Source organism: Roseococcus thiosulfatophilus (assembly GCF_017311575.1).
GTDB classification, from domain to species: domain Bacteria; phylum Pseudomonadota; class Alphaproteobacteria; order Acetobacterales; family Acetobacteraceae; genus Roseococcus; species Roseococcus thiosulfatophilus.
Genome location: NZ_JAFFQY010000022.1, coordinates 223,138 through 332,509, shown reverse-complemented (window position 1 = coordinate 332,509; position 109,372 = coordinate 223,138). Strand labels below are relative to the sequence as shown.

Genomic DNA, 109,372 nt, shown 5'->3' with positions numbered 1-109,372 from the left:
CTTTTCCCAGGCACGCAGCGTGGCCAGCCAGACCACGCCCAGGCCATGTGCCCGCAGCGCGCCCTTGGGGCCTGTGGCCTCCAGCCCCGCCGCCTCCAGCATCCAGCGCATGGTGCGCGGCTGCTCGGTGGCGAGCCAGAGGGCCAGCAGCGGGTCCCGCGGGAGGTCGCGCATCAGGCGAACGACGCCGGCGCGGTTGGGTTGCAGGAAATCCAGCCGGCGCATCAGCACGTCGAACAGCCGGTCGCGCGCGGTGGAGGTGTCATCCTCCATCGTGCCCTCGATCACGGCCGCATCCACTGCCGCCGCATGGGCCCGCAGCATCTCCATGGGCGAGGCGAAGCGCGCGCGCAGCTCGGCGAGCGGGAGGCCGGCCTCCGCCGCCACGGCGCGCATGGTCAGCGCGGACCATCCCCCGCCGGCGAGGACGCGCCAGAAGGCCTGGAGGGCGGGGTCGTTCACATCGGGGGCGCTGGTGGTGCTCATTCCTGGCAGATTGGCGCAACGGCGCCCCGTGGGAAGGGGATCAAGCGGCGGTGACGCGCAGAATCCGCCCATCGCCATGGTCCGTCAGCAGCAGCAGCGCGCCGTCGGGGGCGAAGATCGTGTGGCGGATGCGGTACTGGTCCCAGAGCAGCCGCTCCTCCTCGCCGGGCGTGTCGCCCTGCATGGGCAGGCGCACCACCCCCATCGGGTTCAGGCAACCCAGGAAGAGGCTCCCGCGCCAGGGCGCCGGGGCGTTGGCGGGGGCGAAACCCATGCCGGAGGGGCTGATGGCGGGGTTCCAATGGCGCAGGGGCGGCTCGAAGCCCGGCCCCTCGGTGCGGCCACCCGAGATGGCGGGGCCCCAGTATTCGCGGCCATAGGTCACTTCCGGCCAGCCATAGTTCAGCCCGGGGCGGATCAGGTTCAGCTCATCGCCGCCGCGCGGGCCGAACTCGGCCGAGAACAGCGTCCCCGTGGCCGGGTTGAAGGCGATGCCCTGGGGGTTGCGGTGGCCGTAGCTCCAGATCTCGCCGCGCGCGCCGTCGCGCCCCACGAAGGGGTTGTCGCGCGGGACGCGCCCGTCGCGCGTCAGGCGGATGATCTTGCCCGCCAGGTCGTCCAGCCGCTGCGAGCGCTGGCGGTCCACATTGCGGTCACCGGTCGTCAGGAAGATGTGCGCGCCATCGGGGCTGAAGGCCAGGCGGCCGCCGAAATGGTGCCGCCCGCGCGACTGGGCGGGGGTGCAGTCCAGGACCGGCGTCACGTCGCGCAGCGCGCCATCCACCAGCCGCGCGCGGGAGAGGCGCGTCAGCGCGCCGCCCTGCACCAGCGTGGCCGTGACCAGGAACACCTCCTGCGTGCGGGCGAAGTCCGGCGCGGGCTGGATGTCCAGCAGGCCGCCCTGGTTCGCGGCCTCGACCGCCGGCACGCCCTCGATGGGCGCCGAGACGCGGCCCTCGGGCGACACCAGCCGGGCGCGGCCAGGCCTCTCGCTGACCAGAAGGCGGCCATCGGGCAGGAAGCCACCGCCCCAGGGGTGTTCCAGCCCCTCGGCCAGGGTGGTCACGCGGAATTGCCCGTCGCGGGCACGGAACCCCTGGGCCCCGGCCGGCAGGGCCAGCAGCAGGGCAGGGGCGGCGAGGAGGGTGCGGCGTTCCATCGTCATGCCTCCGCATGTGGGGCCGGCCGGCCATGGCTCAAGCTTCCACCCCCTTTCGCCCCCGCCGGGAAGTGCGGTAAGGCGCGGCCATGCCCGGCCGAACGGCGCCATGAGCGTCCCGCACCCCCGGCCCGCCTCGGGCCCTACCGGGCCGTTGCCACGCTTCGGCCGGCGCCGGCAGGGCGTGCGCCGGAGCCCCCTGCCGCCCACGCCCCCACCGCCGCGCCCGGAAGGCGCGGGCCATGGCCGCTGGGCGCTGCCCCGGCCCTCCGCGCGGACGGTGTTGGCCTGGCTGCTGGGCTCGCTGCTGCTGCATGGGCTGATCCTGGCGGTGCTGCTGGCCTGGCCGGACCCACGGCCACGGCCGTCGGCGGAACTGCCCGCGCCCTCCTTCGACATCGTCTTCGACGGCGCCACGCCCGAGGCCGCCTCGGGCGAGGCCCCGCCGGGCGAGGAGGTGGCGCCGAGCGGCGCCGCCGAACCCACCCCGCCTCCGCCCCAGGCCGAGGTGCCGCCCGCGCCGCCCACCCCCACGCCACCGGCCCCGCCCCCGCCCGCCCCCGCGCCGGCGCCCAGCCCGGTGGCGCCGCCCGCCGCACCCCCGCCCCCGGTCACGGCCGCGCCACCACCGCCCGCGCCGCCCCTTCGCGCGGAAATCCCTTCCCTGCCCGCGCCGCCCCCCGCGCCCCCGCGCCCCGAGGCACCGCCCGCCGAGGCCGCCCCCACGCCTTTGCCCGAGGCCGAGGAATTCCTCGCCCCGCCCACCGATCTGCGCCTGTCCGAACGCTTCGCCCTGCCGCTGCCGCCCAGCGAAACCCCGCCCCAGCCGCCGCCCGCGCGCCCGCTGCCGGGCATCATGCTGCCGCAGGGCGCGCAGCTCGGCGGCGGCGCGCCCTCGCCGGCCGGGCGGCCGCGGGGCAGGGGGCTCGACCTCTCGGTGGACCCTCGCTTCGCCGAGGGCGATGCCCGCACCGACCCCTCGGTGCGCGTCGAGGGCGCGCAGGTCGGCGCCAATTGGCGCGCGGCCTTCCGCCGCTGGCTGGAGCAGAACATCCGCTACCCGCAGGACGCCGCCATGCGCGGCGAGGACGGAACCGTGCGCGTGCAGATCCTGGCCAACCCGGACGGCACGGTGCGGGGCGTGCGGATGGTGCTGCCCTCCACCTCGCCCTCGCTCAACTACGCCACCACCTTCCCCTTCCAGGGCGCGCGCATCCCGGCCTTCCCGCCGCCCGCCGACCCCAATGGGGTGACGGTGGAACTCACCGTGAACTATGTGCTGCGCCGGCGATGACCCCTGAGACCCTGCTCCAGGCCCTGGCCGATTTCGGCATCGAGGCCCGCACCATCCATCACCCGCCCGTCTTCACGGTCGCGGAATCCCAGGCGCTGCGGGGCGAACTGCCCGGCGCGCATTCCAAGAACCTGTTCCTGCGCGCGGCCAAGGGCGAAGGCTTCTTCCTGGCCGTGCTGGAGGAACACCGCCAGGTCAGCGTGAACGCGCTGGCCCGCGCCGCCGGCTGGCCGAAGGTGCGGATGGGCAGCGCCGAGGAACTCCGCGCGACCCTGGGCGTGGAGCCCGGCAGCGTCACGCCGCTCGCCCTGGTGAACGCGGCCCCTGGCAGCCTGGGCGTGGTGCTGGACGCGGCGCTGGCCCATGCGCCGGGCCTCGCCTGGTTCCACCCGCTGGTGAACACGGCCAGCACCGGGCTGCGCCCGCCGGACCTGCTGCGTTTCCTCGCCGCGCGCGGCCATGTGGCACGCGTGCTCGATCTGGACGCGATGGCCTTGGCGTAGGGCCGCGCCATCCCTTATCTGCACGGATGGCCGCACCCGCCCCCGTCTTCGACACGCCCGACCCCAGCTTCGCCGACCTTCTCGCGCAGCGCCCCGCCCTCTCGCTCGACCCCATGGCGGGGCTGATGCTGGAGGAGGTGCCGCTGGCGCGCATCGCGGCCACGCATGGCACGCCCGTCTGGGCCTATTCCGCCGCCACGCTGCGCCGCCGCGCGGGCATGCTCAAGGCGGCGCTGTTCAATGCGGGGCTGGAGGCCAGCGTCCATTTCGCCACCAAGGCCAATCCCTCGCTGGCGGTGGTGAACCTGCTGGCCGGTGAAGGTCTGGGCGCCGACGTGGTCAGCGAGGGCGAACTCCATGCGGCGCTGGCGGCGGGCGTCCCCGCCTCCGGCATCGTCTTCTCGGGCGTGGGCAAGACGCGGGGCGAGATGCGCCGCGCGCTGGAAGAGGACATCCTCCAGCTCAACATCGAGAGCGCCGAGGAAGCCGCCATCCTGAGCGAGGTGGCCGTCTCCATGGGCCGCCGCGCCCGCTGCGCCCTGCGCGTGAACCCCGATGTGGACGCGCGCACCCACGCCAAGATCACGACCGGCCTGACCGAGAACAAGTTCGGCGTGCCCATCGCCATGGCGCCCGATCTCTACGCGCGGATGTGCGCCATGCCGGGTCTCGAGCCCGTGGGCATCGCGGTGCATATCGGCAGCCAAATCACGCAGGGCGTGGCCTCCTACGCCGCGGCCTATCAGCGCCTGGGCGAGCTGGTGCGGGAGCTGCGCGCCGCCGGTCACCAGGTGAACCGGGTGGATTGCGGCGGGGGCCTCGGCATTGCCTATCGCGACGAGACGCCGGCCTCGCCGGACGCGCTGGCCGGGGCCATCCGCGCCGGGCTGAGCGGGCTGGATGTACGGATCATGCTGGAACCGGGCCGCTGGATCTGCGGGCCGGCCGGCGTGCTGCTGGCCTCGGTGGTGATCGAGAAGCAGTCCACCGACCGCCGCTTCGTCATCCTCGACGCCGCCATGAACGAATTGCTGCGCCCGGCCATGTATGACGCCTGGCACGGCATCCTGCCCGTGGCCGCCGCCGCCTTCCACGCGCCCGTTTCCCCGGCGGATGTGGTGGGCCCTGTCTGCGAAAGCAGCGACACCTTCGCGCGCGACCGCGCCTTGCCCGCTTTGCCCCCTGAATCCCTCGTCGCATTTCTCGATGCCGGGGCCTATGGTGCCTCCATGAGCAGCACCTACAACGCGCGCCCCCTGGCCGCCGAGGTGATGGTGGACGGCGCCCGCTTCGCCCTGATCCGCGAAAGGCAGGATCACGCGGCCCTGCTGCGCGGGCAGCGCCTGCCCGACTGGGCCGGCTGAGCATGGCCCCACCCCCCGCCCTGCACCGCAAGCGCCTGCTGGCGCGGCTGGCGCTGTGGTGGGAGGGGGCCTGGCCCGCGCTCTGGCCTACCCTGGGTGTGCTGGGGCTTTTCGGCGTCTTTGCCCTGTTGGGCGTGCCGGCCCTGTTGCCGGGCTGGCTGCATGCGCTGGTGCTGCTGGGTTTCGTGCTCGCGCTGGTGCCGGCGCTGCGCCATGCGGCGCGCGGGCTGCGCGCGCCGGCCGAGGCCGCGGCCGACCGGCGGCTGGAAGCGGCCTCCGGCCTGAAGCACCGCCCCCTGGCCGCCCTGCAGGACCGCCCCGCCACCGCGGGCGCGGAGGGCGAGGCGCTCTGGGCCGCGCACCAGGCGCGCATGGGCGCGCTGATCACCCGGCTGCGGGTGGGGCTGCCGCGGCCCGGCCTCGCGGCACGGGACCGGATGGCGCTGCGCGGCGGGCTGCTGGTGGCGCTGGGCGCGGCGCTGGGGGTGGCGGGGGCCGATGCGCCCGCCCTTCTCGCCCGCGGCCTGACGCCACACCTGATGGGCACCACCCCCGCCGCGCCCCTCCGCGTCGAGGCCTGGATCACGCCCCCCGCCTATACCGGCGCCCCGCCCATTTTCCTCGACACGCGCGGCGGGCAGGTCATGGCCCCGCTGGGCAGCCGCTTCCAGGCGGCGGTCTCGGGCGGGACGGGCGTGCCGGAAATCTCGGGCCTGCCCGGTACCGCCTTCGCGCCGCTGGGCGGCGGTAGCCATGGCGCCCAGGCCGTGCTGGACACGGCGGGCCGCGTCACCCTGCGCCAGGGCGGGCGCGAGGTGGCCACCTGGGAAATCGGCGTGCGCGCGGACGCCCCGCCGCGGTCCAGCTTCACCGAGACCCCCGCCCGGGCCCCCCGCGGCCTGGCGCTCCGCCTGCCCTGGGCGGCGGAGGATGACTGGGGGGTGGTGGGCCTCCAGGCCCGGCTGCACCTGGACGCGCGGCCTGACGAGGCGCCCATCGTTCTCGACATCCCGCTGCCCTCGGCCGCCCCGCGCGAGGCCACGGGCCTGTCCCAGCCCGATTTCTCGGCGCATCCCTGGGCGGGGCTGGAGGTGCGGCTCAGCCTGGAGGCGCGCGACGGCGCCGGCCAGACCGGCCAGTCCGAGACGGTGCTGCTGACCCTGCCCGAGCGCAGCTTCACCCACCCCGTGGCGCGCGCGCTGATCGAACTCCGCCGCGTGCTCTCGCGTGATCCGGGGGCGCGGATGGAGGTCATGCGCGGCCTCGATGCCCTGGCCGCCGATCCCGAGGCCTTCGAGCACGACTTCGCCACCTATCTGGGCCTGCGCGTGGCGCGTTCCTTCCTCCACCGCGACCGCCGCCCCGCCGCCGTGGGCGAGGCCCAGGCCGTGATGTGGGAGACCGCCCTGGCGCTGGAGGAAGGCCGCGACAGCCGCACCGCCCGCGCCCTGGCCGAGGCCCAGCGGGCGCTGCGCGAGGCCATGCAGGAGGCCGAGCGCAACCCCGAGGACGAGGCCGCCCGCCAGGCCGTGCAGGAGCGCATCCAGGAATTGCGCGAAGCCATCCGCCAGCACCTCGAGGCGCTCGCCGAGCGTCTGCGCCAGGAGAATGCCGAGGCCCTGCCCTATGACCCCCAGCAGCGCATACTGGACCAGCGCGACATGGAACGCCGCACCCAGCGCATGGAGCAGGCGACGCGCGAGAACCGCATGGAGGACGCCCAGCGCGAGTTGGCGGATCTGGAGGAGATGCTGCGCGCGCTCCAGGAAGGCCGCATGGCCCGCGGCGAAAGCCCCGAGCGCCAGCGCCAGCGCGAACGCGGCCAGCAGCAGATGGGCGCCGTGCAGGACATGGTGCGCCGCCAGGCCGAGATGCTCGACCAGGGCCAGCGCCGCGCCGAACAGGAGGACCAGCGCCGCGCCCAGGAGCGCCGGCTGCAATCCCCCTGGAGCCAGCGCCCCACCCAGCCGGGCCAGCCCAGCCCCGAGGCGCGCCAGCAGGCCGAGGCAGAGGCACGCCAGCAATCCGAGGCGGAGGCCCGGATCCAGCGCGCCCTGCGCCGCGCGCTGGGCGAGCTCATGCAGCAATTCGGCGACCTGACGGGCGAGGTGCCGGAAGCCCTGGGCCAGGCCGACCAGGCGATGCGCGAGGCCATGGAGGCGCTGGGCGCCGCCCGCGACGCCCGCCCCGCCCAGCAGGAGGCCATCCGCCGCCTCCAGGAGGGCGGCCGCCAGATGGCCCAGCAGATGCAGCGGCAATTCGGCCAGGGACAGGGCCAGGGCGAGGGCCAGGGAGACGGCGAGGGCGGCCCCGACACCAATGGCGAGTTCGGCCAGGGCCAGGACGGGCAGGGCAACGAGCTCGGCATGGGCGAGGGGCGCGACCCCCTGGGCCGCCCGCGCGAGGCCGCCGGCCAGGCCGAGCATGGCAGCGACACCCGCGTGCCCGACGAGGCGGAACTTCTCCGCACCCGCCGCCTGCAGGAGGAACTCCGCCGCCGCGGCGCCGAGCGCGAGCGGCCGGTGGAGGAGCTGGACTACATCGAGCGGCTGTTGCGGCGGTTCTGATCACCCTGGCGCGCCGCGCGGGACCGTTCCAGCCGCGTCATCGCGATGCCGTAGCGCTTGCCGCCATAGATTATGACGCCCGCGACCACGAGGATGAAGGCGACGAAGCCACCGATCGGCACCCCGTAGGCGATGGCCGCCCAGGTCAGCCCGGCTGCCGCGGCGAATAGCGCCAGCATGGCCAGGAAGGCGCCGCGGATGGCCCGCTGCTCGGCCTGCCAGAGGGGGTCGTTCGGGTCGAGCATCATTCACCCCAGATGGGGCGGGGCGCGCTCAATGGAAGGTGTGCAGACCCACCACGGGCACGCCCAGGCCAGGCAGCAGCCCCACCACCTGGCACCCGGCGGCCAGCCCGGCGGCAACGCCGGTGGCGCTGTCCTCCACCACCAGGCATTCGCCGGGCAGCATTCCGCAGGCGGCGGCGGCCACCGTGTAGAGATCGGGCGCGGGCTTGGGGCGCGGCACGTCCTGGAAGCTGAACACACGGCCCTCGAAGAAGGGAAAGAGGCCCAGAACCGTCATCGTCATGGCCAGTTCCTCCCGCCCCGAATTGGAGCAGACGGCCATGGGCACGCCGCGGGCGGCCAGCGCCGCCACGGCCTCGATCGCGCCCGGCATGGGCCGCACGCTGCGGGCCAGCTCGGCGGTGATGCGCGCGGCGACGGCCTCGGGCCAGCGCGGGGGCACGGCGGACACGCGGGCGGCGATGCACGGCAGCATGTCGGGCAGGGAGAGGCCCAGGAACTCGCGCTCGGCCGCATGCGGCGTCAGCGCCCAGCCGAGTGCGGTGATCTCCTCGGCCACGATGGTGTTGGCGATGCCCTCGCTGTCCGCCAGCACGCCGTCGCAGTCGAAGAGGACGGCCCGGAAGGGGGGTAGCATCAGGCGGAAACGGGCACGCCGGCGGGCTTGGCCGGGGCTTCGGCCCGGGCGCGGGCATGGGGGCAATCGCCGTGCTGCTTCGGACATTGCCGCGCGCCGGCGAAGCTGCAAAGCGCCCGGCCACTGTTGCGGGTGCGCATCACCAGGTCGGTCAGCGCGGTGATGAAGCCGAGGTCGCTGTTCTGCGCGGGCACGCGGAAATAACCGGGAATGCCGAGCTTCTCGGCCTCCTCGCGGTATTCCACGTCCAGCTCCACCAGGGTTTCCGAATGCTCGGAGACGAAGGCGATGGGGCAGATCAGGATGGCCGTGCGCTCATGCGCGGCGCGTTCGATCTCGTCTTCGGTGGAGGGGCCGATCCATTTCTGCGGCGTCACGCGCGACTGGTAGCAGACCACGCTGTCCAGCTCGGGCATGTTCAGCTGCGCCAGCACGGCCTCGACCGTCTGTTCCACCTGCCATTGGTAGGGGTCGCCGGCCTTCACGATGCTCTCGGGCAGGCCATGGGCGGAGAACAGCACGCGCAGCGGCACGCCGAGCGGCAGGGCGTTGCGCGCCTCCTCGATGGATTGCCGCACCAGCCGCGCGGTGGCGGCGGCGAAGCCCTCATCCGAATGGAAGCAGCACAGCGTGGTGGTGGGCAGCGAAAGCCCGATCTTCGCTGCCGCCTCGTTCCAGGCGATGATGGAACTGCCCGTCGTGGTGGTGGAGAATTGCGGGTAGAGGGGCACCAGCAGCACCTCCTCCGCGCCCCAATCCTTCACCGCGCGCGCGCATTCGTCGGACATCGGGTGCCAGTAGCGCATGCAGACGAAGGATTTGTAGGTGGCCGAGGGGTCGCGCGCGGCCAGCAGCGCGTCCAGCGCCTCGCCCTGGGCGATGGTCAGTTCCAGCAGCGGGGATTTCCCGCCCAGCACCGCGTAGTTCTCCATGGCGGGCGCGGTGCGCCGCCAGGCGATCAGCTTGCCGAGCCAGGGGCGGATGAAGCCCGGCACGCGCAAAATGGCGGGATCGGTGAAGAGGTTGACCAGGAAGGGGCGCACGCTCTCGGGGGCGTCAGGCCCCCCGAGATTGAACAAAACCACCGCCACGCGCCGCGCCATACCTGAGTTCCCCGGTTACCTGCCCCCGACATGCCCTCGATTGGCGTCGAATCAACCCGCGCGTAGCACGTCCATGAGTTGCGCGACATGCTCGGGCGGCGTGGGCGGGACGATTCCATGGCCCAGGTTGAAGATGAAGGGCCGGCCGCGCATGGCGGCCAGGATGGCGCGTGCCTCCTCCTCCAGCGCCGGCCCGCCGGCCACGACGGCCTGCGGGTCGAGGTTGCCCTGCAGGGCCATCTGCGCCGGCACATGCGCGGCGGCCCATTTCGGGTCCATGCCCGTGTCCATGGCCACGGCCTGGATGGGCATGGCGGCGGCGTATTCGGCCAGCAATGGCCCCGCGAGGCGCGGGAAGCCGATCAACGGGATGTCCGGCCGCGCGGCCCGCAACGCCGTGGCCAGCCGCACCGAGGGCTCGATCACCCAGCGCCGGAAGCCGCTGGGCGAAAGCAGGCCGGCCCAGCTGTCGAACAGCATCAGCGCCTCGGCGCCGGCATCGGCCTGGGCCAGCAGGTAGGTGAGGGTGGCCGCTTCCAGCTTCTCCATCACGGCGGCGAACAGCTCTGGGTCGCGGAAGGCCATGCGGCGGGCTTCGGCGAATTCGCCGCCGCCGCGCCCCTCGACCATGTAGCAGGCCACCGTCCAGGGGCTGCCCGCGAAGCCGATCAGGGCGGTGTTCGGGTGGTCCGCCTCCAGCCCGGCGCGCACGCGGCGCACCGTCTCCATGATGGGCGCCGCGCGTTCGGCCACGCCGTCCAGGTCCAGCGCATCGAGCCCCGCCCGGTCCCGCACGGGGTCGAGCAGCGGGCCCTCGCCCTCCGCGAAGCGCAGCCCCTGCCCCATGGCCCAGGGCACCATCAGGATGTCGGAGAACAGGATGGCCGCGTCGAAGCCATAGCGCCGGATGGGCTGCAGCGTGACCTCGGCCGCCAGTTCCGGCGTGGTGCAGAGCTTGATGAAGCCGCCCGCCTGGCCCCGCACCTCGCGGTATTCGGGCAGGTAGCGCCCGGCCTGGCGCATCAGCCACACGGGGGGCGGCCAGACGGCCTCGCCAGCGAGGGTCCGGAGGAAGGGCTTTGTCGTCATGCCCGAACCATCACACCAAAAGGAAAAGAGAAGAAGAGGCTGTGGTGGTTGTAGGGCCTGTGAATCACGGGGAGGCAGCCTGTCCCGGAAATATCCACAGCTTTTCGCCGGGGCTGGACAGCGCCGCGACTCGCGCACCCGCCTGACCGTGGCGCCGCCATCCTCCGCACGCACACCCATGGCCCCGGATTTTTCCTCTGTGCCGGCGGCTGTCCGCTTCATCCCCGCTGTGGATCGCCGGGACGCTGGCGGGGGCGGTTCATCCCCGTTATCCCCTGGGTGTCCAGGAACGGTCCACAGATCCATGCCCATGCGGAACACCAACCTGCACCTCGTCTCCGACAGCACGGGGGAAACGCTGAACAGCATCGCCCGCGCGGCCCTGGCACGGTTCGAGCAGCCCAGCGTGATCCAGCACCGCTGGTTCCTGGTGCGTTCCCGCCTGAACCTCGACCGCGTGATCGAGGGCATCGAGCATGAGCCTGGCCCGGTGATGTTCACGCTGGTGGACCGCAGCCTGCGCCTCGCTTTGGAGGAGACCTGTTCGCGCCTGGGCATCCCCGCGCTCTCGGTGCTCGACCCCGTGATGGAGATGCTCCAGATGGAGATCGGCACCACGGCCAAGGAAAAGCGCGCGGCCCAGTATGTGATGGACGCCGACTATTTCCGCCGCATTGACGCCATGCACTATGTGCTGAGCCATGATGACGGGCAGGGCACCGCCGGCATCATGAACGCGGATGTGGTGCTGGTGGGTGTGTCGCGCAGTTCGAAGACGCCCACCTGCTTCTATTTGGCCAACCGCGGCATCAAGGCCGCCAATGTGCCGCTGGTGCCCGGCGCGCCCCTGCCGCCCGAGCTGGACACCGCGCCCTGCCCCATCGTGGGCCTGACGATTGATCCGCTGTCGCTGCTGGAAATCCGTCGCCACCGCCTGCGGATCCTGGGCGCCGAGGGCGTGCGGATGGGCGAGAACGACTATGTGGACGCCGATGCGGTGAAGGCGGAAATCCTGGCGGCGCGGCGGCTCTGCACCGCGAAGGGCTGGCCGGTGATCGACGTGACCCGCCGTTCCATCGAGGAGACGGCCGCCACCGTCATCCAGCAGATGGAGCTGTGGCACCAGCGCCAGGGCACGGCGCGCGCCGTGCAGCCGCATGATCCGGCCGCGCCCATCCTGGGCGTGAAGCGATGAGGCTTGTGCTGGCCTCGCAAAGCGCCTCGCGCCGGGCCTTGCTGGAAGCGGCGGGGCTGGTCTTCGAGGCGCTGCCCGCCGCGGTCGACGAGAGCGCCATCAAGGAATCCGCCCGCGCCGAGGGCATGGCGGTGGCCGAGGCCGCCACCCTTCTGGCCGACGCCAAGGCGGCACGGATCGCGCGCAAGCACCCGGAGGCGGTCATCATCGGCGCCGACCAGATCCTGGTCTGCGAGGAGGAATGGTTCGACAAGCCCGAGGATGTGGAGGCCGCCCGCGCCCACCTGAAGCGCCTGCGCAACAAGCCCCATGAGCTTGTGACGGCCGTGGTGGTCTGGCGCGAGGGCGAGCGCGCCTGGCACCATGTGGCGCGCCCGCGCCTCGTCATGCGCGATTTCTCCGACGCCTTCCTCGACGACTACCTGGCGCGCGAGGGCGGTTTCGTGACGCAGAGCGTGGGGGCCTATCGCCTCGAAGGGCTCGGCCTCCAGCTCATGCGCGACATCAAGGGCGAGCACACGGCTATCCTCGGCCTGCCCATGCTGCCCCTGCTGGCCTATCTGCGCGACAGCGGCGTCATCCCCGCCTGAGGTTCCACAGCATCGGGCTCGGCGCCTGGAGCACGCCCGTCAACTCGCGGCGGAAGGCGGTGCGGAGGCGGAACAGGCCGGTGGGGGCGAAGGGCACGGATTCCCAGGCCGCTTCCTGCAGCTTCGCCATCGCCGCCTCCTGCCCCGCGCGGTCCGGCGCGGCGAGCCAGGCCTGCACCTGTTCCTCGATCGCCCCATCCTCCGGCCAGCCGAACCAGGCGGCCGCGCCATGCGCGCGGATGATGGGGCTGAGCCCCGGGTTCGCGATGCCGGGCGAGGGGAAGTTCGTGTTGTGCAGGCTCCAGCCGCCCTGGGTGGGCGGGGCGCGGTTGGCGCGGCGCGCGACGATGGTGGCCCAGTCGTTCTCGATGGCCTCGATGTTCACGCCCAGGCGCCGCATGAGGTCCACCGTCAGGCGGCCCTGCTGGGTCACGGCGGGGAAGTCGCTCGGGTTGATGTGGACGAGCGTCTCGCCGCGATAGCCGGCCTCGCGCAAGGCCTCGCGCGCGCGATCCATGGCGGCGGCGTTGCGGGGCGCGGGCGGAAATTCGCGGATGCCGGGCAGGCTGCACGGGAACATCGCGTGGCATTCCTGCCAGTCGCCGGGGATGGCGACGGCCGACATGAAGTCGCTCTGCACGATCAGGTCGCGGATGGCGCGGCGCACGCGCACATCGTTGAACGGGGCGTGCAGGTGGTTGAAGCGCAGGAAGCCCAGGAAGCCCAGCGGGTCGTAGATCTGGGTGCGGGTGTTGCGGTCGCGGTCCAGCACGGGGACGAGGTCGGGCAGGGGGTATTCGATCCAGTCCACCTCGCCGGTGCGGAGTGCCGCGGCGGCGGTGCCGCCATCGGGGATCCAGACCATCTCCAGCCGGTCGAAATGCACGCGCTTGCCGCCGGAGGAGAGTTCGGCGGGTTCGTCGCGCGGGATGTAGCGCTCATTCTTCGCATAGGCCGCGAAGGCGCCGGCGTTGAACTCGCCCGGCAGGAAGCGCCAGGGGCCGGAGCCCACGATCTCGGTGATGGCGCGGTCCGCCGGGGTGGCAGCGATGCGCGCGGGCATGATGAAGCACGGGATGGTCATGATCTTCGCCAGCCCGTCGAGCAGGCTTGGGAAGGGGCGGTGCAGGCGGAAGGTGATGCGCTTGTCGTCGGGGGCGGAAAGCTCGGCCGTCGCCTGCATCAGCACCTGGCCGAAGCCGTCGCGCACCGCCCAACGGCGGATGGAAGCCACGCAGTCCCGCGCCAGCACCGGTTCGCCGTCATGGAAGCGCAGGCCCTCGCGCAGGGTGATGGTCCAGGTGAGGCCATCCGCCGAGACTTCGTGCCCCGCCGCCATCTGCGGCCGCGGGCGCAGCTGCGCGTCCACCCCATAGAGCGTGTCGAACACGCAGTTCCCGTGGGTGGAGGTGATGGTGGTGAGGTTGAAGACCGGATCGAGCGAGGCGAGCGCCGCTTGCGGCATGAAGCGCAAGGTGCGCGCGCGGGCATTCTGGGCGGCGGCCGGGGCGGCGAGGCCGGCGGCGGCGGCGCCCGCCAGGACGTGACGACGATTCAAGCGAAGGGGGTTCACGCATTTCCTCCATGCGGCGCGGGCAGCACGAAGGAAGGGGGTCGCGCGGCGGGATGCCGTGCCTTGTCCACCGCTCCCTTCGCCGGTCCGAACCGGATCAGGTTCCAAGGCTCGCGGGATGCATCCCGCCTCTCAGCCCTGCATCAGGGCTCACCCAGGTGACGAAGGCAGCTTTGCGCCGGATGGGGGCGCGCGACAAGAGGCTTGCATGACGTTCGACGTCGAACTAAATAGTAAGACATCGAACTAAAGAAGCTACCCCATGTCCCCCACCCGTCGCCACTTCCTTGCCGCCTCCGGCGCCACGCTGCTGACCCTCCAGGCCGGCATGGTCCGCAGCCAGCCGCTCGCCGGGCCGCTCGCGCCCTGGGCGGTCGCCGGCGCCACTGCCGCCGACCCGCGCCTCGCCGCCATGGCCTGGGCCGTGCTGGCCCCCAACCCGCACAACCGCCAGCCCTGGGCGCTGCGCCTGGTGGGCGAGAACGAGGCGCTGCTCTTCTGCGACCTGGACCGCCGCCTGCCCGAAACCGACCCCTTCGACCGGCAGATCACCATCGGCCTGGGCTGCTTTCTCGAATTGTTCCGCATGGCGGCGGCCGAGCGCGGGCTGGACGCCGCGCTGACGCCCTTCCCGGAAGGCGAGCCCGCCCCGCGCCTCGATGCGCGGCCCGTGGCCCGCATCACCCTGCGCCCGGGCGGCACGCGGGACCCGCTCTTCGCCGCCGTGCCGCAACGGCGCAGCGCGAAGCAGCCCTATGACGTGACGCGGCCGCTGCCCGAGGGCGCGCCGGCGCAACTCGCCGCCGCCCTGCTGGAACCCGCGCGGATGGGCGTCGCCAGCGGCGATGTGGCCGCCATCCGCGACCTGACCTGGCGCGCCTGGCTCATCGAGGCGAACACCCCCGCCGCCTGGGGCGAAAGCGTGGACCTCACCCGCCTCGGTTCGGCGGCGGTGGCGGCCCAGCCGGATGGCATCTCCCTGTGGGGCCCGCAATTCGACGCCATGCTGGCGCGGGGCGAGTTGAGCCACGCGGCCATGCGCGCCGGCCAGCCGGGCCACGCCTTCGCGATGCGGCAGTACGAGGCCATGCTGGGCGCGACCAACGCCTATTGCTGGCTGACGACACCAGGCAACAGTCGCGCGGAGCAACTGGCCGCCGGCCGCGACTGGTTGCGGCTGAACCTCGCGGCGACGGAAGCAGGCCTGGCGATGCAGCCCGTCAGCCAGGCCCTGCAGGAATTTCCGGAAATGGCCGGGCCCTACGCCGAGGTCCCTCGCCTGCTGAACGCCACCGGCACGGTGCAGATGCTGGGCCGCCTCGGCTTCGCCACGCGCGCCGCACCCCCCACCCCCCGCTGGCCCGCGGAATCGCGTATCCTGCCGGGGTGAGCACCCAGGACCCCGCCCTCTTCGCCCTGCTGAACGAGATCGGCATCATCGAGCAGCTGGCGCGCAACCGCTTCGAACGTGCGCAGCCCGACGGGCTGCGCCTGCCCCATTTCGCCGTGCTGAACCACCTGGTGCGGCTGGGCGATGGGAAGACGCCGGGCCAGCTCGCCCGCGCCTTCCAGCTGACCAAGGCCACCATGACCAACACGCTGCAACGGCTGGAGGCGCGGGGCTTCATCCGGCTGGAACCCGATGCGGAGGATGCGCGGGCCAAGCGCGTCTTCCTCACGCCCGAGGGCCGCGCCCGGCGGGAGGAAGCCGTGGCCTTCACGGCCGCCGACCTGTCGGCGCTGGCGCAGCGTGCCGACATCCATGCCGACGCGATGCTCGCCCCGCTGCGCGCCCTTCGGACCGCGCTGGACCGCGACCCCAGGCGGGGCTGAAACAGGCACGATCATGCACGCGGAGGTAGCAAGACCTGCCGCGTGCCTGATAGCCTGCCCCGCCGGCCCAGGATGAGGCCGCACGGGAGAACGTCCATGACCTTGTCTCGCCACAGTGTTTCGCGCCGGGGGGCGCTTGCGCTGCCCGCCCTGCTGGGCTTGCCCGCCCTCGCTTCAGCCGCCACGCCGCCCGTCGGCACCCAGGCGCCCGCCTGGTATCGCTTCCGCATTGGCAGCTTCGAGGCGACCGTCATCTCCGACGGCCACCTGCCGCTGGGCAAGCCTTCGGACGGCTTTCCCAACGCGCCCGCGCCGGAGATGGGCCGGGTGCTGCAGGAGGCCTTTCTGCCCTCCGAGACGGTGGTGCTGGAACAGAACATCCTGGTGGTGAACACCGGAAGCCAACTCGTGCTGTTCGACACCGGCATGGGCGAGAGCATGGGCGATGCCAGCCGCATGTTCGGCCCCACCACCGGCCGCATGGTGGCCAACCTCCGTGCCGCCGGGATAGACCCCGCGCGCATCGACATGGTGGTGCTGACCCACGCCCATTGCGACCATTGCTGGGGCCTGGTGGACGCGCAGGGCAACCGCGTGTTCCCCAACGCCCAGGTCGCCCTGCACGAGGCGGACCTGGCCTACTGGACCAATGACGCGAACAAGCGCGGCCCGGCCTTCATGGAGGTCTTCATCGAGGGCGCGAAGCGCAACCTCAACGCCTATCGGGACCGCATGGTGATGCTGCGCGACGAACAGCCCGTGCTGCCCGGCATCATCGCGCTGCACACGCCGGGGCATACGGTGGGGCACACCACCTTCGCCATCACCAGCGGGGGCCAGACGGTGGTGAATTGGGGCGACCTGGCGCACCACCACGCCATCATGCTGCGGCATCCGGGCTGGGAATTCGCCTATGACACGGACGCCGCGCAATCGGCCCGCAGCCGCACCCGCATGCTGGACCGGCTGGCGACGGACCGGCACGCGGTGCTGTCCTACCACTTCCCCTGGCCGGGCCTGGGGAACATCGCGCGGCAGGGCCAGGCCTATGCCTGGGTGCCGGCGCCGATGAACGTGACGGGCGTCGGTTAGCGGGAGAAACGGATCGGAATGCCCGGGTCCGGTTCCGGCGCCGGCGCCTCCGGCCGCGCCGGGCGTTCCAGGCTGGGCAGCACGATCACGCGCACGCCCGCCTGCTGGTCATTGCGGCCGCGGGTGAAGCCGCGCGTGCGGGCCTCGGCGCGGATGCGGTCGCGCTCCACGCCCAGGCGCGAGAGTTCCTCCGCCACCGCGCGCGCGCGGCGGGCGGCCAGGCGGCTCGCGGTCTGGGCGCCGCCCTCCTCGGCGGCGGCATAGCCCAGCACGCAGATGTTGCGGTGATGGTCCTCGCGCGCCGCCTCGGCCAGCGGCGCCAGGGCTTCGGCGGCGCCCGAGGGCAGGCGGTCGGCGTTGCGGGCGAAGCGCAGGCTGGCGGTGTCGGATTCCAGATCCTCCACGCCCACGCAGCTGAAATCGCGCGGCTGGGCAGCCAAGGGCGCGACGAGGGCGGGCCCGGCCAGCAGCAGCAGGGCCAGCGCCAGCCGCAGCCTCATGTCGGCACCAGCAGACCGGCCTCGCGCAGGCGGGAGAGCAGGGCGGGCGCGTCGGCGCCAGGATGGGCGCCGCGCAGCTCGGCCTCGGTCACGTCGGGGCGGCCCAGCAGCCATTGCGCGGCCTCGGCCTCGGGGGGCGTCAGCGGCATGACGCCCGCGCCGGTCTTGAGCACCCATTCCGCGCCGCGCCGCACGGGCTTCGCGCCATTCGCCACCACGCGGAAGGCGCCGCCCTCCTCGGCCGCGCCGGCGCCGCTGGAGGGCGCGGCCAGGCCGCGCCAGGCCAGCAGGTCATTGCCGCCGCGGTGGAAGCGGTAGTTGGCGATGAAGCCTTCCAGCACCTCCATCACCTTGGGGTCCTTGGCGAGTTCCGCGATCCGCGCGCCCAACTGCCCCGCGCGCTGCGTCAGCGCGAACTTGGCGGGGGCCGACCCATCCTGGCGCGGCAAGGGCTGGCGGAAGATCGGCTCGTAGAGGATGCGCTCCATCAGGATGTTCAGGATGTCCATGCCCACCGGGGCATGCGCGCCATAGGCGACATGGACGCTGGTGGGCGCCTCGGCCAGGGCATCGTGATACCAGCCGCGCGGCAGATAGAGCAGGTCACCGGTCTTGATGGTGACCTTGGCGCGCAGCTTGCCCTTGGCCTTCTCGTGGTGTTCCTGCGGCTGGCCGCGGAACAGCGGGTGCGCGATGGGCCATTCGGCCCGCCCCTCCCAGATGTTCCAGGCCTTCTCGCCCTCCACCTGCACGGCCCAGACGTCATGCGTGTCGTAATGGGCGTGGAAGGCCTTGTGGCTCTGCCAGGAGATGTAGACGTTCGCCTGGGCCTTCCCGAGCCCCGCGCCCTCGATCGCCTCGCTGACCGAGGCGAGGCCCGGCGTCAGGCTGTCCACGTCGTTCATCACGACCGAGGCGCCCTTCGCCACCCATTCCCGCACCTTGGCGGCGACGGGCTGGAGAAGCTGCTGCGGGATGTCGCGGGCGGTGGCCGGGGCGCAATAGGCCTCGGCCGGGATGGAGCCGCTGTCCAGCACCAGCTTCAGGCTCTGGCTGGTCCAGATATGCGTCATGTCCAGCAGCCGGTTGATCTGCCGCCAGGACAGCACCGAGGCGAATTTCGCCGGGTCCCCGCGCAGGTGCAGCGGCTGCTTGTCGTGATATTCGGCGAAGAACTGCTCCACGCTCATCGGCGCCAGCAGCTGGGCGAGGGTCATGGTCATGGCCCGCAGGATAGACCATTCGCCCGGCATCGCGCCATGCCGCGCCCCGCGAAGGGTTGCAGCCCGGGGGGCGGCGGCCAAGATCAGGGTTTGTTACCGGCCACCCGGCCGCAAGAAGGGCCAATCGCGCCCAGGAAGGAATGCATATGCCAGAAGCGCCGCACACCCCGGACCCGGTGCGCGAGGAGGTCTTCCACGCCGCGCTGGGGGTGCTGCACGGCGCGCCGCGCGGCGCTGAGGCCCTGTTGCACCCCCTCTTCGAGGGCATTCCCACCGCCGAACTCGCCACGCGCCCGCCCGAGGCGCTGGCCGCCGCCGCGGCATCCCTCGCTGGATTGGCCGCCCAGCGCGCCCCGGGCGAGATCCGCCTGCGCCTCTTCCCGCCCGGCGGCGGGCGCGGGCCGCACGCCGTGGTCGAGATCGTCAATGACGACATGCCCTTCCTGGTGGACAGCGTGCTGGCCTCGCTGAACCGTTCGGGGCGCGTGGTGCGGGAATTCCTGCACCCCATCCTGGCCGTGACGCGCGACGGCGCGGGCGCCCTGCACGCCCTGGGCGAGGGGGAGGCGCGCGAGAGCCTGATGCGCGTCACCATCGCCGGCACGCCCGCCCATATGCTGCCCGGCATCGAGCCGAGCAACTGGCCCGAGGTGGAGGCCGCGCTGCGCCGCACATTGGCCGACACGCAGCTCGCGGTGCGGGACTTCCCCGCCATGCTCTCCCTGATGGACCAGGCGGCCGAGGAGGTGCGCGGCCATGGCGAGGCGGCGGAATTCCTCGCCTGGCTGCGGGACGAGAATTTCGTGCTGCTGGGCCACCGCCGCCTGATGCTGGAGGGCGAGGGCGCGCGCATGGTGGCTGAGGAAAATCTCGGCCTGCTGCGCGACATGACGCTGCCGGTCTTCGACGCGCTGCGCGGCCTGCCCGAACTGCCCGAGGCCATCCGGACCTCGCTGCTCGGCGCGCAGGCGGTGCGGGTGGCGAAGGCCAATATGCGCTCCACCGTGCATCGCCCGCAGCATGCGGATGTAGTGGCGACGCGCATCCAGGATGCGTCGGGCCGCGTGCTGGGCGTGCGGCTCTTCGTGGGGCTGTTCGCCGCGGCCGCCTACAACCGCAACCCGCGCTCCATCCCGCTGCTGCGGGGCAAGGTGGAGCGCATCCTGGACGCCTCCGGCATCCGGCCCGACAGCCATGACGGCCGCGCGCTGCGCAACGCGCTGGACACCTGGCCGCGCGACGAACTCTTCCAGGCGAGCGAGGAGGCGGTGCTGGAAGGGGCGCGCATCGCACTCGACCTCGCCATTCGGCCGCGCCCGGCGTTGTTCACGCGGCGCGACCCCTTTGGCCGCTTCGTTTCCATCATCGCCTGGCTGCCGCGCGAGGGCTTCGACACGAAGCAGCGCGAGAAGGTGGGCGGCATCCTGGCCCGCGCGCATGGCGGGCGTTTGTCGGCCTTCCACATCGCGCTGGGGGATTCGCCGCTGGCGCGCATCCACTACATCGTGGGCACGGACCCGGCGCACGCGGTGGTGCCCGACCACGCCGCGCTGGAAGCCGCCGTCGCCCAGGCCGTGCGCGCCTTCCCCGACCGCCTGGCCGAGGCGCTGAGCGAGGAACTCGGCGAGGCCCGTGCCGCCACCCTGCTCGGCCGCTGGGGCGATGCCTTCCCGGCCTCCTACCGCGATGGCGTCACCGCCGCCCAGGCCCTGGCGGACCTGCACCTGGCCGAGGCCGCGCTGGCGGCGCAGCGCCCGCGCGCGGAACTGCACCACCTGCCGGGCGAAGGCCCGCGCCGCCTGACGCTGCGCCTGGCCAGCCCCGGACATGCGCTGGCCCTGGCCGATGTGCTGCCGCTGTTCGAGAGCCTCGACCTGCGCGCCATCGAGGAACAGCCCTATCGGCTGGCCCCGCGCGGGGTGGAAGGGCTGGTGCTGCACATCTTCCAGCTCGAGGCCGGGGCGGATTGCCCGGAGGAGCGCTTCGCACCGCTGCTGGACGCGCTCTCGGCCCTGCTGGAGGGCCAGGCGGAGACGGATGGCTTCAACCGCCTGGTGCTGCGCGCGGGCCTGTCCTGGCGCGAATGCTGGGTGCTGCGGGCGATGTTCCGCTGGCTGAAGCAGGTGGGCTTCGCCTTCTCGCAAGGTTCGGTCGAGACGGCGCTGGTGGCGAACCCGCAGGCCGCGCGGCTGCTGCTGGAGATGTTTGCCGCGCGCTTCGACCCCGAGGCAGGACACGACGAGGCCGAGTTGGAAACCCGCTGGAACGCCCTGCTGGACGCGGTGGCGGACCCCGATTGCGACCGCATCCTGGTGCGGCTGCGGCACATGCTGGACGGCATGCTGCGGACGAATTTCTACCAGGGCAAACCCTACCTCGCCTTCAAGCTGGACAGTGCCGCGGCGGGCGACATGCCACAGCCGCGCCCCTGGCGGGAAATCTTCGTGCATTCGCCCTCCATGGAGGGCTGCCACCTGCGCGCCGGGCCCGTGGCGCGCGGCGGCATCCGCTGGTCCGACCGGCGCGAGGATTTCCGCAGCGAGGTGCTGGACCTGATGAAGGCGCAGCGCCTGAAGAACGTCGTCATCGTGCCTACGGGTGCCAAGGGCGGCTTCGTGCTGAAGGGCGCGGTCCCGGCCGACCGGGAAGGCTTCATGGCCACCGGCATCGCCGCCTATTCCACCCTGATCCGCGGCATGCTGGACGTGACGGACAACCTGCACGGCACGGAGGTGGTGCCGCCGCCCGCCGTGGTGCGGCGTGACGGCGACGACCCCTACATCGTCGCCGCCGCCGACAAGGGCACGGCCACCTTCAGCGACATCGCCAACCGGCTTTCCGCCGAATATGGCTTCTGGCTGGGCGACGCCTTCGCCTCGGGCGGGTCGGCCGGATATGACCACAAGGGCATGGGCATCACGGCCCGCGGCGCCTGGGTGATGGTGGAACGCCATTTCCAGGAGGCGCTGGGCCGCTCCATCCACGACGCGCCCTTCACCTGCGCGGGCGTGGGCGACATGTCGGGCGACGTCTTCGGCAACGGCCTGCTGGTGTCGCGGCAGACGAAGCTGGTGGCGGCCTTCGACCACCGGCACATCTTCCTCGACCCTGACCCCGACCCGGCGCGCAGCTACGAGGAGCGCGAGCGGCTGTTCCGCCTGCCGCGTTCCTCCTGGGCGGATTACGACACCGCGCTCATCAGCACGGGGGGCGGGGTGTTTCCGCGCGGCGCCAGGACCATCCCGCTCTCGCTGCAGGCACAGCGCCTGCTGGGGCTGAAGATGGACCGCGCGGAACCCGCTCTCGTCATGCAGGCCATCCTGCGGATGGAGGTGGACCTGCTCTATTTCGGCGGCATCGGCACCTATGTGAAGGCGAGCACCGAAACGCAGGCCCAGGCCGGCGACCGCGCCAATGACGCGCTGCGCGTGGATGGGCGGGAACTCCGCGCGCGCGTGCTGGGCGAGGGCGCCAATCTCGGCATCACCCAGGCGGGCCGCATCGAGGCCGCGCATGCGGGCGTGCGCCTGAACACCGATGCGCTGGACAATTCGGCGGGCGTCAGCACCTCCGACCACGAGGTGAACATCAAGATCCTGCTGGCGGCGGCCGAGGCGGAGGGCGGCCTGACCCGCCGCAGCCGCGACGCCCTGCTGGCCGAGATGACCGACGAGGTCGCGGCCATGGTGCTGCGCGACAACGCGCTGCAATCGGTGGCCGTCTCGCTGGAGGCGCTGTCGGGTGCGGCCGCCCTGCCCGGCCAGGCCACCTTGATGGCGCGGCTGGAGGCGGAAGGCCTGCTGGACCGCCATCAGGCCGTGCTGCCCGGTGCCGAGGCCATGGCGGCGCGCGAGGCCGAGGGCGAGGCGCTCACGCGGCCTGAGATCGCGGCCCTGCTGCCGGTGGCGAAGCTCTGGCTGACCGATGCCCTGGCCGAAAGCGCGCTGCCGGACGAGCCCGTCTTTGCCCCCCTGCTGGAGGAATATTTCCCGACCCCCCTGCGCGCCCCGCCCTTCGCGGAGTTCCTGGCGGGCCACAAGCTGCGCCGCGACCTGACGGCCACCGCGCTCGCCAACCAGGTGGCGAACCGGCTGGGCTGCGCGGCGCTCGGGCGCCTCACGGCCGAGGCCGACCCGGTGTCCGTCGTGGGCGCCGCCTGGCTGGCGAGTGAGCTCTATGGCCTCGAAGCCCGCTTCGAAGAGGCGGAGGCCGCCGCCCCCGGCCCGCGCCTCGACGCCCAGCGCGCGCTCCGTGACCTGCTGGAGGCGGCGACGGTCGAACTGCTGGACGGCACCGACATCGCGGCCCGCCTGGCCGCGTTGCGGGAGGGCGTGGGCGCGCTGATCGCCGCCGAGACCGCCCTGCCCGACGACGCCCATTGCCGCACCGACCTGCCTTCGGCACTGGCGTCCTTCGTGGCGGCGGCACCCCGGCTCGCCTCCGCGCCCAGCATCGTGGCGCTGGCGGCGCGGGCCGGTGTCACGCCCGGTGAGGCTGCCCAGGCCTGGGCCGAGGCCGGCCACCGCTTCGCCTTCGAACCGCTGCGCGAGGCGCTGCGGCGCCTTCGCATCGGCGGGCCCTTCGGGGACCGGGCGCGGGCGGCGCTGCTGGCCGATTTGCGTGCCACGCAGTCACGCCTGGCCGCGGCCATCCTGGCCGGCCAGCCGGTCGAGGGGCCGCAGGCCGTGGCATTGGCGCGCGAGGCGGCGCGGCAGGCGGACCTGGCTTCGGCCACCGTGGCGGCGCGGGCCCTGGCCGCGCTCGCCTGAGGGCGGCCTTCAGGGGGTCCAGACGATGTCCTCGCCCGCCCGGGCGAGGGCGTAGTCCCAGACCCGGCGGTCGAGACGGGTGACGCGGTCCAGCTCCACCTGCGTCTCGGGCGGGATGGGCTCGTCCGGGACGGCGTAGAGGCCCGGCACCTCCTGGTCATGGCCATTGGTGCGGGGCAGGTGCGCCGGGCCGGACCAGCCCATGCGGGCGCAGACGGCGGCGTGGAAGGGGTCCAGCGCGCCCGTGAAGCCCACCAGGTCGAAGCTCGAGAGGTTGCGGCAGGCGGCCTCGACGATCTCCTCCTCGGTCAGCGGCGCCCGGTCCTTCCAGGCCCAGCGGGTGTAGACGCCCGGCGCGCGGGCCCGGCAATCCCCCGCCAGCTGCCGCGCCAGTGCGTTGTCGAAGGCTTCCAGCACCTCCAGGTGGTCGGACCGCAGGAAGTCCCGCAGGCCCAGCTCCTGGGCCAGCTGCACGCCCTCATTCTTGTGCGTGACTGATGGCCAATGGCGGCGCCAATGCTGCCAGAGGGAGACGACCCGTTCCCGGGGCTCCCGCAGCACCGTGACGGTGACGCGGGGCGTGGGCGTCAGCGCCACATGCTCGAAGCGGTAGTGGCCCGAGAAGAAACGGTAGCGCGCGATGTCCTCGGGTGGCAGCACCTCCAGGCGGTTGAGGCGCATGGGGCAGATCTCGTCTGGCGCATGATGCTTGGACAGGGCCTCATGCAGCGTGGTGCCGCCGGTGCGGGGCAGATGGAGGAAGACAAGAATGGCAGGATGGGCGCGAAGCGGGTCCGGGGCGGTCATGCAATCTTCCGCTTGGGTGGGGGGGCACAATCGGCAGAGGCTCCGCGCCGCGTCAACTCGGGGGCATGTGGCATGAACCGGCGGGAATGGGCCTGGGCGAGCTATGACTGGGCGAACAGCGCCTTTCCCACCGTCATCTCCACCTTCGTCATCGCGGCCTATTTCACCCAGGGCATCGCGCCCGACCCGGTCTCGGGCCAGGTGATGTGGGGCTGGATGCAGGCGCTGGTGGGGCTGGGCATCGCCGTGCTGTCGCCGCTGCTGGGCGCCATCGCCGATGCCGGCGGGCGCAGGCGGGCCTTGCTGGCCATGACCACGGTGCTGATGGCCATCTTCACCGCTTCCATCTGGTTCGCGCAGCCCGCGCCGGGCTACGCGCTCTGGGCGCTGGCCTCTGTGGCGCTGGCGACGCTGGCCTTCGAGGTCGGCACCGTCTTCTACAACGCCATGCTGCCCGATGTGGCGAGCCGCGCGCGCATCGGCCGCGTCTCGGGCATTGGCTGGGGGCTGGGCTATGCGGGGGGGCTGGCCTGCCTGGTGGCCTGCCTGGTGCTGCTGGTGCAGCCGGACCCGCCCCTCCTGCCGCTCGATCGCGGCGCGGCCGAGCATGTGCGCGCCACGGCGCTGCTGGTGGCTGTCTGGATCCTGGTCTTCGCCTGGCCGGTGCTGGTCTGGGTGCCCGACCCGCCCGGCGAGCGGCGCGGCTGGGGCGCGGCGGCGCAAGCGGGGCTGGCGGAACTGCTGGCGCTGATCCGCCGCCTGCCCGCCCGGCCGCCCGTGCTGCGCTTCCTGCTGGCGCGGCTGTTCTACACGGATGGGCTGAACGTGCTGTTCGTCTTCGGCGCGGTCTTCGCGGCCGGCGTCTTCGGGATGGGCTTCGAGGAGATCCTGCTCTTCGGCATCGCGCTCAACGTCACGGGCGGCATCGGCGCCGTGGCGGGCGGTTGGGTGGAGGAGCGGATCGGGGCCAAGACCACCGTGCTGCTCTCGCTGCTGGCGCTGATGGTGGTGGGCGGTGCCATGCTGCTGGTGGAGAGCAAGGCGGTGTTCTGGGTGCTGGGCGTCAGCCTGGGGCTGTTCTTCGGCCCGGCCCAGGCGGGGTCACGCAGCCTGATGGCGCAGCTGGCCCCCCCGGCCGAGATGGCGGCGCATTTCGGGCTCTTCGCGCTTTCGGGCCGCGCCACGAGCTTCCTCGGCCCCGCCGCACTGGCCATCGTGACCGAGGCCACCGGCAGCCAGCGCTGGGGCATGGCGGTGGTGCTGGTGCTGCTGGGGACGGGGCTGGCCCTGCTGCTGACGGTGCGCGCCCCGCCGCCCACGGGTTGACCAGGGCGCGATCCGCGAAGTGCCGGATCGCCCCTCTCAGGGCCAGGGCCCCAGCCGGCCGGGCAGCTCCACCCCCACCACGGCCCATTGCAGCGCCAGCGGGTCCGTCAGGCGCAGCGTCAGCCGGACCGGCTGGTGGGGCGCATGGGGCGAGGCGAGGCTCACCTGCCACAGCCCGGGCGTGATGGGCCAGGCCTGGCGCATCGCCTGGCCGAAGCCCGTGCCCCCCTCGGGCGGCAGGTGATGGGCCAGGACGCGCGCCAACCCCTCGGGCGAGGCAAGCCGGTCCGCCAGCGAGGATCGCAGCTCTTCCAGGAAGGCCGGCGGCGGGCCGGTGAGGTGGGTGGACGCGATCTCGGTCAGCCGGGCCTCGATGCCGGGGCGCAAGAGCGACCAGTCCACCCGCGAGGCCAGGGTGGCCGGGTCGGCGCGCTGGACCGCGACGGCGAATTGCACGGCCGAGGCGATGGGCGAGCCCAGATAGAGGCACACCAGCGCCAGCAGGGCCATGGCCGAGCGGCGCCAGCCCCAAAGGCGGCGTGGCAGAAGGCCCGAGACAAGGCGCCAGGGCCGGCGGGGCGCGGCCGGGCGGCGAGGCGGGAGGGACGGCCGGGGCGGAGGGGCGCTGGGCGGGCGTGGCGCCCCCCGGCCGGCCGTGCGCCGGTCGTAGTCACGCCACACCTCGTCCCAAAGATTGCGATCCCGACGGATATCCGCGGTCATGCCCCCGGTTCCGCCCGGCACAGGCGGAGCGAAAGGGCGACCCACAAGGGGCTGGCAGGCGGATGGGCCCTGTCAGGCATTCACGTCTCTCCGGCGGAAGATTGTCTCGGCCAGTGAGATTTAAGGGGGAGATCCTGACGTATTCGTTAACGCCGTCTCGATTCTGGAATGTTGGAGATGATCCAGGCCTCCATCTCCGCGAAGACGCGGCCCAAGGCGGCGGTCATGGCGGCCGCCTGGGCCAGGCCCGCCTCCTCCGGCGTGCTCGCGGCCAAGGGCGCGGTGGCGGTGAAGCTGCGTTGCGCGAGCACCTGGACATCGCCCAGGGCGCCCGTCTCCCGCAGCAGCAGGGCGGCGACGCCGGCGCGGGCCTGCCCCTGGGCGGGCAGGGCCTCCAGCGCGGTCAGTTCCGCCTCCATCACCAGCGGCGTGGGCAGCCGCGTGCCGGGCGCGGCCACCGCCGAGAAGCCACCGCCGGCGATGAGCCATTGCCGCAGCGCGGCCTCGGCCAGTTCGGCGGGTGGGGCCAGCCATTCCTCATAGAAGGCGATGTCCAGGGTGCCATTGGCGGCAATGCGCCGCAGCCCGCGCACCTCCTGCCCCGCGGCGGGGCGCATCGTCCGCAGCAGCAGCACCTGGCCGGTCGCGGGCGGGCGCGGCAGGCCGGCGGGGCGCTCGGGCGAGAGGGCATGGCGCCGCGTGGGCACGAAGGGGCGGTCGGGCAGCACGGAGCAGCCGCCGAGGCCGACGAGCCCCAGCAGCGCGCCCCGGCGCGAGGTGGCGAGGTGGCGCGTCATCGGGGCGGCGGCGCGCCAAGGAGGGTCTGGGATGGCGAGCGGCGCAAGGCTTCCGTGGTCTCCCGAAGGTTGGCGGTGGTGGAGCGCAGGTCGCGCAGGATGGGGGCGAGTTCGGCCTGCAGGTCCGTCGTGGTGCCGCGCGCGGCCCGCAGCGTCGTCTGGATCTGCGTGATGGTGGCCGGCAGGCGCTGCGTGGTCTCGCGCAGGGCCGCCGTCGTCTGTGTCAGCGCGGCCAGTGTCGCGCGCAGTTCCTCGCCTTCCAGGATGCCGCGCGTGGCGGTGGTGGTGGCGCGCAATTCCCGCATGAGACCAGGAACGTCGCTGGCAGTCACCACGTTGCGTGCCTCGCGGACCAATTCCTGCAACTCGGCCATGGCCGGGCCCACATCCACCCCCTGCGCCACGCGACGCAGGTCTGTCAGCAGCCCATCCAGGTTGGACGCGAAGGCCACGATGTCCACGTTCTCGATCTGGCGCATCACGAGTTCGAGGGTGGATTGCGCCTGCGCCACGGTGGAGGGGGTGGCGGGGATGAAGTCGAAGCGCGGCGTCCAGGGCAGGGTCGGAACCGGCGAGCGCATGGGGTCCACGAAGTCCAGCTCGATATAGACGACGCCCGTGATGCCCTGGCTGGCCAGCCGGGCGCGCAGGCCCTGGGCCACGGCGTCCTGGGTGCTCGGGATGTCGCCCACGCGGTCCAGGGCGACGGCGAAGCGCACCACCACCAGCTGGAAGGCGCCGGCGAAGGCCTGGCCCTCGGACCGCCGGTATTCGGAGGAGGCGAGGCGGATTTCCGTCACGCGGCCGATGGCGACGCCGCGGTAGCGCACCGCGGAGCCGACCTCGAGCCCCTGCACGCTCTCGCGCAGATAGGTCTCGAACAGCGCGTCCTGCGATCGGATGCGGTCGCGCGTCAGGAACAGCACGAAGCCGACCGCGAGCACGAGGCCGGTCAGGACCAGCAGGCCGACGGAGAACTGGGTGCGGCGGGACTGGGGCATGCGTCAGACCCCCGCCCGCGCCTCGCGCCGGAAGAAGGCGCGGACGGTGGGGTGCTCGCTCTCGTCGCGGAGATGCTTGGGGTTGCCCTCGGCGATGAGGCCGCGCGCCTCCTTGTCCAGCATGATGCAGCGGTCCCCTATGGCCAGGATGGATTGCAGTTCGTGGGTCACCACCACGAAGGTGGTGCCGGTCTCCCGCGCGAGCGAGAGGATCAATTCGTCAAGCCCCGCCGAGGTGATGGGGTCCAGCCCCGCGCTGGGTTCGTCCAGGAACAGGATTTCCGGGTCCAGCGCCATGGCGCGGGCGATGCCGGCGCGCTTGAGCATGCCGCCCGAGATTTCCGCCGGCAGGCGATCGGCCGCGTCGGAGAGGCCGACGAGGCCGAGCTTGGCCATGGCGATCATGCGCCGCGCGGCCTCGGGCAGCTTGGTGTGGGCCTCGATGGGCAGCATGACGTTCTCGGCCAGGGTCAGGCTGCCCAACAGCGCGCCCGACTGCCACATCACGCCGATGCGGCGCAGCAGGGCACGGCGGGCGGCGCCCTCCAGCTTCGCCATCTCCTCGCCCAGCACCGTCATGGTGCCGGCGGAGGGCGGCATCAGCCCGATCAGCAGCTTCAGCAGGGTGGACTTGCCGCAGCCCGAACCGCCGAGGATGACGAAGACCTCGCCGCGGCGGACCTCGAAGGTCACGTCCTGGAAGACGGTGTTGGTCCCGAAGCGCATTGCGACGCCCTCGGCGGTGATGACCGCGTCGGCCTTGGCCTTGTCCATGGCGGCCTTGTCCTCCGCCATCACCAGCCCAGCCTGAAGAAGAGCACGGCGAAGATGCCGTCCAGCACCACCAGCGCCACGATGCCGCCCACCACGGCGGCGGTGGCGGCATCGCCCACGGCGCGCGGGCCGCGCCCGGCGGCAAGCCCCGCCTGGCAGCCGATATAGCCGATGGCCAGCCCGAAGATGGCCGCCTTGCCCAGGCCGCCCACGATGTCGCCCAGCGACATCCATTGCACCAGCTGGTTCATCACGGCCGTCGGCGGGAAGCCCAGCGTCGCCATGACGAAGCCCATGCCGATGAGGCCGGTCACGTCCATCACCAGCGCCAGCACGGGCATGACCAGCATGGCGGCGAGCACGCGCGGCAGCACCAGCCAGGCCATGGGGTCCAGCCCCATGGTCCGCAGCGCGTCCACTTCCTCGTTCACCCGCATGGTGCCGAGTTCGGCCGCATAGGCCGAGCCGGTGCGCCCGGCCAGGATCACGCCGGCCAGCAGCGGCCCGAGCTCGCGGGTGAGCGAGATGCCGACCAGCTGCGGAATGAAGATTTCCGCCCCGAACTGCCGCATGGGGATGGAGGATTGGAAGGCCAGGATCACGCCGATCAGCACGCCCAGCAGCACGCAGAGGCCGAAGGCGCGGGTGCCGGCCTCGTCCAGGTGGCGCAGCACCTCCACCCAGCGCAGGCGCCAGGGGCGGGGGGCGAGGGCGGCGGCGGTCATGGCCGTCTCGCCCAGGAAGGTCAGGCGACCGCGCAGATTGCGCGCCAGGCCCAGCACGCCGGCCCCGAGGCTGGTGATGGGCCGGAAGGGGGCGCCGGGCTTGGGCGGACGAGGCTCGCCCAGGCCGGAACGGAAGCGGCGCAGCACGCCGGCGGCCGTCGCGTCCTCCGGCTCACGCCACTCGGCCTCCTGCCCCGCCACGGAGACGAGCAGTGCCGCCCCCGCGGAGTCGAGCGCCGTTATGCCGCTCGCGTCCAGCAGGATGCGGGATTGGCCATGGCTGGCCCCATCGCGCGCCTTGTGCGCCTCATTCCAGAGGCGCGCGGCTTCCGTGGCGCTGAGGCTTCCGGTGAAGCGGAGCCTGGTGGCGCCGCCCGTGCTGTCGGCCTCGAAACTCATTCGCAGGTGCAAATGGGGCGTGAGGGTCGGCGGATCAAGCTTTGGCGCCGCCCAGGGCATGCATCAGCACGGCGCTGGCGGCGGCCACGTTCAGGCTTTCCACGAGGCCGCTGCCGGCCAGCGTCACGCGGGCCTCGCAGCAGGCCAGCACCTCGGGCGAGGGGCCGCTTTCTTCATTGCCCAGCACCAGCGCGATGGGCTTGCGGCGGGGCAGCGCCTCGGGCGGCTGACCGCCGGCCGCCACGGCCGCCGTGACGAGCAACTGGCCCGAGAGGCGGCGCAGCAGGCTCGGCAGGTGCTCCGCGCGGAAGATGGCCATGTGCTCCAGCCCGCCCTCCGAGGTGCGGTAGGCGGCGTCGGACAGGTCCGCCTGCCGCGGATCATCGGAGAGGATCATGGCCTTGGCGCCGAAGAAGGCGGCACCCCGGGCGATGGCGCCAAGGTTGTGCGGGTTGCCGATGCCGTCCAGCACCGGCAGCACCGGGCCCGCGAAGACGATGGCGGGCGGCGGGTTGGGCATGGGCAGCGCGCGGCGCGGCTCGGCCAGCGCCACGATGCCACCATGGTGCTCGGTGCCCGCGATGCGGGTGAGTTCGTCGTCCAGCACCTCGCGATAGGCCTTGTGGTGACGCGCGAGATAGCGGCAGAGCGGGCCGGCCACGGGGCGGCGCTCGGCCAGGTAGTGCAGGCGGATGACCGCCTCCGGCCGGCGTAGGAACAGGGCGCGCACGGCGTTCACGCCGCAGATGCGGGCGGGTTCCGGGCGGCGGGGACGGGGCGCCTCGCCCCAGCCCTCAGGAATTTGCGAGGGCATGGAGTTGGTCCAGCACCGCCTGGGGCACGGCGAGGCCCTGGGTGATGGCGTTGGCACGCAGGATCTCGCGGCGGGCGCCGGGCAGGCGGACGCCCTCGTCGGCCAGCATGGCGGTGATCAGTGCCTCGACACGGTCCAGATAGGCGGCATGGCCGGCCAGCGCGCCGGGGTCCACCGCCAGCAGGGCGTGGCCCAGGCGCGGCGGGTTGGAGGAGGGGGCGAAGAAGCTGTCGGCCTCGAAGCCGAAGGCGGCAGCCCCCAACGAGACGCAGAGCAATTCCACCACCAAGGCGAGCGCCGCGCCCTTGGTGCCGCCCATGGCGAGCATGGCGCCATCCAGGGCGGCCTTGGCGTCGGTGGTCGGGTTGCCCGCCGCGTCCAGCGCCCAGCCCTCCGGGATCGGACGGCCCTCCTTGGCGGCGACCATGATCTTGCCGCGTGCGACCTCGGACAGGGCCAAGTCCACCAGCAAGGGCGGCCCCTTGCGGCGGGGGAAGGCGGCCGCCACGGGGTTCGTGCCCAGCAGCGGGCGGCGGCCGCCCGGCACCGGCATGGCATAGGGTGAGTTGGTGAAGGCGAGCGCCACCAGCCCGCGCTCGGCCAGCCGCCGCACGGGCAGGGACATGGCGCCCGCATGGTGGCTGTTGGTGACCGTGACGAAGCTGACGCCATGGGCGGTGGCGCGGGCTTCGGCCTCGGCCTCGGCCATCGCCAGGGCGGGGTAGGCCAACCCGTTGCCGGCATCCACCAGGGCGGCGCCGCCACGCTCGGCCGTCACGCGCGGGATGGCGTCGCCCTTGGCGCGGCCCTCGCGCAGATAGCCGGCATACATGGCCACGCGGGAGAGGCCGTGCCCGCCCTGCCCCTCGGCCTCGGCGCCGACCAGGGCGGCGGCGGTGAGGCGGGCCATCTCGGGATTCGCGCCCGCGGCGGAGAGCGCGCGGGCGGCGAGGGTCTCGGCTTCGCCGAGGCTCAGGCGTGGCTGGTCATTCATGCGCCCTGTTCAAGCGCGGATGGGCCGCCACGTCCACTTGCGAAGCGTATCGGGCGCGGTCAGGCATCCACGCGGATGTTGGCCTCGCGCACCAGTTGGGCCCAGCGGTCCACCTCCTGCGCCATGAAGCTCTTGGAGCGGTCGGGGTCCCAGCCCAGCACGTCGAAGCCGCCTTCTTCCGCGCGGCGGCGGGTGTCCGCGTGCCGGATGGCGGCCTGGGTGGCGCGGCTGATCTCGGCGAAGATGGGCGCGGGGACGGCGGCGTTGGACAGCACCGCGGTCCAGTTGGTCATGGTGAGTTCTGGCGCGCCCGCCTCGGCCACGGTGGGCACGTCGGGGATCAGGCGGTGGCGTTCCGTGCCCGTGGTGGCCAGGGCGCGCAGGCGGCCGCCCTGGATCTGGCCCAGGCATTCCGGAAGGTTGGAGACGATCAGGTCCAGGTTGCCGCCGGCCAGGTCCGTCACCGAGGGCGCGCCGCCGCGATAGGGCACATGGGTGATGTTCGCGCCGGCGCGCGAGGCCTGGCGGAACAGCTCCAGCCCGAGGTGCGGGGGCGAGCCATTGCCGGAGGAGCCGCCATTCATGGTGCGGCCGCGGGCCTGTTCCATCAGCTCGGCCAGGGTGCGCGCGGGGTTGTTCGCGTTCACCACCACCACCAGCGGCAGGGAACCGAGCACCGAGACGGGCGCGAAGTCCCGCATCAGGTTGTAGGGGGCGTTGGGGAAGAGCGAGACATTGACCGTGTGGGTCATGGTGATGGCCAGCAGCGTGTGGCCATCGGGCGGCGACTTGGCGGCGGCGTCGGCGCCGATCAGCGCGTTGCCGCCGGCGCGGTTCTCGACCACCACGGGGCGGTTCCAGGTGTCGGACAGGCGCTGGGCCACGAGGCGCGCCATGATGTCGGTCAGCCCCGCCGGCGGGAAGGGCACGATGTAGCGGAGATTGCGGTCGGGGAAGGCCTGGCTCTGGGCCTGGCTGGTGAAAGGCAGGGCGGCAAAGGGCAGCGCCGACAGCGCCGCGCGGCGGGTCAGGGACATGAATTCCTCCATTCACGGCGCTTGCTGCGCCGCTTTGGGTGTCAGCATGGCAGGGGGGGACGGGGGCGCCAAGTCCAAAGGCTTCCCGACGGCTCGCCCTGGGTGGAGGATGACGGAAGGAGGATGATCCCATGACCGTGCCCTTTCCCCTGCCTGAAGCCAGCCCGGCCGAGCTCGGCCTTGATCCGGGGCGGCTTGAGGCGCTGTGCGCCCGCATCGAGGCGGACATCGCCGCTGGGCACCATCCCGGCGCGCAGCTGGCCATCGCGCGGCACGGGCGGCTTGCGCTGCATCGCAGCTTCGGCGAGGCGCGGCCGGGGGTGAAGGCGACGGCGGAGACCCTGTGGCTGCTCTATTCCAACACCAAGGTGCTGACGGCCGCGGCGCTCTGGCTGCTGGCGGAGCGCGGCGCGCTGCGCCTGAGCGACACGGTGGCCGAGCACCTGCCGGGCTTCGAGACGGGGGGGAAGGGCGCCATCACCTTCATCGAGCTGCTGACGCACCAGGCGGGCTTCCCCAGCGCCGAGGTGCCGCCCGCAGCCTGGGAGGACCCGGCGAAGCTGCGCGAGGTGGTGTGCGGCTTCAGCCTGGAATGGGCGCCGGGGAGCCTGGTGCGCTACCACCCGGCCTCGGCCCACTGGGTGGCGGCGGCCGTGATCCGCGCCGTCTCGGGCGAGGACCATCGCGCCTTCCTGCGCCGGCACATCATCGAGCCGTTGCGACTGGAGCGCGAGCTGTTCGTGGGCCTGCCCGAGGCCGAGGTGCCGCGCGTGGCCGACATGCGGGACGTGGACGGGACGGTTCGGATGCTGGAAGGCAGCCTGGCCCACCGCGCCGCCGGCATCCCGGGCGGCGGCGGCTATGGCACGGCGCGCGCCATGGCGGCCTTCTACCAGGCGCTGCTGGGCGGGGGCGCCTTGGCGGGGCGGCGCATCCTGTCACCGCGGACCATCGAATACGCCGTGCGGAACTACACGGGCGACCGGCCGGACGAATACAACGGCATGCCCATGCACCGGGGCCTGGGGCCGCATTTGCGCGGGACGACGCCGGCCATCCGCGGCCTGGGCGCCATCGCGCACCCCTCCACCTTCGGCCATGGCGGCGTGGGGTCTTCCTATTGCTGGGCGGACCCGGCCTCGGGGGTGAGCTTCGCCTTCCTGTCCAACACGCGGCAGAGCGAGGAATTCCACGGGCCGCGCATGGACACGCTCAGCACCATGGCGCACGCGGCCATCATTTCGTGAGGAGGCGGACGATCCCGTCGAGCTGGTCCAGGTCCTTGTAGGACAGGACCACCTGCCCCCCGCGCGGCCCGTGCTTGATGGCGACCTTGAGGCCCAGATGCGCGATGAGCTTCTGCTCGATCGCGCGGGTGTCGGCGTCGGAGCGGGGGGCGCGCGGGGCCGGGGGCAGGTTGCGGCTGGCGGCCAGCGCCTCGGCCTGGCGGACGTTCAGGCCGCGGTCCACCACCTGCAAGGCAAGGCCCACCGGGTCCTTGGCGGTGAGCAGGGCGCGGGCGTGGCCGGCGGTCAGCGCGCCCTCGCGCAGCAATTCGCGCACGCGGTCGGGCAGTTGCAGCAAACGGAGGGTGTTGGCGATGTGCGGGCGGCTCTTGCCCACGGCACGGGCCAGCGCGTCCTGTGTCAGGCCGAACTGCTCGACGAGGCGGCCATAGCCTTCGGCCTCCTCCAGCGCGTTCAAATCCTGGCGCTGGAGGTTTTCCACGAGGCCGGCGGCCATGGCTTCGCGGTCCGACAGGTCGCGCACCAGGGCCGGCACTTCGTGCAGCCCGGCGGCCTGGGCGGCGCGCCAGCGGCGTTCGCCGCCAATGATCTCGAAGCGCTGGCCACGGCTGGATTTGAGCGGGCGCACCAGGATGGGCTGGAGCACGCCATGCTCGCGGATGGAGCCGGCGAGTTCGGCGAGCGCCGCCTCGTCCATCGCCTCGCGCGGCTGGAAGGCGCCGGGTTCGATGGAGGCGATGGGGAGGAGGCGCAGACCAGGCGTATTGGCCCCGGTGCTGGCCGCCGCGGCGTCGCCCAGCAGGGCTGAGAGGCCGCGGCCCAAGGCGGGGGGCTTGGTCATGCGGTCGCCTCCTGGCGGAGCCGCGCGCGGTGGCGGCGAAGAAATTCGGCGGCGAGGCGGGTGTAGGCGTCGGCGCCTGGCGAGCGTGGGTCATAGAGCGTCACGGGCAGGCCGTGGGAAGGCGCCTCAGACACGCGGACATTGCGGGGGATGATCGTCTCATAGACCTGCTGCTTGAAGAAGCCGCGGACGTCGTTCTCCACCGCCTCGGAGAGGTTGTTGCGGCGGTCCAGCATGGTCAGCACAATGCCTTCGAGGCGCAGCGCGGGGTTGAAGCCGCCGCGCACCCGCTCCAGCGTCTGCATGATCTGGGACATGCCCTCCAGCGCGTAGAATTCCGCCTGAAGGGGGACCATGACCGCCTCCGCCGCCACCAGCGCGTTTAGGGTCAGCAGGCCGAGTGAGGGCGGGCAATCCAGCAGCACCCAGTCCACGCCGCGCAGGCGCTCGGCGCCGGCTTCGATGGCGCTCTTCAGGCGCGATTCACGGCGGGACAGGTCGGCCAGTTCGAGCTCCGCGCCGGCCAGGTCCTGGTCGGCGGGCACGAGGTGGAGGTTCTTCACGGTGGTGGGGCGGATGACCTCTGCCAACGGGCGGCCATCGATCAGCAGGGCATAGCTGCCCGCGCCGCGCTCCGCCCGCGCGACGCCAAGACCCGTGGAGGCATTGCCCTGCGGGTCCAGGTCGATCAACAGCACCTTCTGCCGCGCGGCGAGGGCGGCGGCCAGGTTCACGGCGGTTGTGGTCTTTCCCACGCCACCCTTCTGGTTGGCGAGGGCAAGGATGCGCGGCGGCGGGGTGTCAGACGACTTCAGGGCGAATCTCGCTCAGCCGGAAAATGGTGGCGGCGGCGTCCGTCCGGCTCGCGAACCGCTCGACCTGCATAAACCAATGCGGCGCGGCGGCCGTCAACTCCGCTTCAGCGGTTCTGCCCTTTGGAAAGACGGCAACGCCGCCTGGAGCCAGCAGGCGCGCGGCATGCGGAAGCAGATCCGTCAGCGGCGCCAGGGCGCGGGCTGTGAGGACGGTCAGGGGCGGCAGTGGCGCGGCCTCGATGCGGCGAGGGTGCACGTGCACATGGGGCAGGCCAAGCTGGCGCGCGGCCTCGATCAGGAAGGCGGATTTGCGCCGATCCGATTCGACGAGATGCGTTTCCTGGGCGCGCCCGATGGCGATGACGAGGCCCGGCAACCCGCCGCCGGAGCCAAGGTCTGCCAGCGGCCCGTCGGGCAGCAGCGGGAGGAGCTGCCACCCATCCAGGATGTGGCGTTGCCACAACACGTCCTCTGGCGCGGCCGCCACGAGATTGATGCGACTGTTCCAGTCCAGCAGCAGCCGAAGATAGGCGCGCAGCCGCGCCTCTGTTTCACGTGAAACAGGGTGCTCGGCGGGCGGCTCAGGCTGTTTCACGTGAAACACGCATCTGGCGACGGAGATGGACCGCAAGTGCGGCCAGGGCCGCGGGCGTCACGCCGGGAAGGCGGCCGGCGCTGCCCAGGGTGGCGGGTCGTGCGCGGTGCAGTCGGTCGCGCATCTCGTTGGAAAGGCCGGCGATGGCGGCGAAGTCGATGTCGGGCGGGATGGCCAGGGCCTCCTCGCGTTCCAGCATCGCGCGTTCGGCCGCGTGGCGGTCGAGGTAGGGGGCGTAGAGGGCCTCGGCCTCAAGATAGGAGCGCACACGTGGCGGCAGGTCCCCGAGCCAGGGGAAGAGGGCCTCGATCGTCGCGCTGGCAGCGGCTGGCAGCGCCAGCACGTCGAAGAGGCTACGCCAGCGGCCGTCCTGGTTGATGGGGATGCCGGCGGCCAGGTACTGCGCGGGCGTCGCGCCTTCGGCGCGGGCGCGGGCCAGGGCATCCTCCGCCGCCCGCGCAAAGGCTTGGTGAGCGGCGGCGCGGGCGGGGCCAACACAGCCCCAGGCCAGGCCATGGCCCGTCAGCCGCATTCCCGCATTGTCCGCCCGCAGGCTCAGCCGGTATTCGGAGCGCGCGGTCAGCATGCGGTAGGGTTCGCTGACGCCGTGCAGGGTCAGGTCGTCCACCAGCACGCCCAGATAGGCGTCGGCCCTGGTTAGCGTCGCCGGCGTATCCCCGCCGCCCGCGCGATGCGCCGCGTTCACGCCGGCGAGTAGCCCCTGGGCCGCGGCCTCCTCATAGCCCGTGGTGCCGTTGATCTGCCCGGCCAGGAAGAGGCGCGGCAGGGCGCGGCATTCCAGCGTGGGCCACAGCGCGCGCGGGTCCACATGGTCGTACTCGATGGCGTAGCCGGGGCGCAGGATGGTGGCCCGCTCCAGCCCGGGAATGCTGGCCACGAGAGCCGCCTGAACCTCCTCAGGCAGGCTGGTCGAAATGCCGTTGGGATAGACCGTCGTGTCATCCAACCCCTCCGGCTCCAGGAAGATCTGGTGCCGGGGCTTGTCGGCGAAGCGCACCACCTTGTCCTCGACCGAGGGGCAGTAGCGCGGCCCCACCCCCTCGATCCGCCCGCCATAGACGGCCGAGAGGTGCAGGCTGCCGCGAATGATCTCATGCGTGCGGGGGGTGGTGTGGGTGATGCCGCATTCCACCTGGCGGTTGGTGATGCGCTCCGTCATCCAGGACAGAGGCTCCGGCTCCGCATCGCCCGGCTGGGACTCGAGGGCGGCCCAGTCGATGGTGCGGCCATCCAGCCGTGGCGGCGTGCCGGTCTTCAGCCGCGCCAGCGGCAGGTCCAGGCGCTCCAGGGCCAGGGCCAGCCCCACCGCCGGCGCCTCGTCCACGCGCCCGGCCGGAATGCGCCTCTCGCCGATATGGATCATGCCGCGCAGGAAGGTGCCGGTGGTGATGACCAACGCGCCGCAGCCGATGCGCCGCCCCGCCGCCGTCAGCACGCCCGACAACACCCCGTCGTCCAGCAGCAGGTTCTCGGCCGGGTCACCTAGCAAGGTCAGGCCCGGCGTCTCCGCCAGCAGCGCGGCCACGGCCTGACGGTAGAGCTTGCGATCCGCCTGGGCGCGCGGGCCCCGCACCGCTGGGCCCTTGCTGCGGTTCAGCAGCTTGAAGTGGATGCCCGCTGCATCGGCCGCGCGGCCCATGATTCCGTCCAGCGCGTCCACCTCCCGCACCAGGTGGCCCTTGCCGATGCCGCCAATGGCCGGGTTGCAGGACATCTCGCCCAGCTTGGCCGGGTCATGGGTCAGCAGCAGGGTGCGCGCGCCGCAGCGCGCGGCCGCCGCCGCCGCCTCGCAGCCGGCATGGCCGCCGCCCACCACCACCACGTCATAGCGCATGTCGAACATGCGGGGCCTATAGCACCGCTACTTGCCGATGCAGAACTCGCCAAACACCAAGTCCAGCACCTGCTCCACATCCACCCGCCCCGTCAGGCGCGACAGGCCCCTCAGGGCGCCGCGCAGCGCCTCCGCGCGCAGCTCCGGCATGAGCGCTAAAGGCAGGCGGTCGAGCCATTCCACCGCCTCGCCCAGTGCCGCGCGGTGGCGGGGGCGGGTCAGGCCGGCCGCCTCCGAAAGCCCGGCCCGGTCCCGCACCGCCGCCTCCAGCGCCACGCGCAGCGCGGGCAGCCCGGCGCCTGTGTAGGCCGAAACCGCCAGGGCGCCTGAAAGCGGCACCCCGCCCAGGTCGGCCTTGGTGGCGACCATGATCGCGTCCGGCCCTTGCAGCGCCAGGGTGGCGGCATCCGGCGCCGCATTGCTGGCGAAGGCCAGCAGGCGCAGATCAGCGGCCTCGGCCCGCGCCAGGGCACGCCGCACCCCTTCGGCCTCGATCTCGTCCGCCGTCTCGCGCAGGCCGGCGGTATCGGCCAGCGTGACCGGTACGCCGCCCAGTTCGAGGCGCACCTCCACCACATCGCGCGTGGTGCCGGCACGGGCGGAGACGATGGCGGCCTCGCGCTCCGCCAGCGCGTTCAGCAGGGAGGATTTTCCCGCATTCGGTGCGCCCAGGATGGCCACGGCCACGCCCTCGCGCAGGCGTTCGCCGCGCGGCGCCTCGGCCAGCAGGGCGGCCATTTCCGCGCGCAAGGCCAGGGCATCGGCCGTCACCTGGGCATCGAGGTCCGAGGGCAGGTCCTCCTCCTCGAACTCGATGAAGGCTTCCTGGCGCGCCAGCAGCCGGGTCAGGCGCGCGGCCCATGCCGCATGGCGCGCGGCCAGCCCGCCCTCGGCCTGGCGCAAGGCCTGGCGCCGCTGTGCCTCGGTCTCGGCCGCGATCAGGTCCGCGATACCCTCCGCGGCGGTCAGGTCCAGCTTGCCGTTGAGGAAGGCGCGGCGCGTGAATTCGCCGGGCTCGGCCGGGTGCAGGCCCAGCGCCACCAGCGCCTCCGCCACCGCCGCCACCACGGCCGGGCCGCCATGCAGGTGCAGCTCCGCGCTGTCCTCGCCGGTGTAGGAGGCGGGGCCGGGGAACCACAGCACCAGCGCTTGGTCCAGCACCACGCCGCCATGTCGCAACCGCCGCAGGCTGGCCATGCGCGGTGTCGGCAGTCGGCCTGCCAGGGCTTCCAGCGCCGCGCCCGCCCCAGGCCCCGAGACGCGCATCACCGCCACCGCCGCCCGTCCCGCCCCGGAGGCGAGGGCGAAGATCGTCCTCATGCCTTCGGCGGCGGCACGTCCTTCTCGGTCAGCATCAGCCGCGTGACGCGCCCGCCCGCCACGAGATGCGCCGAAAGGATCTCATCCACATCCGCCTCCGTCTGCGGGCGGTACCACACGCCTTCCGGATAGATGACGACGGCCGGGCCGAACTCGCAGCGATCCAGGCAGCCCGCCATGTTCACGCGCACGCGCTTCAGGCCCAGTTCCTTCGCCCGCGCCTTCATGTAGTCGCGCAGCCTTTCGCTGCCCGCGGCCGCGCAGCTGCCGCGTCTGTGGCCGTCCGGGCGGCGGTTGCAGCAGACGAAGACATGCGCGTCGAAGTAGAGCGGGGGGTCGGCCTCGGCCATGGCAAAGCTCCTGCGTTCCCTTTGCATGTAGCGGCGCCATGCCCCCGCGCCCAGGCCTTGAAAACCCCCGCTTGACGCGCGCCCCCGGGGGGTGCTGCATCCCTCCGTCACTGCAATCTTGGGAAACATGCCTCAGCTCTCGCTGATGACACCGCTGGGTGAACTCACCCTCTCGGAGGAGGACGGCGCCCTTGTCGCCCTCGACTGGGGGCGGGGGCGGGACCAGTCGACCACACCGCTGCTGCGCGAGGCGAGGGACCAGCTGCAGGACTATTTCGACGGGCGCCGGCTGCATTTCCAGCTTCCGCTGGCGCCGCACGGCACCCCCTACCAGCGCCGGGTCTGGGCGGCGCTCACCCGCATCCCGCCTGGCGAAACCCGCAGCTATGCCGACATCGCGCGCGAGGTGGCCTCCGTGGCCCGCGCGGTGGGCCAGGCCAATGGCGCGAACCCCATCCCCATCCTGATCCCCTGCCACCGCGTCGTGGCGGCGGGCGGGAAGCTGGGGGGCTATTCCGGCCTCGACGGCCCCAACACGAAGCGCTTCCTCCTCGACCATGAGGCGCGCCATCTCAATCCAGGAGCTTCCGCCCCGTGAACCACAGCATCCGCATCCATGAGCATGGCGGCCCCGAGCAACTGGTGTGGGAGGAGGTGCCGCTCCCCGCGCCCAAGCCCGGCGAGGCGCTGGTGCGCCACAAGGCCGTGGGCCTGAACTTCATCGACGTCTATTTCCGCACCGGCCTCTACAAGTTGCCCAACCTGCCGGCCACCATCGGCATGGAGGGCGCGGGCGTGGTCGAGGCCATCGGCGAGGGCGTGACGGAAGTCGCCGTCGGCGACCGCGTGGCCTATGCCTCCGGCCCCGTCGGCGCCTATGCCGAGGCCCGTACCATCAAGGCCGACCGCCTGGTGAAGCTGCCCGAGGCCATCGGCTTCGAGGACGCGGCGGCCATGATGCTCCAGGGCATGACGGCGCAATACCTGCTGCGCACCACCTACCGCGTGAAGGCCGGCGAGACGATCCTGGTGCACGCGGCGGCCGGTGGCGTCGGCCTCATCATGTGCCAATGGGCCAAGCACCTGGGCGCCACCGTCATCGGCACCGTCAGCACCGAGGCGAAGGCCGAACTCGCCCGCGCGCACGGCGCCGACCATGTCGTGCTGACGAGCGAGGACCTGCCCTCCGCGGTGAAGAAGATCACCGGCGGCGCGATGGTGCCGGTGGTCTATGACAGCGTGGGCCGCGACACCTTCATGCCCTCGCTCGACTGCCTGGCGCCGCTGGGCTTCATGGTCAGCTACGGCAATGCCTCGGGCCCCGTGCCGCCGATTGATATCGGCGTGCTGGCCGCCAAGGGCTCCCTCTACCTGACGCGCCCCACGCTCGCCTCCTACACCGCCAAGCGCGAGGATCTGGTGGCGGTGGCGAACGACCTGTTCGACGTCGTCGCCAAGGGTGCGGTGAAGATGAACGTGAACCAGCGCTACAAGCTGAAGGACGCCGCCCAGGCGCACCGGGACCTGGAGGCGCGCAAGACCACGGGCAGCACCGTCCTGCTGCCCTGAAGCGAGCCTGAAGCGCTCGCGGCCCCGTCAGGCTTCGGCGCGCTTCGCCGCGCGCCGCAGCACCGCGCAGAGCCGGGAAAAACTCAGCCAGAACGCGCCATGGCCCGGCGCGTCATCGGCGCGGCCATTCACCAGCGGCTCACCCCGCCGGAGCAGGCCCAGCCGGGATTCGACGCGGCCGCGCATGTTCTCCAGGAAGGCGTCGGTCGCGGAGAGATATTGCTCCAGCACCTCCGCGGTGATCTCGATCTCGGCATTGGACCGGCCGGCCGTGGTGAACCTCTTCAGCCCGCGCGTTTCGGCCAGCAGGGTCAGGTGCAGCTTGTGCAGTTCGGTCAGGTGGCGGGTCAGGCGCGTTCGCGCCTCCCGCACCTCCTCCGCCGTGGTGTCGCCGGTCATGGTGTCCTCCATTTCCGGGCGAGCGTGCGGCCGCGGGCTTAACGGACGCTTATGATCCTTCAAGGAACGCCACCATGCTCATCGTCTTCAGCGGCCTGCCGGGAACGGGCAAGACCACGATCTCGCGGGAGGTCGCGCGTCGCCGCCAGGCGATGCACCTGCGCATTGATGTGATCGAGCAGGCCATCCGCAACGCCGGAGTGCTGGCGGGCGAGGTGGGCACCGCGGGCTACGCTGTTGCCAATGCCCTGGCCGAGGCCAACCTCGCCGCCGGCCTGCCGGTGGTGGCGGATTGCGTGAACCCTGTCCGGGAAAGCCGCGCGGGCTGGCAGGCGGTGGCGGCACGAACGGGCGTTCCGCTGGTGCAGGTGCTGGTGGTCTGTTCCGACGCGACGGAACACCGCCGCAGGGTCGAGGAACGGGTGTCGGACGTGCCGGGCCTCGTCGCCCCGGATTGGCCCGCGGTGACGCGGCGCCGGTTCGAGGCTTGGGACGGGCCGCATCTCCGCCTCGATACGGCCGAACTCAGCCCTGGAGAGGCCGTCGCGCGTGTCGAAGCCCATCTTGACGCCATGCGGGGGTGACCGCCGTGGCGAGGCGGCCGCGCTACCGGATCACCTCGAAATACCCCGTTTCCTCGTCCATGCGCCCATGCTCCTCCGTGCGGAAATCATAGCGCGAGACGATGCCCAGCACCCTTCCCTCCTCCACCACCGGCAGGTGACGGAAGCCGCCATCATTCATCAGGCGCAGCGCCTCGATGGCACGGTCCTGCGCGCGGAGCGTGGTGGGGGACTTGGTCATCACCTGGCCGAGCGCGGTGCGGGCCGGGTCCATTTCGCGCGCCAGGCAAAGCACCGCGTCGCGCCCGGTGAAGATGCCGGCCAGCTTGCCATGTTCCACCACCAGCACCGCGCCCACGCGGCGACGGTGCATGGCGATGCAGGCCTCCTGCACGGTGGCGCCCGGTGGCATGGCCAGCGGGTCCTGGTGGCGGACCATCTCCGCCATGGTGCGTGTCTTCATGTCTTGGGCCCTCCCGAATGGCACTGTCCGGGAGGATAACGTGACAAACGCATGAAGGTCTTGCGTTGCCGCAAGACCTTCACCGCTTTTCAATTCCAGCGCATGAAGCGCCGGGCTCTTTCTCTCAGAGCGCGGCGAGCACCGCTTCGGCGCTGCTGACCTCGAAGGCGCCCGGCGCCTCCACGGCCACATGCGTCACCACGCCGTTCTTCGCCACCAGCACGAAGCGCTGCGACCGCACGCCCAGGCCGCGGGCCGTCAGGTCGAACTCCAGGCCCATCGCCTTGGTGAAGGCGGCGCTGCCATCGGCCAGCATGGCCACGTTCTCGCCCACGCCCTGGTCCTTGCCCCAGGCACCCATCACGAAGACGTCGTTCACCGCGATGCAGGCCACCATGTCCACGCCCTTGCCCTTGAGCGCGGCGATGTTGGTGACGAAGCCCGGCAGGTGCTTGGCCGAGCAGGTGGGAGTGAAGGCGCCCGGCACGCCGAACAGGACCACCGTCTTGCCGCCGAAGAGTTCCTCGGTCGTCACTTCCTTGGGGCCTTCGGCGGTCGCCATCATCAGCTTGGCCGAGGGGATGCTGTCACCGACCTTGATCGTCATGGGGGAATTCCTCCTGTGCGGACCGCACGTTTAGCGTCTCATCGCCCCCGGTGGAATCACCGAGGGCGTGGATCAGCCGGTCGGCTTTAGAACAGAACCGCCGCCAGGAGAATGCAGGACCGCCCCGCCGCTTGCAGCCTGCCCTGCCCCGCGCCATCTCTGTGCCATGGTACGACAGGACCCCACCGACCCCCTAGACCCCGTTGGCGGCGACACCCTCTCCGGGCAGCTGCTCATCGCCATGCCCTCCATGCGCGACAGCCGCTTCGCGCGCAGCGTGATCTGCATCTGCGCCCATTCGCCCGAGGGGGCCATGGGCCTCATCCTCAACCGGCCCATCCAGAAGCTCAGCTTCGACGCGCTGCTGCGCCAGGTGGGCGTGGAGGCGGTGCCGCCGCAGCGCGACATCCGCCTGCTGAATGGCGGCCCGGTGGATGAGGGGCGCGGCTTCGTGCTGCACACCAATGAATGGCGCGAGGAGGGCTCGTTGCCCGTCGAGGGCGGCTTCGCCATCACCGCCAATGTGGACATCCTGAAGGCCATCGCCGAGGGCAGCGGCCCGCGCCAATGCGTGCTGGCGCTGGGCTATGCCGGCTGGGGCCCGGGGCAGCTCGACGCCGAGATCGCGGAGAACGCCTGGCTCATCGCGCCTCCGGACGAGGCGCTGCTGTTCGACAGCGAGCTCAAGACCAAGTGGGACCGCGCCATGTCCAAGCTGCGCGTGGACCCCAGCCGCATCGTGGGCGCGGCGGGGCACGCCTGACAGCGCCTGCTGGCGGGGGGGCGGCCCCTACCAGCGCAGGCTGCGCAGCGCCCCCAAGGGCCGCACGCCCTCTTCCTCGGCCACGCGCGCCAGCACCTCCGGCGAGGGGTCATCGCCATGGGCATTGGCCGTCAGGCCCGTCATGGCCCAGAGGCTGTCCATCCCCGCCGCGGCCGCGCCCGCCAGGTCGGTGTGGGGCGTGTCGCCCACCGCCAGCACGCGGGCGCGGTCGGTCAGCTCCAGCGCCTCCATGACGGGGCCATAGACGGCCGGGTCCGGCTTGCCCACCTCGAAGACATCGCCGCCCCATTCCAGATACATGTCCGCCAGCGCGCCGGCGCAGATCAGCCTGTCCGCGCCCACCATCACCGCGCGGTCGGGGTTCACGCAGACCATGGGCAGCTTCGCCGCGAAGCAGCGTTCCAGGGCGGGGCGATAGGCCTCGACCGAGTGCGAGCCACGGTCGGGGTCGGGGCCGGTGTTCAGCAGGAAATCGGCTTCCTCGGGCGTGGCGACGAGTTCCGCCGCGCCATCCTCGGCCACCGAGAGGTCCCGCTCCGGCCCGATGTGGAAGCCGCGCGGACCGAACTTGCGGAACCAGCCCTCCGGCCGGTGCTTCAGCCAGCGCCAGGAGACCTCGCCGGAGGAGATGATGCCGTCATACAGCCCCCGCTCCAGCCCCATCTTGTCTAGCATGCCCTGGATGAACCAGGCGCGGCGCGGCGCGTTGGTCAGGAAGACGATGCGCTTGCCGCGCTGGCGCAGCATGGCGAGGCATTCCGAGACGCCCGGGTAGAGCGCGCGCCCGTCATGCACCACGCCCCACAGGTCCAGCACATAGCCGTCATAGCGGTCGGCCAGGGGTTCCAGGCCTTCGTAGATCTTGATCGTCACGCGTCCACTCCCACGGCATCGGCCACGCGCGCGAAACCGTCGCGCGCCAGCAGCCCCGCCAATTCCCGTTTGATCCGTCCCACCAGCGCCGGGCCGCCATAGGCGAAGCCCGTGTAGAGCTGCACCAGCGAGGCGCCGGCGCGGATCTTCGCATAGGCCTGTTCACCGCTGGCGACGCCGCCCGCGCCGACCAGCACCAGCCGCCCGCCCGAGAGGCGCCGCACGGCGCGCAGCACCTCGGTGGAGCGCTGGAACAGGGGCGCGCCGGACAGCCCGCCCGCCTCACCCTTCGCCGCCCCGCGCAGCGTCTCCGGCCGCGCGATGGTGGTGTTGGAGATGATGAGGCCCGCGACACCCGCCGCCACGCAGACTTCCACCAGCGGCCCCAGCGCGTCATCCGCCAGATCGGGCGCCAGCTTCACCAGCACGGGCTTGCCCAGCGTCGGCGGCGCCACGGCGGCGAGGACGGAAGCGAGCCGCGCCTCCCCCTGCAAATCCCGCAGGCCCGGCGTGTTGGGCGAGGAGATGTTGATGGTGACATAGTCCGCCAGGGGTGCCACGGCGCGGCAGAGGGCGGGGTAGTCGCGCTCCGGATCGGCGCCTTCCTTATTCACGCCCACATTGGCGCCGAGCACGCCCGGCAGCGGGCGCGGCAGGGCGCGAAGGCGCTCCAGATAGGCGTCGAGGCCCCCGTTGTTGAAGCCCATGCGGTTGATCACGGCCTGGTCTTCCGTCAGGCGGAACAGGCGCGGGCGGGGGTTGCCCGCCTGGGGGCGGGGGGTGACGGTGCCGGCCTCCACGAAGCCGAAACCGAGGCGCAGCAGGGGGAGCACCGCCACCGCATCCTTGTCGAAGCCGGCGGCGAGCCCGATGGGGTTGCGGAAGTCGAGGCCCAGCGCCCGCACGGCCAGCGAGGGCGCATCGGGCGTGGCATCCGCGCCCGCCAGCCCGGCCGCCAGCCCGCGCAGGGCCAGGCCATGGGCGGTCTCGGCATCGAGCAGCCGGAGCGCGGGGGTCAGGGCGGAGGCGATCGCAGGTGTCATGTCGCGGGGCAGATACCCCAGATCCGTGCGTTGACACAGGGGCGGCCGGGCCGGACATGCTGTCCTTCACACGGCTGCAAGGAACGGGATGTGAAGGGGCCGGTCATGCTCATGACCGGGATCGCGATGTTCGGCGTGCTCGACGCCAACAGCAAGATCCTGTCGGCGGAGTACAGCGCGGCCCAGGCCATCTTCCTGCGCCATGTCACCCTGCTGGCGCTGCTGCTGGGGCTGCGCGCCCTGTGGCGCGAGGCCGGCGGGTCACTCCGCACGCGCCACCCCTTCCTGCATGGGCTGCGGGCGGTGGCCATGCTGTTCTCGGGCCTGCTGTTCTTCCTGGCTTTCCGGCATCTGCCGCTGGCGCTGGGCTACTTGGTCTTCTTCACCGCGCCCTTCCTGACGCTGGTCATGGCCGCGCTGTTCCTGCGCGAGGAGGTGCCGCGCGCCGCCTGGATCTGGTCGGGCGTCGGTTTCGGGGGCGTCATCATCGCGCTGGTGCCGCAGATCGGCGGGGGCGCGAGCCTGCTGGGGCTTGGCTACGCGCTGCTGGGGACCATCTGCTACGCCACCAACATCACCATCAACCGCGGGCTGCGGGCCGAGGCGGGGCTGGCGCGGCTGATCTTCTGGCCCTCGCTGCTGGGCCTCATTGCCATGGCGCCCTTCGCCTGGGGCGCATGGGTGCCGCCCGATGCCGAAGGATGGGCGCGGCTCACCGCCAATGGCGTGATCGCGGGCGCGGCGACGCTGCTGCTGGCGCTGGCCTTCCGCCATGCCTCGCCGGCGCGGCTGGCGCCCTTCGAGTTCATCGCCCTGCCCTGGTCCGTGGTGCTGGACTATGTGGTGTTCGGGAACACGCCGGGTCTGGCGGTCATCCTGGGCGGCTGCGTCGTAGTGCTGGCCTGCCTGATGAGCGAACGCGCGGTGATCGCGGCCGCGCGACGGCCATCACGTCAGGGCACATCCTCCGGGAAGGCGTGAACACCGTCCGCGCCCAGCGGCACATGCAGCGCCCGCCGCACGGCCGAGAGCGGCAGGGGCGCGTAGAGATGCGGGAACAGGCCGGGGCGGGAACTGCCCGAGGCCGGCTCCCAGCGCAGCGCCTCGCCGAGCGGCGCGCTTTCCGCTTCGATCATCCACAAATCCGCCTCGCCCGCGCGGTGCTTGGTGGCGGTGGCGCGCAACTGCGCGGCGGTCGAGAAATGCAGGAATCCGTCGCGCCGGTCATCGGCGCTGCCGCGGTATTCGCCCAGCGCCTGCGCCGCGCGCCAATCGGCGCCGCGGATGAGGGTGTAGATGAAGCGTTCCATTCGCGCCGGTTAGCTCATTCGGCCGCCGCGTAGAAGCAGAGCCCGCCGGTGGCCAGCCGGGGCACGCGCCCCATGGCCCAGCGCGGCAGGAACTCCTCCGCATGCCACAGCACGGCACCGCCCGTCGCATCCGGCAGCGTGCCCGCCATGGCGCGGCGGGCGATGCGGCGGCAGACGGCCAGCGCCGGGTCCGCCTCGGGCGGCGAGACGAAGCGCGCATGGTGCGGGTGGCGCGGGTGGCGCGTGGGGAACTGGAAGGGCGCCCGCAGCACCGCCAGCAGGGCGCGGGCGGTGCTGGAGGGGTGTTCCCCCCCGGCATAGCGCAGTGCGGCCTCCGGGCAGGCCAGGGCGAGGCGCGCGCGGGTCAGCGCAAGCGCCGCCAGCGCCTCGATGGCCCGCGCCGGGCGCCCGCCGGCCTCGGCGTAGAGAATGCGGGCCAGCAGGGCCTCCGCGGCCTCGGTCGCGGTCATGGCGGCGGGGGCGGCGCTCATCGGCCATACCCCCCTTCGCGGCGGAGGTCTTCCAGCTTTTCCTCGATGCGGAGCAGCTGTTCGCTCAGCCGTTGGTCCACGTCGCGGATGAGGGAGAGGGGCACATAGGTCCGCGCCACCTCCAGCTTGAAATCGGTCAACTCCTGGCGGGTGCGGGCCAGGCCGTCCATCTCGCGCCGGTCGCCATGCTCGATCCGCTGGTCCAGGTCGCGCTTGATGCCCAGGACCAGCCACAGCAGCAGGATGGAGACCGGCGCCTCGGCCAGGCGAAGCAGCATGTGCGGCTCCAGTTCGAGGATGTTCATGACATCTCCTTGCGATGGGCGCGGGGCCGCCCCACAACGGGGCAGACCCCGGAGAGGGGGTATGGAGGGGCGATGTGGAACGAGCCGTATCTCGAGACCTGCTGCCGCTCGGCGCTGCACCGGCTGACGCTGGTGCGGCAGCATGGCCGCCCGCCCGGCCTGGCGGACGAGCCCTGCCTGCGGCGGCTTTCCACGATGGGGTTGGCCGAGCTGGGGCCTGACGGGCGCTTCGCGATCACGCCCGCTGGGCGGGAGCGACATGCGAGTGAGATCCTGAAGAAGGTCCGCGCCCGGTCGGCGTAGGCGCAGCCGCAGCCGTGAATCGGTCGCGGCAAAGCGTCCGATCGGCGGAGGCGTAGCCGCAGCCGTGAATCGGCCGCGGCAAAGCGCCCGGTCGGCGTAGGCGCAGCCGCAGCCGCGAATTGGCCGCGCAACAACACTAGCCCCGCCAGCTCGGCCCGCGCGGCTGCGGCGGCAGGGCCGGCATCCGCACGGGTTCGGCCAGGATGGCGCCGGCCACGGCGTCCAGCGCGTCATCGCGCGCCCCCTTCGCGTCCGGCCGCCATTCGGCCATCTCGCGCGCGAAGGCCGAGGTCATCACGCCTTCATGCGCGTAGAGGCGGCGGGCGGCCAGCAGCGGGTCGAAGGCGGCCAGGATGCGCTCCGCCTTGGGGCGGTGGCTGGCGTGCTCCAGCACCTGGCAGGCGGCGCCGGCGCGCGCCATCTCGCGCTTGAGCAGGGCGGGCAGGAAGCGGCCCAGCCCATTGGTCTCGACGCGCACCACGGGCAGGTGCAGGTCCCGCGCCAGCATGGCCACCTGGCGGCATTGCTGCGTCGCGGGGTCGTCGGCCGCGTCGGCACGCTGCGTGATCCACTCCACGCGATGGATGAAGTGGTGGTTCTCCCCATCCATGTAGGTGGCGGCGAGCACGGAGCCATCGCCGCCCTTCTCGCGCCCGAAGGCGGGGTCCCAGAAGCCGCCGCCCGAGACCAGGCGCCGCCCGAGCAGCCAGAGCTGCGGGCGGCCCTGCGCCTCGACATATTCCGTCTGCTCCGCGTAGCGCAGCAGCAGCGCAGGATCGAGCCGCGCGGCCGCGGCGGGCACGGGTTGCAGCAGCATCTGCCGGGCGAAGTGCATGGGCCCGACGCGCCGGCGGATGGCGGCAATGGCGGGCTCCGAGAAACGCTCTGGCCAGGCGCTGCGGCCCTCGGCGTCCAGGATGGGCACTTCCAGCCGGGCATAGCCGCGCAGGAAGTCGTCGCCGGGGCGGTAGAGGCTCTCCTCCGTGTGCGGCGTGCCGACGTAGAGGATGGCGCCGCCCGGCGTCAGGATGAACTCGGTCTCCGCCAGGCGTTCGCGCAGCTCGTGGCGCTTGCCGGGCGTGTCGCAATTGCCCGGCACCTCCACGTCGTCGCAGATGATGAGGTCCGCGCGCGCGCCGGTGATGTTGCCCTGCAGCCCCTGCGCGAACATCGAGGGGTCGCGCAGGGCGGAACGCCGGGCCACGGTGAAGCGGTCGGTGGCCCAGGCCTCGCCCTCCTCCGGCAGCAGCGGGCGGCAGAGCGGGTGGCGTTCCAGGATGCGCCGCACATGCGCCACCATGCGCGCGGCGAGCGACTGTTCGGCCGCCAGCACCATGATCCGCAGATCCGGGTTGCGGTAGAGCGACCAAGCGCAGAGCAGCCCCACCAGCGTGGACTTGCCGCAGCCGCGGAAGGCCATCAGCAGCATGCGGTTCGACGGCTTCTCCTCCAGCCAGAGCAGGATGCGGCGGTGGACCGCGGGTGTCCTCATCCCCTGGGCGCGGTTCCACATCCAGGTGAATTCCAGCAGGTCAGCCGGCTTGTCCATCGCGTGCGGTGTCCTCCTCCGTCTCGCGGTCCTGGTCCATCTGGTGGCGGGCTTCGTGCAGCAGGCTCTCGGTGTCGGCCTCCGTCCCCTCGGCGGGCGTGTCGGCCAGCTTGATGATCTGCTCGATGTGCGACAGCGCGGTCTTGGCGGCGGCGTGGCGGGCCGCGAAGGCCTTGGCGTCCTCGGGTTCCTCGGGGCGCGGGGCGCGGAGGAAGTTGAGGTAGTCCGCCGTCACCTCGGCGACGGCATCCTCCAGCCGCACCGGCAGGCTGGGCTTGCGCCGACGCCTCACGATTTCACCGCGCGCACCCGCACCGTGCCCGCATTCAGCGTGACGCTGCCGCCTGAGCGGTTCCACATCGTCACCGTCACCACATCCTGCGCGCCGATCTGCGCGAGGAAGACTATGGCGGAGGTGGAAAGGCTGTAGGCCGCCTGCGTGAAATCGCCAGGCCGTGCGCCGGGCACGGGCACGTTCACCTGCACCGTGGCGCCGGCGCCGATGGTGGCGCCTTCGTAGCCCTGTTCCGCCCGCAGCTCCCGCGCGCCATGCGGCAGGCCGGGCAGGCCGTAGAGCAGCGCCGGCGCCTGCGACGGGTCGCAGGCCAGGCGCATGGCCCGCACCTCGTAGTCCACCCCGATGCGCGCCACGCCGATGATGGCATAGCCCACGGATGGCTCGAGCCGCACGACCTGCAGCCGCGTCAGGTTCGCGTCGTTCATGTCGGCCGAGCCCTGCCACCACCGCGCGGTGGCGTTCCACGCCAGCGACTGGCCGGAGGCGCGCACCAGGGGCCCGTTGGCGTCGGTCAGCAGGTTCATGGACGCGTCGAAGCACTGGATGACGAGGCGCGGGTTGTCACCATCCACCGCCAGCGCGAACTCCTTGGTGCGCCGCGCATCCACGACGAAGCCGAGGCCCCGCCCGCCTTGCAGCGTCACGCCCTCCGTCCCCAGCGCATAGGCGTCGAGGCCCGGGAAGGCGAACTGAGCCAGCGTGGTCGGCGTGCCGCCCACATTGGAGGAAATGCAGGCCAGGCGGTCGAAGCCCGTCTGCGTGGCCGTCCAGCGGAAGGCCGCGGCGCGCAGGCTGGGCACCGAGGCGACCTCGCGCGTGAACTCCCGGTGCGCGGCCGCCTGGTGCAGCGCGCGCACCACGCCGCCCACGCGCGTGGCGCCCGGCGCGTAGTCGATGTCCACCTGGTAGGCCTGGCTGGCCCAGGCCACCTCGTAGACATGGTCCTGCGCGGAACTGGTGTGGCGGCCCGCGAAGGGCGAGCAGCCCTCCATCCGCATCCCGTACGCCAGGACGGCGCGGCTGCTGACCGTCGAGAGGAAGGGAACGCCCAGAATGGGGCGGTTCGCGGCCTGGAGTTCGAAGTTCGGGCCGAAGAACACATGCCGGTTGTGCGCGACATAGGCGCCCGGCTCGGCCGAGAAGCGCACGCCGAAGCGGTCCTTGTCCGGATACAGCGAGGAGGCGATGGCGAAATGCCCGCCGAAGTAGCGCACCGAGGTGTTCCACGCGGCCGCCGTGACGGTGTGCGCGTCCAGCCCGATCTTGTTGTTCACGATGCGCCCGAGGAAGAGCTGGCTGTCCTCGAAGCCGCGTTCCACGCCCTGGGTGCGGATGCCGATGGTGAAGCCCTCGACCAGGCGCACCTCCACCGTGCTGGCGTCGAGGTTTCGGATGAGGATGCCGATGTCGCCCTCGTTCTCCCAGTCGCTGATGGTGGCGCGCAGCACGCGCAGCCCCTCATAGAGCTTGGTGGCGTTGCGCGTGGCCGCGCCGTCGCCCAGGGTCAGCGCCGGCTGGCCGGAGGGCCCGGCGTAGATGATGCTGCCATGCATGGTCAGGCCCACGGCGGGGCCCGGCAGCACCAGCGGCATGGTGGTGCGGAAGCTGCCCTCGCCGATGACGAGGTGGCGCGAGGCCGCGGCGGCCGCGTTCATCGCCGCCTGCAATGCGGGGCCGTCATCGGTCACGCCATCGCCCGTCGCGCCAAAGTCGCGCGCGGAGAGCGTCTCGGCCAGCTTGTCCTCCACGCTGCGCGGCACGGCCTGCGGAAAGACGGCCGAGATGGTGCCGGTGCGCGGGAACGCCGTGACATTGCCCAGCGCGTCGAAGCCCAGCAGGCGGTCGGCGCGCGCGGCGCGGGGCGGCAGGACGAGGCCCGTGGGTGTCTCGTCCAAGGCCACGCGCAGGCCGGAGCCGACCTCGTCGCGCACCTCCTGCAAGCCGGCCACCTGGCGGTCCAGCTCGTCATTGAGTGTCACCGCGCGCAGCAGCCCATTGGGCTGGAAGTCGGTCGTGCGCTCGATGGCGATGCGCCGGACGAGGGCGATGCGCGTGCCCGCGACGGGCGGGGTGGCGAAGACCACCGTGCCGCCCTCGGAGGCGCCCGCGCCCTGCACGGCGAAGCCGGAGGCGAGCTGGATGCCATCGGCCAGCACGCGGAGGTTCTGCGCGGCGAAGATGGGGAAGGGGTAGGTGAAGGCGGTCTGCACCCCATCCGCCACGTAATGCACGCGCGGCGCGATGTCGCCGATGCGGATATGCTCTGACATGACGTGGCTCCTCAATCGAGCAGGCTGCGGACGGAATTCCCGAAGCTGGGCAGCGCGCGCAGCAGCGAGTTGACCGTGGTGAACGAGCCATCGGGGTTGAGCAGGGAGGCGCGGCCCGAGGCGAGCCGCGCGCGGAAGAGTTCATCGCTGTCCCGCTGGCCGGCGGCGGCATCGGCGCGCAGCCCGGCCTGCACCGCGGCCGCCGAGCCGTCATCCACGGACAGACCGCCGGCGGCGAGGCGCGCGCGGGTGGAGGCCAGGGTTCGCGCCAGCCTCTCGCCGCGCAGCCGTGCCTCGGCCTGCTGCTGGAGCTGGAGCTGTTCCTGGCGGGCCGTCTCCGCCTGCCGCTGGATCTCGACCTGGGCACGCTGCTGCGCGCGTGCCTGGGCCGCCTGCTGCTGCTGCGCGTAGACGCCGAAGCCGGTCGAGGCGAGGGTCGCGAGGGGGGCTAGGGCGGCCATCAGGCGTTCGTCCTCATGTCGGTGGTGACGGAGAGCAGGGTGAAGGCCAGCGGCGCATCGCCCGTGATGCGCCACAGGGGCCGCAGCGCGTCGCGCGACCAGCCGAGTGCGGCGATGCGCGCATCGCCCGTGAAGCGCGGCGGCGGCGCATCGAGCAGCGGCGTGTCGAAGCGGCGGAACGGCACGGGCCTGGGTCCGCGCCCGAGGTCGAGCTGGAGCGATTGCGTGTCCAGCAGGCGGAAGCCCACGCCCACCAGGCGCAGCGGAATGGCGGCGCCGATGGCGTTGCCGAGGTCGGGCGGCAGCGGCTCCACCTCATGCGCGTAGCGCAGGCCGATCTGCACCGAGGCGGCGCCGGGGTTGATGGTGACGGCGCCACCCGAGACCAGCGCATCCTCGCGCGGGGCGCCATCGGCCAGCACGCCGGCCACCTGGCCGGAGAGATGGCCGAGCCCCGTCCAGACGGTCAGCGGCACGTTGCTCACGCCTTCCAGCGCGGCGTCGAGCATCAGCGCGTTGTCGAAGCGTTCCAGGCGCTGGGTGCCGTCGCGCTCCACCAGGCAGAAGACGCGGCCTTCCACCTCGGCCACGGCGCGGAAGGCGCCCTGCGTCTCCTGCCGCGTCCAGGCCGTGACCTGCTCCGCGCGGAAGAGGGTGAGCGTGGCAAGCGAGCCATCCTCCATCGCCACGTGCAGCAGGCGGTGCGCCTGGTCATAGGCCATGGCGACGGGCTGCTGGATGAGGTGCGCGGCCACGAGTGCCAGGTCATTCGCCTGGTAGGCCTGCTGCACGTCGGTATAGGCGAATTCGTGAATGGCGCGGCCGCTGCGCGCGGCGAAGATGGTGCTGCCATCCACATCCACCGGCTGGATGATGCGGGTCGCGCTGCTGCCGATGCGCGTCTGCCGGTTGAGCTGGATGGAGGAGGGCGTCAGCGGATCACCCGTCACCATCCATTCGCCGCCCGTGGTGAAGACCTGCAAATGCCGGCCCGAGAAGACGGCGCGGATGGCGTTCACCTGGTCGGAGACGAGGCCGAATTCGATGCCCTCATCGTCCAGGCCGCCGCCGCGGTCGAAGTTGAAGATCTGCCCGGAACGCGAGAGCCACAGCCGGTTCGGCAGGTCCCGCGAGCCGCCGATGACCAGCCGGTCCTGGTGGAAGCAGCAGCTGACGGGCCAGCCGCGCACGGGGCTGAAGGCCGCTTCCTCCCAATCCGCGCTGGCATTCGTGTCCGGCAGCGGGTCGGCCGGGTTCCACGTGACCTGCGAGGGGTTGGGCACCGCCACGACCGTGCCCGCCTGGCCACGGAAGCGCAGCGTGGTGCCGACATGCCCCGCCTCGAAGACCGGCGCCGAGGCGGTGAGCGTGAGCAACCCCGACACGGCGCCCGGCGCCAGCGTGATGCCCGGCGGCGCGAAGCGGTAGCCCGGAATGGCCACCCACTCCCAGCCTGACACGAGCCAGCTGGTGTGGCTGGTGCGCGTCACGCGCTGCGGCGGCATGTCGGGGTGGCAGACGAGCAGCGTGTCAGCCGATTGCGTGAAGCCGAGCTGCGGCAGCATCGCCGTCGTCCAGGGGCCCGTTCCCTGCGCCACCAGCGCGTCGCCGAGATAGACCTGGAATTCCTGGTGCAGCAGCACCAGCAGATAGGCCTGCTCGGTGTTGAACTCGAAGGCGACGAGGCGCGCCGGCCCGGGCAGCGTGGCGACGTGACGCAGCCCAGGGCGGCGCGTGATGCCGCCCGTGGGCTGGATGAAGACGTTCCGCAGGCGCTTGGCGCCATTCGCATAGGCGCGCAGGTCGGCGCGGCCCAGCATCTCGGGCGAGAGCTCGCCCGCGGTGAAATTGGTCTTGACCTGTCGCAGCTCGGCCATCGTGTCACCCCCGCGCCTGGATCAGCGGGAAGCCCTGGATGGCGCGCGGCGTGGCCTGCTGGCTGTCGGCGCGGCGGGCCTGACGCAGCTCCGTCTCGGCCTGGCCGAACAGCATCTGGGCGCGCGTGGTGCTCTCGGTCAGCGGGATGCAGAACTCGGCCGAGAGGCGTGCCACCAGCGCCGAGGCGAAGAAGCCGGGGAAGGCGGATTCCGCGGGGCGGAAGATGTAGGTCAGCGTCACCTGCTCGGCGTCGCAATGCAGGCGGTCTTCCAGCAGGCGGTATTCCAGGCCCCGACCGCTGCCCGGCGCGCCGGCCGAGAGCGCGCGCAGGAAGCCCGTGGGGAGCTGGAAGGCATACCGGAAATCCGCCGTGGGCGTGGCCGAGAGGCGCGGCAGGGTGGATTGGCCGGTGGCGAAGCTCCAGGGATGGGAGGAGAGCAGCGCGTCGCGCACGCCCTCATAGAGGCCGGCCGCGACCTCGGCCTCGCCCGTGCCTTCGTCGAAGCTGGCGATGGTCTGCGCGCCCAGGCGCAGCAGGGCGCGCGAGCAGAGTTCGAGGGCGGTCAGCGCCATCGCGTGTCACTCCGTTGACGTGGGGGGAATTGCTGCCGGCCCGGTGCGGGGCCGGCAGCGGTTCAGCCTATGCTCAGGCGACTTCGCGGCAACGCATCCGCACCACGCCGCTGTCGTCCACCAGCACGGCGCCCTGGCTCATCATGCTGTTCACGAAATGCGCCGCACGGTCGCCATGCCAGGTCACGTCGGTGACGATCTCCTGCGCGGAGGCGTGCGCGACGCTGGTGCGGTGGTAGAAGTAGCAGAAGCGCAGCTCACCCACCTGGGTCAGGCCGCTGTGCGGAATCCAGGTCGCGCCCAGCCAGCGCTTGGCCTGGCTGCCCTTCCAGGGCAGGTCGTCCTCACCCACGAAGGCGGAGTTGGCGAATTCGCTGATGGTCAGCAGCTCGCTCCACTGCTTCCAGCCGACGATGGCATAGCGCTGGCTGTCATCGGGCACATCGGCCTCGCCCATCATCTCGAAGGCCAGCAGGATCTTGCTGCGCGTCAGCCCGTCATTGTCCGTCTGGCCGGACTGGGTGCCGACGGCCTCCTGCGTGGCGCTGTCGAGGGCGGAGATGATCAGCTCATCCGTCTTGCGGCCGAGCGCATAGGCGCCGGCATTGGCCAGCACCTGCAGCTCGTTGATGTTGGTCTTGAGGTCGTCGAGCTTGTCGATCCACTCGCCGGCATAGTGGTCCTGCAGGAAGCACTCGATGGCGGAATAGGTGAGGTTCATCACCGGCACGACGCCGTTGCGCGACTTCGACGTGGCGACGCCGCGGCCCACGCGCTGGAACACCGTGCTGGCGCCCTTCACGTTGGACTTGCTGCGCACGGTGGGGCGCAGCTTGCTGCCCTGGCGCTGGTAGGCCTCATGCACCTCGGCCTCGAACTGCTTGATGAAGGCCTGGTCGATGGACTGGGTCACAGGGATTCTCCTGTCGGGAATGGCGGGAAGGGCGTGGCGCGTGTTGACCTCAGGGGGCACGCGGGTGCGCCCGCGCCGCGCGCGTCCGCCGGGGTTCCGGTCATCACGTTCTGCGCGGCGAAAGGGGCGCGCCCGCCGCGGCGCATGGGCGCGCGGCGGGCGCGGGCCGCCCGCGCTCACCCCTGTCAGAGGGAGCGGCGGGCGGCCAATGGCGGGGCGGTGCCCGGGGGTTCGGCCCCGAGGGGGCGGCACACGGCCCCGCCGATCCAGCGTCTGATCGCCTTCGGTGCACCACCGAAGGCGTGAATCAGCCGCCCACCAGGCGGCGGAAACCCTCGGAGACGCGCTTCACGATCTCCGGCTCACGCGACCGCCAGTAGCGCGGGTCACGCATCATCCGGCGCAGCTCGCCCTCATCCTCGGGGGCGGGCGGCTCGGCGTCGCGGGCCATCTGCGGCTCCTTGCCCTGCATCATGCGCTCCAGCGCCATGACGCCCTCCTCGGTGGTGGAGAGCGCCTCGAAGACCGGCGGCGGAAGGTTGGCGCGGCCCCAGGCGGAAAGCTGCGCGGCCACGCGGCGGAACCGCTCCGGCCCGCCATAGCGCGCGTGCAGCTTCTCCAGCTGGCGCTGCGCCTCGAACTGCTGCGCGGCCTCGGCGATCAGCGGCAGCAGGCGTTCGGCCGCCAGGTCATAGACCAGCTGCACCTGCGCGCGGGAGAAGCCCGCCTCGTAGAGACGCCGGTTCACCTCGATATCGGGCGAGGTGAGTTCGTGGCGGATCTGGATCTCGTAGAGGTCTGGCGCGTCGGGGATGTCATGCGCCTCGCGCCAACGGCGGATGTCCTCCGGGTCCGCGTCGGGGCCGGGGGGGGCGAGGCGCTGGGACAGGCGGCGCTCCAGCTCGCGGTAGCTCTTCAGCAGCGCGTCCACGCGCAGCTCGCCGCGCTCGGGGTCCCAGAATTTCTCGGGGATTTCGTCCGGGCGGGACCTGGTGCCCGAGGCGGGGGTGCCCGAGGAGGGGGCATTGGCGGCGGGGGCCGCGATGGCGGCGTCCAGCAGGCTGTCTTGCATGGCGGGCTTCACTCCACGGGGGTCGGGATGAGGATTTCGGCGGGCGCGCCCAGGGTGCGGGCCAGCCAGCGCGCGGCGGCGGCGGCGTCCACCTGCTCGCGCGCCTCATTGCCCATCTTCGAGACGGCCTCGAGGAAGAGCAGCGTGTTCGCCGCATCGGCGCGGCCCTGCACACGGGCCAACGGGCTTTCGTAGCGCAGCGCCACACGCCCATTGTCGAGCAGCACGGGCGGCACCTCGCCGCGCCGCGCGAGGATGGAGAGGCAGCGCGCCACCAGCGGCGTCAGCAATTCCGACTGCAGGCGGCCATAGGTGGCGCCGAGCAGGCGGGAGGTCTCGGCGCTGCGTTCCAGGACCTCGGTCGCCGTCATCCGGGCGTCGCGCGGGTTGCCGAGGCGGTCCACCAGAAGGGCCTGGCGGATGCGCTGGCGCAGATCGTTCAGCATGAGCTGCGACACGTCGAAGTTGCCCGGTGCGGCGAGCGGCGTCAGCCCCGCGCTGCCCGGCGCGCGCGGGATGATGGCGCCGGGGACGAGCTGCACGGTGGCGGGGTTCAGCACCCCGTCATCCTCCGCCTGCCAGATGCCGGTGACGGCGATGGAGGCGTTCTTCAGGACGAGTTCGACCACGCGGTTGGCGGTGCGGATGTCGGGCAGCGCCTTCACCACCGGGCCGCGGCCATAGACCTCGCCCGGCGCCTTCAGCCAGCGGAAGGCGATGTAGGGCGGGTCGCTGAAACCGCCCTGGGCCAGCAGCGTCGCATCGGTGCCCGTGCCGGGGTCCAGCGCGGCGGCATAGCGGTGGCCGAAGCGGTCGGGCCACACCGCCTCCACCACGCGCAGCGGCGGATGGCTTTCGCCATCCTTGATGCGGTCCAGCGCGGGGGGCAGTTCCGCGAAGGGGAAGCGGCGGCGAATCTCGGTGAGTGTCAGCGCGCTTTCGCGATAGATGTTGTCGAGGCGCCCTGATGGCCCCTCTTCCAGCACCGCGTGCCGCACCGGCACGGCGGTGAAGCGCAGCGCGGAGGTCTCGCCGGGCGGCGCTTCCTCCACGAGCAGCACGCCGGTGCCGGTGATGACGAGATCCAGGAAGGCCTGGTGCATCTCGACGGCGAAGTTGGAGCGGTCGAGATGCGATTGCAGCACGGCGGCCGTGCCCTCCAGCGCATAGGCGGCGGCCTGGCCTGCGGGGGTGTCGGCCAGGTCGCGCGCCGGCGCCAGGCCGAACCAGCGTGACCAAGGCGGCGTCAGCTCCGCCAGCAGCGAGGCCGCGAGCTGTTCGGCGGCATCGGCGGCGGTGGCGTCATACAAGGCGGTGGCCTCGTGCGGCTTGGGCAGCACATGGGCGTAGGCGTCGGTCCAGATGGCTTCCAGGGTGCGGCGCTGGTTCTGCGCCTCGCGCTGGCGGTCGAGGATGTCGCGGGGGGTCATGGCCATCACTCGCCCAGCAGGGATTTGCGCGTGGCGGCGAACGGCAGCGGCGCCAGCACCCCGCGTGCGGAGGTGGCGATGGTGCCGGAGAGGCCCTGCCGCGCGCGCTGCCGTGCCTCGATGCGCGCCTGCTCGGCCGCGGCGTCGGCGATGGCGGGGCTGACCGGCTCCGGGGCGGGCGGGGGCGTGGGCGCGGGCACCACGATGGGCCTTGGGGCACGGAACAAGCCTCCCATGCGCGCGGTTCTCCTGTCGGTCTGGGTTGGGAACCTCCTGGCCGCCCGCGCGAAAAAAGACGGCGGGCCATCCGGGGGGGGGATGGCCCGCCGCGAGGCGGGGGAGGAGGGAGGGATGCCCGCGGACGCAATTCGCCCGTTGGCCTGGCTTCTCTAGCGGGCCGGAAAGCCCGTCGTCAAGTATTTTTTCCTATTCTAGTCGCGAGACGACAGGGCGCGATACAACCCGTAGGGGGTCCAGGCGAAGGGGGCGTGCGGCCCCAGCACGGCCCGGCACACCGAGACGCAGTTCAACGGCAAGGGCCCGCGCGTGGGGCCGAGCGTGGTTTCGTCGAGCGGAAACGGCCCCACCGGAACCATCCCTGCTCGACGATAGAAAGCCGGTGCGTCAAAGCCGGACGGTACGTCCAGACGCGCCAGCAACAGCCGCCCGGTCAGCGCCTCCAGCACCATCCAGCCCTGCGCGTCCTCGATGGCGGCGAAGCAGTGGCGGAAGCCCGGGCGCAGCCAGCGCTGCCAGCCATGGTCCGCGCGGCCGGCGAAGATGATCCAGGCGCGCTGCTGGACGTGGCGCCGATGCGCGGGCTTCACGGGCGGATTGGCGCGAAGGGCAGCACCTCAGCCTCCTCCCCCAGGCGCGGCGTGCCGGCCACGATCCCTTTGACACGGAGAGGAAATTCCAGGCGCGACAGGGCCTCGCGCCACAGCCTGGCGTCGCCGCGCTCATTGGCGTGACGGGGGCTGGGGGGCATGCCGCGTTCGCCCCAGATGCGCAGGATGCGGGCGTGGCAGAGTTCGATGCGTCGCTGGCGATAGAGGCGGTCCAGGCATTTCACCACGTCATCGGGGTCGCAGGGGCGCAGCGCCGCGCCCTTGCCGGCGCTGACGCGCGCGCCGTCACGCCGTGCGGTCAGGGCGGCCATGGTCCAGAACCAGGCCTCCTCCGCGGAGCGAAAGGGCTCGGCCTTGGCGAGGCTGGCGAAGACGGGCGAATGCCCGGGGCGGGGGGAGGCGGACATCAGCGACACATCCTTCTTGGAGGGAGGCTTGGGGGGCGTGCATTGCCGGCGGGCGTGCACACTCATGGTTGTGACTCACCTCCCCGCCAGAAAGCAAGATGTTCCTATTGCATCCGGACCGCCGACCTAACATCTTTTGTATATGCGACACGATGACATCTGGCGGGCGCTCGATTCGCTCGCCGCCGAGAACGGGCTTTCGCCCTCGGGGCTCGCGCGTCGCGCAGGGCTCGACCCCACGGCCTTCAACCCTTCCAAGCGGGTGGGGCCGGACGGGCGCGCCCGATGGCCTTCCACGGAGAGCATCGCCAAGGTGCTGGCCGCGACGGGGGCAGGAATAGAGGCCTTTTCCAGCCTCGTCTCCGGCAGCGCCACCCTGCCCAGCCAGTCACGCGGCGGGCGTGGCGTGGTGCGCCGCGTGCCGCTGATCGGCCTCGCCCAGGCGGGGAGCGACGGGTATTTCGATGATGGCGGCTTCCCGGTGGGGGGCAGCTGGGACGAGATCAGCCTGCCCGAGATCGGGGACCCCAACGCCTATGCGCTGGAGATCTCAGGCGACTCCATGTCCCCGGTGTTCCGCGACGGGGATGTGGTCATCGTCTCGCCCGCCGCCCCCATCCGGCGCGGGGACCGCGTGGTGCTGCGGACGCGGGCGGGCGAGGTGATGGCGAAGGAATTGCGGCGCCAAAGCGCCAAGCGCATCGAGGTGGCGAGCCTGAACCCCGCCCACCCCGACTACAGCTTCGACCTGCAGGACGTGGCCTGGATGCACCGCATCCTCTGGAGCAGCCAGTGAACCGGCCGGCGGCCCCTCAGGCCGCCTGCACCACCTCCAGGTCCCGCTGCGCGTCGCAGGCCAGGTAGCGCCCCGGCCGCTTGGCGTCGGGCAGGGTTTGCAGGCCCGTGTCGGCATAGATGCGCAGATTTTCGGGGCCGACATCAATGAAGGCAGGGCGTGCCCCGTTCCGCTCGCACAGGTCCCGGAAGCGCCAGATGGCCGAGATGGCGTCACGCGCCTCGCCCGCCGGGTCGCCATGCGCGATCCAGACGGGCCCGTGCCGGCTGAAGGCGAGGCCCGCGCGCTCCGCCTCGCCCCACAGCACCGCATCGGCCGTCGCGGGCGGCCGCGCGCCGAAGGTGGCCAGGCGCTGCCGTGCCTCGCTGCTCCAGGCCAGCGCCTCGATCCGTGCGGGGCGCAGCAGCTGCACCACGCCGGCCAGCAGCAGCACGGCGGTCATGCCGACCGTGAATCGCAGCTGCGGCGTGGCGTCTTCCATCAGCACGATCTGCCACCAGCTCTCGCCCTGCAGCTGACCGGCATTGGCCAGCAGCGCCAGGGTCAGGCCGCAGATGGACGTGGCGGCCAGCGGCAGCAGAATCTCGTTGGACAAGGGTTCCCGTCGCAGCCGGCTGCCGCGGTAGAAGGCCGAGCGCATGGTGGCCAGCAGCACGGCGACCACCAGGAAGATGCCCCAGGTCCACCAGGCCTCCTCGCGCAGCCAGCCGATCAGCGCGCCGTTCAGCAGCAGGAACAGCCCGCCCCACCAGGCGATGGCCAGCCGCCGCGCCAGGCCGAAGGCCATGACGATCAGCAGCGAGCCCACGACCGAGGCGGCGAACTGCGACGCCACCGCGGCCTCATAGCCGGCCCACTCCTTCAGCACGGTGGCCGAGGTCGGCAGCCCGCCCAGGAAGATCAGCACCGCGCCGCAGATCGCGACCAGCCCCGCCAGCGCCGGCACCTCCAGCGGCATCGCGCCCCGTCCGATGGCGCCGAAGCGCGACAGCCAGTCGCTGCGCTGCGTCACCTCGAAGCCCGCGAAGAGGCCGCCGGCGATGAAGAGCGGCACGATGTAGTAGTAGAGGCGGAACACCAGCAGCGCCCCCACCACCTCGGCCGCGCCCATATAGGGGGCGAGGCCCAGCAGGATGGCGCCGTCGAAGACGCCGAGCCCCCCCGGCACATTGGCGGCGATGCCCGCCGTGTAGGCGGCGAGGTAGAGGCCCACGAAATGCAAAAAGGTGAGGCCCGGCGCGGCCGGCAGCAGCACGTAGAAGATGGCGGCCGTCACGGCCACGTCCACCGTGGCCAGCAGGGTCTGCACCATGGCCATCCGCACGCCGGGCAGGTCCACCCGATGGCCGAAGACACGGATGGTGCGGCGGAACTTGCTCAGCAGCACATAGCCCAGCACCAACGCGAAGAGCGGCACGGAGAGCAGTTGCAAGCCCCAGCGCGGCATGTGCTCGCCCGCCCAGGGCAGCACCTCCGGCTCGAACAGCAGCACCATGCCGCCCAGCGCCATCCCGCCCAGCCCGAAGGTGAGCGAGGTGAAGCCGATGATCTTGCCGATCTCGATGGGCGAATAGCCCCAGGCCGAATAGAGCCGGTAGCGCACCGCCGCGCCGGACACCGCCGCGAAGCCGATGTTGTGCGCCAGCGAATAGCCGCAGAAGGAGGCGAGCAGCGCCCGCGCCCAGGAGGAGGGGCGCCCCGCATAGCGCGCCCCCAGCCAGTCATAGATGGCCAGCACGCCATAGGCCGCGACCGTGAGCCCCGCCGCCGCCAGCAGCCCGGAGACGGGCAGCGCCGCCAGCGCGGCGCGCACATCCGCCACCGAGAGGTTCCGGAACTCGCGCTGCACCACCCAGATGGCGCCGACCAGCACCACCAGTCCGAAGACGGTGGCGCCATGCCGGCGCACGAACGGCCAGAGCGTCTTCACCGCACGCACATCAGGCCGGCGCGGCCTCGCGGGCGAGGGCCGTCTCGATCAGGGCGCAGGCCTCGTCCACGCCCATGATGGCGACGGTGCCGCCGAAGCGCGGCCCCTCGCTCTTGCCCAACAGCACCTCATAGAGGGCCTGGAACCAGGCACGGCCGACGCCGAGCGAGCCGTCTTTCTTGTTCACCACCGCGAAGGGCTCGCGCCTTCCGGCATCGTAGACGGCGTTCTGGATGGCGGCCTCGCGCTCGGGCCCCGCGGGGAGGGCGTCGAACTCGGCGCGGCGTTCGCGCAGCAGGCGCACCAGCTCGCGCATCGCGGCCGCTTCCTCGGGCGTCGCGGGGCGGAAATGCCGCTTGGGCGCCACCCAGTCGCGCCAATAGGCGCAGGCATTGCGGACCAGGCGGTCCAGCATGGGCTCATGCTCCGGCGCCGCGTCCGGGTAGTATTTGCGGATGAAGGCCCAGAGCCGCGCGGGGTCGTCCGTGTTGGCGATGCCGGCCAGGTTCAGCAGCGTGGCGTAGGAGATGGACGGCAGCTTCTCGTTGGGCGCCACGCCGGCATGGATGTGCCAGGCGGGGTTGGCGGGGTCGCGCTCCGCCCGGAGCTTCTCCACGCCCGCCATCCAATCATCCACCGCGCGCGGGATGACTTCCTTGTGCAGACGCTTGGCACTGCCGGGCGAGCCGAACATGAACCAGGCGAGGCTCTCGGGCGGGCCGTATTCCAGCCATCGCTCGATGGTGAGCCCATTGCCCTTGCTCTTGCTGATCTTCTGGCCGTTCTCGTCGTTGAACAGCTCATAGGTGAAGGTGACGGGCGGCTCGCCGCCCAGCACGCGGCAGATGGCGGAACTCAGCCGCACGCTGTCGATCAGGTCCTTGCCGGACATCTCGTAGTCCACGCCCAGCGCGTACCAGCGCAGCGCCCAGTCGGCCTTCCACTGCGCCTTGCAGGCGCCGCCGGTGACGGGGGTCTCGAAGCGCTCGCCGCTGTCAGGGTCGGTCCAGACGATGGTGCCGGCCTCGGGCCGCGTCTCCTCCACCGGCACCTGCATGACGATGCCGGTTCGGGGATGGATGGGCAGGAAGGGCGAATAGGTGGCCCGGCGCTCCGCGCCCAATGTGGGCAGGATCACCTGCCGCACCTCCTCGTGCAGGGCGAGCATCCGCAGCAGCGCGGCGTCGAAGCGGCCGGAGGCGTAGTAGTCGGTGGAAGAGGCGAACTCGTAGGCGAAGCCGAAGGCGTCCAGGAAGGCGCGCAGCCGGGCGTTGTTGTGGGCGCCGAAGCTCGGGTGGGTGCCGAAGGGGTCGGGGATGCGCGTCAGCGGCTGGCCGAGATGCTTCGCCAGCATCTCCTTGTTGGGAACATTGTCCGGCACCTTCCGCAGGCCGTCCATGTCGTCGCTGAAGGCGATGAGGCGGGTGGGCAGGCCGGTCATGGCCTCGAAGGCGCGACGGACCCAGGTGGTGCGCGCCACCTCGCCGAAGGTGCCGATATGCGGCAGGCCGGAGGGGCCATAGCCGGTCTCCAGCAGCGCCTCACGTTTGCCGGCGGCGGCCAGGCGGTCGGCGAGCTTCGCCGCCTCCTCGAAGGGCCAGGCGCGGACGGAACGGAGGGCAGGGTCGGACATGGGTCTTGGGATGGCAGGGGGCGCGGCGCCGGTCAATGCGGAAGCGGCGGGGTTTGCACAATCCCGCGCCACCTTGCTGAGCAGGGGCGCAGCCGGCGCATGGCGGGCGATGAGGACCCCTGCCCGCCCCCTTGGCGCGCGCGCCCCTCCCGGCGGAAACAGGCGGGAGGGAGGTGCCAGCCATGCCGGAATTCGACCCCGAAGCCTATGCGAGACAGGCCGCGGCCGCGGTGGGGCTGCCCCTGCACGAGAAGCACCTACCCGGGGTGGTCATGAACCTGACCCTGGCCGCCCGCATGGCGGCGCTGGTGGCGCAGATGCCCCTGACGCCGGCCGATGAGGCCGCGCCCGTCTTCACCGCCGGCCGGACGCCGCCCAAGTGAGCGCCGCGACCATCGCCGCCGAGATCCGCGCCGGCCGGCGCCGCGCGGCCGAGGTGGTGGAGGCCCATCTGGCCGACATCGCCGCCCGCGACGCGCGCTTCAACGCCTTCACGGAAGTCACCGCCGCCCGCGCCCGCGCCGAGGCCGCGGCGGTGGATGCGGCCGTGGCGGCGGGGCGCGACCCTGGCCCGCTGGCCGGCGTGCCGGTCGCGGTAAAGAACCTGTTCGACCTGGAAGGCGTGGTGACGCTGGCCGGCGCCAAGATCGAGCGCGACAGCCCCCCCGCCCGTGCCGACGCCTTCCTCGTCCAGAGGCTGCGCGCGGCGGGCGCCGTCATGCTCGGCGCGCTGAACATGGACGAATACGCCTATGGCTTCACCACCGAGAACGCCCATTTCGGCCCCTGCCACAACCCGCATGACCTGACGCGCATCGCCGGCGGCTCCTCGGGCGGGAGTGCGGCGGCGGTGGCGGCGGGGCTGGTGCCCATCACGCTGGGCAGCGACACCAATGGGTCCATCCGGGTGCCCTCCTCGCTCTGTGGCATCTGGGGGCTGAAGCCGACCTATGGGCGGCTGTCCCGGCGCGGGGCCTTCCTGTTCGTGGGCGCGCTGGACCATCTGGGGCCCTTTGCCCGCGACGTGGCCGACCTGGCGCTGGCCTACAACGCCTTGCAGGGCGATGATGCCGAGGACCACGCCCAGGCCTGGCGCGGTGTCGAGCCCGTGTCGCTGGAAGGCGCCGCCGACCTCCGCATCGGCATCCTGGACGACCACTTCGCCCGCAACGGCCACGCCGAAGCCTTCGCGGCGGTGGAGGCGGTCGCCCGCGCGCTCGGCGCCACAAGCCGCGTCGCCCTCCCCGACGCCGCCATCGGCCGGGCGGCGGCCTTCCTCATCACCATGGCCGAGGGGGCGAACCTGCACCTCCCCAACCTCCGGGCCCGCTCCGAGGATTTCGATCCCGGCACGTGCGACCGCTTCCTGGCCGGCGCCCTGCTGCCCGCCACCTGGGTGCAGCAGGCGCAGCGCGCGCGGGCGGCCTATCGGGCAAAGGCCCTGGCGCTGTTCGAGGAGTTCGACGTGCTGATCGCCCCCGCCACCCCCTATGTGGCGCCCCCCATCGGCCAGGAGATGATCGAGGTGGATGGGCAGAGCATCCCGGTGCGGCCCAACCTCGGCATCTACACCCAGCCCATCTCCTGCATCGGCCTGCCCGTCATCGCGGCCCCCGTGGCGGGGGTGCCCACGCCGGGCGACATGCCCATCGGCGTGCAGTTGATCGGCGCCCCCTGGGCTGAGGACAAGCTGTTTCGCCTGGCCGCGCATCTGGAACGCATCGGCGCCTGCCGCGCCCCCAACCCGAGGGACACCCATGCCTGAGATCAACAACCCCGAGGCCCTGGCCGAGCTCACCGCCGCCTTCCGCCGCTACGAGGTGGCGCTGACCACCAATGACGTGGCCGTGCTGGACGAACTCTTCTGGGTCAGCCCCCACACCGTCCGCTACGGGCCGGGTGAGAACCTGCACGGCCATGCCGAGATCGCGGCCTTCCGTGCCGCCCGCCCGGGCCCCTTCGGGCGCGAGCTGCTGCGGACGGTGCTGACCACCTATGGGCGCGACTTCGGCACCGCCAACACCACCTTCCGCCGCGAGGGCAGCAACCAGGTGGGCCGCCAGTCGCAAAGCTGGGTGCGGATGCCCGAGGGCTGGCGCGTGGTGGCCGCCCATGTCTCGCTGCTGCCGCCCAACGTGGGGTGATGGGCGTGGGGTAAGTGTAACGAACCCTGGCATCCGCCGGGGGCGGCGCCCAAATCCCGTCCGCAAGGAATGGGAGAGTGATGATGGGCAGGAAGGACATCGTGGCCTGCGCCGTGGCCGGTTTGGGGCTGGGGGCATGCGCCATCCCGCCCCCCAGCGGGCCGAGCATCACGGCGCTGCCGCCCGCCGGCAAGGATTTCGCGCAGTTCCAGCGAGAGGATTTCGCCTGCCAGCAGACCGCCTTCCACGCCATCGGCGGCGGCGGGCCGCAGGTGGCGGCGAACCAGGCGGCGGTGGGCTCGGCGGTGGTCGGGACGGCGCTGGGCGCCACGGCGGGCGCGCTGCTGGGGGCCGCCAGCGGCAATGCCGGCGCGGGCGCGGCGGTGGGCGCGGGGGTGGGGCTGCTGGGCGGTTCGGCCGTCGGCGCCGGCCAGGCCCAGGCGGGCAGCTTCGGGCTGCAGCGCCGCTATGACGTGGTCTACGCCCAATGCATGGCGGCGGCGGGCAACACCATTCAGGAACCCCGCGCCGTGGTGACGGTGGTCGAGCCGGCGCCCTACTACTACGCGCCGCCCCCGCATTGGCGCTGGCGCGGCTATTACGGCTATGGCGGCGGCGGCTGGGTCTGGTGAGGCCAGCGCTGCCGATCAGACGCTAACCCCTGACCAGCCGCATCGCGAAGAACCCGTCCATCCCGCCCTCCGGCCCCTGATCGGGGCGGGTCCGCAGCGCGCCCTGGGGGGTGATGCAGCCCTCCAGCCCCGGCAACTCCTCGGCGCGGATGGGGTCCAGGCGCATCCCCTCGGGCAGGGCGGCCAGATGCGCCTCGCCCTCCTCGGCCTGGAGCGAGCAGGTGGCGAACACCATCCGCCCGCCCGGCCGCAGCATCCGCGCGGCGGCGTGCAGCAGGCGGCGCTGTTCCTGCGCCAGCTTCGTCACATCCTTCGGCCGGCGCAGATGCGGCAGGTCGGGATGGCGGCGTATGGTGCCGGTGGCGGTGCAGGGCGCGTCCAGCAGCACGGCGTCGAGCGGCGCGGCGGGCTGCCAGCGGGCGGCGTCCTCGCAGACCAGCTCGGGCGTGATGCGCAGCCGCAGCATGTTCTCGCGCAGCCTTCCCATGCGGGCACTGTCGCGCTCCACCGCCACCACGCGGGCGCCGGTCAGGGCCAGTTGCGCGGTCTTGCCGCCGGGGGCGGCACAGAGGTCGGCCACATGCTCGCCCTCGCGCGCGGCCAGCAGCCGGGCCGGCAGGGCGGCCGCCATGTCCTGGGCCCAGAAATCGCCCTCGGCGAAGCCGGGCAATTCGGTGATGCGTGTGCCGGCGGGCAGGCGGGCCGTGCCGGTGGGCAGCAGGGTGGCGCCCTCGGGCAGGGCCGCGCCGGGGCGCAGGCTGAGGTCCAGCGGCGCCTCCACCCGGTGCGCGGCGGCGATGGCGCGCACATCCTCGCCATGGGCGGCGTGCCAGGCGGCCCAGAGCCAGGGCGGCGTGTCCAGCCGTTCGGCGTCGAGGCCCTCCAGCGCGGCCGGCCCGGCCTCGGCCAGGCGGCGCAGCACGGCATTGACCAGCCCGGCGAGCGGGCGCGGGGCCAGCGACACCGCCGAGGCCACGGCCGCATGGGGCGGCGTGCCCAGCAGCAGCAGTTCGGCCGCGCCGATGCGCAGCGCGCGCAGCGCGGGGGCCGGGGGCGCGCGGCGCAACCAGGGCTCCATCGCCGCGTCCAGGCTGCCCAGGCGGCGCAGCACGGCGGCGGCGATGCGGTGGCCGGCGGCCTTGTCCCGCGGGTCCATGGGGGGCACGCCGTCCAGCGCCTCCTCCAGGGGGCGCTGGGCCTCCAGGACGGTTTCAAGAAGATGGGAGGCGGCGCGGCGGGCGGGTGAAGCGGACATCGGCCGGTTTATGGCCGCCCTGCCCCGCCCGTGCTAGAGCATGGTGCGTTGAGGCGGAATCGCCGAAAACGCTGAATCATCCTCTCAGAAAGGTAGGCTAGGCGGCGTGAGCACAAGCGAACGCCGCATGGCCTGGACGCCGCGCCCATGGTGGACCTGATCACGGAATGGGTATCGGCGGCGGGCTATGCCGGCGTGCTGGCGCTCATGTTCCTGGAGAACCTGTTTCCGCCCCTGCCATCGGAACTCATCATGCCCTTCGCCGGCTTCGCCGCCGCGCGCGGGGAATTGTCGCTGACCGGCGTCGTCATCGCCGGTGTCGCGGGCACGGTGCTGGGGAATGCGCTCTGGTTCGAGCTGGCCCGCGCCTTCGGCGCCGAGCGCGCCAAGCGCTTCTGCGAACGCTTCGGCCGCTATGCCGGGGTGACGCGCGAGGATTTGGATGCCGCCGAATCCGCGCTGCGCCGCTGGGGCCCCATGGCGGTCTTCATCGGACGGATGATGCCCGGCATCCGCACGCTGATTTCGGTGCCGGCCGGGCTGATCGAGATGCCGCGCCACATCTTCTATGCCTGGACGCTGGCCGGAACCTTCCTCTGGGTCGGTGGCCTGGCGCTGCTGGGCTACATGCTGGAGGACGCCTACACCCGCATCGAGGAAAGCATCGGCGGCGCGGGCAAGATCTTCGTGGGCGTGGGCGCGCTGCTGCTGGTCTTCTATGGCTACAGGGCCTGGAAGCGGCGCCGGCGCTGAAGGGCGACGGCCACCGTCAGCCCCGCCAGCGTGCCGATCAGCCCGGCCGCGCTGAGCGCGAAATCCAGCCCCAGCGCGGCCGGCAGCGGCCCGGCCAACAGCACGCCCGCCGCCCCCAGCCCGGCCCCCAGCGCGGCTCCGCCCCAGACCTGCACGGCGTAGCGGTCGGTCATCAGGCGCAGGGCGGCGGCGGGGCAGACCAGCAGCGCGATGACCAGGATGCTGCCCACCGCCTCGAAGGCGGCGACGGCGGCGGCGGCGATCATCAGGTTCAGCAGGATTTCCCAGCGCCCCACGCGCAGGCCCAGGCTGCGGGCGAAGTCCGGGTCGAAGCAGAGCAGCTTCAAGGGCCGCCAAAACGCCGCCACGAACAGGCAGGCCGCCAGCGCCACCCCCGCCAGCAGGCCGAGCTGACGCGGCAATCCGGCCAGCGCCGCGGGGTCCAGCAGCGAGGCCAGGCCAGCCGCCTCCAGCCAGACCAGGGTTTCCAGCTGCCCGAACAGCACGCAATCAATGTCGAGGTCGGCATTGCGCGCGCCCGTCACCTCCAGCAGCACCAGGCCCAGGGCGAAGAAGCCGGTGAAGACCAGGCCCGTGGCCGCCCCCGCCTCCAGCCGCGCCGCGCGCCGGATCCAGGTGATGGCGACGGTGGCCAGCAATGCCGCGCCCAGCGCCCCCAGCAACATGGGCCAGGCGCTGCGCAGCCCGGTCAGCGCGAAGCCGACCACGATGCCGGGCAGCACGGCATGGGAGAGGGCATCGCCCAGCAGGCTTTCCCGCCGCAGCACCAGGAAACTGCCCAGCAACCCGCAGGTGCCGCCCGCCAGCATGGCGGCCAGCAGCGCCGCGAAGTCGAGGCGAAGGAAATCCGTCATGCGCGCCGCATCCGCGAGACACCCAGCGCGCCCGCGAAGAGCACCAGCCCCCCCAGCACCACCGCCGCCCCGGTCGGGATGCTGGCGAAGCGGGTGGAGACCAGCGCGCCCCCCGCCCCCGCCACCGCGCCGAACAGCGCGGCCAAGGCCAGCATGCCCGGCAGCCGCCCCGCCAGCAGCCGGGCGGCGGCGGCCGGCACCACCAGCAGCGCCACCACCAGCACCAGCCCGACCGCCGGCAACCCCGCCACGCAGACGGCCAGCAGCAGGCCGAGCAAGGTGAGATCGAGCGCCCGCACCGGCAGGCCCTGGGCGCGGGCGAAGGCCTCGTCGAAACACAGGGCGCGCAGGGGCTGGAACAGGGCCACTGCCACCGCCACGCAGCCCAGCGCCAGGGCGCCGGCCAGGATGGCGTCGCTCTCGGTCAAGGTGGCCGCCTGGCCCAGGATGAAGCTGGACAGCCCGGCCTGGGCCACGCCCGGCAGGGTCTGGGCGATGGAAAGACCCACCGTGCCCAGCGCATAGAAGGAAGACAGCACCACGGCGATGGCCGCATCGGGCCGGATGCGGCCAGACGCCGTCAACCGCCGCAGCGCCAGCAGACCCAGCACGCCGGTCAATGCCGCGCCCAGCAGCAGCGGCGCCAGCGCGCGGCTCTCGCCGCCCAGCAGCGAGACGATCATGGCGGCCAGCACCACGCCGGGCAGCGCCGCATGGCCGATCGCGTCGGCCAGCAGGGCGCGGCCGCGCAGCAGGGCGAAGCTGCCCACCACGCCCGCCGCCACGCCCAGCGCCGCGCAGCCCAGCAGCACCACCAGCGTGTTGTGGCCGATCACGCCGCCGCCTCGGTGGGGGTGCGGCCGGGCAGGCCACCGAAGGCGCGGGCGATGGCGGGTTCGGTGAAGGCCTCGGCCACCGGACCGGCGCCGACCACGCGCCCGGCCAGGATCAGCACCTGGTCGAAATGCGCCTGCACCAGCGAGAGGTCATGATGGACCATCAGCACCGACTTTCCGGCCCGGACAAGGCCGTGCAGCACGGCGAGGATGGTCTGCTCCGTCACCACGTCCACGGCGGCGAGCGGTTCGTCCATCAGGAAAAGATCGGCCTCCTGCGCGAGGGCCCGCGCGAGGAACACCCGCTGCTGCTGCCCGCCCGAGAGCCGGCCGATCTGCCGGTCGGCGAAATCCGCCATGCCGACGGCGGCGAGCGCGGCGCGGGCCGCCTCGCGCTCCGCCCGCGGCAGGCGGCCGAACCAGCGGGTGCGGGGCAGGCGGGCCATGGCCACCACATCCAGCGCGCTGGCCGGAAAATCCCAGTCCACGCTGGCGCGCTGCGGCAGGTAGGCCAGGCGCGGGCGCGCCTGCTCCAGCGGCAGGCCGAAGAAGCGCACCTGGCCCTCGGCGGCTGGGATCAGGCCTAGCGCGGCCTTGAGCAAAGTGGATTTCCCCGCGCCATTGGGGCCGAGGATGGCGGTCAGCCCAGGCGCCGCCGTCCAGTTCACGCCGGTCAGCGCGGGCCGCTCGCCATAGCGGACGGTGAGGCCCTGGATCTCGACCGGGGGGGCGCTCACAGCCGGTTGTTCAGGCCGCGCGGCGGCGGATTGCCCCCCAGCGCGCGCGCGATGGTGGTGATGTTGTGGTCCATCATGCCCTCATAGGTGCCGGTGTAGGTGCCTGGGCGTCCCATCGAGTCGGAATACAAAACGCCGCCCATGGCAAGACGCTGCCCGCGCGCGCCCGCGCCCTCGATCAGCGCGCGCACGGCGCGGTCCGGCACGGAGCTTTCGGCGAAGACGGCTGGGATGCGGCGCTCCACGATCAGGCGGACCATGGCTTCGATGTTGGCGAGGCTCGCCTCCGCCTCGGTGGAAAGGCCCTGGATGCTCTCGACCTCCAGCTCGTAGCGGGCGCCGAAATAGGCGAAGGCGTCATGCGCCGTCAGCAGCACGCGGGAGGCGGCCGGGATGGGGGCCAGCACCTCGCGCGCATAGGCGTCGAGGCGGGACAGGCGCATCCGGATGGCCTCGACGCCGCGGCGGAAATCCTCGCCCGGGCGCAGCCGGTTCAGGGTCTGGGCCACGGCGGGCGCGCACTCGGCCCAGAGGGTGGGGTCCATCCAGACATGCGGGTCCGCGGCGTCGGGGTAGTCCTCATTGGGGCGAAGGCGCTCGCGCGGCAGGGTCTCGGCCACCGCCAGGATGGGCCGGCCCTGGGCGGCGGCGCGTTCCAGCACCTCGGTCATGCGGCCTTCCAGCCGGTGGCCGTTGTAGAAGACGGCATCGGCCCGCAGCAGACGGGCCACGTCGTTGCGGGTGGGGCGGAAGAGGTGGGGGTCCACGCCCTCGCCGATCAACGTCTCGACGTTGAAGCCCTCGCCGGCCACGCCGCGCACGAGGTCGCCCACCATGCCGGTGGTGGCGAGCAGGGTGGGCCGGGGGCCGCGCTGGGCCAGGGCGGGGGTGGCGAGCAGCGTGCCGGCGGTGAGCAGCGCCCTGCGCCCAATAGCTGCATAGCTGTTCATGTCTTCATTTATCCGTTTAAAATCAAGATATTAGCGATGCATGTTGCGCCGGCACGCGGAAACGTCAAGGCTGGAGTCGCGTTGGAGGCGCGGTTGGCATGAAGGCAAGGCTGCGCATCAATGAGGATGAGGTGGTCGAGCTCGCGGAAATGTTCCGCCTGATGAGCGACCCCACGCGCCTCAAGATCATCATGGCCTGCCTGGACGAACCGGCTTCGGTGGGCGCCATGGCGGAACGGCTGGAAATCTCGGCCAGCCTCGTCTCCCACCACCTGCGCCTGCTGCGCGCGGCGCGGCTTCTGCAGGCGGACCGGCGGGGGCGGATGGTGTTCTACGTGGTGGGCGACCCGCACATCCGCTCGATGCTGACCGACATGGCGGACCATGTGGCCGAGGAGGTCGAGGGCGAGATCGAGCCGGGCTGACGGAAACCGCGCGGAACCGGCCCATAAGCGCACGCTGACCCTTGCCGCGCCTTGGGCCGGAGACTATGGTCCGGCCGCCCTGCCGGGTACGGGACCTTCGGGAAAGATGCCGCGGGCAGGCGCGCAAAAAGGCGGCCATGGGGCTGCCGGACAGCGCCCCCAGCAGGGTCTGTCTCCAGGTTCGAGGGCAAGGTGCGGCGCGTGATTGGGCGTATAGGACGAATCATCATGATGGCGGCGGTGCTTCTGGCAGGCGCCGGCAACGCATTCGCGCAGACGGCCCCGGCGACGGAGCCGATGGTCGGCGCCCCCGTGCCGTGGGGCATGGGTCTGCAGACCTCGGGCGGTCCCATCAAGGACGCCATCGGCGACTTCAACACGCTGGTGTTCAACATCATCGTGGCGATCACGATCTTCGTGGCGCTGCTGCTGGCCTGGTGCATCTGGCGCTACAACGCCAATCGCAACCCGGTGCCGTCGCGGACCAGCCACCACACCGGCCTGGAAATCGCGTGGACGGTCGTCCCGGTGCTGATCCTGGTGGTCATCGCCATCCCGTCCTTCCGGCTGATCTACTACCAGGACCGCGCGCGCGACGCCGACTTCACGATCAACGTGACCGGCCACCAGTGGTACTGGAACTACCGGATGCCGGACCACGGCAACTTCGCCTTCGACAGCCGCCCGGTCTTCGACGAGGACCTGACGCCCGGCCAGTTCCGCAACCTGGAAGTGGACGAGCCGCTGCTGATCCCCGTGGGCGCCACCGTGCGCGTGCTGACCCAGGGCGCCGACGTGATCCACAGCTTCTTCATCCCCTCGCTGGGCGTGCAGCGCTACAACATCCCGGGCCGTACGCTCGAGACCTGGATGCGCGCCGACCGCCCCGGCACCTTCTATGGCCAGTGCAACCAGATCTGCGGCACGAACCATTGGTTCATGCCGATCGTGATCCGCGCCGTGCCCCAGGAGGAATTCAACGCCTGGGCCGAGGCCGCGCGCACGCGCTTCGCCCACACCATTCCGGGGAACAACGCGCCGGCTCTTGCGATGCCCGCCGCCAACCCCATCCGTACCGCAGCGGCCCAGCAGTGACCGCAGGCTGAGAGAGAGAAAGGCGACCGGACAATGGCATATGCTGCGGACGCGCATGGTCATGACGACCACAAGCCGAACTTTGTGAATCGCTGGCTGTTCAGCACGAACCACAAGGATATCGGCACCCTCTACATCATCTTCTCGCTCTTCGCCGCGCTGGTCGGCGTGGGGCTGTCCTTCCTGATGCGTCTCGAACTGCAGTCCCCGGGCCTGCAGATCTTCGCCGATGGGCAGATGTGGAACGCCTATGTGTCGGCCCACGGGCTGATCATGGTGTTCTTCGTGATCATGCCGGCGCTGATCGGCGGCTTCGGCAACTGGTTCGTGCCCATCATGATCGGCGCGCCGGACATGGCCTTCCCGCGGCTGAACAACATCAGCTTCTGGCTGCTGGTGCCGGCCTTCCTGCTGCTGGGCGGCAGCCTCTTCGTGGGCGGCGGCGCCGGCGCGGGCTGGACCATCTATCCGCCCCTGTCGGACAGCACCTACCAGCCCGGCCCGGCCATGGACATGGCGCTGTTCGCGCTGCACCTGGCGGGCGCCAGCTCGATCCTGGGCGCGGCCAACTTCATCACGACCATCTTCAACATGCGCGCCCCGGGCATGACGCTGCACAAGATGCCGCTGTTCGTGTGGTCCATGCTGGTGACGGCCTTCCTGCTGCTGCTGGCCGTGCCCGTGCTGGGCGGCGCCATCACCATGCTGATCACGGACCGCAACTTCGGCACGGCCTTCTTCGACCCGGCCGGCGGCGGTGACCCGGTGCTGTTCCAGCACCTGTTCTGGTTCTTCGGCCACCCCGAAGTGTACATCATGATCCTGCCGGCCTTCGGCATCGTCAGCCACGTCATCTCCACCTTCAGCCGCAAGCCGGTCTTCGGCTATCTCGGCATGGCCTACGCCATGGTCGCGATCGGCGTGGTGGGCTTCGTGGTGTGGGCGCACCACATGTACACCTCGGGCATCGACGTGGACACGCGCGCCTACTTCATGGCCGCGACCATGGTCATCGCCGTGCCGACGGGCATCAAGATCTTCTCCTGGATCGCCACCATGTGGGGCGGCTCCATCAAGATGGACACGCCGATGCTGTTCTCGGTGGGCTTCATCTTCCTGTTCACCGTGGGCGGCGTGACGGGCGTGGTGCTCGCCAATGCCGGTATCACGCAGATCCTGCACAACACCTATTATGTGGTGGCGCACTTCCACTACGTGCTGAGCCTGGGTGCGGTGTTCGGCATCTATGCCGGCATCTACTACTGGATCGGCAAGATGAGCGGCCGCCAGTACCCCGAGCGGCTCGGCAAGATCCACTTCTGGCTGACCTTCGTGGGCGTGAACCTGACCTTCTTCCCCATGCACTTCCTGGGCAACCAGGGCATGCCGCGGCGCTACCCGGATTATCCGGATGCCATGACGGGGTGGAACATGGTCGCCTCGGTGGGCTCCTACATCGCGATCGCGAGCTTCCTGTTCTTCTTCTACGTCATGTGGGTCACGCTCCGCCGTGGCGAGCAGGCGGCGCCCAACTACTGGGGCGAGGGTGCCACCACCCTGGAATGGCAGGTCAGCAGCCCGCCGCCCTTCCACACGTTTGACGAACTGCCCCGCATCCGCTGAGCGGGGGAACTGAAACCGGGACCCCGCCATGAGCGATGCGACCATGAGCCGAACGGGGGGGGCGAAAGCCCCCCTCGCCATATCAGCGCCCGCCGCCGACGGCCTCATGGGCTCCGAGGTGCGGGACTGGATCACGCTGCTCAAGCCGCGCGTGCTCTCGCTGGTCGTGTATTCGGGCGTGGCGGGGCTGCTGGTGGCGCCTGGCGTGGGCGAGATGCCGCTGGTGCTGGCGCTGACGGCCATCCTCTGCATCACCATCGCCGCCGGCGCGGCGGGTGCCATCAACATGTGGTATGACCGCGACATTGACGCGGTGATGCGGCGCACGCAGAAGCGGCCCATCCCCTCGGGCCGCATCAGCGCCGATGGCGCGCTGGCCTATGGCGTGCTGCTGGCCGTGGGCTCGGTCGCGCTGATGGGCTTGGCGACCAACTGGCTGGCGGCTGCGGTTCTGGCGGGTTCCATCCTGTTCTACGTCGTCATCTACACCATGTGGCTGAAGCGCCGCACGCCGCAGAACATCGTCATCGGCGGCGCGGCCGGCGCCTTCCCGCCGCTCATCGGCTGGGTGGCGGTGACGGGCAGCGTGGACGCGCTGCCGCTCGTGCTCTTCGCCATCATCTTCATGTGGACGCCGCCCCATTTCTGGGCCCTGTCGCTCTGGGCGCACCAGGATTATCAGCGCGCGGGCGTGCCCATGCTGCCGGTGGTCTCCGGCGCGCGCGAGACCCGCAAGCAGGTCGTACTCTACACCGTGCTGCTGGTGCCGCTGACGCTCGTGCCCTGGCTCATGGGCTTCAACTCCTGGGCCTATGGCCTGGCGGCGGCGCTGCTGGGCGCCAATTTCCTGCGCCACGCCTGGGCCGTCTGGCGCGACGCGCAGGACGCCCAAGGCGTGTCCCAGACGCAGGACGTGCCGGCCAAGCGCTGCTTCAAGTACAGCATCTCCTACCTGTTCCTGTTGCTCGGCGCCCTGGTGGTGGACCGGTTGTGGCTGGTGGCATGACCGCGCCGCTCGACCGCCCCATGACGCCGGAGGAACGCGCGGTCTTCGACCGCCGCCGCCGCGCGCGGAACTGGGCCATCCTGGCGGCGCTGATGGCGCTGGTGGTGCTGTTCTTCTTCATCTCGACCGCGAGGCTGCTGCGCTGATGCGAATCGAACGCCCCGACCCGGCCACACTGGCGCGGAAGAACAAGCGCCTGGCCCTGGCCTCCTTCGGCTTCGTCGCCTTCATGGTCGGCGTGTCCTTCGCCGCCGTGCCGCTCTACGACCTGTTCTGCCGGGTCACGGGCTTCGGCGGCACGCCGATGATCGGTCAGGCGGCACCCGCCGCGCCGGGCGAGGCCACCATCACGGTCCGCTTCAACGCCAACACCCAGCCCAACCTGCCCTGGCAATTCGCCGCCGAGACGCGCGCCATGACGCTGCGCGTGGGCGAGGAGGGCCTGGCCTTCTACACCGCCCGCAACACCGCGGACCGCCCCGTCACCGGCATCTCGACCTACAATGTGACGCCGGAGATCGTGGGCCGCTACTTCCACAAGACCGCCTGCTTCTGCTTCGAGGAACAGACCCTCGAGCCCGGCCAGCACGCGGACATGCCGCTGACCTTCTGGGTGGATCCGCGCATCGCCGAAGACCCGGCGACGCGCGACATTCGCACCATCACGGTCAACTACACCTTCTTCCGCAGCCTGCATGACGCCGAGCGCGCCGGGGCCCTGGCGAATGCCGGCCCGCATGTCGGGTCGCGCACCACCACCACCCGCTGAAGCCCGGCCGCGGACTTGATCTTCCGCGGCTTTTCCGGGATTGATGCGGACCATCCAGCGCGGGAACAAACCCGCCGAACGGGTCAGGATTGAGCGATGGCAAGCACCGGCCAGGGCGGCAGCCCTTACAAGCACCCCTACCACCTGGTGGACCCTTCGCCGTGGCCGCTGCTGTCGGCCTTCGCGGCCGGCCTGCTCGTCACGGGCATCATTCTGCAGGCCCATTACGGCATGATGTGGCCGCTGGTGCTCGGCGCGGCGGGCACGCTGGCCTGCATGTTCGGCTGGTGGCGCGACGTCATCAAGGAAAGCATGACGCCGGGCGTGCACAGCGCCGTGGCCCGCCTGGGCATGCGCTACGGCATGATCCTGTTCATCGCCTCCGAAGTGATGTTCTTCGTGGCCTTCTTCTGGGCCTATTTCCACTTCGCCCTGTATCCGGAGCATGTGTCGGGTGCGACGCAGGCCATCTGGCCGCCCCAGGGCATCCTGACCTTCGACCCGTTCCACCTGCCCTTCCTCAACACCCTGATCCTGCTGCTGTCGGGCTGCACGGTGACCTGGGCGCACCACGCGCTGCTGCACAATGACCGCAAGGGGATGATCGTGGGCCTGGCGCTCACGGTGCTGCTGGGCCTGATCTTCACCGGGCTGCAGGCCTGGGAATACGCGGTCGCGCCCTTCCCCTTCCGCGATGGCGGCGTCTATCCCTCGGTCTTCTTCCTGGCCACCGGCTTCCACGGCTTCCACGTGATCGTGGGCACCATCTTCCTCGCGGTCTGCCTGTTCCGCGCCATTGCCGGGCACTTCACCCCGGAGAAGCATTTCGGCTTCGAGGCGGCCGCCTGGTACTGGCACTTCGTGGACGTGGTGTGGCTCTTCCTCTTCGTCTCCATCTACTGGTGGGGCGCGGGCGAGATCGCGCCGCATTGATCCGCGCTTCGCGTACAATCCGGACGGCGCGCCCTCATCGGCGCGCCGTTTTCCGTTCATGAACGGGCGTCCCTGGCAGAGGCTGATCCTGCCCTCCTTCCTGGCCCTGCCGGTGCTGGCCCTGTTGCTGGGGCTGGGCAGCTGGCAGGTGCAGCGGCTGGCCTGGAAGAACGGGCTGCTGGCGGAACTCGCCGCCGCCCAGGCCGCCGCGCCCATCCCGGCCCCTCTGGCGCCGGAGCCCTTCGCCCATATCACCGCCACCGGCCGCTTCCGCCCGGGTGCCGAGGCGCTGCTGGGCCTGGAGGTCCGCGGCCCCGTGCTGGGCGGCAGCCTGATCGCGGTGCTGGACCGCGAGGGCGCGCCGCCGCTGCTGGTCGAGCGCGGCTGGGTGCCGATGGAGGGCGGCGCCATCGAGCGTCCCGAAGGCGAGGTCACCGTCACCGGATTCGCTCGCCCCAGCGAGCGCCGCAGCCCCTTCGCCGCCGCCGATGACGTCGCCGGGCGCCGTTTCCTGACCTTCGATGCGCCTTCCATCGCCGCGGCGCTGGGTGTGCCGGAGGCCCCGCCCTATGCCTTGACCGTCATCCGCCCGGGCGCCCCGCGCGGGCCCTCGGGCTTCGGCGCCGCGCCGCCGCCCTCGCGCGGGCCCCTGCCCGACGCCGCCACGGGTTTCCCGGCCCCCAACAACCCCCATCTGGGCTACGCGCTGACCTGGTTCGGGCTGGCCGCGGCTTGGGTCGCCATCTTTGCCCTCTGGGCGTTCCGTCGCATGAGGTCCCCATGAACGCCGCTTATCAGCGCCTGACCGCCCGCGCCGCTCGCCTCGCCGCTCTGGGCGAGGCGCAGTCCATCCTCCATTGGGATGCCAGCACCATGATGCCGCGCGGTGGCGGCGCGGCGCGCGGGGAGCAGCTGGCCGCCATGGCCGGCCTCAGCCATGAGATGATGACCGCGCCCGAGGTGGCCGAGGACCTTGCCGCCGCCGAGGCCGCGGGCGAATGGGCCAGCGCCAACCTCGACCTGATGCGCCGCGCCCATCGCCGCGCCACCGCCCTGCCCACGGCCCTGGTCGAGGCCACTACCCGCGCCAACGCCGCCTGCGAGAAGGTGTGGCGCGACGCCAAGGCGGCGTCCGACTTCGCCCTGGTGCGGCCCTTCCTGGAAGAGGTGCTGCACCTGCAGCGCGAGACGGCCCAGGCCTATGCCGCGGCCACCGGTCTCAGCCCCTATGACGCGCTGATGGAGGGCTACCAGCCCGGCGTGACGGCCGCCGAGGTGGAGCCCGTCTTCACCGCCTACGAAGCCTGGCTGCGCGAGGCCCTGCCGCGTGCGGAAGAACTCCAGGCCCGTCGCGGCGCGCCCACCCCGCTGCCGGGCCCCTTCCCCGTCGCGGCCCAGCGCGAACTCTGCCGGCGCCTGTCGTTGCGTGTCGGGCTGGAGGCCGAACATTCGCGCCTCGACGAAAGCCTCCACCCCTTCTGCGGCGGCACGCCCACCGATGTCCGCATCACCACCTTCTACAGCGAGGCGGACCCCGCCAAGGCGCTGCTGGGCGTGCTGCACGAGACGGGCCATGCCCTCTATGAACGCGGCCTGCCCGCTGCCCATGCCCGCCAGCCCGTGGGCGAGAGCGCCGGCATGGCCGCCCATGAATCGCAAAGCCTGATCGTGGAGATGCAGGCCTGCCGTTCCGACGCCTTCCTCACCTTCCTGGGGCGCGAGCTGCACGCGGCCTTCGGCGGCGACCCCGCGCCCTATGCGGCGGGCAACCTGGGGAAGCTGTGGCGGCGCGTCTCGCGCGGCTTCATCCGCGTGGATGCGGATGAGATGACCTACCCCGCCCATGTCATCCTGCGCTTCCGGCTGGAACGCGCCATGATCGGCGGCGACCTGGCGGTGGCCGACCTGCCCGGCGCCTGGGCTGACGGGCTGCACGCCCTGCTGGACATCACCCCGCCCGATGATGCGCGCAGCTGCCTGCAGGACATCCACTGGCATGACGGCGCCTTCGGCTATTTCCCGAGCTACACCCTGGGCGCCATGGCGGCCGCGCAGCTCATGAAGGCGGCGCGCAAGGCCGAGCCGGAGCTGGACAAGGCGCTGGAACAGGGTGACCTGTCACCCCTGCTGCGCTTCCTTCGTGCGAATGTCCACGCGCATGGCGCGCGGCTGGGCTTCCAGGATCTGCTGCGGGCCGCCACGGGCAAGCCGCTCGACCCCGCCGATTTCACCGAACACCTGACGTCCCGCTACCTATAGCGGGGGGGTCAGCCCTCGTTGCGGACTTCCACCAGGGTGAACAGCGCAATGGGGGCGCAGGCCTCCATCCGCTCGATCTGCGTCTCGGGCGTGAAGATGTCCGACAGCTTGAAGTCCGGGTGCCAGCCCAGGATGCGCGCCAGCGGCGCCGTGGTGCGCTCCAGCCACCAGCGGAACCCGTCATCGGCGGCGAAGTGGTTCACGAAGAGCAACTGCCCACCCGGCCGCACCACGCGCGACATCTCGGCGAACAGCTTCTTCGCGTCCGGCACCACCGAGGCCGTGTACATCGCCACCGCGATGTCGAAGCTGTCATCGGCGAAGGCCATGGACTCCGCGTCCATCTCCATCAGCCCATGGACGGCGGAGAGCTTCTCCTCCGCCACGCGCTTCTGCGCCTTCAGCAGCATGTCGCGCGAGAGGTCGATGCCCACCACCTCCAGCTCCGGCCGGTAATCCGGCAGGGCGAGGCCCGTGCCCACGCCGACCTCCAGCACCCGCCGCCCCACCGTGTGGGACAGGCGGTTGACCGCGGCCACGGCGCGGCGGCGGCCAGGCGCGGAGACGCCACCGAACACCACGTCATAGATACCGGCCCATCGGCGATAGGCATCGCGGACGGAGGCGGCATCAAGCGCGGCGCGGGGGTGGGCGCGATCGCCTTCGGACATTCCCAAGCTGGACATCGTGGCGCGGGCGCCTTCTGGTGGAGTGCCGGGGTTAACCTGCCCTGTGCCGCAGCGCAAGGCAGAGATGACGGCCGTGTTTCATTCCTGGGACGGTTTCCAGACAGGCTCGGGCGCCGTCCAGAGCACGGGGTCGCGCATGGCGGCGGCGATTCGGGCTGCCAGGGCCTCCATCATGGCCTTGCCCTTCTCGGCCGTGGCGGCGCGCGGGTCGCCGCGGACGCCGGTGCGCGGGGCGCGTTCGGCGAAGGAATAAAAGCGGGAAAAGCCGGGCGGGGCCTGCACGCCTTCATTGTTGGCGCCAGCGGCCTCCTCCAGCCGGTCCATCCGAACCTGGGAGGGGTCGAGCGCCATCCACAGCGCCGTCTCGCCCTCGCAGGCGTGCATGATGCGCGGCTGGGTGGTGAGGATGGCGGCGATCTCGGCCGGCGCGGCCTGGGGCCAGGTGGTGGTCACGACGGGCATACCGAATTCATGCGCCAGCTCCCGCACCGAGACGCCCAGCGGCTCGATATTGCCGCCATGGCCGTTCACGATCAGCAGCCGCTGGAAGCCCTGCGCCTTCAGGCTGCGGACCACGCAGCGCAGCACGGCGTGGAAGGTGGAATAATCGAGCGTGATGGTGCCGCCGAAGGGCAAATGGTGTTCGGAAAGCCCGGTCCAGAGCGGGGGCAGCACCAGCGCCGGCACGTCCGTCGCACTCTCGGCCGCGGCCACGGCCACCTGATGCGCGATGAAGCTGTCGGTCCAGACCGGCAGATGCGGCCCATGCTGCTCCAGGCTGCCGATGGGCAGGATGGGCAGCGCGCCCTCGGCCGCGCGGGCCTTCAATTCGGGGCCGGTGAGCTTCTCCCAGCGGACTTCCATGGCGTGCGTTCCTCTTGCGATCCGGCCGCAAGCTGACATGTCCGGGCGGGATGATCGAGCCGGCGTCATTGACCGAGGTGGTCTGGTTCAAGCGGGATCTGCGCGTGGCGGACCACGCGGCGCTGGCCTCTGCCCGTGGGTCGGTGCTGCCCCTGTATGTGGTGGAGCCGGACTACTGGCGCGGCGACGATGCCTCGCCCCGGCAATGGCGCTTCACGCGCGAGGCCCTGCACGATCTTCGCGCCACGCTGGCGACCATCGGCCTGCCGCTGGTGGTGCGGGTGGGCGATGCGGTGGGGGTGCTGGCCGACCTCCATGCGCGCCACGGCATCCGCGCCCTGCACAGCCATGAGGAGACGGGCAACCTCTGGACCTATGCGCGCGACCGCGCGGTGGGCCGCTTCTGCCGCGCCCAGGGCATTCCCTGGACCGAGTACCGGCAATTCGCCGTCTTCCGCCGGTTGCACAGCCGTGACCGCTGGGCGGCCCGCGCCGCCGCGCACCATGCAGCACCGCTGATTCCCGTGCCGCGCGGGCTGGTTCCCGTGCCGGAGGTGGCGGAAGGCGCCATCCCCGACCAGCCCCGCGCCTGGAACTCCGAGGATGGGCTGCTCCGCCCCCAGCCCGCCCGCCGCGCCGCCGCCTTGTCCTTGCTGGAGAGCTTCCTCGCCGGGCGCGGGGCGGATTACCGGCGCGGCATGTCCTCGCCCCGCACGGCGCCGCGGGCCTGTTCCCGCCTGTCGCCGCATCTGGCCATGGGCAGCGTCTCGATGCGGGAGGTGATGCACCGCCTCGCCGCCGCCCAGGCCGACCTGGCCGCGATGGATCCGCGCGAACGGCCCATCCCGCTCGGCGCCGCGCAATCCCTGGCGTCGCGGCTGCACTGGCATTGCCACTTCATCCAGAAGCTGGAGAGCGAGCCGGAACTCGAACGCCGCGCCGCCCACCCCGCCGCCGAGGCCGCCCGCCGCCCCACCGCCGCGGACAACCCCCTGCTGCTCGCCTGGGCCGAGGGTCGCACCGGCCTGCCCTTCCTCGACGCCTGCATGCGCAGCCTGATCGCGACCGGCTGGCTGAACTTCCGGATGCGCGCGATGGTGCAGGCCGTCGCCAGCTATCATTTGAACCTGGACTGGGCGGCCAGCGGGGCGCGGCTGGCCCGCCTCTTCACGGATTACGAGCCGGGCATCCATTGGCCCCAGGTGCAGATGCAATCCGGCGCCACGGGCATCAACACGCCACGCATCTACAACCCCGTGAAGCAGGGGCTGGACCAGGACCCGGAGGCGGAATTCATCGCCCGCTGGGTGCCCGAGGTGGCGCATCTGCCGCCCGCGCTGCGCCACATGCCCTGGAAGCTGGACGCGCCGCCGCCCGGCTACCCGGCGCCTGTGGTGGACGTCACCGCCGCCATGCGCGCCGCGCGCGAGCGGCTGACGGCGCTGCGCGCCACCGCGGGCTTCGACGACGCCGCCCGCCGCGTCTACGCGAAGCATGGCAGCCGTGCCCGCCGCTTCGGCCAGGACGACCCCGCCAGCGAACGCGCCCAATCCGCCGCCCGCGCCGCGAAGTCCGCGCGGCAATTGCGCCTGGATGTGTGAGGGCTGGTTTTCCTGGACCCCTCTGCCCATTTGAGCATAAACATTGCTCAAAGGAGTTGCGCCATGTCCCACGCCAGCTACGCCGCGATCTACGACGCGCCCGTCACGGCGCGCATCGGCCGCATCCGCGCCGGCGTGCCCGCGATGGTGGCGAAGGAATGGCTGGACCTGCCGGAGCTGGGCCGCAACGCCACCCTCAAGGCGCTGGACCTCGCCATCGCCACCTTCAACCGCAAGGTGAAGGAGCGCGGCACCCTCTCCCCCGCCGAGAGCGAGCGCGTGCTGGGCCTGGCCCGGCTGGTGGGCCAGGTGGAATCCATGGTGCTGGAGGCCGGCGCGCCCGAGGGCTTCGACGCCCGCGCTTGGCTCTCGCGCTGGCTGCGGGAACCGCTGCCCGCGCTCGGCCATGCCCGCCCGTTGGATTTCCTGAACACCATGGAGGGGCAGCGCCTGGTTTCCGATACCCTCGCGAAGGCCATCAGCGGCGCCTACGCGTGAGCGTCACCGCCTGGCGCATCGCCAGCGACACGCGGGGCTGGGCGGCGGATGACCTCTCGGGCGCGGGCGCCGAGGCCACGGGCGGCCGCTGGAACCCGCCGGGGCAGGCGGTGGTCTATGCCTCCATGAGCCGGGCGCTGGCCTGCCTGGAGACGGTGGTGCACCTCAACGCGGGCGGCCTGCCCCTGAACCGCTACCTGGTGGAACTCACCATTCCCGACGCCCTGTGGAAGGCCGCGCGCCGCGAGACGCCGGACAGCCTGCCCGTGGGCTGGGACGCGGAGCCGGCCAGCGCGACCAGTGAGCGCCTGGGCGGGGAGTGGCTGGCGGGCGGGGCGAGCGCGCTGCTGCTGGTGCCCTCGGTGGTGGTGCCGGAGGAGTGGAACCTGTTGCTGAACCCGCGCCACGCCGGGGCGGCGGGGGTGAAGGCGCGGAAGGTGCGGAAGTGGCTGTATGACCCAAGGCTGCGAAGGGCTTGAGTGGGCGCGGTTGCTCCGGTATCCATATGCCCCAGGCGCGGGCGTAGTTCAGAGGTAGAACGTCAGCTTCCCAAGCTGAATGTCGTGGGTTCGATTCCCATCGCCCGCTCCACTCTTCCCGGTTGGCTTCACCCCTCCGCCATCGCCACCGCCTCTCCCAAATCCACGCTCAACAGCCGCGACACGCCGCGTTCCTGCATCGTCACGCCGAACAGCCGGTGCATCCGTGCCATGGTCAGCGCGTGGTGGGTGATGATGAGGAAGCGCGTCCCCCCCGCCACCCGCGTCTCGCCATCCGCCGCGTCGCCATCCGCCTCGGGCGGGCGGGACATCACGTCCAGCAGGTCGCACAGCCGCTCCACATTCGCGTCGTCCAGCGGCGCGTCCACCTCGTCCAGCACGCAGACGGGCGCGGGGTGGCAGCGGAACACGGCGAAGATCAGGGACAGCGCCGTCAGCGCCTGCTCCCCGCCCGACAGCAGCGACAGCGCGGACAGCTTCTTCCCCGGCGGCTCCGCATAGATCTCGAGGCCACCTTCCAGCGGGTCCTCGCTGCCCACCAGCGCCAGATGCGCCCGCCCGCCGCCGAACAGCCGCGTGAACAGCGCCCGGAACTCCCGGTCCACCTGGTCGAAGGTGGCACGCAGCCGCTCCCGCGCCTCGCGGTTCAGATGGCCGATCGAACCGCGCAGCTTCGCGATGGCCGCGCCGATCTCCTCCCGCTCGCGCAGCAGGGTGGCGATGCGGGCGTCCAGCTCCTCCAGCTCCACCTCGGCGCGGAGGTTCACCGGCCCCATCTCCTCACGCTCCCGCGCCAGGCGCTCGGCCTTGCGGCGGGCGCGGTCCTCGGCGGCGTCGGAGAGGTCCTCCGGCGGGTCGGGCAAGGCCGGCTCCTCGCCCAGGCGTTCGGTGATGCGCTCGGCCAGCGCCGCGCCGGCCCGCAGCGCGGCCTCCCGCGCCGCCTCGGCCCGCAGCGCGGCCTCGCGCGCGGACGCCAGCGCCGCATCGGCCGCCCGCCGTGTCTCCTCCGCCGCGCGGGCGCGGGTGGAGGCCGTCTCCAGCGCCGCCACCGCCGCCACATGGGCCGCCTCGGCGGCGGCGAGGCGCGTGGCGGCCTCCTCCGTCAGCCGCGCGGCCTCCTCCGGGCGGCGGGCCAGGGCTTCGCGGCGCGCGGCGGCCTCGGCCACGCGGGCGGTCAGGGCCTCGCGGCGGGCGGTCGCTTCCGAGAGGCGCTGCGCCCAGGCGGCCCGTTCGGCCAGCGCGGCCTCACGCCGGGCGGCCAAGCCTTCGCGTTCGGCCCGCAGCCCGGCGGCGCGGCCGCGCGCCTCGGCCTCGCAGCCGCGCACCTCCGACAGCGCCAGCCGCGCCGCCTCCACCGCCGCGCGCGCCTCGGCCAGATCCGGCAGGGCGGCGCGGGCGGCGCGGGCGGTGGCGAGCGCCGCCTCCGCCTCGGCCAGCTCCGCGCCCAGCCGTTCCTCCTGCGGCGCCAGCGCGGCCAGCTGCGCGGTGGCGGCGGCCTGGCGTTCGGTCAGGCGCTGCAATTCGGCGCGGCGGCTGGTCCATTCGCCCTCGGCCGCGGCGCGGGCGCGGCGGGCGGCCTGTTCGGCGGCCTCGGCGCGGGCGGCGGCTGCGGCTTCCTCCGCGGCGCCGCGCGGGGCGGGCAGGGCGGCCAGCGCCGCCTCGGCCTCGCGCAGGGCGGCTTCGGCTTCGTCGCGCTCCGCCTTGGCCCGGCCGGCCTGGGCGGCGGTCTCGGCCAGGCGGCGTTCGGCGGCGTCCAGGTTGGCGGCGAGGCGCGCGGCGCGGGTCTCGGCCTCGCGCGCCTGGGCCTCGGCGACGTTGCGGGCCCGGCGGGCCGTTTCCTCGGCGGATTGCGCGGCGTGGTCGGCGGCGACGGCCTCGGCACGCGCCGCCTCGGCGGCCCGGGCGGCCGGGGCGGCCTCCGCCAGCTTCGCCTCGGCCTGGCGCAGCCGCGCCAAGGCTTGCAGCCGCGCGGCGCCGGCCTGCGCCCCACCGGCCGCGAGCACATAACCATCCCAGCGCCACAGCCCACCGCCGCGCGAGACCAGGGCCTGGCCCGGGCGCAGGGCGGTTTGGTGCGGCGCGCCATCCTCCGCCAGTCCGATTTGTGAAAGCGCACGGGCCAGTTCCGGCGGTGCCTCGACCAGCGAGGCCAGCGAGGTGATCCCGGCCGGCAGCGGCGGCGCCTCTGCCAGCGGCGGCAGGGCGCGCCAGAAGCGGCTGCGCCCGCTGCCGCGCCCGCCCTCAAGCCCCTCACCCAGCGCCGCGCCGAGGGCGGCTTCCAACCCGGCCGGCACGCGCAGGGTGCGGGCGATGGGGTTGGCTTCGGCGGCGTCGCCCGTGGCGGCCTCCAGCCCCTGCAACTCGGCCTTGAGGCGGGATTCGGCGGCGAGCGCGGCGGTTTCGGCGGCCCGCGCCTCGGTGGCGCGGCGGGTGGCGGCCTCGCGGGCGGGCAGGGCCTCGGCCAGGGCGGCCTCGGCCTCGCGCAGTTTCGCGGTGGCGGTTTCGGCGGCTTGGCGGGCCTCGGCCGCTTCGGCCGCGTCGGGGCGGGCGGCGGCGAGGCGCGCCTGCTCGCCCCGCGCCGCCTCGTCGCGCGCCCGGGCGGATTGGGCGCGGCTGGCGGCGGCGGCGCGCGCGCGTTCGGCGGCGGCGCGCTCGATCTCGGCGGCGCGGGCGGCGCGGCTGGCTTCGGCGGCCTGCTCGGCGGCGTGGCGGCGGGCGCGTTCGGCGGCCTCCAGCGCGGCGCGCGCCTCGGCCAGCGCGATTTCGGCGGCGGACAGCGCCTCGGCCGAGGCGGCGCGGACGGGTTCGGGGACGGATTGCGCGTCGGCGGCCTTCCGCTGGGCCTCCAGCTGCGCCCGCTGCTCCTGGAGGCGCCGCGCCCGCTGCTCCGCGAAGGCCAGCTCGGAGGCGAGCTGATTGGCCCGCGCGGCCAGCTGCGCCGCGGCCTCCGTCGCCTCCTGCAAGCGGGCCTCGGTGGTCGCGACCTCGGCGGCGAAGGCGTCCGCGCCTGCTTCCGCCTCGGCGATGCGGGCGGGCAACTGGCCCTCGGCGCCGGCCAGCCCCGCCGCCTCGCGGCCCGCACGGGTTTCCGCGGCGCGGGCATCCTCTTCCAGCCTCTCCGCGTCGGCGACGTCGGCGCGGAGCTGGGCGAGGGTGGCCTCCGCCTCGCGCAGCGCTTCGGCCGCGCGGGCGGATTCGGCCGCGAGGTTTTCCGCCTCGACACGCCGGCGTTCCAGCAGCGTGCGGGCCAGGCCTTCCTCGGCGCGGGGCGCCTCGACGGCGGCGGTCAGCGTCTCGGCGGCGCGGCTGGCCTGGCTCGCCTCGGCCTCCGCGCGGCGCAGGGCGTCGCTGCGCCCCTCCAGCGCGGCGCTGGCCTGCTCGATCGCGGCCTCGGCGCGGGCGACGAGAAGGGCGAACCAATCCCCCTCCGCATCGCGCACCAGGCCCGAGAGGTTGCGGTAGCGCGCCGCCTGCCTGGCCTGCTTCTTCAGGGATTCCTGCTGGGTGGTCAGGCTGCCCAGCAGATCCTCGCTGCGGGCGAGGTTCGTCTCCGCCTGCCGCAGCTTCAGCTCCGCCTCATGCCGACGGGCGCGCAGGCCCGCGATGCCGGCCGCCTCCTCCAGCACGGAGCGCCGTTCCTCGGGCTTGGCGCCGATCAGCATGGCCACCCGCCCCTGGCTGACCATGCCCGAGGCGCGCGGGCCGGAGGCCAGGTCCGCGAACATGGTGTTCACGTCCCGCGCCCGCACCTCGCGCCCATTGATGCGGTAGGAACTGCCCGAACCACGCTCGATGCGGCGGATCACCTCCAGCTCGGCCGCGCGGTCCATGGGCGCGGGGGCCACGCCCAGCGCATCCTCCAGCCGCAGCACCACTTCCGCGAGGTTGCGGGCGGGGCGCGTGGCGGTGCCGGCGAAGATGACGTCATCCATCTCGCCGCCGCGCAAGGACCGCGCGTTGCTCTCGCCCATGGCCCAGCGCAGCGCCTCGACCACGTTGGACTTGCCGCAGCCATTGGGGCCGACGATGCCCGTCAGCCCGGGCAGGACGGGGACCTGCACGGGTTCGGCGAAGCTCTTGAAGCCGGCGATGGAGATGCCGGTGAGGGTGGCGGAGAGGCGCCGCCGCCCCTCCTCCACCGCCTCCGGCTCAGGCGTTTCGGGCCCGGGCGCCTCAGGCGTGGTCTCGCTCACGTGCGCGGGGCGTTGCGGACTTGCCGTTCGAACTCCGCGAAGGACAGCCCGCCCGTGTGCAGCCGCCCGTTGAAGGTGAAGCTCGGCGTGGCGCGGATCTGGTATTGCTGCTCCGCCGCCAGGCGCTGAGACAGGATGCCGCGGTGGAAGTCCTGGTCGGTGGCGACGGCGTTGAAGGCCTCGCGGTCCATGCCGGCCAGGGCCGCGACGCGCGCCAGCTCCTCCGCCTGGCGGCCCTGGGCGAAGGCCCAGCGGGACTGGGTCTGGAACAGCGCGGTCAGGAAGGCCTCGTAGCGGTCGGCGGGCATGGCGCGGGCCACGGCCGAGGCCAGCAGGGCGATGCCGTCCAGCGGGAAGTCCCGCCACACCATGCGGACCTGCCCCGTCTCGACCAGCTGGCGGCGCACCTGGGGCCAGACGTCGTTGTGGAAATTCGCGCAATGCCCGCAGGTGAGGGAGAAGAATTCCTGCACCACCACAGGGGCGTTGGCCTGGCCCGTGCTGCGCTCGGCGAGGCGCGGGTCCGTGGGGGCGGGGGTTTGGGCGAAGGCCGGCGTGGCGAGGACGCCGCCGCCCAGCACGCCCAGATGACGACGCGAAATCCGCATGGAACCAAGTCTCCTGTGGTTTGGCCCGAGTTTACCCGCCGCGGCGCCGCGGCACAAAGCGTCGGCCCAAGCTGTTACCCTTTGGCAAAGACGCCTTGCGCCATGCGCTCCAGCGCCGCGCGCAACTCCCCCTCCGGAAGGCTGTCGAGGCGGGCCGCGGTGCCCTGGGGCAGTTCGGCCGGCGGGGGTGCGGGTTTGCGGGCGGGCAGGGCGCGCGGGGCGCGCTGCCGGAAGGACAGGCGGCTGACGGCCACCCGGCCCAGATGGGCGTTCACCCGGTCCATCACCACCGGCCCCAGCAGGCTGAGTTCCATGGCCGCCGGACCGGTGCAGGCCAGCGTCAGCGTGCCGGCGGAGAGCTTCACCGGCTCGGCCATCGCGGCCAGCTCGGGCCCCATGATGGCGGGCCAGTCGGCGATGATCTGCGCGGCGGCGGCGCTGCGGCGGCGGAAGGCCGGGCGCGCGAGGCGCGGGATCAGCGCGCCCAGCTCGTGCGGGCCGCGGTATGCGGGCGCCGGGCTGGACAGCGGCGCGGGCCCACCCTCCTTCTTCGTCATGATGAAAGCCTCCGCCCAGGACCTGCTGGATTGGTATGACCGTGGCGCCCGCCGCCTGCCCTGGCGCGGCACCGCCGACCCATACCGCATCTGGATCAGCGAGGTCATGCTGCAACAGACCACGGTGGCGGCGGTCGGGCCACGTTATGCGCGTTTCCTGGCGCGCTTCCCCGATGTGGCGGCGCTGGCCCGGGCGGAATGGGCGGAGCTGGCCGAGGAATGGGCGGGCCTGGGCTATTATGCCCGCGCCCGCAACCTGCACGCCGCGGCCCGCGCCATCACGGCGGGCGGGATGCCCGGCACGGTGGAGGGCTGGCGCGCCCTGCCCGGCATCGGCCCCTACACGGCGGCGGCTATTGGGGCCATCGCGCTGGGCGCCCCCGTGGTGCCGATGGACGGCAATGTGGAGCGCGTGGTGGCCCGGCTGCACGCCGTGGAGGCGCCCCTGCCGGGCGCGCGGGCCGAACTGGCGCGGCTGGGCCAGCTTTTCACGGCCCAGCCGGCCATGCGCGCCCGGCCGGGCGATTTCGCCCAGGCGCTGTTCGACCTGGGCGCCACCATCTGCACCCCCCGCAACCCCGCCTGCGCGCTCTGCCCTTGGCGCGAGGCCTGCCGGGGCTTCGCGCTGGGCCTTGCCCCCAGCCTGCCGCGCAAGGCGCCGAAAGCCGCGCGGACGGAGCTGCACGGGGTGCATTTCGCGCTGCTGGACCGGGAAGGCCGCCTGCTGCTGCACCGCCGGCCGGAAAGCGGCCTGCTGGGCGGCATGCTGGCCCTGCCCGGCACCCCCTGGCGCGCCACGCCCTGGACCGCCGAGGAAGCCTCGCCCCACGCCCCCTTGGCCGGGGTGAATTGGCGCCCCATGCCGGGCGAGGCCCGCCACGGCTTCACCCACCGCGACCTGACCATGACGCTCTGGACCGCCCGCGCGCCCCGCCTGCCGGAAGGCGCCGAGAGCCTGCCGCTGGAGGAGGCGCCCCGCCACCTGCCCAGCGCCATGAAGAAGCTGCTGGCGCTGCTGCACCCCGGATTCACGGCCCCTTAACCGGCCGCCGGCAGGATGCCCGCGCGGCAGGACGCCGCGGACGGGGATCATCTTGGCCAAGCGCGGCAAGGACAAGGGCGGCACGATCGTCATCAAGAAGATCGAGGAAGGCGGCCATGGGCACCATGGCGGCGCCTGGAAGGTCGCCTACGCCGATTTCGTGACCGCCATGATGGCCTTCTTCCTGCTGATGTGGCTGCTGAACGCCACCACCGAGGAACAGCGCCGCGGCCTCGCTGATTTCTTCAACCCCTCCAATGCGCTCGCCACCGGGCAATCGGGCATCGGCCAACCCTTTGGCGGCATGACACCGCACAGCGTGGGCCAGATGACCGCCGATACGGGCTCGGTCCGCATCGAGCGCGGGCCCCGCCCCACCCAGTCCGACGCCGATGAGGACCAGGAGGAGGTCATCCCTCCCATCGCCGACCAGTCCAACCCCAACGCCCCGCCCGGCGAGGAGAACAGCGCGCCCCCCCGCCGCGTGGCGGAGGGCGAGGCGGGGCGGATCGAGGGCACGGCGGAACCCGGCGCCGGTCCCATCACGGAACTGGGCACGCCCGGCACCGACGGCGCGATGGGCGAGGCCGCCGCCGCCGCGCGCGAACGCCAGATCGCCGCCGTGGAGGCCGAACAGGTGTCGCTCGAGGAGGCCGCCGACGCCCTGCGCGCCGCCTTCACCGCCGACCCGGCATTGGCGGAACTGGCCCGGCAGATGCTGGTGGAGATCGTGCCCGAGGGGCTGCGGATCCAGATGCTGGAAAGCGACGGCACGCCCATGTTCGGCACCGGCGGCGCCACGCCCAATGACCGCACGCGCCGCGCCATCCGGGCCGTGGCCGAGCAGGTGGCGGCGCTGCCCAACCCGCTGACCGTGACGGGCCACACCGACAGCACCCCCTTTCGCGGCGGCACCCGCACCAACTGGGACCTCTCGGCCGACCGCGCCAACGCGACGCGCCGCCTGCTGATGGAGGGCGGCGTGGCCGAGGCCCGGCTGCGCGGCGTGATCGGCATGGCCGACCGCGAACCCCTCCTCCCCGAGGACCCCCGCGCGGCCGGCAACCGCCGCGTGTCCATCACCCTCCTGCGCCAGGCGGAGATGCCGCGATGACCACGATCGGTGGCTTTGTCTTCCTGCTCATCATGGTGTTCGGCGGCTACCTGATCGCGGGCGGCAAATTCGACATCATCATCAAGGCGCTGCCCTTCGAGATGATGATGATCGGCGGCGCGGCCGTCGGCGCCTTTCTGATGGCCAACTCGATGCACGACGTGAAGCACACGCTGGGCGGCATCGGGAAGATCATCAAGGGCGGCAAGTTCAAGAAGCAGGACTACACGGATTTGTTGTCGCTGCTCTACTTCTTCGTGCGCCTCGCGCAGACGAAGGGGGCGATGGCGCTGGAGCCGCATATCGAGAAGCCCAGCGAAAGCGCGGCCTTCGCCAAGTTCCCCAAGATCCTGGCCGATCATCACGCCACCGAACTGATCTGCGATTACCTGCGCATGGTGGGCATGAACGCCGACGACCCGCACCAGATCGAGGACACGATGGCGCGGGAACTGAAGAAGATCAAAGAGGAGGAACTGCACTCCTCCCACGCGCTGCAGAACGTGGCCGACGCCTTCCCGGCGCTGGGCATCGTTGCCGCGGTGCTGGGCGTCATCAAGACCATGGCCTCCATTGACCAGCCGCCCTCGGTGCTGGGCAAGATGATCGGCGGCGCGCTGGTGGGCACCTTCCTCGGCGTGCTGCTGGCCTATGGCCTGACCGGCCCCATGGCCGCGCGGCTGAAGGGCGTGGTGGAGGAGGAGGCGCATTACTACGAGGTGATCCGCGCCGTCATCGTCGCCCACCTGCACGGCAATGCGCCGCAGGTCTCGGTGGAGACGGGGCGCAAGGCCGCCCCCACCCAGTACATGCCAAGCTTCGCGGAGATGGATGCCGCCCTCCAGGAACTGAGCATCGCTTGACGGAAGGGCGGGCTGCGCCTCCCCTTCCGGCCATGGACCTGCCCGAACACTTCCGCGCCCAGGCGCACTCCCCTTTCCATGACCTGCTCGGCATCGAGATCATTCTCTGGGAGGAGGGGCTGGCGCGGCTGCGCTGCATCCCCGGCCCCATGCACGGCAACCGCTCCGGCATCGTGCATGGGGGCGTGATGCTGGCCCTGCTGGACCAGGCCAATGCCTTCGCCGGCCTGTTCTGCCCCGCCCCGGGGCGCAAGCGCCACGCCGTGACGCTGGACCTCGACACGCGCTTCACCGGCCAGGGGCGGCTGGGGGTGCCCCTGATCGCGGAGGGGCGGCTGGTGACGGCCGGGCGCAACGTCTTCTTCGCCCGCGGCGAGGTGCGCGACGAGGGGGGCACGCTGGTGGCCTTCGGCGCCTCCACCCACCGCTACCGTTCCGGCAGCCACGCCCTGGAAGGCGTGCCGGCAAAGGGGGCCGACGGCGACGCTTGACGCTGGGGGCCAAGTTATGCGGATTGTCATGGACATCCCTCCATGACGGACGCGAGCCCATGATGCCGAGCCTTCCCAAGCGCGCCCTTCTCACCGGCGCTGGCGCCTCCCTGGCCGCCGCCGCCCTGCCTGGCGCGCGCGAGGCGCAGGCCCAGACGCCGCGCACCGCCCTGGTGATCGCGGCCCAGATCGACGACCTGGTGGCGCTGGATCCGCACCACTCCTTCGAGGTGACGGGCAGCGACCTGCTGAAGAACGTCTATGACCAGCTCTTCGTCCTGGACCCGACCAAGGACACGGCCGAGCTGCAGCCCGGCATCGCCGAGAGCTTCACCGTCAGCGAGGACGGCAAGACCTACACCTTCCGCATCCGCCAGGGCGTGCGCTTCCATTCGGGCAACGCGCTGACTGCGGCCGACGTGGTCTATTCGCTGCGCCGCCCGCTGATGATCAACCGCACGCCCGCCTTCATGTTCCGCAGCGTTGGCCTGACGCGCGACAATGTGGAGCAGAACGTCCGCCAGACCGGCGATTTCGAGGTCCAGGTCACCTTCAACCAGGCCTATGCGCCCACGCTGATCCAGAACCTGTTCACGGCCAACATCGCCTCGGTGCTGGACAGCCGGCTGGTGCAGCAGAATGCCGGCGACGACATGGGCAACAGCTGGCTGAACCGCAACTCCGCGGCGTCCGGCGCCTATCGCCTCGTGCGCTACCAGCCCAATGAGAGCTATATGCTGGAGCGCAACGACCAGTGGTGGCGTGGCCGCGCCAACCTCCAGCGCGTCATCGTCCGCCATGTGCCCGAGGCCGCGACGCAACGCCTGCTGCTGGAGCGCGGCGACGTGGACGTGGCGCGCAACCTGACGCCGACCGACATCGCGGCCCTGCGCGGCCGGCCCAACATCACCCTCGCGGAGTTCCCGCGCGGCACCATCCAGTATTTCAGCGCCAACCTGACCTTCCCGCTGTTGCAGAACCCGAAGGTGGTCGAGGCGCTGAAGTACCTGGTGGACTATGACGGCATCGCGAACAACCTGCTGCCGGGCCAGGTCTTCCCGCACCAGAGCTTCATCCCCCGCGCCATCCTCGGCGCTGTGGACACGCGGCCCTACACCTATGACCCCGACCGCGCCCGCCGCCTGTTGGCCGAGGCGGGCCACGCGAACGGCATCGCGCTGACCATTGATACGGCGAACAGCTTCCCCTCGCTGGACGTGGCGCAGACGCTCCAGGCCAGCATGGCCCGCGGCGGCGTGCGGCTGGAGGTGCTGCCGGCCACCGGCGCCCAGGTGCTGGCCAAGTTCCGCGCGCGGAACCACCAGCTCTTCATCGGCATCTGGGGCCTGGGCTATCCGGACCCGCACTACAATGCGGACAGCTTCAGCAGCAACCCGCCGGGCACGGACAACCCGGGCAAGCTCACCTGGCGCAATGGCTGGGACATTCCCGAGCTGACCCGCCGCACCGAATCCGCGATGACCGAGCGTGACCAGAACGCCCGCGCCGCCATCTACCGCCAGATCCAGGAGGAGTTCATGAACACCTCCCCCTTCGCGATCTTCGCGCAGCAGCAGGTGCAGGTGGCGCATCGTTCCAACCTGCGCGGCTACATGGCCAGCTCGCCGGGGCTGTCGGCCATCTACTGGCTCGCGACCAAGGGCTGAGACCATGAGCGCCACAATGGGCGGGGCCGGCGCGCTGAGAGGCGCCCGCCGGGGGGGCGAGTTCGTTCTCCAGGTGGCGCTGACGCTGCTGGGCCTGCTGGCCGTCACCTTCTTCATCGGCCGGGTCGTGCCCATCGATCCGGTGCTGGCCGTGGTGGGCGACCAGGCGCCGCGCGACGTCTATGAGGCGGTGCGGGCGGAGCTGGGGCTGGACCAGCCGCTGTGGTGGCAGTTCTGGCTCTATGTGCAGAAGATGGCGGTGGGAGATTTCGGCACCTCGCTGGTGACGAACCGGCCGGTGCTGGATGACATCGCCCGCGTGTTCCCGGCCACGCTGGAGCTGGCGACCATCGCCACCATCATCGGCGTGGTGCTGGGCGTGCCCATGGGCATCGCGGGCGCCGTCTACCAGGACCGCTGGCCGGACCAGCTGGTGCGCGTGATCGGCTTGGTAGGCTATTCCGTGCCCATCTTCTGGCTGGGCATCATGGGGCTGCTGGTCTTCTACGGCATCCTGGGCTGGGTCTCGGGGCCGGGGCGGCTCGGCGTCTTCTTCGAGGGCATCGTGGACCCGGTGACGGGCGTGATCCTGATCGACGCGGCCATCGCCGGTGAGTGGGAGGTGTTCTGGAACGCCGTCAGCCATGTGGTGCTGCCGGCGGCGGTGCTGGGCTATTTCTCCATCGCCTATATCGCGCGGATGACGCGGTCCTTCATGCTGGACCAGCTCAGCCAGGAATATGTCATCACTGCCCGCGCCAAGGGGCTGTCCGAGGCGCGGATCATCTGGGTGCATGCGCTGAAGAACATCTCCGTGCAGCTGATAACCGTGATCGCGCTCTCTTATGCGCGGCTGCTGGAAGGCGCGGTGCTGACCGAGACGGTCTTCGCCTGGCCTGGCCTCGGCCGCTACCTCACCACCGCGCTGCTGGCCGCCGACATGAACGCGGTGCTGGGCGGCACGCTGGTGGTGGGCGCCGTCTTCGTGGGGCTGAACCTGCTGTCGGACGCGCTCTACAAACTCATGGACCCGAGGGCGCGATGAGCACCTGGCGCGCACAACTCCTCACCGACACCCCCGCCTCGCGCAATCAGGCGCGGCTGGGGCAATTCTATCGCGGCTGGCTGCAGTTCAAGCGGAACAAGCTGGCCGTCCTGGGACTGCTGATCGTGCTGCTGCTGATCGTGGTGGCCGCCTTCGCGCCCTGGATCGCAACGCATGATCCCTACGCGCAGGACCTGGCGCGGCGCCTGCTGCCACCGGGCACGCAGGGCCATTGGCTCGGCACCGACGAGTTCGGACGCGACACCTATTCGCGCCTCGTCTACGGCGCGCGGATCACGCTGATGATCGTGGTGCTGGTGGCGGCCATCGCGGCCCCCATCGGCCTGCTGGTCGGCACCGCGGCCGGCTATCTCGGCGGCTGGGTGGACGCGGTGCTGATGCGCCTCACCGACGTGTTCCTGGCCTTCCCCAGCCTGATTCTGGCGCTGGCCTTCGTGGCCGCGCTCGGGCCGGGCATCGAGAACGCCATCATCGCCATCGCGCTCACGGCCTGGCCGCCCTATGCGCGCATCGCCCGTGCCGAGACCATCACCATCCGCAACAGCGACTACATCGCGGTGGCGCGGATGCAGGGGGCGCGGACGGCGCGCATCCTGTGGGCCTACATCATGCCGCTCTGCGTCGCCTCGCTGGTGGTGCGGGTCACGCTGGACATGGCCGGCATCATCCTGACCGCGGCCGGCCTGGGCTTCCTCGGCCTCGGCGCGCAGCCGCCCATGGCGGAATGGGGGGCGATGATCTCGGCCGGGCGGCGCTATGTGCTGGACCAGTGGTGGGTCGCCACCATCCCGGGCATCGCCATCATCGTGGTCAGCCTCGCCTTCAACCTGCTGGGCGACGGGCTGCGCGACGTTCTGGACCCGCGCAAGTCATGAGCAAGCCGCTGCTGGAGGTCGAGGACCTCCGCGTCACCTTCCCCACGCCGACCGGCCCCTTCCGGGCGGTGCGGGGCGTGTCCTTCAGCCTGGGGCGCGAGCGCCTGGGCATCGTGGGCGAGAGCGGTTCCGGCAAGTCCGTCACCGGCCGTTCGGTGCTGAGCCTGCTGCCGCCGCATGCGCGGGTGGAGGCCAAGCGCCTCAGCTTCGACGGGAAGGATTTGCTGACGGCCAGCCCGGGCGAGATGCGCGCGCTCCGCGGCAGCCGCATCTCGCTGGTCATGCAGGACCCGAAATACTCGCTGAACCCGGTGATGCGCGTGGGCGAGCAGATCGCGGAGGCCGTGCGCGACAAGGGCGCCGGCGCCCGCCGCCGCGCCATGGAGATGCTGGAGGCCGTCCGCATCCGCGACCCGGAGCGCGTGTTCAACCTCTACCCGCACGAGGTCTCGGGCGGCATGGGCCAGCGCATCATGATCGCGATGATGCTGGCGCCGGAGCCGGATCTGCTGATCGCGGACGAACCCACCTCCGCGCTCGACGTCACGGTGCAGATGCAGGTGCTGGCCATCCTGGACGATCTGGTGGCGAAGCGCGGCATGGGGCTGATCTTCATCAGCCATGACCTCGACCTCGTGGCCTCCTTCTGCGACCGCGTGCTGGTCATGTATGGCGGCCGGGTGATGGAGGAACGCCATGCGCGCGACCTGCGCCAGGCCACCCACCCCTACACCCAGGGCCTGCTGGACAGCCTGCCCCGCATTGACGACGACCGCGCCGAGCTGCCCACGCTCAAGCGCGACCCCGCCTGGCTGAAGGACTGACCGCATGATCCAGGTGCGGAACCTCAACGTCACCTTCGGGCAGGGCGCGCAGGCGGTCCGGGCGGTGCGCGATGTGAATTTCTCGGTGGCCGAGGGCGAAAGCTTCGGCCTGGTGGGTGAAAGCGGCAGCGGCAAGTCCACCGCGCTGCGCGTGCTGGCGGGCTTGAACCCGCATTGGACGGGCGAGGCGGCGGTGGCCGGCGTCTCGGTCGGCCAGCGTGATGCGCGCCTGCCGCGCTTGGTGCAGATGGTGTTCCAGGACCCCTATGCCTCGCTGCACCCCCGCCACACGGTGGACCGTGCGCTGAGCGAGCCATTGGAAATCCAGGGCATCGGCGATGTGGGGCCGCGGGTGGAGCGCGCGCTGACGGATGTGGGCCTCGGCCCTGCCTTCCGCTTCCGCTACCCGAACCAGCTTTCGGGCGGGCAGCGGCAGCGCGTGGCCATCGCGCGCGCGCTGATGCTGGAGCCCAAGGTGCTGCTGCTGGATGAGCCGACCTCGGCGCTGGATGTGAGCGTGCAGGCCGAAATCCTGAACCTGCTGCGGCGGCTGCGGCGCGCCCACAACCTGACCATGCTGCTGGTGAGCCACAACCTCGCCGTCATCGCGCATATGTGCGACCGGCTGGCGGTGATGAACCGCGGCGCCATCGTGGAAGAGATGGACGTGGCCACGCTGCGCCGCCAGGAGCCGCGCGAGGCCTATACGCGGCAGCTGCTCCTCGCCAGCCGGGGCTATGACCGCGAGGTGGCGGCCAACATCATCACATATGATTGATGCCCTCAGGCGCCGGGCGCTCCCTGCGGGCGCTTGGCTCGCGGCATAGGCCGCGGCGCCTGTTCGGCGCTCGGCCCTACGGGCCGCCTCCTGTGTCACGCGCCACATACCGTGCCAGCCCCATCAGCGCGGGCTGGTCATGGATGATGACATGCACGGGGATGTGGGAGAGATAGGCCTGCATCTTGGGCTTGTCGCGGAAGCGGTTCAGGAAGGCCTCGACCGGCAGCAGGTCGAACAGCTTCTGGGCCGCGCCGCCGGCCAGATACACACCGCCCCGCGCGCCCAGCAGCAGCGCCGCGTCGCCGCAGAAGCCGCCCAGCGCGCGCCAGAACACGCCCACCGCCTCCTGCGCCAATATGTCGCCGCCGCGGGCGGCGTCCGCGATGGTGGCGGCGTTCTTCGGGCTGCGCTTGCCGCCGCGCATGTCGGCCAGCGTGGCATAGAGGCGTGGCAGGCCGCTGCCGGAAAGCAGATCCTCGTTGGAGACTGGCCCATGGGTGCGGCGCAGATGGGCCAGCAGCGCATCCTCCAGCGCGTCACCGGGGGCGAAGGCGCTGTGGCCGGCCTCGGTGGCGATGGCCCGCCCGGCCGCCATTCCCGCCATGCCAAGGCCGGTGCCCGGCGCCACCACCAGCAGTGGCGCGCCCGGCACCGCCTCGCCCGCATGCAGGGTGCGCAGGTCCTCCCTGCCCAGGGCAGGGAGGGACCAGGCGGTGGCCTCCAGGTCGTTCAGGAACTCCACTTGGCTGATCCCGAGGTCCGCTTGCAGCGCGTCGTGGTCCAGAACCCAGGGGGCGTTGGTCAGGCGGATAGGGCCGGCCTCGATGGGCGCGGCCAGCGCGCAGACCAGCCGCGTGAGCGGGCCGTCATGGCCCAGGCGTTGCAGCGCCTGGCGGATGGCCGGGGCGGGGCCGTCATGCTCCATCACGCGCAGCGCGATGATGCGGCCATGCCGGCCGCCCTCGGCCAGGGCGAAGCGGGCATTGGTGCCGCCCAGATCGGCGATGAGGGTGTGGGTCATCCCATCACCCTGCCCCAGCGCGCGCCGCGACCCAAGCCATCCCCTTCCACAAATACATCATCACGCATTCGTCACGGATCCAGCAGCCCAATCGTCACAGTGGGCATGGATCAACGGCGCGAGGCGGGGCGCGTTGCCGCCGCCAGGCCAGGACGAGGCATCCCCATGATCCACTCCCAGCACGACGCCCTTGTTGACCTCGAAGCGGGTGACGAGCCGCTGTCCAACCCTTCCGCCAACCCCTTCTTCACCGATATCGCCGCCCAGCGCATGTCGCGCCGCGGCTGGATGGCGGGCGGCATGGCCGCCTTCATGACCGGCTTCCTGCCCGCCGGTTCCGCCAAGGCCTCGGTGACCGGCCCGCAGCCGGCCATCGGTTTCCAGCCCGTGCCCGTCGCGGCGCAGGACCGCGTCACCCTTCCGCCCGGCTATTCCGCGCAGGTGCTGATCCCGCAGGGCACCATGCTGGATGGGAGCGCCGGCCGCCCCCTGGTCGAGATGTCGGGGGAGGAGCAGGGCCGCGCCATCGGCGCGCACCATGACGGCATGCATTTCTTCCCCATCGAGGGCCAGTCGCCCGACCAGGGCAGCAGCACCGAGGGGCTGCTCGTCCTGAACCACGAATATGTGGAGCCGCGCTTCATGCATGCCCGCGCCGCCGGCCTCAGCCTCGGCGCGGGCCGCATGCCGCTGGAGGATGGCGCCCGCAACCCCGACGAGGCGCTGAAGGAGATCAACGCGCATGGCGTCTCCGTCGTGCGTATCGCTCGCGGCACCGATGGGGCCTGGAACGTGGTGGCCGACCCCCGCAACCGCCGCATCACCGCCGCCACGCCCATGGAGATCGCGGGCCCGGCGCGCGGCCATGCCCTGCTGCGCACGACATACAGCCCGGACGGCACCCGCACCCGCGGCACCCTCAACAACTGCGCGCATGGCGTGACGCCCTGGAACACCTACCTCACCTGCGAGGAGAACTGGGCCGGCTATTTCGTGAACCGCACCCAGCCGGAACAGCGGCCGCGCGAACAGGCGCGCTATGGCGTGCCGGTCCAGCAGTCCCGCTACAACTGGGACCAGGCGCGGGGCGGGGCGGATGAATTCGCCCGCTTCGACGCCACCACCCGGGGTGCGGACGCCACCGCCGACTACCGCAACGAGCCCAACGGCTTCGGCTGGGTGGTGGAGATCAACCCCTTCGACCCTGCCAGCACGCCGGTGAAGCGCACCGCGCTGGGCCGCTTCGCGCATGAGGGCGTGGTGTTCGGCCCGGTGGCCGAGGGAAGGCCGGTCGTGGCCTATTCGGGCGACGACAGCACCTTTGAGTACATCTACAAATTCGTGAGCCGCGCGCCCTACCAGGCTGCCAGCGCGAGTGGCGCGCTGCTGGACGAGGGCACGCTCTACGTCGCGAAGTTCAACGCGGACGGCACTGGCGAATGGCTGCCGCTGGCGCATGGTGTGGGCCCGCTGACCGCGGCTAACGGCTTCGCGGACCAGGGCGAGGTGCTGGTGAACACGCGCCTCGCCGCCGACACGGTGGGCGCCACCAAGATGGACCGGCCGGAATGGGGCGCGGTGGACCCGGTGGATGGCCGCGTCTACTTCACCCTGACCAACAACAGCCGCCGCACCGAGGCGCAGGTGGACGCCGCCAACCCGCGCCCGCGCAACGCCTTCGGCCAGATCGTCCGCTGGCGCGAGGAGGGCGATGACCACGCCGCCACCCGCTTCGCCTGGGACCTCTTCGTGATCGCGGGGCCCGAGGACAACAGCCGCGTGGCCGGCGACGCGGCGCTGACGGCCGACAACAGCTTCGCCTGCCCGGACGGGCTGTGGTTCGACGCGGACCGTCGCCTCTGGATCCAGACCGATATCGGCGAGAACGAACAACTGCGCGGCGCGCTGGCGCCCTTCGGCAACAATGCCATGCTCTGCGCCAACCCCGTGACGGGCGAAATCCGTCGCTTCCTCACCGGGCCCGTCGGCCAGGAGATCACGGGCGTCGTCACCACGCCGGACCGCCGCACCATGTTCGTGAACGTGCAGCACCCCGGCGCCACCACCCCGGCGGCGGACTTCGCCGCGGGGCGCGTGAACAGCACCTGGCCCGATGGCGAGGGGCGGCTGCCGCGCTCGGCCACCATCGTCATCACGAAGAACGATGGCGGCGTGATCGGGACCTGACGCCGCAAGAAAGCCGGCGCCCGGAGTGGGCGCCGGCCCCGTCTCAGCCCGCGGTCAGGTTCGCGGTGCGGACGATCTGGGCGTAGGTGGCGGTGTCGCTGCGGATACGGTCCCGCAGCGCGTCCGGCCCCTGCGCCAGCACGTCAATGCCGATGGCGCCCAGCCGCGCCTGCGTCTCCGGCCGGCGGATGGAGGTGAGGAAGGCGTTGGACAGCGCCTCGCGCACCGCCGGCGCCGCGCCCTTGGGCATGACCACGCCATACCAGGTGTCGGAGAGAAGCTGGGGGAAGCCCAGCTCCGCGCAGGTGGGCACCTCGGGCAGCATGGCGTGGCGCGTGGCGTTCACGATGCCCAGCGCGACCAGGCGGCCATCGCGCAGCCCGGGCAGCACGTCCGGCAGGTTGCCGATGGAGTAGTCCACCCGCCCCGCCAGCAAATCCACCAGCATGGGGGCCACACCGCGATAGGGCACATGCTCGGCGTTCAGCCCGGCCAGGATCTTCAGGTGCTCCAGCCCCATGTGCTGGCTGGTGCCCTGGCCATTGGTGCCGAAGCTGAGGCCGCGGCCCGGCGCCCGCGCCTTCGCCAGGAAGCCGGCGAAATCCGACGCCACGGACGGATGGCAGACCAAGACATGCGGCGTGTAGACCAGCAGCGCCAACGGTTCGAAATCCGCCTCGGCGTCATAGGGGCGCGGCTGGTGCAGCGTCTGGTTCACGGTGAAGCTGTTGGCGACCATCAGCACCGTCTGCCCGTCGGCGGGCATGGCCTTCACCGCCTGCACGGCGACAAGCGTGCCCGCGCCGGGGCGGTTTTCCACCACCACATTCTGGCCGAGCAGCGAGGCCGCGCCCTCCGCCACCGCGCGCCCCACCGTGTCGAAGCTGGAGCCGGGCGGGAAGGGAACGACGTAGCGGACAGGCGAGGCGGGGCGCCACCCGCCCTGCGCCAAAGCGGGGGTGGCAATCAGGCCGGGCAGGGCCAGCAGGGAACGACGGCGCATGAAACCTCCAGATGAAACAGGAACCTGGCCCGCAAGTGCGGGCCATGCTGCAATGCAGCAATTCCTGTGCCAGCCGGTGGCGTCAGCGTCTCAGAACAGCAGGCCCTTCTTCAGCAGGCCGTGCACGCCCTTCTCGCCGTTCACGGTCTGCGTCACGTGGAAATCCACCGCCAGGGAGCAGAACTGGTAGGCATCGGCGGCACTCAGGTTCGTGCGGCTGGTGATGAAGCCGATCATCTCGCGCAGGGCGCGCTTCATCGCCTCGTCCAGATCCTCGTGCATGCCCATGGAGATGAAGTGGGTGGCGGTTTCGGCGCGGGGGTATTTGAGGTCCATCCCCTTCTCGACCGTCAGGCGGAAATGCCCCGTCAGGCACATTTCCAGGGCGTTGATGCACACCTCGCCATCACCCTGCACGCCATGGCCGTCACCCGCGCTGAACAGGGCGCCGGGGGCATGGACGGGCAGGAAGAGGGTGGCACCCTCGCCGATCTCCTTGTTGTCCAGGTTGCCGCCATGGGCGCGCGGCTCCTTGGTGGAGATGGCACCCCACTCGGCCGGGGGGGCCACGCCCATCACGCCGAAGAAGGGCGAGAGCGGCAGGGTCACGCCCGGGCCCACCGGCACATGGCCCGTGCGCTTCTCGCGGTCCACCGGGATGTGCAGCATGCGCTTGTAGGGGAAATCCTCGGGCAGTGTGCCGCCGAGCGGGCGGAAGCCGCAGAAGCCCCAATCGCAGCCCAGCTCGATCTTCTCGATGTCCACGCGCAGCACGTCGCCCGGCATGGCGCCCTTCACGGCGACGGGGCCGGTCAGGATGTGCGGCCCGAGGCGCGGCGGGTTGCTGGCATGGATGGCGGCCAGGTGCGCCGGCACCTTCAGCCCCGAGGCCGGGTCCGGCATCACCTCCGGCCCGCCGGAGACGCATTCGAGAATGACCAGGTCCCCGCTCTCCACCTCGATCAGCGGCTTGTAGCTGGCGTCGAAGGTGCCCCAGCGGATGGTCTCGGGCGTGGCGGACAGGCGATGGGTGGCGGGCATGCGCGGCTCTCCAGGGTTCCACCACCCTGTTGCCGAGACGCGCGCGCGGGGTCAATCCGCGCGCGCATCAGGGGTTCAGGTGAACTGCGCGGGGCGCGGCACGTAGAGATAGCCCTCGCCATCCCGGATGATGCGGCCGAAGCCGGGCCAGGGTACATGCACGCCGCCCATCAGGATGCCCTCGCTCGCCAGCATGTCGAGCGTGCGGACGCGGCTTTCCACCCCCGCATCCGGGTCCACGTCCACGCCCACGCGCCAGCGCGGCCGGGCAAGCTGGATCACCATCTGGTGCGCGATGTCGCCCCAGATCAGCATGGTCTGGTTTTGCGAGGTCAGGCGGAAGCTGACATGGCCGGGGGTGTGGCCGGGGGCAGGCTCCATGAAGACGCCCGGGATGACTTCCAGCCCCGCGCGCATCTCCACCGTGCGGATGCGGTTCGGATAGGGCGCGATGGCGCGGCGCGCGGCTTGGATGAAGCGCTGGCCCTGGGGCACGCGGCTTTCCATGCCGGGGTCGGTCCAGAACTGGTGGTCCACCTGGGTGACGACGATCTCGGCATTGGGGAAGTTGCGCGTGGTGCCGTCATAGCTGAGGCCGAGCGCATGCTCCGGGTGGATGTGCGTCAGCAGCACCGTGTCCACCTGCTCCGGGCTGTAGCCGGCGGCGCGCAGCGCATCGAGCGTCTGGCCGGTGGTGGGGATGAAGCTGGAATGCCCGCCGCAATCAATCAGCGCCAGGTTGCGCCCGGTGTTGAGCAGATAGGCGCCGACCGGCTGGTGCAGCCCGCCCGTCTCGCTGCGGAAGGCACGTTCGCGCAGGGGGGCGATCTGCTCGGGCGTGCTGTCGGGGAAGAAGCGCTGGATGAAATCGGGCTGTCCCTGCATGGCGCCGTCCAGCAGCGTCGTCACCTCCACATCGCCCACCTTCATGCGGTGGAACCGGGGCGGCATGGGGCCCTGCTGCGGGGGCACGCTGCGGGTCGCCTGGGCCTGCTGCGCGGCGGCGGGGGTCGCGGTGGCGGTGGCGAGGCCGGCCGCGCCGAACAGCGCAGCGCGGCGGGCGAAGGAAAGCAGTTTCAGGTCCATGGGGCCGTCTCCCGTTTCGTCTCGCGGGGGAATAGGGTGGAGGTCCGAACATGTCAGCCCGTTCATGTTCTCGGATACAAATCGTTACAGGGGAAGCGCCCGATGAAGGCCATCGCGTACAGCAAATGCCTGCCCGTGACCGACACCGACGCCTTGCAGGACATGGACATGCCCGACCCGGGGGCGCCCGCGGGCCGTGACCTGTTGATCGAGGTCCGTGCCGTCTCGGTCAACCCGGTGGACGCGAAGCAGCGCGCCAAGGCCGACCCCAAAGGGGCGCGCATCCTGGGCTTCGACGGCGCGGGGGTGGTGCGCGCCGCCGGCCCGGACGCCGCGTTGTTCCAGCCGGGCGATGCCGTGTTCTGGGCCGGCGCCATCAACCGCCCCGGCAGCAATGCCGAGCTTCAGCTGGTCGATGAGCGCGTGGTGGGCCGCATGCCCCAAAGCCTCACCTTCGCTGAGGCCGCCGCCATGCCGCTGACCACCATCACCGCCTGGGAAGGGCTGTTCGACCGGCTCCGCATCGCGCGCGACCCCACGCCGACGGGCGAGGCGGTGCTGATCGTGGGCGGGGCCGGGGGCGTGGGGTCCATCGCCATCCAGCTCGCGCGGAAGCTGACGGGAATGACGGTCATCACCACCGCCTCGCGCCCCGAGACGCGGGATTGGTGCCTGGACCTCGGCGCGCACCACGTCATTGATCACCGCGAGGACATGGCGGCGCAGGTGAAGGCGCTGAGGCTGCGCGTGTCGCGCATCTTCTCCACCACCAGCACGGCGGCGAACTGGGCCATGCTCTGTGCCATGCTGGCGCCGCAGGGCATGATCTGCGCCATTGATGAAGGCAGCGCGGTGGACATGAGCCTGCTGCGCGCCAAGTCCGCCGGCTTCCATTGGGAAGGGATGTTCGCGCGCACGCTCTTCCAGACGCCGGACATGGTGGAACAGCACCGCCTGCTGACCGAGGCGGCGGCGCTGCTCGATGCCGGCACGCTGCGGACCACGCTGACGCGCCATCTCGGCCCCATCACAGCGGAAAACCTCCGCGCCGGGCATGCGCTGGTGGAGGGCGGCAGCATGATCGGCAAGGCGGTCGCGGAAGGCTGGGTGTGACGCTTCCCGTCGAGGAGGCGCTGCCCGCCCTGCGCCAGGCGCTGCGCGAGGGGTCGAGTGCCGTGCTGGTCGCACCGCCCGGCGCGGGCAAGACCACCCTGGTGCCCCTGGTGCTGCGCGAGGAGCCTTGGGCGAAAGGCAGCAAGATCCTGGTGCTGGAACCCCGCCGCGTCGCCGCCCGCGCCGCCGCCCGCCGCATGGCGGAAATGCTGGGCGAGAGCCTGGGGCAGACCGTGGGCATCACCACGCGGCTGGACCGCGCGACCTCGGCCGCCACGCGTGTCGAGGTGGTGACGGAAGGCCTGCTGGTGCGCCGCCTGCAATCGGACCCGGGGCTGGAGGGCGTGGCGGCCGTCATCTTCGATGAGGCGCATGAGCGGCATCTGGACACTGATCTGGGCCTCGCGCTGTGCCTGGATATCCAGCGCGGGCTGCGGCCGGAGCTGCGGCTGCTGGCCATGTCCGCGACCCTGGATGCCCAGGGCTTCGCCGGGCTGCTGGGCGGCCCGCTGGTGGAAAGCGCCGGCCGCGCCTTCCCTGTGCGCGTGGAACACCACCGCCGCGACCTGACCGACCCGCGCGATTTGCCCGAGGCCATGGCGCAATCCATCCGCGCCGCCATGGCGCGCGAGCCGGGCGATGTGCTGGCCTTCCTGCCCGGCTGGGGCGAAATCCGTCGCACCGCCGAGCGGCTTTCGGGCCTGGACGCCGATGTGCTGCCGCTGCATGGCGAACTCCCGCCCGCCGAGCAGGATCGCGCGCTGACGCCCGGCCCCAGGCGCCGGGTGGTGCTGGCCACCTCCATCGCGGAAACGTCCTTGACCGTGCCGGGCGTGCGGATCGTGGTGGATGGCGGCTTCCGCCGCACGCCGCGGCTGGATGGCGCGACGGGGCTGACGCGCCTGGTCACCGCGCGGATCAGCCGCGCCGCCGCCGAGCAGCGCGCCGGCCGCGCCGGCCGCACCGAGCCGGGCGTGGCCATCCGCCTCTGGAGCGAGGCGCTGCATCGGGGCTTGCCCCTGCAGGACCGCCCGGAAATCCTGGAGGCGGAACTGTCCTCCCTGGTGCTGGACTGCGCGGCCTGGGGCGTGGCCCCGCGCGACCTGCCCTTCCTCGACCCGCCGCCCGAGGGCCAAGTGGCCGCCGCCCGCGCCCTGCTGACCAGCCTGGATGCGCTGGACGAGGCGGGCCGCATCACCACCACGGGCAAACGCATGGCCCGCATGGGCACGCATCCGCGCCTGGCGCGCATGATGTGCGCCGTGGCCGATGAGGGGGAGGCGGCCCTGGCCGCCGACCTGGCCGCGCTGCTGGAGGAACGCGACCCTTTGCGGGGCCGCGAGCCGCCGGCCGACATCACCCTACGCCTCGACGCCCTGCACGGTCATGGGCGGGAGGAGGCGGATGGCATCGCGCTGCGCAACATCCGCCGCACCGCCGCCCTGCACCGGCGCCGCCTGGGCGTGCACGGCAACACGCCGCCCGAGGGCGATGCCGGCGCGCTGCTGGCGGCGGGGTTTCCGGACCGCATCGCGCTGAAGCGCGGCACCATGGATGGCGCCTTCCGAATGGCCTCGGGGCAGGGGGCGCGGCTTTCGGTCGCGGACCCGCTGGCCAAGCAGACCCTGCTGGCGGTGGCCGACCTGGAACTCAAGGGCACCGAGGCGCGCATCCGCATGGCTGCGCCCGTCAGCCGTGCGGTGCTGGAGGCCCGCTTCCCCGAACGCTTCCGCACGGTGGAGGGTGCTTCCTTCGACGCGCGCGCGGGCGCCGTGCTGGCGCGCAAGCGGCTGATGTTCGGCCCGCTGGTGCTGGAGGAATCGCCCCTGCCGGGTGCGGACCCCTCCGTCATCGCGGAGGCCCTGGCCGTCGCGGCGGCGGAACGCGGCTTCCGCGACCTGGACTGGGGCGAATCGGGCCGGCAGTTGCGCGCCCGCATCGCGCGGATGCATGCGCTGGAAGGCACCCCCTGGCCCGATGTGTCGGACGCCGCGCTGGCCGCCACCGCGCGGGAATGGCTGGCGCCGTACTGCGCCGGTATGTCGAAGCTGTCGGAATTGAAGGGCGTGGACCTGCACCAGGCCCTTCTGCCCGGCGACCTCCGCCGAAAGCTGGACGCCGCCCTGCCCGCGCGCATCGCCCTGCCGAACGGACGGAGTGCGGCGGTGGACTACACCGCCGAGACGCCCACCCTCGAAGCCCGCGCGCAGCACCTGTTTGGTTTGCGCGACATGCCGCAACTGGCGGGGGGCCGCGTGAAGCTGCAGGTGGCGTTGCTCTCGCCCGCCGGGCGGCCCGTGGCCATCACCGCCGACCTGGCGGGCTTCTGGGCCTCGGGCTGGGCCGATGTCCGCAAGGACATGCGCGGCCGCTACCCGAAGCATGACTGGCCGGAGAACCCGGCCAGCCCGTGACGGTTCAGCTCGGCTGAACCTTCTCCTCGCGGTGCTCGCCGCGGGTCTTCCACAGCGAGAAGAGGACGCCGCCCAGGATCAGCGCCAGCGTGACGCCGAGCGAGATGGCCGGGTCCATCTTGCCCACCAGGCTGTTCCAGAAAATCTTGAGCCCGATGAACACCAGCACCATGGCCAGCGCGTATTTCAGGTACTCGAAGCGATGCACCATGGCCGCCAGCGCGAAGTAGAGCGCCCGCAGGCCCAGGATGGCCATGATGTTCGCCGTGTAGACGATGAAGGTGTCGGTCGTGATGGCGAAGATGGCCGGCACGCTGTCCACCGCGAAGATCAGATCCGCAATGTTGATGACCACGAGCGCCACGAAGAGCGGCGTGGCAGCGCGCACCAGCTTGCCCGTCTTTTCGTCCACCTCGCGCACGAAGAACTTCTGGCCGTGCAGTTCCTTCGTCACGCGCATGCGCCGGTTGAGGAACTTGACCACCGGGTTCTTCGACACGTCGGGGTCGGATTCCGGCACCACCAGCATCTTGATGCCGGTGGCGATGAGGAAGGCGCCGAAGAAATACAGC

109 protein-coding genes, 1 tRNA gene and 1 riboswitch (2 of these 111 running past the window's edge) are annotated in these 109,372 nt (G+C 72.0%); of the genes, 49 read left to right on the top strand and 61 right to left on the bottom strand.

Going from position 1 to position 109,372, the window contains the following annotated elements; translation table 11 throughout:
- Positions 1–486, bottom strand: the 5' portion of a protein-coding gene (locus JTN19_RS10805; protein WP_206932252.1) for a TetR family transcriptional regulator. Its footprint begins 222 nt before the window's first position; the window shows 486 of its 708 coding nt (coding positions 1–486); it begins with the start codon at positions 484–486; its stop codon lies off the left edge, out of view.
- Between the two features lie 40 nt (positions 487–526).
- Complete coding sequence (locus JTN19_RS10800; RefSeq protein WP_242531037.1) at positions 527–1,645, bottom strand: PQQ-dependent sugar dehydrogenase; 1,119 nt, start codon at positions 1,643–1,645, stop codon at positions 527–529.
- 184 nt (positions 1,646–1,829) lie between these two features.
- Between JTN19_RS10800 and JTN19_RS20525 the strand changes: the two genes are divergently transcribed.
- From JTN19_RS20525 to JTN19_RS10780, 4 genes are read left to right on the top strand one after another with little or no spacing between them, the layout of a single operon-like run.
- The gene (locus JTN19_RS20525) at positions 1,830–2,939 is read left to right on the top strand and encodes a TonB family protein (protein WP_206932249.1); all 1,110 of its coding nucleotides are present in this window, start codon (positions 1,830–1,832) and stop codon (positions 2,937–2,939) included.
- Positions 2,936–3,442 carry a prolyl-tRNA synthetase associated domain-containing protein gene (locus tag JTN19_RS10790; protein WP_206932248.1) on the top strand — a complete coding sequence of 169 codons (507 nt, stop codon included), beginning with the start codon at positions 2,936–2,938 and terminating at the stop codon, positions 3,440–3,442. Before JTN19_RS20525 ends, JTN19_RS10790 begins: the two co-directional genes overlap by 4 nt.
- Positions 3,443–3,468: 26 nt before the next feature.
- Positions 3,469–4,806 (top strand): diaminopimelate decarboxylase, encoded by a 1,338-nt coding sequence (gene lysA / locus JTN19_RS10785; RefSeq protein ID WP_206932247.1) that lies wholly within the window; start codon positions 3,469–3,471, stop codon positions 4,804–4,806.
- 2 nt (positions 4,807–4,808) lie between these two features.
- Positions 4,809–7,373 carry a TIGR02302 family protein gene (locus tag JTN19_RS10780; protein ID WP_206932246.1) on the top strand — a complete coding sequence of 855 codons (2,565 nt, stop codon included), beginning with the start codon at positions 4,809–4,811 and terminating at the stop codon, positions 7,371–7,373.
- Here JTN19_RS10780 and JTN19_RS10775 read toward each other — a convergent pair.
- Genes JTN19_RS10775 through hemE form a run of 4 tightly spaced genes read right to left on the bottom strand, consistent with a single transcriptional unit; the run spans position 7,343 to position 10,447 of the window.
- Positions 7,343–7,621, bottom strand: a complete 279-nt coding sequence (locus tag JTN19_RS10775) for a hypothetical protein (RefSeq protein ID WP_206932244.1) — start codon at positions 7,619–7,621, stop codon at positions 7,343–7,345. The two genes, JTN19_RS10780 and JTN19_RS10775, sit on opposite strands and share 31 nt — an antisense overlap.
- Before the next feature lie 25 nt (positions 7,622–7,646).
- Positions 7,647–8,255, bottom strand: a complete 609-nt coding sequence (locus tag JTN19_RS10770; protein WP_206932242.1) for an HAD family hydrolase — start codon at positions 8,253–8,255, stop codon at positions 7,647–7,649.
- Entirely contained in the window at positions 8,255–9,358 is a 1,104-nt protein-coding gene (gene hemH / locus JTN19_RS10765; protein ID WP_206932239.1) for a ferrochelatase, read from the bottom strand. The genes JTN19_RS10770 and hemH overlap by 1 nt, the downstream gene beginning before the upstream one ends.
- Positions 9,359–9,409: 51 nt before the next feature.
- Positions 9,410–10,447, bottom strand: a complete 1,038-nt coding sequence (gene hemE, locus JTN19_RS10760; protein ID WP_206932238.1) for a uroporphyrinogen decarboxylase — start codon at positions 10,445–10,447, stop codon at positions 9,410–9,412.
- Between the two features lie 304 nt (positions 10,448–10,751).
- Between hemE and JTN19_RS10755 the strand changes: the two genes are divergently transcribed.
- Complete coding sequence (locus JTN19_RS10755; protein ID WP_206932237.1) at positions 10,752–11,642, top strand: pyruvate, water dikinase regulatory protein; 891 nt, start codon at positions 10,752–10,754, stop codon at positions 11,640–11,642.
- A complete protein-coding gene (locus JTN19_RS10750) occupies positions 11,639–12,232 on the top strand; it encodes a Maf family protein (protein ID WP_206932235.1) in 594 nt (197 codons plus the stop codon). The genes JTN19_RS10755 and JTN19_RS10750 overlap by 4 nt, the downstream gene beginning before the upstream one ends.
- On the opposite strand, the gene JTN19_RS10745 is transcribed toward JTN19_RS10750, so the two are convergent.
- A complete protein-coding gene (locus JTN19_RS10745) occupies positions 12,219–13,790 on the bottom strand; it encodes an ABC transporter substrate-binding protein (protein WP_206932233.1) in 1,572 nt (523 codons plus the stop codon). The genes JTN19_RS10750 and JTN19_RS10745 overlap by 14 nt on opposite strands.
- 71 nt (positions 13,791–13,861) lie before the next feature.
- Positions 13,862–13,971, bottom strand: a riboswitch (TPP riboswitch).
- A 96-nt stretch (positions 13,972–14,067) separates the two neighbouring features.
- Here JTN19_RS10745 and JTN19_RS10740 point away from each other — a divergent pair.
- The 3 genes from JTN19_RS10740 to JTN19_RS10730 all read left to right on the top strand — a co-directional run bounded on the left by JTN19_RS10740 (position 14,068) and on the right by JTN19_RS10730 (position 16,730).
- Positions 14,068–15,195, top strand: a complete 1,128-nt coding sequence (locus tag JTN19_RS10740) for an Acg family FMN-binding oxidoreductase (RefSeq protein WP_206932232.1) — start codon at positions 14,068–14,070, stop codon at positions 15,193–15,195.
- The gene (locus JTN19_RS10735) at positions 15,192–15,638 is read left to right on the top strand and encodes a MarR family transcriptional regulator (protein ID WP_206932231.1); all 447 of its coding nucleotides are present in this window, start codon (positions 15,192–15,194) and stop codon (positions 15,636–15,638) included. Before JTN19_RS10740 ends, JTN19_RS10735 begins: the two co-directional genes overlap by 4 nt.
- Positions 15,639–15,734: 96 nt before the next feature.
- Positions 15,735–16,730 carry an MBL fold metallo-hydrolase gene (locus tag JTN19_RS10730; protein ID WP_206932226.1) on the top strand — a complete coding sequence of 332 codons (996 nt, stop codon included), beginning with the start codon at positions 15,735–15,737 and terminating at the stop codon, positions 16,728–16,730.
- On the opposite strand, the gene JTN19_RS10725 is transcribed toward JTN19_RS10730, so the two are convergent.
- Together JTN19_RS10725 and JTN19_RS10720 are read right to left on the bottom strand one after the other, a co-directional pair.
- Complete coding sequence (locus JTN19_RS10725) at positions 16,727–17,230, bottom strand: OmpA family protein (RefSeq protein WP_206932225.1); 504 nt, start codon at positions 17,228–17,230, stop codon at positions 16,727–16,729. The genes JTN19_RS10730 and JTN19_RS10725 overlap by 4 nt on opposite strands.
- Positions 17,227–18,453 carry a cupin domain-containing protein gene (locus JTN19_RS10720; protein ID WP_206932224.1) on the bottom strand — a complete coding sequence of 409 codons (1,227 nt, stop codon included), beginning with the start codon at positions 18,451–18,453 and terminating at the stop codon, positions 17,227–17,229. Before JTN19_RS10720 ends, JTN19_RS10725 begins: the two co-directional genes overlap by 4 nt.
- Positions 18,454–18,599: 146 nt before the next feature.
- Here JTN19_RS10720 and JTN19_RS10715 point away from each other — a divergent pair, with 146 nt between their 5' ends.
- On the top strand, positions 18,600–23,222 hold the full coding sequence (locus JTN19_RS10715; protein ID WP_242531036.1) for an NAD-glutamate dehydrogenase: 4,623 nt from the start codon (positions 18,600–18,602) through the stop codon (positions 23,220–23,222).
- Positions 23,223–23,231: 9 nt separating this feature from the next.
- Here the strand turns inward: JTN19_RS10715 and JTN19_RS10710 are convergent, their stop codons facing one another.
- Positions 23,232–24,029 carry a sulfotransferase family 2 domain-containing protein gene (locus tag JTN19_RS10710; protein ID WP_206932221.1) on the bottom strand — a complete coding sequence of 266 codons (798 nt, stop codon included), beginning with the start codon at positions 24,027–24,029 and terminating at the stop codon, positions 23,232–23,234.
- A 72-nt stretch (positions 24,030–24,101) separates the two neighbouring features.
- Between JTN19_RS10710 and JTN19_RS10705 the strand changes: the two genes are divergently transcribed.
- Positions 24,102–25,355 carry an MFS transporter gene (locus tag JTN19_RS10705; RefSeq protein ID WP_206932220.1) on the top strand — a complete coding sequence of 418 codons (1,254 nt, stop codon included), beginning with the start codon at positions 24,102–24,104 and terminating at the stop codon, positions 25,353–25,355.
- Positions 25,356–25,391: 36 nt separating this feature from the next.
- Here the strand turns inward: JTN19_RS10705 and JTN19_RS10700 are convergent, their stop codons facing one another.
- The 8 genes from JTN19_RS10700 to JTN19_RS10665 all read right to left on the bottom strand — a co-directional run bounded on the left by JTN19_RS10700 (position 25,392) and on the right by JTN19_RS10665 (position 32,619).
- A complete protein-coding gene (locus tag JTN19_RS10700; protein WP_206932219.1) occupies positions 25,392–25,865 on the bottom strand; it encodes a DUF2939 domain-containing protein in 474 nt (157 codons plus the stop codon).
- Between the two features lie 359 nt (positions 25,866–26,224).
- Positions 26,225–26,875, bottom strand: a complete 651-nt coding sequence (locus JTN19_RS10695; protein ID WP_206932218.1) for an ABC-type transport auxiliary lipoprotein family protein — start codon at positions 26,873–26,875, stop codon at positions 26,225–26,227.
- Positions 26,872–27,876 (bottom strand): MlaD family protein, encoded by a 1,005-nt coding sequence (locus JTN19_RS10690; protein ID WP_206932217.1) that lies wholly within the window; start codon positions 27,874–27,876, stop codon positions 26,872–26,874. The genes JTN19_RS10695 and JTN19_RS10690 overlap by 4 nt, the downstream gene beginning before the upstream one ends.
- A 3-nt stretch (positions 27,877–27,879) precedes the next feature.
- Positions 27,880–28,671 carry an ABC transporter ATP-binding protein gene (locus JTN19_RS10685; RefSeq protein WP_206932349.1) on the bottom strand — a complete coding sequence of 264 codons (792 nt, stop codon included), beginning with the start codon at positions 28,669–28,671 and terminating at the stop codon, positions 27,880–27,882.
- Entirely contained in the window at positions 28,671–29,774 is a 1,104-nt protein-coding gene (locus JTN19_RS10680) for an ABC transporter permease (RefSeq protein ID WP_206932212.1), read from the bottom strand. The genes JTN19_RS10685 and JTN19_RS10680 overlap by 1 nt, the downstream gene beginning before the upstream one ends.
- Positions 29,775–29,808: 34 nt before the next feature.
- Positions 29,809–30,588, bottom strand: a complete 780-nt coding sequence (locus JTN19_RS10675) for a TrmH family RNA methyltransferase (protein ID WP_206932210.1) — start codon at positions 30,586–30,588, stop codon at positions 29,809–29,811.
- Positions 30,569–31,582: an Ldh family oxidoreductase gene (locus tag JTN19_RS10670; RefSeq protein ID WP_206932208.1), complete on the bottom strand. Its 1,014-nt coding sequence runs from the start codon at positions 31,580–31,582 to the stop codon at positions 30,569–30,571. The genes JTN19_RS10675 and JTN19_RS10670 overlap by 20 nt, the downstream gene beginning before the upstream one ends.
- A gap of 59 nt (positions 31,583–31,641) precedes the next feature.
- Positions 31,642–32,619 carry a Bug family tripartite tricarboxylate transporter substrate binding protein gene (locus tag JTN19_RS10665; protein ID WP_206932204.1) on the bottom strand — a complete coding sequence of 326 codons (978 nt, stop codon included), beginning with the start codon at positions 32,617–32,619 and terminating at the stop codon, positions 31,642–31,644.
- Positions 32,620–32,750: 131 nt separating this feature from the next.
- Between JTN19_RS10665 and JTN19_RS10660 the strand changes: the two genes are divergently transcribed.
- Complete coding sequence (locus tag JTN19_RS10660; protein ID WP_206932202.1) at positions 32,751–33,866, top strand: serine hydrolase domain-containing protein; 1,116 nt, start codon at positions 32,751–32,753, stop codon at positions 33,864–33,866.
- Here JTN19_RS10660 and JTN19_RS10655 read toward each other — a convergent pair.
- The 6 genes from JTN19_RS10655 to JTN19_RS10630 are packed head-to-tail and all read right to left on the bottom strand — an operon-like array spanning position 33,856 to position 39,642.
- The gene (locus JTN19_RS10655) at positions 33,856–34,707 is read right to left on the bottom strand and encodes a ParB/RepB/Spo0J family partition protein (protein WP_206932200.1); all 852 of its coding nucleotides are present in this window, start codon (positions 34,705–34,707) and stop codon (positions 33,856–33,858) included. The two genes, JTN19_RS10660 and JTN19_RS10655, sit on opposite strands and share 11 nt — an antisense overlap.
- On the bottom strand, positions 34,704–35,522 hold the full coding sequence (locus JTN19_RS10650; RefSeq protein WP_206932347.1) for a ParA family protein: 819 nt from the start codon (positions 35,520–35,522) through the stop codon (positions 34,704–34,706). The genes JTN19_RS10655 and JTN19_RS10650 overlap by 4 nt, the downstream gene beginning before the upstream one ends.
- Positions 35,509–36,126 (bottom strand): 16S rRNA (guanine(527)-N(7))-methyltransferase RsmG, encoded by a 618-nt coding sequence (gene rsmG, locus JTN19_RS10645; protein ID WP_456315797.1) that lies wholly within the window; start codon positions 36,124–36,126, stop codon positions 35,509–35,511. Before rsmG ends, JTN19_RS10650 begins: the two co-directional genes overlap by 14 nt.
- Positions 36,104–37,981 (bottom strand): tRNA uridine-5-carboxymethylaminomethyl(34) synthesis enzyme MnmG, encoded by a 1,878-nt coding sequence (gene mnmG / locus JTN19_RS10640; RefSeq protein WP_206932195.1) that lies wholly within the window; start codon positions 37,979–37,981, stop codon positions 36,104–36,106. The genes rsmG and mnmG overlap by 23 nt, the downstream gene beginning before the upstream one ends.
- A gap of 18 nt (positions 37,982–37,999) precedes the next feature.
- Positions 38,000–39,292, bottom strand: a complete 1,293-nt coding sequence (gene mnmE / locus JTN19_RS10635) for a tRNA uridine-5-carboxymethylaminomethyl(34) synthesis GTPase MnmE (protein WP_206932192.1) — start codon at positions 39,290–39,292, stop codon at positions 38,000–38,002.
- A complete protein-coding gene (locus JTN19_RS10630; RefSeq protein WP_206932190.1) occupies positions 39,289–39,642 on the bottom strand; it encodes a (2Fe-2S) ferredoxin domain-containing protein in 354 nt (117 codons plus the stop codon). The genes mnmE and JTN19_RS10630 overlap by 4 nt, the downstream gene beginning before the upstream one ends.
- A 127-nt stretch (positions 39,643–39,769) precedes the next feature.
- Between JTN19_RS10630 and JTN19_RS10625 the strand changes: the two genes are divergently transcribed.
- Both JTN19_RS10625 and JTN19_RS10620 read left to right on the top strand, forming a co-directional pair.
- Positions 39,770–40,240, top strand: a complete 471-nt coding sequence (locus JTN19_RS10625; RefSeq protein WP_206932188.1) for a methylated-DNA--[protein]-cysteine S-methyltransferase — start codon at positions 39,770–39,772, stop codon at positions 40,238–40,240.
- Positions 40,237–41,211: an NADPH:quinone reductase gene (locus JTN19_RS10620; RefSeq protein WP_206932186.1), complete on the top strand. Its 975-nt coding sequence runs from the start codon at positions 40,237–40,239 to the stop codon at positions 41,209–41,211. The genes JTN19_RS10625 and JTN19_RS10620 overlap by 4 nt, the downstream gene beginning before the upstream one ends.
- A gap of 27 nt (positions 41,212–41,238) precedes the next feature.
- Here JTN19_RS10620 and JTN19_RS10615 read toward each other — a convergent pair whose 3' ends face one another.
- Complete coding sequence (locus tag JTN19_RS10615; protein ID WP_206932184.1) at positions 41,239–41,610, bottom strand: hypothetical protein; 372 nt, start codon at positions 41,608–41,610, stop codon at positions 41,239–41,241.
- 74 nt (positions 41,611–41,684) lie between these two features.
- Here JTN19_RS10615 and JTN19_RS10610 point away from each other — a divergent pair, with 74 nt between their 5' ends.
- On the top strand, positions 41,685–42,194 hold the full coding sequence (locus JTN19_RS10610; RefSeq protein ID WP_206932182.1) for an AAA family ATPase: 510 nt from the start codon (positions 41,685–41,687) through the stop codon (positions 42,192–42,194).
- A gap of 22 nt (positions 42,195–42,216) precedes the next feature.
- Here the strand turns inward: JTN19_RS10610 and JTN19_RS10605 are convergent, their stop codons facing one another.
- Both JTN19_RS10605 and JTN19_RS10600 read right to left on the bottom strand, forming a co-directional pair.
- Positions 42,217–42,636, bottom strand: a complete 420-nt coding sequence (locus tag JTN19_RS10605) for a CBS domain-containing protein (RefSeq protein WP_206932180.1) — start codon at positions 42,634–42,636, stop codon at positions 42,217–42,219.
- A 124-nt stretch (positions 42,637–42,760) separates the two neighbouring features.
- Entirely contained in the window at positions 42,761–43,243 is a 483-nt protein-coding gene (locus JTN19_RS10600) for a peroxiredoxin (RefSeq protein ID WP_206932170.1), read from the bottom strand.
- 166 nt (positions 43,244–43,409) lie between these two features.
- On the opposite strand from JTN19_RS10600, the gene JTN19_RS10595 reads away from it, so the two are divergent.
- Complete coding sequence (locus JTN19_RS10595; RefSeq protein WP_206932168.1) at positions 43,410–44,006, top strand: YqgE/AlgH family protein; 597 nt, start codon at positions 43,410–43,412, stop codon at positions 44,004–44,006.
- A gap of 27 nt (positions 44,007–44,033) precedes the next feature.
- Here the strand turns inward: JTN19_RS10595 and JTN19_RS10590 are convergent, their stop codons facing one another.
- Together JTN19_RS10590 and JTN19_RS10585 are read right to left on the bottom strand one after the other, a co-directional pair.
- Positions 44,034–44,900, bottom strand: a complete 867-nt coding sequence (locus JTN19_RS10590) for a TIGR01459 family HAD-type hydrolase (RefSeq protein WP_340643311.1) — start codon at positions 44,898–44,900, stop codon at positions 44,034–44,036.
- Positions 44,897–45,943 (bottom strand): quinone-dependent dihydroorotate dehydrogenase, encoded by a 1,047-nt coding sequence (locus tag JTN19_RS10585; RefSeq protein WP_206932166.1) that lies wholly within the window; start codon positions 45,941–45,943, stop codon positions 44,897–44,899. Before JTN19_RS10585 ends, JTN19_RS10590 begins: the two co-directional genes overlap by 4 nt.
- Positions 45,944–46,048: 105 nt before the next feature.
- Here JTN19_RS10585 and JTN19_RS10580 point away from each other — a divergent pair, with 105 nt between their 5' ends.
- Positions 46,049–46,924, top strand: a complete 876-nt coding sequence (locus JTN19_RS10580) for a DMT family transporter (RefSeq protein WP_206932157.1) — start codon at positions 46,049–46,051, stop codon at positions 46,922–46,924.
- On the opposite strand, the gene JTN19_RS10575 is transcribed toward JTN19_RS10580, so the two are convergent.
- The 3 genes from JTN19_RS10575 to JTN19_RS10565 are packed head-to-tail and all read right to left on the bottom strand — an operon-like array spanning position 46,897 to position 48,049.
- Positions 46,897–47,253: a DUF952 domain-containing protein gene (locus tag JTN19_RS10575; protein ID WP_206932155.1), complete on the bottom strand. Its 357-nt coding sequence runs from the start codon at positions 47,251–47,253 to the stop codon at positions 46,897–46,899. The two genes, JTN19_RS10580 and JTN19_RS10575, sit on opposite strands and share 28 nt — an antisense overlap.
- A gap of 14 nt (positions 47,254–47,267) precedes the next feature.
- Positions 47,268–47,744, bottom strand: coding sequence for a cell wall hydrolase (locus JTN19_RS10570; protein WP_206932153.1), 477 nt, complete (start codon positions 47,742–47,744; stop codon positions 47,268–47,270).
- A complete protein-coding gene (locus JTN19_RS10565) occupies positions 47,741–48,049 on the bottom strand; it encodes a hypothetical protein (protein WP_206932143.1) in 309 nt (102 codons plus the stop codon). Before JTN19_RS10565 ends, JTN19_RS10570 begins: the two co-directional genes overlap by 4 nt.
- Before the next feature lie 72 nt (positions 48,050–48,121).
- Here JTN19_RS10565 and JTN19_RS10560 point away from each other — a divergent pair, with 72 nt between their 5' ends.
- Positions 48,122–48,352 (top strand): hypothetical protein, encoded by a 231-nt coding sequence (locus JTN19_RS10560; protein ID WP_206932142.1) that lies wholly within the window; start codon positions 48,122–48,124, stop codon positions 48,350–48,352.
- Between the two features lie 136 nt (positions 48,353–48,488).
- Here JTN19_RS10560 and terL read toward each other — a convergent pair whose 3' ends face one another.
- The 12 genes from terL to JTN19_RS10500 form a co-directional block, all read right to left on the bottom strand.
- Positions 48,489–49,901, bottom strand: a complete 1,413-nt coding sequence (gene terL, locus JTN19_RS10555; protein ID WP_206932141.1) for a phage terminase large subunit — start codon at positions 49,899–49,901, stop codon at positions 48,489–48,491.
- The gene (locus JTN19_RS10550) at positions 49,885–50,193 is read right to left on the bottom strand and encodes a hypothetical protein (RefSeq protein ID WP_206932130.1); all 309 of its coding nucleotides are present in this window, start codon (positions 50,191–50,193) and stop codon (positions 49,885–49,887) included. Before JTN19_RS10550 ends, terL begins: the two co-directional genes overlap by 17 nt.
- Positions 50,190–52,469 carry a glycosyl hydrolase family 28-related protein gene (locus JTN19_RS10545; RefSeq protein WP_206932129.1) on the bottom strand — a complete coding sequence of 760 codons (2,280 nt, stop codon included), beginning with the start codon at positions 52,467–52,469 and terminating at the stop codon, positions 50,190–50,192. Before JTN19_RS10545 ends, JTN19_RS10550 begins: the two co-directional genes overlap by 4 nt.
- A gap of 11 nt (positions 52,470–52,480) precedes the next feature.
- Positions 52,481–52,930 carry a hypothetical protein gene (locus JTN19_RS10540; RefSeq protein ID WP_206932128.1) on the bottom strand — a complete coding sequence of 150 codons (450 nt, stop codon included), beginning with the start codon at positions 52,928–52,930 and terminating at the stop codon, positions 52,481–52,483.
- Complete coding sequence (locus tag JTN19_RS10535; RefSeq protein ID WP_206932127.1) at positions 52,930–54,807, bottom strand: hypothetical protein; 1,878 nt, start codon at positions 54,805–54,807, stop codon at positions 52,930–52,932. The genes JTN19_RS10540 and JTN19_RS10535 overlap by 1 nt, the downstream gene beginning before the upstream one ends.
- Positions 54,808–54,811: 4 nt before the next feature.
- Positions 54,812–55,381, bottom strand: a complete 570-nt coding sequence (locus JTN19_RS10530) for a hypothetical protein (protein WP_206932126.1) — start codon at positions 55,379–55,381, stop codon at positions 54,812–54,814.
- Positions 55,382–55,454: 73 nt separating this feature from the next.
- Complete coding sequence (locus tag JTN19_RS10525; protein WP_206932125.1) at positions 55,455–56,294, bottom strand: phage capsid protein; 840 nt, start codon at positions 56,292–56,294, stop codon at positions 55,455–55,457.
- 307 nt (positions 56,295–56,601) lie between these two features.
- Positions 56,602–57,366 carry a capsid assembly protein gene (locus tag JTN19_RS10520; protein ID WP_206932124.1) on the bottom strand — a complete coding sequence of 255 codons (765 nt, stop codon included), beginning with the start codon at positions 57,364–57,366 and terminating at the stop codon, positions 56,602–56,604.
- 8 nt (positions 57,367–57,374) lie between these two features.
- Positions 57,375–58,802, bottom strand: a complete 1,428-nt coding sequence (locus JTN19_RS10515; protein ID WP_242531035.1) for a portal protein — start codon at positions 58,800–58,802, stop codon at positions 57,375–57,377.
- Positions 58,802–59,032, bottom strand: coding sequence for a hypothetical protein (locus tag JTN19_RS10510; protein WP_206932123.1), 231 nt, complete (start codon positions 59,030–59,032; stop codon positions 58,802–58,804). The genes JTN19_RS10515 and JTN19_RS10510 overlap by 1 nt, the downstream gene beginning before the upstream one ends.
- A 195-nt stretch (positions 59,033–59,227) precedes the next feature.
- Positions 59,228–59,623 (bottom strand): hypothetical protein, encoded by a 396-nt coding sequence (locus tag JTN19_RS10505; RefSeq protein WP_206932120.1) that lies wholly within the window; start codon positions 59,621–59,623, stop codon positions 59,228–59,230.
- Positions 59,620–60,051 (bottom strand): hypothetical protein, encoded by a 432-nt coding sequence (locus JTN19_RS10500; protein WP_206932118.1) that lies wholly within the window; start codon positions 60,049–60,051, stop codon positions 59,620–59,622. Before JTN19_RS10500 ends, JTN19_RS10505 begins: the two co-directional genes overlap by 4 nt.
- A gap of 142 nt (positions 60,052–60,193) precedes the next feature.
- Here JTN19_RS10500 and JTN19_RS10495 point away from each other — a divergent pair, with 142 nt between their 5' ends.
- Positions 60,194–60,847 (top strand): S24 family peptidase, encoded by a 654-nt coding sequence (locus JTN19_RS10495; RefSeq protein ID WP_206932116.1) that lies wholly within the window; start codon positions 60,194–60,196, stop codon positions 60,845–60,847.
- 16 nt (positions 60,848–60,863) lie between these two features.
- Here the strand turns inward: JTN19_RS10495 and JTN19_RS10490 are convergent, their stop codons facing one another.
- Positions 60,864–62,777 (bottom strand): lysylphosphatidylglycerol synthase domain-containing protein, encoded by a 1,914-nt coding sequence (locus tag JTN19_RS10490; RefSeq protein WP_206932114.1) that lies wholly within the window; start codon positions 62,775–62,777, stop codon positions 60,864–60,866.
- A gap of 10 nt (positions 62,778–62,787) precedes the next feature.
- Positions 62,788–64,410, bottom strand: coding sequence for a lysine--tRNA ligase (locus JTN19_RS10485; protein WP_206932112.1), 1,623 nt, complete (start codon positions 64,408–64,410; stop codon positions 62,788–62,790).
- 182 nt (positions 64,411–64,592) lie between these two features.
- On the opposite strand from JTN19_RS10485, the gene JTN19_RS10480 reads away from it, so the two are divergent.
- From JTN19_RS10480 to JTN19_RS10465, 4 genes are all read left to right on the top strand, one after another.
- A complete protein-coding gene (locus JTN19_RS10480) occupies positions 64,593–64,793 on the top strand; it encodes a DUF4089 domain-containing protein (RefSeq protein WP_206932110.1) in 201 nt (66 codons plus the stop codon).
- Positions 64,790–66,175, top strand: coding sequence for an AtzE family amidohydrolase (locus JTN19_RS10475; RefSeq protein ID WP_206932108.1), 1,386 nt, complete (start codon positions 64,790–64,792; stop codon positions 66,173–66,175). Before JTN19_RS10480 ends, JTN19_RS10475 begins: the two co-directional genes overlap by 4 nt.
- Positions 66,168–66,554 (top strand): oxalurate catabolism protein HpxZ, encoded by a 387-nt coding sequence (gene hpxZ / locus JTN19_RS10470; RefSeq protein ID WP_206932106.1) that lies wholly within the window; start codon positions 66,168–66,170, stop codon positions 66,552–66,554. Before JTN19_RS10475 ends, hpxZ begins: the two co-directional genes overlap by 8 nt.
- 80 nt (positions 66,555–66,634) lie before the next feature.
- Positions 66,635–67,186 (top strand): glycine zipper family protein, encoded by a 552-nt coding sequence (locus JTN19_RS10465; RefSeq protein ID WP_206932102.1) that lies wholly within the window; start codon positions 66,635–66,637, stop codon positions 67,184–67,186.
- 22 nt (positions 67,187–67,208) lie between these two features.
- Here the strand turns inward: JTN19_RS10465 and JTN19_RS10460 are convergent, their stop codons facing one another.
- Positions 67,209–68,441: an RsmB/NOP family class I SAM-dependent RNA methyltransferase gene (locus JTN19_RS10460; RefSeq protein WP_206932101.1), complete on the bottom strand. Its 1,233-nt coding sequence runs from the start codon at positions 68,439–68,441 to the stop codon at positions 67,209–67,211.
- 147 nt (positions 68,442–68,588) lie between these two features.
- Between JTN19_RS10460 and JTN19_RS10455 the strand changes: the two genes are divergently transcribed.
- Positions 68,589–69,194: a DedA family protein gene (locus JTN19_RS10455; RefSeq protein WP_206932100.1), complete on the top strand. Its 606-nt coding sequence runs from the start codon at positions 68,589–68,591 to the stop codon at positions 69,192–69,194.
- Here JTN19_RS10455 and JTN19_RS10450 read toward each other — a convergent pair.
- The 4 genes from JTN19_RS10450 to JTN19_RS10435 are packed head-to-tail and all read right to left on the bottom strand — an operon-like array spanning position 69,164 to position 72,592.
- Positions 69,164–70,069, bottom strand: a complete 906-nt coding sequence (locus JTN19_RS10450; protein ID WP_206932099.1) for a metal ABC transporter permease — start codon at positions 70,067–70,069, stop codon at positions 69,164–69,166. The genes JTN19_RS10455 and JTN19_RS10450 overlap by 31 nt on opposite strands.
- Positions 70,066–70,905, bottom strand: coding sequence for a metal ABC transporter permease (locus JTN19_RS10445; protein WP_206932098.1), 840 nt, complete (start codon positions 70,903–70,905; stop codon positions 70,066–70,068). The genes JTN19_RS10450 and JTN19_RS10445 overlap by 4 nt, the downstream gene beginning before the upstream one ends.
- On the bottom strand, positions 70,902–71,642 hold the full coding sequence (locus JTN19_RS10440; protein ID WP_206932097.1) for an ATP-binding cassette domain-containing protein: 741 nt from the start codon (positions 71,640–71,642) through the stop codon (positions 70,902–70,904). Before JTN19_RS10440 ends, JTN19_RS10445 begins: the two co-directional genes overlap by 4 nt.
- Positions 71,639–72,592, bottom strand: a complete 954-nt coding sequence (locus JTN19_RS10435; RefSeq protein ID WP_206932095.1) for a metal ABC transporter solute-binding protein, Zn/Mn family — start codon at positions 72,590–72,592, stop codon at positions 71,639–71,641. The genes JTN19_RS10440 and JTN19_RS10435 overlap by 4 nt, the downstream gene beginning before the upstream one ends.
- Before the next feature lie 98 nt (positions 72,593–72,690).
- Here JTN19_RS10435 and JTN19_RS10430 point away from each other — a divergent pair, with 98 nt between their 5' ends.
- From JTN19_RS10430 to JTN19_RS10390, 9 genes are all read left to right on the top strand, one after another.
- The gene (locus JTN19_RS10430; protein WP_206932084.1) at positions 72,691–73,017 is read left to right on the top strand and encodes an ArsR/SmtB family transcription factor; all 327 of its coding nucleotides are present in this window, start codon (positions 72,691–72,693) and stop codon (positions 73,015–73,017) included.
- Positions 73,018–73,245: 228 nt separating this feature from the next.
- Positions 73,246–74,112: a cytochrome c oxidase subunit II gene (coxB, locus tag JTN19_RS10425; protein ID WP_206932082.1), complete on the top strand. Its 867-nt coding sequence runs from the start codon at positions 73,246–73,248 to the stop codon at positions 74,110–74,112.
- A 33-nt stretch (positions 74,113–74,145) separates the two neighbouring features.
- On the top strand, positions 74,146–75,735 hold the full coding sequence (gene ctaD / locus JTN19_RS10420) for a cytochrome c oxidase subunit I (protein ID WP_184382111.1): 1,590 nt from the start codon (positions 74,146–74,148) through the stop codon (positions 75,733–75,735).
- Between the two features lie 28 nt (positions 75,736–75,763).
- The gene (locus JTN19_RS10415) at positions 75,764–76,741 is read left to right on the top strand and encodes a heme o synthase (RefSeq protein ID WP_206932081.1); all 978 of its coding nucleotides are present in this window, start codon (positions 75,764–75,766) and stop codon (positions 76,739–76,741) included.
- A complete protein-coding gene (locus JTN19_RS10410) occupies positions 76,738–76,887 on the top strand; it encodes a hypothetical protein (RefSeq protein ID WP_206932354.1) in 150 nt (49 codons plus the stop codon). Before JTN19_RS10415 ends, JTN19_RS10410 begins: the two co-directional genes overlap by 4 nt.
- On the top strand, positions 76,887–77,510 hold the full coding sequence (locus JTN19_RS10405) for a cytochrome c oxidase assembly protein (RefSeq protein WP_206932079.1): 624 nt from the start codon (positions 76,887–76,889) through the stop codon (positions 77,508–77,510). The genes JTN19_RS10410 and JTN19_RS10405 overlap by 1 nt, the downstream gene beginning before the upstream one ends.
- 96 nt (positions 77,511–77,606) lie before the next feature.
- Positions 77,607–78,443, top strand: a complete 837-nt coding sequence (locus JTN19_RS10400; protein ID WP_206932077.1) for a cytochrome c oxidase subunit 3 — start codon at positions 77,607–77,609, stop codon at positions 78,441–78,443.
- Positions 78,444–78,501: 58 nt separating this feature from the next.
- Complete coding sequence (locus JTN19_RS10395) at positions 78,502–79,227, top strand: SURF1 family protein (RefSeq protein WP_206932075.1); 726 nt, start codon at positions 78,502–78,504, stop codon at positions 79,225–79,227.
- Positions 79,224–80,702 (top strand): carboxypeptidase M32, encoded by a 1,479-nt coding sequence (locus JTN19_RS10390; protein ID WP_206932073.1) that lies wholly within the window; start codon positions 79,224–79,226, stop codon positions 80,700–80,702. Before JTN19_RS10395 ends, JTN19_RS10390 begins: the two co-directional genes overlap by 4 nt.
- An 8-nt stretch (positions 80,703–80,710) precedes the next feature.
- Here JTN19_RS10390 and JTN19_RS10385 read toward each other — a convergent pair whose 3' ends face one another.
- Entirely contained in the window at positions 80,711–81,373 is a 663-nt protein-coding gene (locus JTN19_RS10385) for a class I SAM-dependent methyltransferase (protein ID WP_242531034.1), read from the bottom strand.
- Positions 81,374–81,469: 96 nt separating this feature from the next.
- Entirely contained in the window at positions 81,470–82,255 is a 786-nt protein-coding gene (locus tag JTN19_RS10380) for a creatininase family protein (protein WP_206932069.1), read from the bottom strand.
- 50 nt (positions 82,256–82,305) lie between these two features.
- On the opposite strand from JTN19_RS10380, the gene JTN19_RS10375 reads away from it, so the two are divergent.
- From JTN19_RS10375 to JTN19_RS10360, 4 genes are all read left to right on the top strand, one after another.
- Complete coding sequence (locus JTN19_RS10375) at positions 82,306–83,856, top strand: FAD-binding domain-containing protein (RefSeq protein WP_206932068.1); 1,551 nt, start codon at positions 82,306–82,308, stop codon at positions 83,854–83,856.
- A gap of 63 nt (positions 83,857–83,919) precedes the next feature.
- A complete protein-coding gene (gene parS, locus JTN19_RS10370) occupies positions 83,920–84,354 on the top strand; it encodes a type II RES/Xre toxin-antitoxin system antitoxin (RefSeq protein WP_206932064.1) in 435 nt (144 codons plus the stop codon).
- On the top strand, positions 84,351–84,833 hold the full coding sequence (locus tag JTN19_RS10365; RefSeq protein ID WP_206932062.1) for a type II RES/Xre toxin-antitoxin system toxin: 483 nt from the start codon (positions 84,351–84,353) through the stop codon (positions 84,831–84,833). The genes parS and JTN19_RS10365 overlap by 4 nt, the downstream gene beginning before the upstream one ends.
- 37 nt (positions 84,834–84,870) lie before the next feature.
- Positions 84,871–84,945 (top strand) — tRNA-Gly (locus JTN19_RS10360).
- Positions 84,946–84,961: 16 nt separating this feature from the next.
- Here the strand turns inward: JTN19_RS10360 and JTN19_RS10355 are convergent.
- The 3 genes from JTN19_RS10355 to JTN19_RS10345 form a co-directional block, all read right to left on the bottom strand.
- Positions 84,962–88,993, bottom strand: a complete 4,032-nt coding sequence (locus JTN19_RS10355; RefSeq protein WP_408901870.1) for a chromosome segregation SMC family protein — start codon at positions 88,991–88,993, stop codon at positions 84,962–84,964.
- A 50-nt stretch (positions 88,994–89,043) separates the two neighbouring features.
- Positions 89,044–89,655 (bottom strand): thioredoxin domain-containing protein, encoded by a 612-nt coding sequence (locus JTN19_RS10350; RefSeq protein ID WP_206932061.1) that lies wholly within the window; start codon positions 89,653–89,655, stop codon positions 89,044–89,046.
- 74 nt (positions 89,656–89,729) lie between these two features.
- Positions 89,730–90,212, bottom strand: coding sequence for a DUF721 domain-containing protein (locus tag JTN19_RS10345; RefSeq protein WP_242531033.1), 483 nt, complete (start codon positions 90,210–90,212; stop codon positions 89,730–89,732).
- On the opposite strand from JTN19_RS10345, the gene JTN19_RS10340 reads away from it, so the two are divergent.
- From JTN19_RS10340 to JTN19_RS10300, 9 genes are read left to right on the top strand one after another with little or no spacing between them, the layout of a single operon-like run.
- Positions 90,211–91,254, top strand: a complete 1,044-nt coding sequence (locus JTN19_RS10340) for an A/G-specific adenine glycosylase (RefSeq protein WP_408901869.1) — start codon at positions 90,211–90,213, stop codon at positions 91,252–91,254. The genes JTN19_RS10345 and JTN19_RS10340 overlap by 2 nt on opposite strands.
- Before the next feature lie 52 nt (positions 91,255–91,306).
- Positions 91,307–92,368, top strand: coding sequence for a flagellar motor protein MotB (locus JTN19_RS10335; RefSeq protein WP_206932060.1), 1,062 nt, complete (start codon positions 91,307–91,309; stop codon positions 92,366–92,368).
- Positions 92,365–93,231, top strand: coding sequence for a flagellar motor stator protein MotA (motA, locus tag JTN19_RS10330; RefSeq protein WP_206932059.1), 867 nt, complete (start codon positions 92,365–92,367; stop codon positions 93,229–93,231). Before JTN19_RS10335 ends, motA begins: the two co-directional genes overlap by 4 nt.
- Before the next feature lie 32 nt (positions 93,232–93,263).
- On the top strand, positions 93,264–93,722 hold the full coding sequence (locus tag JTN19_RS10325) for a PaaI family thioesterase (protein WP_191083190.1): 459 nt from the start codon (positions 93,264–93,266) through the stop codon (positions 93,720–93,722).
- Positions 93,723–93,781: 59 nt separating this feature from the next.
- A complete protein-coding gene (locus JTN19_RS10320) occupies positions 93,782–95,389 on the top strand; it encodes an ABC transporter substrate-binding protein (RefSeq protein WP_206932056.1) in 1,608 nt (535 codons plus the stop codon).
- Between the two features lie 4 nt (positions 95,390–95,393).
- Entirely contained in the window at positions 95,394–96,434 is a 1,041-nt protein-coding gene (locus tag JTN19_RS10315) for an ABC transporter permease (protein WP_242531032.1), read from the top strand.
- Positions 96,431–97,330 (top strand): nickel transporter permease, encoded by a 900-nt coding sequence (gene nikC / locus JTN19_RS10310; protein ID WP_206932051.1) that lies wholly within the window; start codon positions 96,431–96,433, stop codon positions 97,328–97,330. Before JTN19_RS10315 ends, nikC begins: the two co-directional genes overlap by 4 nt.
- Complete coding sequence (locus JTN19_RS10305; RefSeq protein WP_206932050.1) at positions 97,327–98,154, top strand: ABC transporter ATP-binding protein; 828 nt, start codon at positions 97,327–97,329, stop codon at positions 98,152–98,154. The genes nikC and JTN19_RS10305 overlap by 4 nt, the downstream gene beginning before the upstream one ends.
- 4 nt (positions 98,155–98,158) lie before the next feature.
- Complete coding sequence (locus JTN19_RS10300) at positions 98,159–98,932, top strand: ABC transporter ATP-binding protein (RefSeq protein ID WP_206932043.1); 774 nt, start codon at positions 98,159–98,161, stop codon at positions 98,930–98,932.
- A 76-nt stretch (positions 98,933–99,008) separates the two neighbouring features.
- On the opposite strand, the gene JTN19_RS10295 is transcribed toward JTN19_RS10300, so the two are convergent.
- Complete coding sequence (locus JTN19_RS10295) at positions 99,009–99,956, bottom strand: glucokinase (protein WP_206932041.1); 948 nt, start codon at positions 99,954–99,956, stop codon at positions 99,009–99,011.
- A 165-nt stretch (positions 99,957–100,121) separates the two neighbouring features.
- Here JTN19_RS10295 and JTN19_RS10290 point away from each other — a divergent pair, with 165 nt between their 5' ends.
- Complete coding sequence (locus tag JTN19_RS10290; RefSeq protein WP_206932039.1) at positions 100,122–102,143, top strand: PhoX family protein; 2,022 nt, start codon at positions 100,122–100,124, stop codon at positions 102,141–102,143.
- 43 nt (positions 102,144–102,186) lie between these two features.
- Here JTN19_RS10290 and JTN19_RS10285 read toward each other — a convergent pair whose 3' ends face one another.
- The 3 genes from JTN19_RS10285 to JTN19_RS10275 all read right to left on the bottom strand — a co-directional run bounded on the left by JTN19_RS10285 (position 102,187) and on the right by JTN19_RS10275 (position 105,273).
- Complete coding sequence (locus JTN19_RS10285; protein ID WP_206932037.1) at positions 102,187–103,146, bottom strand: Bug family tripartite tricarboxylate transporter substrate binding protein; 960 nt, start codon at positions 103,144–103,146, stop codon at positions 102,187–102,189.
- A 90-nt stretch (positions 103,147–103,236) separates the two neighbouring features.
- Positions 103,237–104,187 (bottom strand): acetamidase/formamidase family protein, encoded by a 951-nt coding sequence (locus tag JTN19_RS10280; RefSeq protein ID WP_206932035.1) that lies wholly within the window; start codon positions 104,185–104,187, stop codon positions 103,237–103,239.
- A gap of 75 nt (positions 104,188–104,262) precedes the next feature.
- Positions 104,263–105,273: an MBL fold metallo-hydrolase gene (locus JTN19_RS10275; RefSeq protein ID WP_206932033.1), complete on the bottom strand. Its 1,011-nt coding sequence runs from the start codon at positions 105,271–105,273 to the stop codon at positions 104,263–104,265.
- A gap of 102 nt (positions 105,274–105,375) precedes the next feature.
- Between JTN19_RS10275 and JTN19_RS10270 the strand changes: the two genes are divergently transcribed.
- Positions 105,376–106,386 carry a zinc-binding alcohol dehydrogenase family protein gene (locus JTN19_RS10270; protein ID WP_206932031.1) on the top strand — a complete coding sequence of 337 codons (1,011 nt, stop codon included), beginning with the start codon at positions 105,376–105,378 and terminating at the stop codon, positions 106,384–106,386.
- The gene (hrpB, locus tag JTN19_RS10265) at positions 106,383–108,800 is read left to right on the top strand and encodes an ATP-dependent helicase HrpB (RefSeq protein WP_408901868.1); all 2,418 of its coding nucleotides are present in this window, start codon (positions 106,383–106,385) and stop codon (positions 108,798–108,800) included. The genes JTN19_RS10270 and hrpB overlap by 4 nt, the downstream gene beginning before the upstream one ends.
- A gap of 4 nt (positions 108,801–108,804) precedes the next feature.
- Here the strand turns inward: hrpB and JTN19_RS10260 are convergent, their stop codons facing one another.
- Positions 108,805–109,372 carry the 3' portion of a TerC family protein gene (locus JTN19_RS10260; protein WP_206932029.1) on the bottom strand. The gene runs 446 nt beyond the window's last position, so the window shows 568 of its 1,014 coding nt (coding positions 447–1,014); the start codon falls outside the window, past its right edge — the gene reads right to left on this strand; its stop codon occupies positions 108,805–108,807.

What these genes read in the sequence shown, in the direction of transcription:
- JTN19_RS10800 (WP_242531037.1), bottom strand. Translation starts at nt 1,645, where the DNA reads ATGGAACGCCGCACCCTCCTCGCCGCCCCTGCCCTGCTGCTGGCCCTG.
- JTN19_RS10790 (WP_206932248.1), top strand. Translation starts at nt 2,936, where the DNA reads ATGACCCCTGAGACCCTGCTCCAGGCCCTGGCCGATTTCGGCATCGAG.
- lysA (WP_206932247.1), top strand. Translation starts at nt 3,469, where the DNA reads ATGGCCGCACCCGCCCCCGTCTTCGACACGCCCGACCCCAGCTTCGCC.
- JTN19_RS10780 (WP_206932246.1), top strand. Translation starts at nt 4,809, where the DNA reads ATGGCCCCACCCCCCGCCCTGCACCGCAAGCGCCTGCTGGCGCGGCTG.
- JTN19_RS10775 (WP_206932244.1), bottom strand. Translation starts at nt 7,621, where the DNA reads ATGATGCTCGACCCGAACGACCCCCTCTGGCAGGCCGAGCAGCGGGCC.
- JTN19_RS10770 (WP_206932242.1), bottom strand. Translation starts at nt 8,255, where the DNA reads ATGCTACCCCCCTTCCGGGCCGTCCTCTTCGACTGCGACGGCGTGCTG.
- hemH (WP_206932239.1), bottom strand. Translation starts at nt 9,358, where the DNA reads ATGGCGCGGCGCGTGGCGGTGGTTTTGTTCAATCTCGGGGGGCCTGAC.
- hemE (WP_206932238.1), bottom strand. Translation starts at nt 10,447, where the DNA reads ATGACGACAAAGCCCTTCCTCCGGACCCTCGCTGGCGAGGCCGTCTGG.
- JTN19_RS10755 (WP_206932237.1), top strand. Translation starts at nt 10,752, where the DNA reads ATGCCCATGCGGAACACCAACCTGCACCTCGTCTCCGACAGCACGGGG.
- JTN19_RS10750 (WP_206932235.1), top strand. Translation starts at nt 11,639, where the DNA reads ATGAGGCTTGTGCTGGCCTCGCAAAGCGCCTCGCGCCGGGCCTTGCTG.
- JTN19_RS10740 (WP_206932232.1), top strand. Translation starts at nt 14,068, where the DNA reads ATGTCCCCCACCCGTCGCCACTTCCTTGCCGCCTCCGGCGCCACGCTG.
- JTN19_RS10730 (WP_206932226.1), top strand. Translation starts at nt 15,735, where the DNA reads ATGACCTTGTCTCGCCACAGTGTTTCGCGCCGGGGGGCGCTTGCGCTG.
- JTN19_RS10725 (WP_206932225.1), bottom strand. Translation starts at nt 17,230, where the DNA reads ATGAGGCTGCGGCTGGCGCTGGCCCTGCTGCTGCTGGCCGGGCCCGCC.
- JTN19_RS10720 (WP_206932224.1), bottom strand. Translation starts at nt 18,453, where the DNA reads ATGACCATGACCCTCGCCCAGCTGCTGGCGCCGATGAGCGTGGAGCAG.
- JTN19_RS10715 (WP_242531036.1), top strand. Translation starts at nt 18,600, where the DNA reads ATGCCAGAAGCGCCGCACACCCCGGACCCGGTGCGCGAGGAGGTCTTC.
- JTN19_RS10710 (WP_206932221.1), bottom strand. Translation starts at nt 24,029, where the DNA reads ATGACCGCCCCGGACCCGCTTCGCGCCCATCCTGCCATTCTTGTCTTC.
- JTN19_RS10705 (WP_206932220.1), top strand. Translation starts at nt 24,102, where the DNA reads ATGAACCGGCGGGAATGGGCCTGGGCGAGCTATGACTGGGCGAACAGC.
- JTN19_RS10700 (WP_206932219.1), bottom strand. Translation starts at nt 25,865, where the DNA reads ATGGCCCTGCTGGCGCTGGTGTGCCTCTATCTGGGCTCGCCCATCGCC.
- JTN19_RS10695 (WP_206932218.1), bottom strand. Translation starts at nt 26,875, where the DNA reads ATGACGCGCCACCTCGCCACCTCGCGCCGGGGCGCGCTGCTGGGGCTC.
- JTN19_RS10690 (WP_206932217.1), bottom strand. Translation starts at nt 27,876, where the DNA reads ATGCCCCAGTCCCGCCGCACCCAGTTCTCCGTCGGCCTGCTGGTCCTG.
- JTN19_RS10685 (WP_206932349.1), bottom strand. Translation starts at nt 28,671, where the DNA reads ATGGCGGAGGACAAGGCCGCCATGGACAAGGCCAAGGCCGACGCGGTC.
- JTN19_RS10680 (WP_206932212.1), bottom strand. Translation starts at nt 29,774, where the DNA reads ATGAGTTTCGAGGCCGACAGCACGGGCGGCGCCACCAGGCTCCGCTTC.
- JTN19_RS10675 (WP_206932210.1), bottom strand. Translation starts at nt 30,588, where the DNA reads ATGCCCTCGCAAATTCCTGAGGGCTGGGGCGAGGCGCCCCGTCCCCGC.
- JTN19_RS10670 (WP_206932208.1), bottom strand. Translation starts at nt 31,582, where the DNA reads ATGAATGACCAGCCACGCCTGAGCCTCGGCGAAGCCGAGACCCTCGCC.
- JTN19_RS10665 (WP_206932204.1), bottom strand. Translation starts at nt 32,619, where the DNA reads ATGTCCCTGACCCGCCGCGCGGCGCTGTCGGCGCTGCCCTTTGCCGCC.
- JTN19_RS10660 (WP_206932202.1), top strand. Translation starts at nt 32,751, where the DNA reads ATGACCGTGCCCTTTCCCCTGCCTGAAGCCAGCCCGGCCGAGCTCGGC.
- JTN19_RS10655 (WP_206932200.1), bottom strand. Translation starts at nt 34,707, where the DNA reads ATGACCAAGCCCCCCGCCTTGGGCCGCGGCCTCTCAGCCCTGCTGGGC.
- mnmG (WP_206932195.1), bottom strand. Translation starts at nt 37,981, where the DNA reads ATGTTCGACATGCGCTATGACGTGGTGGTGGTGGGCGGCGGCCATGCC.
- mnmE (WP_206932192.1), bottom strand. Translation starts at nt 39,292, where the DNA reads ATGAGGACGATCTTCGCCCTCGCCTCCGGGGCGGGACGGGCGGCGGTG.
- JTN19_RS10630 (WP_206932190.1), bottom strand. Translation starts at nt 39,642, where the DNA reads ATGGCCGAGGCCGACCCCCCGCTCTACTTCGACGCGCATGTCTTCGTC.
- JTN19_RS10625 (WP_206932188.1), top strand. Translation starts at nt 39,770, where the DNA reads ATGCCTCAGCTCTCGCTGATGACACCGCTGGGTGAACTCACCCTCTCG.
- JTN19_RS10615 (WP_206932184.1), bottom strand. Translation starts at nt 41,610, where the DNA reads ATGACCGGCGACACCACGGCGGAGGAGGTGCGGGAGGCGCGAACGCGC.
- JTN19_RS10610 (WP_206932182.1), top strand. Translation starts at nt 41,685, where the DNA reads ATGCTCATCGTCTTCAGCGGCCTGCCGGGAACGGGCAAGACCACGATC.
- JTN19_RS10605 (WP_206932180.1), bottom strand. Translation starts at nt 42,636, where the DNA reads ATGAAGACACGCACCATGGCGGAGATGGTCCGCCACCAGGACCCGCTG.
- JTN19_RS10600 (WP_206932170.1), bottom strand. Translation starts at nt 43,243, where the DNA reads ATGACGATCAAGGTCGGTGACAGCATCCCCTCGGCCAAGCTGATGATG.
- JTN19_RS10595 (WP_206932168.1), top strand. Translation starts at nt 43,410, where the DNA reads ATGGTACGACAGGACCCCACCGACCCCCTAGACCCCGTTGGCGGCGAC.
- JTN19_RS10585 (WP_206932166.1), bottom strand. Translation starts at nt 45,943, where the DNA reads ATGACACCTGCGATCGCCTCCGCCCTGACCCCCGCGCTCCGGCTGCTC.
- JTN19_RS10580 (WP_206932157.1), top strand. Translation starts at nt 46,049, where the DNA reads ATGCTCATGACCGGGATCGCGATGTTCGGCGTGCTCGACGCCAACAGC.
- JTN19_RS10575 (WP_206932155.1), bottom strand. Translation starts at nt 47,253, where the DNA reads ATGGAACGCTTCATCTACACCCTCATCCGCGGCGCCGATTGGCGCGCG.
- JTN19_RS10570 (WP_206932153.1), bottom strand. Translation starts at nt 47,744, where the DNA reads ATGAGCGCCGCCCCCGCCGCCATGACCGCGACCGAGGCCGCGGAGGCC.
- JTN19_RS10565 (WP_206932143.1), bottom strand. Translation starts at nt 48,049, where the DNA reads ATGAACATCCTCGAACTGGAGCCGCACATGCTGCTTCGCCTGGCCGAG.
- JTN19_RS10560 (WP_206932142.1), top strand. Translation starts at nt 48,122, where the DNA reads ATGTGGAACGAGCCGTATCTCGAGACCTGCTGCCGCTCGGCGCTGCAC.
- terL (WP_206932141.1), bottom strand. Translation starts at nt 49,901, where the DNA reads ATGGACAAGCCGGCTGACCTGCTGGAATTCACCTGGATGTGGAACCGC.
- JTN19_RS10545 (WP_206932129.1), bottom strand. Translation starts at nt 52,469, where the DNA reads ATGTCAGAGCATATCCGCATCGGCGACATCGCGCCGCGCGTGCATTAC.
- JTN19_RS10540 (WP_206932128.1), bottom strand. Translation starts at nt 52,930, where the DNA reads ATGGCCGCCCTAGCCCCCCTCGCGACCCTCGCCTCGACCGGCTTCGGC.
- JTN19_RS10535 (WP_206932127.1), bottom strand. Translation starts at nt 54,807, where the DNA reads ATGGCCGAGCTGCGACAGGTCAAGACCAATTTCACCGCGGGCGAGCTC.
- JTN19_RS10530 (WP_206932126.1), bottom strand. Translation starts at nt 55,381, where the DNA reads ATGGCGCTGACCGCCCTCGAACTCTGCTCGCGCGCCCTGCTGCGCCTG.
- JTN19_RS10520 (WP_206932124.1), bottom strand. Translation starts at nt 57,366, where the DNA reads ATGCAAGACAGCCTGCTGGACGCCGCCATCGCGGCCCCCGCCGCCAAT.
- JTN19_RS10515 (WP_242531035.1), bottom strand. Translation starts at nt 58,802, where the DNA reads ATGGCCATGACCCCCCGCGACATCCTCGACCGCCAGCGCGAGGCGCAG.
- JTN19_RS10510 (WP_206932123.1), bottom strand. Translation starts at nt 59,032, where the DNA reads ATGGGAGGCTTGTTCCGTGCCCCAAGGCCCATCGTGGTGCCCGCGCCC.
- JTN19_RS10500 (WP_206932118.1), bottom strand. Translation starts at nt 60,051, where the DNA reads ATGTCCGCCTCCCCCCGCCCCGGGCATTCGCCCGTCTTCGCCAGCCTC.
- JTN19_RS10495 (WP_206932116.1), top strand. Translation starts at nt 60,194, where the DNA reads ATGCGACACGATGACATCTGGCGGGCGCTCGATTCGCTCGCCGCCGAG.
- JTN19_RS10485 (WP_206932112.1), bottom strand. Translation starts at nt 64,410, where the DNA reads ATGTCCGACCCTGCCCTCCGTTCCGTCCGCGCCTGGCCCTTCGAGGAG.
- JTN19_RS10480 (WP_206932110.1), top strand. Translation starts at nt 64,593, where the DNA reads ATGCCGGAATTCGACCCCGAAGCCTATGCGAGACAGGCCGCGGCCGCG.
- hpxZ (WP_206932106.1), top strand. Translation starts at nt 66,168, where the DNA reads ATGCCTGAGATCAACAACCCCGAGGCCCTGGCCGAGCTCACCGCCGCC.
- JTN19_RS10465 (WP_206932102.1), top strand. Translation starts at nt 66,635, where the DNA reads ATGATGGGCAGGAAGGACATCGTGGCCTGCGCCGTGGCCGGTTTGGGG.
- JTN19_RS10460 (WP_206932101.1), bottom strand. Translation starts at nt 68,441, where the DNA reads ATGTCCGCTTCACCCGCCCGCCGCGCCGCCTCCCATCTTCTTGAAACC.
- JTN19_RS10455 (WP_206932100.1), top strand. Translation starts at nt 68,589, where the DNA reads ATGGTGGACCTGATCACGGAATGGGTATCGGCGGCGGGCTATGCCGGC.
- JTN19_RS10450 (WP_206932099.1), bottom strand. Translation starts at nt 70,069, where the DNA reads ATGACGGATTTCCTTCGCCTCGACTTCGCGGCGCTGCTGGCCGCCATG.
- JTN19_RS10435 (WP_206932095.1), bottom strand. Translation starts at nt 72,592, where the DNA reads ATGAACAGCTATGCAGCTATTGGGCGCAGGGCGCTGCTCACCGCCGGC.
- JTN19_RS10430 (WP_206932084.1), top strand. Translation starts at nt 72,691, where the DNA reads ATGAAGGCAAGGCTGCGCATCAATGAGGATGAGGTGGTCGAGCTCGCG.
- coxB (WP_206932082.1), top strand. Translation starts at nt 73,246, where the DNA reads ATGATGGCGGCGGTGCTTCTGGCAGGCGCCGGCAACGCATTCGCGCAG.
- ctaD (WP_184382111.1), top strand. Translation starts at nt 74,146, where the DNA reads ATGGCATATGCTGCGGACGCGCATGGTCATGACGACCACAAGCCGAAC.
- JTN19_RS10415 (WP_206932081.1), top strand. Translation starts at nt 75,764, where the DNA reads ATGAGCGATGCGACCATGAGCCGAACGGGGGGGGCGAAAGCCCCCCTC.
- JTN19_RS10410 (WP_206932354.1), top strand. Translation starts at nt 76,738, where the DNA reads ATGACCGCGCCGCTCGACCGCCCCATGACGCCGGAGGAACGCGCGGTC.
- JTN19_RS10405 (WP_206932079.1), top strand. Translation starts at nt 76,887, where the DNA reads ATGCGAATCGAACGCCCCGACCCGGCCACACTGGCGCGGAAGAACAAG.
- JTN19_RS10400 (WP_206932077.1), top strand. Translation starts at nt 77,607, where the DNA reads ATGGCAAGCACCGGCCAGGGCGGCAGCCCTTACAAGCACCCCTACCAC.
- JTN19_RS10395 (WP_206932075.1), top strand. Translation starts at nt 78,502, where the DNA reads ATGAACGGGCGTCCCTGGCAGAGGCTGATCCTGCCCTCCTTCCTGGCC.
- JTN19_RS10390 (WP_206932073.1), top strand. Translation starts at nt 79,224, where the DNA reads ATGAACGCCGCTTATCAGCGCCTGACCGCCCGCGCCGCTCGCCTCGCC.
- JTN19_RS10385 (WP_242531034.1), bottom strand. Translation starts at nt 81,373, where the DNA reads ATGTCCGAAGGCGATCGCGCCCACCCCCGCGCCGCGCTTGATGCCGCC.
- JTN19_RS10380 (WP_206932069.1), bottom strand. Translation starts at nt 82,255, where the DNA reads ATGGAAGTCCGCTGGGAGAAGCTCACCGGCCCCGAATTGAAGGCCCGC.
- JTN19_RS10375 (WP_206932068.1), top strand. Translation starts at nt 82,306, where the DNA reads ATGATCGAGCCGGCGTCATTGACCGAGGTGGTCTGGTTCAAGCGGGAT.
- parS (WP_206932064.1), top strand. Translation starts at nt 83,920, where the DNA reads ATGTCCCACGCCAGCTACGCCGCGATCTACGACGCGCCCGTCACGGCG.
- JTN19_RS10350 (WP_206932061.1), bottom strand. Translation starts at nt 89,655, where the DNA reads ATGCGGATTTCGCGTCGTCATCTGGGCGTGCTGGGCGGCGGCGTCCTC.
- JTN19_RS10340 (WP_408901869.1), top strand. Translation starts at nt 90,211, where the DNA reads ATGATGAAAGCCTCCGCCCAGGACCTGCTGGATTGGTATGACCGTGGC.
- JTN19_RS10345 (WP_242531033.1), bottom strand. Translation starts at nt 90,212, where the DNA reads ATGACGAAGAAGGAGGGTGGGCCCGCGCCGCTGTCCAGCCCGGCGCCC.
- motA (WP_206932059.1), top strand. Translation starts at nt 92,365, where the DNA reads ATGACCACGATCGGTGGCTTTGTCTTCCTGCTCATCATGGTGTTCGGC.
- JTN19_RS10325 (WP_191083190.1), top strand. Translation starts at nt 93,264, where the DNA reads ATGGACCTGCCCGAACACTTCCGCGCCCAGGCGCACTCCCCTTTCCAT.
- JTN19_RS10320 (WP_206932056.1), top strand. Translation starts at nt 93,782, where the DNA reads ATGATGCCGAGCCTTCCCAAGCGCGCCCTTCTCACCGGCGCTGGCGCC.
- JTN19_RS10315 (WP_242531032.1), top strand. Translation starts at nt 95,394, where the DNA reads ATGAGCGCCACAATGGGCGGGGCCGGCGCGCTGAGAGGCGCCCGCCGG.
- nikC (WP_206932051.1), top strand. Translation starts at nt 96,431, where the DNA reads ATGAGCACCTGGCGCGCACAACTCCTCACCGACACCCCCGCCTCGCGC.
- JTN19_RS10305 (WP_206932050.1), top strand. Translation starts at nt 97,327, where the DNA reads ATGAGCAAGCCGCTGCTGGAGGTCGAGGACCTCCGCGTCACCTTCCCC.
- JTN19_RS10300 (WP_206932043.1), top strand. Translation starts at nt 98,159, where the DNA reads ATGATCCAGGTGCGGAACCTCAACGTCACCTTCGGGCAGGGCGCGCAG.
- JTN19_RS10295 (WP_206932041.1), bottom strand. Translation starts at nt 99,956, where the DNA reads ATGACCCACACCCTCATCGCCGATCTGGGCGGCACCAATGCCCGCTTC.
- JTN19_RS10290 (WP_206932039.1), top strand. Translation starts at nt 100,122, where the DNA reads ATGATCCACTCCCAGCACGACGCCCTTGTTGACCTCGAAGCGGGTGAC.
- JTN19_RS10285 (WP_206932037.1), bottom strand. Translation starts at nt 103,146, where the DNA reads ATGCGCCGTCGTTCCCTGCTGGCCCTGCCCGGCCTGATTGCCACCCCC.
- JTN19_RS10280 (WP_206932035.1), bottom strand. Translation starts at nt 104,187, where the DNA reads ATGCCCGCCACCCATCGCCTGTCCGCCACGCCCGAGACCATCCGCTGG.
- JTN19_RS10275 (WP_206932033.1), bottom strand. Translation starts at nt 105,273, where the DNA reads ATGGACCTGAAACTGCTTTCCTTCGCCCGCCGCGCTGCGCTGTTCGGC.
- JTN19_RS10270 (WP_206932031.1), top strand. Translation starts at nt 105,376, where the DNA reads ATGAAGGCCATCGCGTACAGCAAATGCCTGCCCGTGACCGACACCGAC.